General features: G+C 73.0%; 63 protein-coding genes and 7 pseudogenes. 38 read left to right on the top strand and 32 right to left on the bottom strand.

Annotated elements, in window-relative coordinates:
* The first annotated feature begins 378 nt into the window (after positions 1 to 378).
* Both ABZ920_RS12875 and ABZ920_RS12870 read left to right on the top strand, forming a co-directional pair.
* Positions 379 to 1,563, top strand: a complete 1,185-nt coding sequence (locus tag ABZ920_RS12875) for a MalY/PatB family protein (protein WP_361502579.1) — start codon at positions 379 to 381, stop codon at positions 1,561 to 1,563.
* A gap of 95 nt (positions 1,564 to 1,658) precedes the next feature.
* A complete protein-coding gene (locus ABZ920_RS12870; protein ID WP_361502576.1) occupies positions 1,659 to 2,450 on the top strand; it encodes a VOC family protein in 792 nt (263 codons plus the stop codon).
* Between the two features lie 325 nt (positions 2,451 to 2,775).
* On the opposite strand, the gene ABZ920_RS12865 is transcribed toward ABZ920_RS12870, so the two are convergent.
* Positions 2,776 to 3,855 (bottom strand): LacI family DNA-binding transcriptional regulator, encoded by a 1,080-nt coding sequence (locus ABZ920_RS12865; protein ID WP_361502573.1) that lies wholly within the window; start codon positions 3,853 to 3,855, stop codon positions 2,776 to 2,778.
* A gap of 406 nt (positions 3,856 to 4,261) precedes the next feature.
* Complete coding sequence (locus tag ABZ920_RS12860; protein WP_361502570.1) at positions 4,262 to 5,224, bottom strand: multicopper oxidase domain-containing protein; 963 nt, start codon at positions 5,222 to 5,224, stop codon at positions 4,262 to 4,264.
* A 208-nt stretch (positions 5,225 to 5,432) separates the two neighbouring features.
* Here ABZ920_RS12860 and ABZ920_RS12855 point away from each other — a divergent pair, with 208 nt between their 5' ends.
* Positions 5,433 to 7,910 (top strand): ThuA domain-containing protein, encoded by a 2,478-nt coding sequence (locus ABZ920_RS12855; RefSeq protein WP_361502567.1) that lies wholly within the window; start codon positions 5,433 to 5,435, stop codon positions 7,908 to 7,910.
* 44 nt (positions 7,911 to 7,954) lie between these two features.
* Positions 7,955 to 10,111, top strand: coding sequence for a family 16 glycoside hydrolase (locus tag ABZ920_RS12850; protein WP_361502705.1), 2,157 nt, complete (start codon positions 7,955 to 7,957; stop codon positions 10,109 to 10,111).
* A 45-nt stretch (positions 10,112 to 10,156) separates the two neighbouring features.
* On the opposite strand, the gene ligD is transcribed toward ABZ920_RS12850, so the two are convergent.
* Positions 10,157 to 11,179, bottom strand: a complete 1,023-nt coding sequence (ligD, locus tag ABZ920_RS12845; RefSeq protein ID WP_361502564.1) for a non-homologous end-joining DNA ligase — start codon at positions 11,177 to 11,179, stop codon at positions 10,157 to 10,159.
* Positions 11,180 to 11,253: 74 nt separating this feature from the next.
* On the opposite strand from ligD, the gene ABZ920_RS12840 reads away from it, so the two are divergent.
* Both ABZ920_RS12840 and ABZ920_RS12835 read left to right on the top strand, forming a co-directional pair.
* A complete protein-coding gene (locus ABZ920_RS12840; protein WP_361502561.1) occupies positions 11,254 to 12,315 on the top strand; it encodes an ATP-dependent DNA ligase in 1,062 nt (353 codons plus the stop codon).
* A gap of 120 nt (positions 12,316 to 12,435) precedes the next feature.
* Positions 12,436 to 13,200 carry an aldolase/citrate lyase family protein gene (locus tag ABZ920_RS12835; protein ID WP_361502558.1) on the top strand — a complete coding sequence of 255 codons (765 nt, stop codon included), beginning with the start codon at positions 12,436 to 12,438 and terminating at the stop codon, positions 13,198 to 13,200.
* Here the strand turns inward: ABZ920_RS12835 and ABZ920_RS12830 are convergent.
* The 3 genes and pseudogenes from ABZ920_RS12830 to ABZ920_RS12820 all read right to left on the bottom strand — a co-directional run bounded on the left by ABZ920_RS12830 (position 13,159) and on the right by ABZ920_RS12820 (position 18,843).
* Positions 13,159 to 14,288 (bottom strand): annotated as a pseudogene (locus ABZ920_RS12830) (cellulose binding domain-containing protein). The gene ABZ920_RS12835 and the pseudogene ABZ920_RS12830 sit on opposite strands and share 42 nt — an antisense overlap.
* A 221-nt stretch (positions 14,289 to 14,509) precedes the next feature.
* The gene (locus ABZ920_RS12825) at positions 14,510 to 15,532 is read right to left on the bottom strand and encodes a LacI family DNA-binding transcriptional regulator (protein WP_361502555.1); all 1,023 of its coding nucleotides are present in this window, start codon (positions 15,530 to 15,532) and stop codon (positions 14,510 to 14,512) included.
* A gap of 392 nt (positions 15,533 to 15,924) precedes the next feature.
* Entirely contained in the window at positions 15,925 to 18,843 is a 2,919-nt protein-coding gene (locus ABZ920_RS12820) for a glycoside hydrolase family 48 protein (RefSeq protein ID WP_361502552.1), read from the bottom strand.
* Positions 18,844 to 19,104: 261 nt separating this feature from the next.
* Here ABZ920_RS12820 and ABZ920_RS12815 point away from each other — a divergent pair.
* Both ABZ920_RS12815 and ABZ920_RS12810 read left to right on the top strand, forming a co-directional pair.
* A pseudogene (locus tag ABZ920_RS12815) lies at positions 19,105 to 20,595 on the top strand (cellulase family glycosylhydrolase).
* Between the two features lie 30 nt (positions 20,596 to 20,625).
* On the top strand, positions 20,626 to 22,371 hold the full coding sequence (locus tag ABZ920_RS12810; RefSeq protein WP_361502549.1) for a glycoside hydrolase family 6 protein: 1,746 nt from the start codon (positions 20,626 to 20,628) through the stop codon (positions 22,369 to 22,371).
* Between the two features lie 309 nt (positions 22,372 to 22,680).
* On the opposite strand, the gene ABZ920_RS12805 is transcribed toward ABZ920_RS12810, so the two are convergent.
* Both ABZ920_RS12805 and ABZ920_RS12800 read right to left on the bottom strand, forming a co-directional pair.
* Positions 22,681 to 23,871: a zinc-dependent alcohol dehydrogenase gene (locus ABZ920_RS12805; protein WP_361502546.1), complete on the bottom strand. Its 1,191-nt coding sequence runs from the start codon at positions 23,869 to 23,871 to the stop codon at positions 22,681 to 22,683.
* 136 nt (positions 23,872 to 24,007) lie between these two features.
* The gene (locus ABZ920_RS12800; protein WP_361502543.1) at positions 24,008 to 24,472 is read right to left on the bottom strand and encodes a MarR family transcriptional regulator; all 465 of its coding nucleotides are present in this window, start codon (positions 24,470 to 24,472) and stop codon (positions 24,008 to 24,010) included.
* Between the two features lie 268 nt (positions 24,473 to 24,740).
* On the opposite strand from ABZ920_RS12800, the gene ABZ920_RS12795 reads away from it, so the two are divergent.
* The 7 genes and pseudogenes from ABZ920_RS12795 (at position 24,741) to pcaD (ending at position 30,349) form a co-directional block, all read left to right on the top strand.
* Entirely contained in the window at positions 24,741 to 25,523 is a 783-nt protein-coding gene (locus ABZ920_RS12795; protein WP_361502703.1) for a CoA transferase subunit A, read from the top strand.
* Complete coding sequence (locus ABZ920_RS12790) at positions 25,523 to 26,167, top strand: CoA transferase subunit B (protein WP_361502540.1); 645 nt, start codon at positions 25,523 to 25,525, stop codon at positions 26,165 to 26,167. Before ABZ920_RS12795 ends, ABZ920_RS12790 begins: the two co-directional genes overlap by 1 nt.
* Positions 26,164 to 26,445, top strand: a pseudogene (locus ABZ920_RS12785) (3-oxoadipyl-CoA thiolase); the annotation flags it as partial. The gene ABZ920_RS12790 and the pseudogene ABZ920_RS12785, both read left to right, overlap by 4 nt.
* A gap of 50 nt (positions 26,446 to 26,495) precedes the next feature.
* A complete protein-coding gene (gene pcaH, locus ABZ920_RS12780) occupies positions 26,496 to 27,269 on the top strand; it encodes a protocatechuate 3,4-dioxygenase subunit beta (protein WP_361502537.1) in 774 nt (257 codons plus the stop codon).
* Between the two features lie 7 nt (positions 27,270 to 27,276).
* On the top strand, positions 27,277 to 27,882 hold the full coding sequence (pcaG, locus tag ABZ920_RS12775) for a protocatechuate 3,4-dioxygenase subunit alpha (RefSeq protein WP_361502534.1): 606 nt from the start codon (positions 27,277 to 27,279) through the stop codon (positions 27,880 to 27,882).
* Positions 27,879 to 29,225, top strand: a complete 1,347-nt coding sequence (gene pcaB / locus ABZ920_RS12770) for a 3-carboxy-cis,cis-muconate cycloisomerase (protein WP_361502531.1) — start codon at positions 27,879 to 27,881, stop codon at positions 29,223 to 29,225. The genes pcaG and pcaB overlap by 4 nt, the downstream gene beginning before the upstream one ends.
* Positions 29,222 to 30,349, top strand: coding sequence for a 3-oxoadipate enol-lactonase (gene pcaD / locus ABZ920_RS12765; protein ID WP_361502528.1), 1,128 nt, complete (start codon positions 29,222 to 29,224; stop codon positions 30,347 to 30,349). The genes pcaB and pcaD overlap by 4 nt, the downstream gene beginning before the upstream one ends.
* Positions 30,350 to 30,787: 438 nt before the next feature.
* Here pcaD and ABZ920_RS12760 read toward each other — a convergent pair whose 3' ends face one another.
* A complete protein-coding gene (locus ABZ920_RS12760; protein WP_361502525.1) occupies positions 30,788 to 33,457 on the bottom strand; it encodes an AAA family ATPase in 2,670 nt (889 codons plus the stop codon).
* A 294-nt stretch (positions 33,458 to 33,751) separates the two neighbouring features.
* On the opposite strand from ABZ920_RS12760, the gene ABZ920_RS12755 reads away from it, so the two are divergent.
* Entirely contained in the window at positions 33,752 to 34,771 is a 1,020-nt protein-coding gene (locus tag ABZ920_RS12755; RefSeq protein WP_361502523.1) for a DUF2510 domain-containing protein, read from the top strand.
* A 483-nt stretch (positions 34,772 to 35,254) separates the two neighbouring features.
* Here the strand turns inward: ABZ920_RS12755 and ABZ920_RS12750 are convergent, their stop codons facing one another.
* A complete protein-coding gene (locus ABZ920_RS12750; protein ID WP_361502520.1) occupies positions 35,255 to 35,869 on the bottom strand; it encodes a TetR/AcrR family transcriptional regulator C-terminal ligand-binding domain-containing protein in 615 nt (204 codons plus the stop codon).
* A 226-nt stretch (positions 35,870 to 36,095) separates the two neighbouring features.
* Here ABZ920_RS12750 and ABZ920_RS12745 point away from each other — a divergent pair, with 226 nt between their 5' ends.
* Complete coding sequence (locus ABZ920_RS12745) at positions 36,096 to 36,893, top strand: phosphatase PAP2 family protein (protein ID WP_361502517.1); 798 nt, start codon at positions 36,096 to 36,098, stop codon at positions 36,891 to 36,893.
* Positions 36,890 to 37,696, top strand: a pseudogene (locus ABZ920_RS12740) (hypothetical protein); the annotation flags it as partial. The gene ABZ920_RS12745 and the pseudogene ABZ920_RS12740, both read left to right, overlap by 4 nt.
* 607 nt (positions 37,697 to 38,303) lie before the next feature.
* Here the strand turns inward: ABZ920_RS12740 and ABZ920_RS12735 are convergent.
* The 8 genes from ABZ920_RS12735 to ABZ920_RS12700 form a co-directional block, all read right to left on the bottom strand.
* Positions 38,304 to 39,125 (bottom strand): phospholipid scramblase-related protein, encoded by an 822-nt coding sequence (locus ABZ920_RS12735; RefSeq protein ID WP_361502514.1) that lies wholly within the window; start codon positions 39,123 to 39,125, stop codon positions 38,304 to 38,306.
* A gap of 77 nt (positions 39,126 to 39,202) precedes the next feature.
* Positions 39,203 to 41,386 carry a discoidin domain-containing protein gene (locus ABZ920_RS12730; RefSeq protein WP_361502511.1) on the bottom strand — a complete coding sequence of 728 codons (2,184 nt, stop codon included), beginning with the start codon at positions 41,384 to 41,386 and terminating at the stop codon, positions 39,203 to 39,205.
* 57 nt (positions 41,387 to 41,443) lie between these two features.
* A complete protein-coding gene (locus ABZ920_RS12725) occupies positions 41,444 to 43,033 on the bottom strand; it encodes a glycoside hydrolase family 13 protein (RefSeq protein WP_361502508.1) in 1,590 nt (529 codons plus the stop codon).
* A gap of 30 nt (positions 43,034 to 43,063) precedes the next feature.
* Complete coding sequence (locus ABZ920_RS12720) at positions 43,064 to 43,939, bottom strand: carbohydrate ABC transporter permease (protein WP_361502505.1); 876 nt, start codon at positions 43,937 to 43,939, stop codon at positions 43,064 to 43,066.
* Complete coding sequence (locus tag ABZ920_RS12715) at positions 43,936 to 44,889, bottom strand: sugar ABC transporter permease (RefSeq protein ID WP_361502502.1); 954 nt, start codon at positions 44,887 to 44,889, stop codon at positions 43,936 to 43,938. Before ABZ920_RS12715 ends, ABZ920_RS12720 begins: the two co-directional genes overlap by 4 nt.
* A gap of 6 nt (positions 44,890 to 44,895) precedes the next feature.
* A complete protein-coding gene (locus ABZ920_RS12710; protein WP_361502499.1) occupies positions 44,896 to 46,242 on the bottom strand; it encodes an extracellular solute-binding protein in 1,347 nt (448 codons plus the stop codon).
* A 122-nt stretch (positions 46,243 to 46,364) separates the two neighbouring features.
* Complete coding sequence (locus tag ABZ920_RS12705; RefSeq protein WP_361502496.1) at positions 46,365 to 47,360, bottom strand: LacI family DNA-binding transcriptional regulator; 996 nt, start codon at positions 47,358 to 47,360, stop codon at positions 46,365 to 46,367.
* 262 nt (positions 47,361 to 47,622) lie between these two features.
* Complete coding sequence (locus ABZ920_RS12700; RefSeq protein WP_361502493.1) at positions 47,623 to 48,294, bottom strand: hypothetical protein; 672 nt, start codon at positions 48,292 to 48,294, stop codon at positions 47,623 to 47,625.
* 223 nt (positions 48,295 to 48,517) lie between these two features.
* Here ABZ920_RS12700 and ABZ920_RS12695 point away from each other — a divergent pair, with 223 nt between their 5' ends.
* The 3 genes from ABZ920_RS12695 to ABZ920_RS12685 all read left to right on the top strand — a co-directional run bounded on the left by ABZ920_RS12695 (position 48,518) and on the right by ABZ920_RS12685 (position 50,556).
* A complete protein-coding gene (locus tag ABZ920_RS12695) occupies positions 48,518 to 49,177 on the top strand; it encodes a helix-turn-helix transcriptional regulator (protein WP_361502490.1) in 660 nt (219 codons plus the stop codon).
* Positions 49,178 to 49,209: 32 nt separating this feature from the next.
* On the top strand, positions 49,210 to 49,752 hold the full coding sequence (locus ABZ920_RS12690) for a toxin-antitoxin system, toxin component (protein WP_361502700.1): 543 nt from the start codon (positions 49,210 to 49,212) through the stop codon (positions 49,750 to 49,752).
* Positions 49,753 to 50,319: 567 nt separating this feature from the next.
* The gene (locus tag ABZ920_RS12685; protein WP_361502487.1) at positions 50,320 to 50,556 is read left to right on the top strand and encodes a hypothetical protein; all 237 of its coding nucleotides are present in this window, start codon (positions 50,320 to 50,322) and stop codon (positions 50,554 to 50,556) included.
* A 25-nt stretch (positions 50,557 to 50,581) separates the two neighbouring features.
* On the opposite strand, the gene ABZ920_RS12680 is transcribed toward ABZ920_RS12685, so the two are convergent.
* Positions 50,582 to 51,262, bottom strand: a complete 681-nt coding sequence (locus ABZ920_RS12680; RefSeq protein ID WP_361502484.1) for a 4'-phosphopantetheinyl transferase superfamily protein — start codon at positions 51,260 to 51,262, stop codon at positions 50,582 to 50,584.
* Between the two features lie 877 nt (positions 51,263 to 52,139).
* Between ABZ920_RS12680 and ABZ920_RS12675 the strand changes: the two genes are divergently transcribed.
* Both ABZ920_RS12675 and ABZ920_RS12670 read left to right on the top strand, forming a co-directional pair.
* Positions 52,140 to 53,339, top strand: a complete 1,200-nt coding sequence (locus tag ABZ920_RS12675; RefSeq protein WP_361502481.1) for an ATP-grasp domain-containing protein — start codon at positions 52,140 to 52,142, stop codon at positions 53,337 to 53,339.
* A gap of 233 nt (positions 53,340 to 53,572) precedes the next feature.
* Positions 53,573 to 53,662, top strand: a pseudogene (locus tag ABZ920_RS12670) (flavin reductase); the annotation flags it as partial.
* On the opposite strand, the gene ABZ920_RS12665 reads toward ABZ920_RS12670, so the two are convergent.
* Positions 53,652 to 53,894, bottom strand: a complete 243-nt coding sequence (locus tag ABZ920_RS12665) for a hypothetical protein (protein ID WP_361502478.1) — start codon at positions 53,892 to 53,894, stop codon at positions 53,652 to 53,654. The pseudogene ABZ920_RS12670 and the gene ABZ920_RS12665 sit on opposite strands and share 11 nt — an antisense overlap.
* 176 nt (positions 53,895 to 54,070) lie before the next feature.
* On the opposite strand from ABZ920_RS12665, the gene ABZ920_RS12660 reads away from it, so the two are divergent.
* Positions 54,071 to 54,589, top strand: coding sequence for a hypothetical protein (locus ABZ920_RS12660; protein WP_361502475.1), 519 nt, complete (start codon positions 54,071 to 54,073; stop codon positions 54,587 to 54,589).
* A 219-nt stretch (positions 54,590 to 54,808) separates the two neighbouring features.
* Here the strand turns inward: ABZ920_RS12660 and ABZ920_RS12655 are convergent, their stop codons facing one another.
* Positions 54,809 to 55,726: a LysR family transcriptional regulator gene (locus ABZ920_RS12655; protein ID WP_361502472.1), complete on the bottom strand. Its 918-nt coding sequence runs from the start codon at positions 55,724 to 55,726 to the stop codon at positions 54,809 to 54,811.
* Positions 55,727 to 55,797: 71 nt separating this feature from the next.
* Here ABZ920_RS12655 and ABZ920_RS12650 point away from each other — a divergent pair, with 71 nt between their 5' ends.
* Positions 55,798 to 56,460, top strand: coding sequence for a maleylpyruvate isomerase family mycothiol-dependent enzyme (locus ABZ920_RS12650; RefSeq protein ID WP_361502469.1), 663 nt, complete (start codon positions 55,798 to 55,800; stop codon positions 56,458 to 56,460).
* 310 nt (positions 56,461 to 56,770) lie between these two features.
* Positions 56,771 to 58,453 carry a carbohydrate binding domain-containing protein gene (locus ABZ920_RS12645; protein ID WP_361502466.1) on the top strand — a complete coding sequence of 561 codons (1,683 nt, stop codon included), beginning with the start codon at positions 56,771 to 56,773 and terminating at the stop codon, positions 58,451 to 58,453.
* A 218-nt stretch (positions 58,454 to 58,671) separates the two neighbouring features.
* Here the strand turns inward: ABZ920_RS12645 and ABZ920_RS12640 are convergent, their stop codons facing one another.
* Positions 58,672 to 60,012: a 6-phospho-beta-glucosidase gene (locus ABZ920_RS12640; RefSeq protein ID WP_361502463.1), complete on the bottom strand. Its 1,341-nt coding sequence runs from the start codon at positions 60,010 to 60,012 to the stop codon at positions 58,672 to 58,674.
* A 418-nt stretch (positions 60,013 to 60,430) separates the two neighbouring features.
* Here ABZ920_RS12640 and ABZ920_RS12635 point away from each other — a divergent pair, with 418 nt between their 5' ends.
* The gene (locus ABZ920_RS12635) at positions 60,431 to 61,843 is read left to right on the top strand and encodes a glycoside hydrolase family 16 protein (protein ID WP_361502460.1); all 1,413 of its coding nucleotides are present in this window, start codon (positions 60,431 to 60,433) and stop codon (positions 61,841 to 61,843) included.
* A 150-nt stretch (positions 61,844 to 61,993) separates the two neighbouring features.
* Here the strand turns inward: ABZ920_RS12635 and ABZ920_RS12630 are convergent, their stop codons facing one another.
* Entirely contained in the window at positions 61,994 to 62,848 is an 855-nt protein-coding gene (locus ABZ920_RS12630; protein WP_361502697.1) for an AraC family transcriptional regulator, read from the bottom strand.
* A gap of 410 nt (positions 62,849 to 63,258) precedes the next feature.
* Between ABZ920_RS12630 and tkt the strand changes: the two genes are divergently transcribed.
* The 7 genes from tkt to ABZ920_RS12595 all read left to right on the top strand — a co-directional run bounded on the left by tkt (position 63,259) and on the right by ABZ920_RS12595 (position 72,756).
* Complete coding sequence (gene tkt / locus ABZ920_RS12625; RefSeq protein ID WP_361502457.1) at positions 63,259 to 65,334, top strand: transketolase; 2,076 nt, start codon at positions 63,259 to 63,261, stop codon at positions 65,332 to 65,334.
* A 19-nt stretch (positions 65,335 to 65,353) separates the two neighbouring features.
* Positions 65,354 to 66,529, top strand: a complete 1,176-nt coding sequence (gene tal / locus ABZ920_RS12620; RefSeq protein WP_361502454.1) for a transaldolase — start codon at positions 65,354 to 65,356, stop codon at positions 66,527 to 66,529.
* A complete protein-coding gene (zwf, locus tag ABZ920_RS12615; RefSeq protein ID WP_361502451.1) occupies positions 66,526 to 68,286 on the top strand; it encodes a glucose-6-phosphate dehydrogenase in 1,761 nt (586 codons plus the stop codon). The genes tal and zwf overlap by 4 nt, the downstream gene beginning before the upstream one ends.
* Positions 68,283 to 69,209 (top strand): glucose-6-phosphate dehydrogenase assembly protein OpcA, encoded by a 927-nt coding sequence (opcA, locus tag ABZ920_RS12610; protein WP_361502448.1) that lies wholly within the window; start codon positions 68,283 to 68,285, stop codon positions 69,207 to 69,209. The genes zwf and opcA overlap by 4 nt, the downstream gene beginning before the upstream one ends.
* 1 nt (position 69,210) lies before the next feature.
* A complete protein-coding gene (gene pgi / locus ABZ920_RS12605; protein ID WP_361502446.1) occupies positions 69,211 to 70,857 on the top strand; it encodes a glucose-6-phosphate isomerase in 1,647 nt (548 codons plus the stop codon).
* A 5-nt stretch (positions 70,858 to 70,862) separates the two neighbouring features.
* Positions 70,863 to 71,747, top strand: a complete 885-nt coding sequence (gene gnd, locus ABZ920_RS12600; protein WP_361502444.1) for a phosphogluconate dehydrogenase (NAD(+)-dependent, decarboxylating) — start codon at positions 70,863 to 70,865, stop codon at positions 71,745 to 71,747.
* Positions 71,748 to 72,090: 343 nt separating this feature from the next.
* On the top strand, positions 72,091 to 72,756 hold the full coding sequence (locus tag ABZ920_RS12595) for a TetR/AcrR family transcriptional regulator (RefSeq protein WP_361502441.1): 666 nt from the start codon (positions 72,091 to 72,093) through the stop codon (positions 72,754 to 72,756).
* 178 nt (positions 72,757 to 72,934) lie between these two features.
* Here the strand turns inward: ABZ920_RS12595 and ABZ920_RS12590 are convergent, their stop codons facing one another.
* A complete protein-coding gene (locus ABZ920_RS12590; protein WP_361502438.1) occupies positions 72,935 to 73,528 on the bottom strand; it encodes a TetR/AcrR family transcriptional regulator in 594 nt (197 codons plus the stop codon).
* Between the two features lie 206 nt (positions 73,529 to 73,734).
* On the opposite strand from ABZ920_RS12590, the gene ABZ920_RS12585 reads away from it, so the two are divergent.
* Positions 73,735 to 74,625, top strand: coding sequence for an NAD(P)-dependent oxidoreductase (locus ABZ920_RS12585; RefSeq protein WP_361502435.1), 891 nt, complete (start codon positions 73,735 to 73,737; stop codon positions 74,623 to 74,625).
* A gap of 151 nt (positions 74,626 to 74,776) precedes the next feature.
* Here the strand turns inward: ABZ920_RS12585 and ABZ920_RS12580 are convergent, their stop codons facing one another.
* Positions 74,777 to 75,256 (bottom strand): PPOX class F420-dependent oxidoreductase, encoded by a 480-nt coding sequence (locus tag ABZ920_RS12580; protein WP_361502433.1) that lies wholly within the window; start codon positions 75,254 to 75,256, stop codon positions 74,777 to 74,779.
* A gap of 253 nt (positions 75,257 to 75,509) precedes the next feature.
* Here ABZ920_RS12580 and ABZ920_RS12575 point away from each other — a divergent pair, with 253 nt between their 5' ends.
* Positions 75,510 to 76,742: a serine hydrolase domain-containing protein gene (locus tag ABZ920_RS12575; RefSeq protein WP_361502430.1), complete on the top strand. Its 1,233-nt coding sequence runs from the start codon at positions 75,510 to 75,512 to the stop codon at positions 76,740 to 76,742.
* Positions 76,743 to 76,877: 135 nt separating this feature from the next.
* On the opposite strand, the gene ABZ920_RS12570 is transcribed toward ABZ920_RS12575, so the two are convergent.
* The gene (locus tag ABZ920_RS12570; protein WP_361502428.1) at positions 76,878 to 77,939 is read right to left on the bottom strand and encodes a saccharopine dehydrogenase; all 1,062 of its coding nucleotides are present in this window, start codon (positions 77,937 to 77,939) and stop codon (positions 76,878 to 76,880) included.
* A gap of 229 nt (positions 77,940 to 78,168) precedes the next feature.
* Positions 78,169 to 78,828 carry a GTP cyclohydrolase II gene (ribA, locus tag ABZ920_RS12565; protein ID WP_361502425.1) on the bottom strand — a complete coding sequence of 220 codons (660 nt, stop codon included), beginning with the start codon at positions 78,826 to 78,828 and terminating at the stop codon, positions 78,169 to 78,171.
* 38 nt (positions 78,829 to 78,866) lie between these two features.
* Here ribA and ABZ920_RS12560 point away from each other — a divergent pair, with 38 nt between their 5' ends.
* Positions 78,867 to 79,664: a creatininase family protein gene (locus tag ABZ920_RS12560; RefSeq protein WP_361502422.1), complete on the top strand. Its 798-nt coding sequence runs from the start codon at positions 78,867 to 78,869 to the stop codon at positions 79,662 to 79,664.
* 395 nt (positions 79,665 to 80,059) lie between these two features.
* Here ABZ920_RS12560 and ABZ920_RS12555 read toward each other — a convergent pair.
* From ABZ920_RS12555 to ABZ920_RS12535, 5 genes and pseudogenes are all read right to left on the bottom strand, one after another.
* Positions 80,060 to 80,956, bottom strand: a pseudogene (locus ABZ920_RS12555) (lysylphosphatidylglycerol synthase transmembrane domain-containing protein); the annotation flags it as partial.
* A gap of 77 nt (positions 80,957 to 81,033) precedes the next feature.
* Positions 81,034 to 81,999 (bottom strand): methyltransferase domain-containing protein, encoded by a 966-nt coding sequence (locus ABZ920_RS12550; protein ID WP_361502420.1) that lies wholly within the window; start codon positions 81,997 to 81,999, stop codon positions 81,034 to 81,036.
* 59 nt (positions 82,000 to 82,058) lie between these two features.
* The gene (locus ABZ920_RS12545) at positions 82,059 to 83,243 is read right to left on the bottom strand and encodes a glycosyltransferase family 4 protein (RefSeq protein ID WP_361502417.1); all 1,185 of its coding nucleotides are present in this window, start codon (positions 83,241 to 83,243) and stop codon (positions 82,059 to 82,061) included.
* Positions 83,240 to 83,638 (bottom strand): 6-carboxytetrahydropterin synthase, encoded by a 399-nt coding sequence (locus tag ABZ920_RS12540; RefSeq protein WP_361502414.1) that lies wholly within the window; start codon positions 83,636 to 83,638, stop codon positions 83,240 to 83,242. The genes ABZ920_RS12545 and ABZ920_RS12540 overlap by 4 nt, the downstream gene beginning before the upstream one ends.
* 540 nt (positions 83,639 to 84,178) lie before the next feature.
* On the bottom strand, positions 84,179 to 85,153 hold the full coding sequence (locus ABZ920_RS12535; protein ID WP_361502411.1) for a zinc-binding alcohol dehydrogenase: 975 nt from the start codon (positions 85,151 to 85,153) through the stop codon (positions 84,179 to 84,181).
* 105 nt (positions 85,154 to 85,258) lie between these two features.
* Here ABZ920_RS12535 and ABZ920_RS12530 point away from each other — a divergent pair.
* A pseudogene (locus ABZ920_RS12530) lies at positions 85,259 to 85,972 on the top strand (CDP-alcohol phosphatidyltransferase family protein); the annotation flags it as partial.
* Positions 85,973 to 86,241 lie beyond the last annotated feature (269 nt).

Here is an 86,241-nt window from a genome sequence, read left to right as displayed (position 1 = left end):
GCCGGCCTGGCGACACGGGGACTCGGCGGGCCCGGCTGACCCGGCGCCCGGCAGGCTCGGCAGACCCGGCGGGCTGAACAGACACCGCTGACCCAGCAGGCCCGGCGGGGCACACCCACCCCCGAGCCCGGCAGAGCCGGCAGAGCCGGCAGGCACGGTGGGGCGCATCCACCCCCGGGCCGCCGGCCCCCGCCGGCCTGGCGACACGGGGACTCGGCGGGCCCGGCTGACCCGGCGCCCGGCAGGCTCGGCAGACCCGGCGGGCTGAACAGACACCGCTGACCCAGCGGGCTCAGCAGACCCGGCGGGGCGCGGCCGGCCGCCCCGCGGCTGGAAGAAGGCAGACGATGTCCGCCCCGGTTCGTCTACTTTTTGTCCATGGGCAGTAAGTCGGGTGACGTCTTCGCGCCGGCCGGCGCGAATCCGCTGTGCCTGCTCTCCCTGGAGCAGTTGCGGCGGCGTACCAGCATGAAGTGGCGTACCTACCCCGCGGACGTGCTGCCGCTGTGGGTGGCCGAGATGGACGCCCCGCTGGCCGAGCCGGTCGCGCGGGCGATCACGGAGGCGGTGGCGCTCGGTGACACCGGCTATCCGGCCGGGACGGCGTACGCGGAGGCGCTCGCCGGGTTCGCCCGCGAGCGCTGGGGCTGGGACGGGCCGGCCGTGGAGCGCACCGCGATCGTGCCCGACGTGATGCTGGGCGTCGTGGAGATGCTCAGACTGGTCTCCGGGCCGCACGACCCCGTGATCGTCAACTGTCCGGTGTACCCGCCGTTCTACCAGTTCGTGCGCAGCCAGGGCCGCCCCGTCGTGGAGGCACCGCTCGGCACGGACGGGCGGATCGGCTTCGTCGCGCTGGAGGACGCGTTCCGGCGTGCGGTCCGGCGCGCGCAGCGGCCGGTGTACCTGCTCTGCAGCCCGCACAACCCGACCGGGACGGTGCACACCGCGGCCGAGCTGACGGAGGTGGCGCGCCTGGCGCGGGCGCACGGCGTGCGCGTCGTGGCCGACGAGATCCACGCCCCGATCGTCACCTCGGAGGCGTCCTTCGTTCCGTACCTGAGCGTTCCCGGCGCCGAGGACGGACTGTCGCTGATGTCGGCGTCCAAGGCGTGGAACCTGGCGGGGCTCAAGGCCGCCCTGGCCATCGCCGGACCGGAGGCGGCCGGCGACCTCGCCCGCCTGCCCGAGGAGGTCGGCCACGGCCCCAGCCACCTCGGGGTCATCGCCCACACGGCGGCCCTGCGCGACGGCGGCGGCTGGCTCGACGCGGTGCTCTCCGGCCTCGACGCCAACCGCAGGCTGCTGGCCAGCCTGCTGGCCGAGCAGCTTCCCGCCGTCCGCTACGCGCCCGCGCCGGGCACCTACCTGGCCTGGCTGGACTGCCGGGAGCTCGGCCTCGGGGACGATCCGGCCGAGGTCTTCCTCCGGCGGGGCCGCGTCGCCCTGAACTCCGGGACCCCCTTCGGCACCGGCGGGGCGGGCTTCGTCCGCATGAACCTGGCCACCTCCCCCGAGCTGATCACCGAGGCCGTCCGCCGGATGGCCGCCTGTCCGGACTGACACACCGGCCCGCGGCGGTGTTGCGGCGGCGCCCGCCGGTGGCCGGTGCCAGACTCGGCAGTGCAGAGAGCGGGACCCTTCGAAGGAGGGCGAGGATGCTCACCACCCGTTTCGTCACCGGCTCCCCGAACTGGCTGGACGTCGGCACGTCCGACATGGACGGCGCCCAGTCCTTCTACGGGGGGCTCTTCGGCTGGCAGTTCCAGTCGGCGGGCCCGGAGGCCGGGGGCTACGGCTTCTTCCAGCTGGACGGCAGGGCGGTGGCCGGCGGTATGCAGACCACCGCGGAGCAGGGCCCGCCCGCCTGGACCGTGTACTTCCAGAGCGCCGACGCGCAGGCCACCGCGAAGGCCGCCGAGGGGGCCCGCGGCCGGGTGCTGATGCAGCCGACGGACGTGATGGGCCAGGGGCACATGGCGATGCTCGCCGACCAGGCGGGCGTGCCGTTCGGCATCTGGCAGCCGGGCGCGATGAAGGGCCTGGAGGTCGCGGGCGAACCCGGTTCGCTGTGCTGGGTCGAGCTCCACACCCGGGACGTCGCCGCGGCGGCCGCCTTCTACCACCGGGTGCTGGGGCTGGAGACGTCGGCCACGTCCTTCCCCGGCGGCGCGTACACCTCCCTCACTCCGCGGGAGGGCGGTGAGGACACCGCCTTCGGCGGCATCGTCCCGCTGGGCGACGACCCCGCCGAGGCGGAGGCCGGCGCGTACTGGCTGCCGTACTTCGAGGTGGCGGACACGGACGCCGCGGTGGCCCGGACGCAGCAGCTCGGCGGCGCGGTCCGCGTGCCCGCCGCCGACATCCCGGGGATCGGCCGCGTGGCCCACCTCACCGACCCGTACGGGGCCCGTTTCGCGGTCATCAGGAGCGCGGGGGCGCAGACCTGACGGGTCGCCCCCCTCCCGCCGCGGGCGGGGAGGAACCCGCGCACGAAAGAACCCGCCCCCGGTACACCGGGAGCGGGTTCACTGAGCGCCGGGCAGGCCTTGCACCTGCATCTCCCCGCAGGAAGCGGGACGTCTTTCCTTGGACCACCAACGCACGGCCCACCACCGCGTTTCCGGCGGCGTGCTCAAGATCTACTGTAGCGCATCACGCCCCCTCCCGGCGATCGCGTCCGTCGTCCCGCACGGCCCGGCCCGCGCCGAGGGACCGGACGGTGCGCGCCGGGCGGCGGGACGGCCCGGCGGGGCCCCGGTCGGCGCCGGGGACCTACGCGGAGGCCCGTCGCACGAGTGTGGTGGGCAGGATGACGCTGGACGGCCCGCCCGCGACGCCCCCGGACGGTGCCCCGCGCCGGTCGAGGCCGCGCAGCAGCAGACGGGCCATCAGGCGCCCCATCTCCTCTATGTCCTGGCGGACCGTGGTCAGCGGCGGGTCGGTCTGCTCGGCGACCGGCAGCATGTCGTCGAAGCCGATGACGGCCACGTCCCCGGGCACCCGCAGCCCCCGCTCGCGCAGCACGCGCAGGGCACCCGCGGCGGTGAGGTCGTTCGCGGCGAACACGGCGTCCACGCCGGGGCACCGGTCGAGCAGCGTGCGCATCGCGCGCTCGCCGCCGGCGACGGTGAAGTCGCTCTGCACGATCAGCCCGGGGCCGGCGTCGGCCATGACGTCCCGGTAGCCGTCGAGCCGGTCCACGGCCGACGTCTGGTCGAGGGGGCCGGTGATGTGCGCGATCCTGGTCCGGCCGAGACCTGCCAGGTGGCGGACGGCCTCGCGGGCCCCACCCCGGTTGTCGCTGTCGACGTACGCCACGGCGGTGGTCCCCCCTGCCGGGGCGGCGCCGGCCGCCGGGGGCGGCGCGCCCTCGCTCCATCCGGGCCGTCCGCCGAACACGGTCGGCACCCCGGCGCGCCGGATCAGCTCCGGCAGCGGGTCGTCGAGGTGCAGGGAGATGACGAGGGCGCCGTCGACGTGGCCGCCCGCCAGGTAGCGTCCGACCCGGGCGTGGTCGTCGCGGCCCTCCGTCAGCAGCAGGACGAGCTGTGAGTCGTGGGCCGTCAGCTCCTTGCAGATGCCGCGCAGCTGCAGCCCGAAGAAGGGGTCGGCGAAGACCCTGGTCTCCGGCTCGGCGATGACGACGGCGACGGCGTCGTGCCGTTTCGTCACCAGGCTGCGGGCGGCCTGGTTGGGCACGTAGCCGAGTTCCTCCACCGCCCGCCGGACCCGCTCGGCCACGGGCTCCCGGACGCCCTCGCCGCCGTTCACCACGCGGGAGACGGTGGCCCGGGACACCCCCGCCCGCGCGGCCACGGCCTCCAACGTGGGACGCGACGCTGTCTCGGTCACCTCAGAACTCCTCACCGGCGGCTGCCGATCAGGATAGCCCCGTCCGGTCACCGCCGTGAGAGCGCTCTCGGTGAGGGCGGGAGCGCGCGTGCGTGACCACCGGCACGCGCCACGGATCGGCGAGAGCCCGGCCCGGGCCCCCGCCCCGACGGCGTGCGGCCCGCAGCGGGGCTCTCGCCGTGCCACCGCGCCGCCGGCGTGCCCGAGCCGTTCGGTGAGGTTCCGGCCGTACGGCAGCAGGCAGCGCCTTCCGGTCGGGCTGCATCGGCCCGGCCCGCATCCGGCGCGGGCGTCGTGGAGGCGGGCGTTCGCGCGGCCGGCCGTACCCGGAAGCGGGCGAGCCGCGGTGAGGGCCCGTGCGCGGGTTCCCGCGCCGGGTGCCGCAGGGCGGGCCGTTCCCGGGCCGTCAGTGCTCGTGCGGCTCGTACCCGGGGATCGTCCCGTCCGGCTTCTTCACCAGGAACAGGCCGACCATCCCCATGTCGGAGTGGCTCTGGACGTGGCAGTGGTACATCCAGGCGCCCGCCCCGACGCCCTCCCCCGCGATCACCTGGAAGCCGAAGGAGTCCGCCGGACCCACGATCTTGTTGTCGACGACCCGGCTGGGGTCGTCGGGCCCGGTGAGCAGGCCGGTGCGGTTGTCGGCCCAGCGGTGACCGTGCAGGTGGAAGGTGTGGTAGTACTCGCCGTGCGTGATCATCACGAACTCGACCCGGTCGCCCACCGTGGCCTCGAAGTCGGGGCCGGTGTGCGGCGGGCGGTTGTTGATGGTCATGTCGTTGAAGACGACGGTGTGCGTCCGGTCCGGCAGGACGTCGCCCTTGCGGCGCACGATCACCGGCCCGTACAGGCCCTTGCGGATGCCGCCGGTGCCGTGCTCGGTGCCGACGACGTGGTCGTGGTAGTGCCAGTAGCCCGCGCTGCCCGCCCGCCAGGTGCCGTCCTTGCGGCGGCCGGGTGCGTGCGTGCGCCAGGTGTAGGTGCGGGTGCCGCCGGGTTCGACGTCGCCGTGGTTCTGCTTCGTGCCGTCGCTGGAGATCTCGTAGTCCAGGCCGTGGACGTGCAGGCTCGCGGCCACGTCCAGGGTGTTCTCGAACTCGATGTGCAGCGTGTCGCCCTCGTTCAGCTCGATGAGCGGGCCGGGCACCGAGGCCTTGCCCTTCTCCAGGCCGTAACCCAGCTGCCCGTCGGGCAGCTTCTCGGCGTACAGCTTGACGTGCCTGACCTCGCCCCCGGCCGGCGCGGTGCGGGGCGCCGCGCCCTCGGCCGGGGCGCCCGGGGCCGCGACCGCCCCCGGCGCCAGGGACAACGATGTCGCCGCAGCCGCGCCACCCAGCAGCACCCGCCGGTTGAAGCCGCGTCGGTCCATGCCCAACTCCCCACGTCAGTACGGAAGTCACCTCGGACCCCAGGGAAGGTACCGGGCACCGAAGCGTTTATCCACACTCAGGACAAAGTTGGTCGACTTGCGGTCATACCTATTGGCGAGTCACGCAAAGAGGTCTAGCTTCCTTGGCGTTCGCTGTGACCGACGAGGGGTGGGTGACCACATGCGGTCCACGTCGCATCAAGGACCCGTGCACTTGAGCAGGTTGAGCACGAGAAGGCGGATCTGGGCGGCCACCGTCACGGCCGGGGCCGTCGCGGCCGGGCTGCTGTCCGGTCCCGCCGCCAGCGCGCGCCCGGACCCGGGAGTGCCGGTGACAACGATGTCGATCACGTCGCCCCCGGGCGGCTCGAACGTGCGGGTGCTGGTCTTCCACGGTTCCGCCTCGGCCGGGGACGAGTCGCCGGTGGTCGACGCCGGCATCGAGGCCATCGAGAGCATCGGCCTGTCCGGTCCCGCCGGGCAGCGCTTCAAGGTGGAGGCGACCGACGACGCCTCCGTCTTCACCGACGCCCGGAAGCTGGGCCGCTACAACGCCATCGTGTTCCTGACCGGGGGCGGCGACGTCCTCGACCCGGAGCAGGAGGCGGGCCTGGAGGCGTACATGGAGGCGGGCGGCGGCTTCGTCGGCCTCCACGACGCGGCCCGCGCCGAGCCGTACTCGGACTGGTTCACCGGACTCGTCGGCGCCCGCCCGGCCGCCTCCAGCCCGACGGCCGTGCAGCGCGCGACCGTCGAGGTCGGCGACCGGCAGCACCCGGCGACGAAGGACCTGCCGCTGGAGTGGAAGCACCCCGACCAGTGGCCGAACTGGGTCAAGAACCCCTCCGGCGAGGTGCACACGGTGGCGCGGGTGCGGGAGTCGACGTACCGGCCGGGGACGGGCGCCAACGGCTGGGACCACCCGATCAGCTGGTGCCGCGACTACGACGGCGGCCGCTCCTTCTACACCGGCATGGGCGGCACGGCGTCCGCTTACGACGAGACGGACTTCCGCGCGCATCTGCGCGGCGCCCTGCTGTGGACCACCCGGCTGGCGCAGGCCGACTGCAAGGCGACGATCACCGCCCACTACAAGGCCGAGCGCCTCACGCAGCCCAACCAGCCCGGGAAGAACGACCAGATCGGCGAGCCGCACGGCCTGGTCACCGCTCCCGACGGCCGCGTCCTGTACATCGGGCGCGGCGGCGCCGACGCCTCCCGGCCGGTGGTCACCGACTGGAACAGTCCCGACGTCGGCAAGGGCACGGGTCAGATCCACGTCTGGGACCCGAGGACGAAGAAGGTCACCCTGGCCGGTGAGCTGACCGTCTTCGGCAACAAGGGCGGCGGCGACGAACTCACCAAGGTCGAGGAGGGCCTGCTCGGCATCGAACTCGACCCGCGCTTCGAGCAGAACGGCTGGGTGTACCTGCACTACACGCCCCACTCCGGGCTCGACCGCGACCAGCGGACGGCGCAGCGGCGCGTCTCCCGCTTCACCCTGGACCTCGCCACAAACAAGCTGGACCCGGCGAGCGAGAAGGTGCTGCTGACCTGGCCGGTGCAGGTGCACAGCTGCTGCCACGCGGGCGGCGGGATGGCCTGGGACTCCAAGGGCAACCTGTACATCGCCACCGGAGACAACAACTCCAGCGGCTTCAGCGGCGGTTACTCCGGCAACAACCCGCAGCCCACCTACAAGGGCGTGTCCTTCGCCGACGCGCGCCGCACCGCCGGCAACACCAACAACCTCAACGGCAAGATCCTGCGCATCCACCCGGAGCCCGACGGGACCTACACGATCCCCGACGGCAACCTCTTCACCGGCCGGGAGACCGACGAGGGCGGCGGCAGGACCCGCGGCGAGATCTACGTGATGGGCGTGCGCAATCCGGCGCGCATCTCCGTCGACAAGAAGACCGACGTCCTCTACGCGGGCTGGGTCGGCCCGGACGCCTCCGAGCCGTCGACGACGTGGGGACCGGCCAAGTACGACACGTTCGCCGTCATCACCAAGGCGAGCAACCGGGGCTGGCCGTACTGCATGGGCGACAAGCAGCCCTACCGCGACCGGAACCTGCCGGACCCGTCCAAGCCGCTCGGCTGGTACGACTGCGACCACCCGAAGAACGAGTCGCCCAACAACGACGGCCTGGTCAATCTCCCGCCGGTCACCGGCAACAACATCTGGTACTCGCCGCAGGGCGGCGCGCCGGACTACCCGCGGGACGCGAACGGCGTGCCGTCGTACAGGAAGGAGGAGGCCACCTACCGGCTGCCCTGGCTCAAGGGCGGCGGGCAGGCCGCGATGGACGGGCCCGTCTACCGGTACGACGCGGCGGGCGCGAGCGACGTGCGCTGGCCCGCCTACTGGGACGGCAAGTGGTTCGTCGGCGACTTCTACGACGCGGACCAGCCGCGCAACGCCGTCCTGATGGACGCGAGGACGCAGGGCGACGGCGGGCTGCCGGTGCACTCGGAGTCGCTGAAGAGGATCGTGCCGGTCGGCAACGACGGCATCAGGAACCTCATGGACTGGAAGTTCGGTCCGGACGGCGCTCTGTACGTCCTCGACTACGGCCGCGGCTTCTTCACCTCGGACTCCAAGTCCGCGCTGTGGCGGGTGACGTACACCGGCGGCGGGCCGACCCCGGCCACCGGAGACCTGGCGAGGGGGACACAGTGACCCGGCAACGAAGAATCCTCACGGCCTTCCTGGCCGCCCTGCTGATGCTGCTCGGCCTGCAGACGGGCACCGCCGCCGGGCGCGGCGGCGCGCCCGCGCGGGCGGCGGCCGCCCAGGTGCTCACCTGGACCGCCGGGGACGACATCACGCGGTACACGTCGGCGCCGGCGACGGCGGTCGCGGGAGCGGCGACGATCGTCTTCGAGAACAGCGCGGCCACCGGCAACACCACCGGGATGCCGCACACGCTGACGTTCGTCACCTCCGACCCGGAGTACAACTCCGACGTCCAGCTCAACATCCTCGCCCATCCCGACGACGACCAGGGCGGCCGCCACACCGCCGAGGTCACGCTCACACCGGGCCGCTACCTCTACCACTGCACGATCCCGGGGCACGGGCAGATGCAGGGCGTGCTGACGGTGACCGAGGCCGGCGGGTCGGACACGACGGCGCCGGAGGCGTCGGCGAGCGTGGCGGGCACGCGCAACGCCCAGGGCGAGTACGTGGGATCGGCGAGCGTGACGATCAGCGCGAGCGACGACGGCGGATCGGGCGTCGACCGCGTCCAGTACGCCGTCGACTCCGCCGATGCCTGGCAGCCGTACACCGCCCCCGTGGTGATCGACCAGGTGGGCGGTCACACGGTCCGCTACCGGGCCATCGACAAGGCGGGCAACGTCTCGGCCGAGAAGAGCGTCACCTTCACCGTCGCCGCCCCGCCGTCCGACGACACGACGGCGCCGGAGACGTCGGCGACGGTCAGCGGCGAGCGGAACGCCGACGGCGCCTACCTCGACATGGCGACCGTCACCGTCGCCGCCTCCGACACGGGCTCCGGCGTCAACAGCGTCGAGTACGCGGTCGACTCGGGTGCCTGGCAGGCGTACACGGCCCCGGTGACGGTGCACCAGCTCGGTGACCACACCGTCCGCTACCGCGCCACCGACAAGGCCGGAAACGTCTCCGCCGAGAAGAGCGTCACCTTCACCGTCGCCGCCCCGCCCCCGGCGGACACCACCCCGCCGGTGACGGGCGTGACCGTGGACGGCACGCGCGACTCCGCCGGAGCGTACGTCGGCAGCGCCGAGGTGACCGTCAGCGCGGCGGACGAGGGCGGTTCGGGCGTCGCGGGCATCGAGTACTCGCTCGACGGCGGACCGTACCTGGCGTACACGGCGCCGGTCGTCGTCGACCGGGCCGGCACCCACACCGTGGCCTACCGGGCGAGCGACCGGGCCGGCAACACCTCCGAGCCGCGGACGGTGAGCTTCACGGTCGTGGCGGGCGGCGGTGTGCCCGCGCCCCCGTGCCCCGAGTACGACGAGCGGCTGACGGTGATCGTCGGCACGGTCGACTCCGGCGTACCGAACCGGGTCACGAACAACCGCTGCCGGATCAACGAGCTGATCGAGGACGAGAGGGAGTGGACGTCCCAGGCGCTCTTCCTCAAGCACGTGAAGAGCGTCCTGGACCGGCTGCTGGCGGAGGGGTCCGTCGACCGGCGCGAGTACCGGGCCGTCCAGAAGGCCGCCCGCGACTCCGGGATCGGCAGGCCCGGTCAGGACCAGGGCTACCGGAAGATCTTCGACGGCACCGCGGAGTCCCTGGCCCGCTGGGAACAGGTGGGCGGCGGTTCGTTCGCCCTCAACCCGGACGGGTCGATCACCAGCGGCACCTCGAAGGACGGCCTCGGCATGCTGTGGTTCCCGCAGCGCAAGTACGGCGACTTCTCGCTACGGCTGCAGTGGCGTGACGACGCCCCGGGCACCGGCAACGCCAACTCGGGTGTGTTCGTGCGCTTCCCGTGGGTCCACGACCACCCGGAGGAGCCACGGCCGGAGTGGGCCGCCATCAAGTACGGCCATGAGGTGCAGGTGTTCGACCGGCCCGACGGCGACATGTACAAGACGGGGTCGGTGTACGGCTTCGACCGGGTGGGGCTCGCCGGGGCCGGCGTCACCCGGAAGGGCACCTGGAACGACTACGAGATCCGTGTGGTCGGCCAGCACTACTCGGTCTACCGCAACGGTGTGCTGATCAACGAGTTCGACAACACCGGCGGGCAGGAGTTCTATCCGCCCCGCTCGGACGACCCGGGCACCGACGGACGGCGGTACGCCTCCGGCTACATCGGCCTGCAGGTGCACAGCACGACCGACGTGATCTCCTACCGGGAGATCCGGATCAGGGAGCTGTAGGCGCCCACCGCGCGAGCGCGGGGGTGCGGCCCGGGGGCCCGGCCGTCAGGCGGCCGGGCCCTCCTTCTTCGCCCGGCTGGGCTGGACCCGTTTCGGCTCGCCCGCCATCTTCGGGTACTCCGGCGGATAGGGCAGGTCACCGAGCCCGTGGTCGCGTTCGTCCTTCGCCGCCACCTCCAGCAGCGTCTCCAGGGAGAAGGCGTGGTCGTCCATGTCGGCGTGCACGTCGCCGAGTTCGGCGAAGCGGGCCGGCATGGTCGCCAGGTCGAAGTCCTGGGGCCGGGCGTCCGCCACCTCCTCCCAGCGCAGCGGCGCCGAGACGGGGGCGTGCGGGCGGGGGCGCACCGAGTAGGCGGAGGCGATGGTGCGGTCCCGCGCGGTCTGGTTGTAGTCGAGGAAGATGCGGCTGCCGCGCTCCTCCTTCCACCACTTGATGGTCACCAGGTCCGGCAGCCGGCGTTCCATCTGCCGGCCCACGGCGATCGCGGCGCGCCGCACCTGGGTGAAGGTCCAGCGCGGTTCGATCGGCACGAAGACGTGCAGTCCGCGTCCGCCGGAGGTCTTCGGCCAGCCGCGCAGGCCGCCGGACTCCTCCAGGACCTCCCGCAGTTCCCCGGCGGCGCGCACGGCGTCCAGGTAGTCGGTGCCGGGCTGCGGGTCGAGGTCGATGCGCAGTTCGTCGGGGTGGTCCACGTCGGCGCGGCGCACCGGCCAGGGGTGGAAGGTGAGGGTGCCGTACTGGGCGGCCCACACCACGGCCGCCTCCTCCGTGGGGCACATCTCGTCGGCGCTGCGGCCGCTGGGGAAGGTGATGTGCGCGGTGGGGATCCAGTCGGGCATGCCCTTGGGGGCCCGCTTCTGGAAGAACCACTCGCCGCCGACACCGTCCGGGTAGCGCTCCAGGGTGGTGGGGCGGTCGCGCAGGGCGCGCAGGATGCCGGGGCCGACGGCCGCGTAGTACCGGGCCAGGTCCAGCTTGGTGAAGCCGCGCTCAGGGAAGAACACCTTGCCGGGGCTGGACAGCCGCACGGTCCGGCCGGCCACGTCAAGTTCCACCGCATCGCCCATGCGAGCCACCGTAGGCGTACCCCGCGCGCCCCGCACACCGGGCGGATCCGGAGAGTGACGCGCAGAATCGGAGCATGGATCTGCCGGTGATGCCCCCCGTGAAGCCGATGCTCGCCAAGGCGGTGGCGCGCATCCCCGAGGGCATGCACTACGAGGCGAAATGGGACGGGTTCCGGGCGATCGTGTTCCGCGACGGCGACGAGGTGGAGCTCGGCAGCCGTACCGGCAAGCCGCTCACCCGGTACTTCCCCGAGCTGGTGGCGGCGCTGAAGGAACGGCTGCCGGAGCGCTGCGTGGTGGACGGGGAGATCGTCATCGCGCGGGAGGGCCGGCTGGACTTCGACGCGCTGACCGAGCGCATCCACCCGGCCCAGTCCCGGGTGCGGATGCTGGCCGAGCGGACGCCGTCGTCGTTCGTGGCGTTCGACCTGCTGGCCCTGGACGGCGAGTCGCTGCTGAACGCTCCCCTCACCGAGCGGCGGGCGCTGCTGGCCGGGGCGCTGGAGGGGGTCACGGCGCCCGTGCACATGGCGCCGGCGACCACCGACATCGAGGTGGCGCGGCAGTGGTTCGAGCAGTTCGAGGGAGCGGGCCTCGACGGGGTCGTCGCCAAGCCGCCGGGCGGGCGCTACCTCCAGGACCAGCGGGCGATGTTCAAGGTCAAGCACGAGCGCACGGCGGACGTCGTCGTGGCCGGCTACCGCCACCACAAGAGCGGTCCCGTCGTCGGTTCGCTGCTGCTCGGCCTGTACGACGACCGCGGCGGACTCCAGCACGTCGGCGTCTCGGCGGCCTTCCCGATGAAGCGGCGCGCCGAGCTGGTCGAGGAGCTGGAGCCGCTGCGCATGGACGACGTCGCCGGGCACCCGTGGGCGGCCTGGTCGGACGAGGCGGCCCACGAGTCGGCCCGGCTGCCGGGCGCGCCCAGCCGCTGGTCGGGCAAGAAGGACCTGTCCTGGGTGCCGCTCAGACCCGAACGGGTGGCGGAGGTGGCCTACGACCACATGGAGAACGGGGTGCGGTTCCGGCACACCGCGCGCTTCCGCCGCTGGCGGCCGGACCGCACCCCGGAGAGCTGCACCTACGCCCAGCTGGAGGAACCCGTCCGCTACGACCTGGCGGAGATCCTGGGCTGACGGGGCCTGACCCGGCCCCGGCTCCTCCCCCGCCACGGGCTCGAATGCCACGACGGGCGGGGGCCAGGCGCCCGGGTCCGGGCCCGGGAGGCTCACCCTTGCAGCGCAGGGGGCGAGCCGATGACGAGGACGCTGGCGCCGGCCGGGGTGTGGTTCGTCACCCCCGCCCACACCCCCGCCCGCTTCCCGGCCGCGCACGGCTGCGGCGCGGACGTCGCCCTGATCGACCTGGAGGACTCCGTCCCTGCCGCAGTGAAGGCGGAGGCCCGCCAGACCGCCGCTGCGTTCTTCACCGCAGCGGCCGGTTGCGTCCTCGGGGTCCGGATCAGTTCTCCCACCACCCGCGACGGCATCCTCGACCGGGTAGTCATCGCCGACTACCCGGTCCGACCGGACGTCGTGCTGATCCCCAAGGTCGAGTCGGCCCGGGGCATCGAGATCACCGCCGGGGCCCTCGACGCCCCCGACTACACGCCGCACCCGTATGCGCCGACCGAGACTCCGCGTGCGCTTCAGGACCTGCCGTCGATCGTGCGGGCCGGGCGCATCGCCGGGGTGGTGTCCGGGACGGCCGACTACGCGACCGCCCTCGGCTGGTCCGAGGGCCGGGAAGCGATGCTGCACGCCCGGTCCGCGCTGGTCACCAGCGGCGCCGCCGCAGACATCTGCGCCATCGACTCCCCCTTCTTCGACCTGGACGACGTGGACGGACTGCGCGGCGAAGCCGAACGCGCCAGGGACCTGGGCTTCGCGGAAGTGGGCTCAGCCGGCGGGTGGTGGGAGGAGCGGGGCCCGCCGGTCCGTGTGGTGGACGCGGCGGGCCCCGGTGTGGGTGGGCGTAGGTCAAGCGGTGGTGCAGGCGGTGCCGTTCAGGCTGCTGCCTGAGGGCTTGGCGAAGGTACCGCTGTAGGTGCCCTGGAACCGAAGGACGCCTGGCCGCCGGCGGTGATCTGCTGGTTGTAGCCGACGTTGCTCGCTGTGACAGCTCCCGACGAGGGGGAGACGTTCGCATTCCAGGCGCTGGTGATCTGCTGTCCGGAGGGCAGGGCGAACGCGAGCTTCCAGCCGTTCACTGGGGAGCTACTGGCGTTGGTGACGGTGACGTCGGCGGTGAAGCCGCCCTGCCAGACGTTCTTGGTGTACGCCACCTTGCAGGCCGTGGAGCCGCCGGGGCCGCCCGGATCGCCGGAGGAGCCCTTGTTGACGGTCGAGGAGAACGAGGTCAGGGCGAGGCCCGTGCCGTTCTGCCAGGGTTCGAAGCCCGACTGAATGCTGGTCAGGTACCAGCTGTTCTGTGCCAGTCCGCGGGAGACGGCCTGCCGGGCGAAGTCCATGACGTCGAAGCTCCAGCTGCTGATCGCCGACGGTGCGACGAACGACAGCACGTCGTTGGAGCCGTTGTTGCCGGACCACACCTGCCACTCGCGCCCGCCCACGGTGGCGGAGCCGACCGGGGAGCCCACGGGCTGGACGGAGCCGACCTTGTTGAACCAGATCATGATCTCGGTTCGGTTCACGCCGTCGGTGCGGGGCGTGGGGTCGAGCCAGATGTCGTAGGCGGCGTCGTACACCGCGTCGTTCACATAGCTGTACGAGGTGCTCGTGGGCGCGCTGGAGATGATGCTGAGCTGAGCGGGGAGGTTGGTGCCGGGCGAGCAGTTGGTGTAGTGGCAGCCGTTGAAGACGGACGGGTAGGACTTCGGAGCGCCGTTCGTGGGGACGGATCCGTCGGCCTGGGTGATCCTGAACCCGGAGTCGGTGACGGCGATGCACTGCGTGGCGCTGGTGCCCCAGCGGTTGTTCTGGACGACGTAGCGGCCCTGGATGGTCGTCGACCCGAACTGTTCGCAGATCGTGGTGTCCGCGTGTGCCCCCGACGCGGTGGTCAGGAGCGCGGCGAGCGAGACGAGAGAGGTGAGCAGCGCGCCGAGCAGGCCCCGCGCGCCGCGGGCATGGTGGGATGCAGGTCGCATGCTGATCCTCTGGGGTGAGGGTGCGGGGGCGCTCCCGAAGAAGGGTATGGGAGCGCTCCCATTCCTTGTGCTCGGCACGGACACTAGAGACGGTTCAGGTTCATGACAAGGCTCTCGACGGAACGGGTGCGAACCGGTCTGAGAGGCGCAGGTCAGGAACAGGCCCGCGGCGTCGTGTGCTGGTGTCGGGAGCGCTCCCGGGAAATATCGCCCGGCGACGGTCAGGTGGACTCGCGCACCGTCAACTCCGTGCGGAGGATGACATGCCGCCAGGCCACGGCGCCCTCCTCCATCTCCTCCAGGAGCAGCCGGACCATGGCCCGCCCCATCGCCTCGATCGGCTGACGCACCGTGGTCAGCCGCGGTGTGGTCCGCTGAGCCAGCGGAAAGTCGTCGAAACCGATCACGGCGACGTCGTCCGGCACCCGACGCCCAGCCGAGTGCAGCGTCTCCAGAGCTCCCGCAGCCGTGGTGTCCGACGCGGCGAGGACGCCGTCGATCTCCGGATGCCGCCGCAGGAGCGCGGCCATGGCACGGCGCCCGCTCTCCGTCGTGAAGTCACCTTCGGCGACGAGGGTCTGCTCGCCCTTCAGGCCCGCCAGGGCCAAAGCCTCCTGGTAGCCGCGCAGTCGGCACTGCGTCACGTACATGTCGGCCGGCCCGGTAATGGTGGCGATCGCTCGGCGGCCTCGCTCCAACAGATGGGAGATGGCACTGCGGGCTCCGCCGACGTTGTCCACGTCTACGTAACTGACGTACTCGTCGCCGGAGCGGCGCCCCAGCAGCACGGTCGGCAACCGGGCCTCGGCAAGCATGTCCGGCAGTGGATCGCCGGCGTGCACGGACATCAGGAGGACGCCGTCGACCCGGCCGCCGCGCGCGTACTCGAGGAAGCGCTGCCGCTCGGCATCCGAGCGGACCAGGGTCAGCATCAGCTGCATTCCGGTGCCGGACAGTGCGTCCCCGAGCGAGCTGACGATTTCGGAGAAGAAGGGCTCAGCGAACTGTCGCCAGTCCGGCTCCGTCATGACCAGGGCGACCGCGTCGGCCCGTCGCCCGGCCAGGGAACGGGCCGCGAGGTTGGGCACATACCCCAGTTCCTCGATGGCTCGCTGCACCGTCCGGCGCGTCGACTCCTTCACGCCTGCCGCGTTGTTGATGACGCGGGAGACCGTGCCGCGTCCCACCCCGGCGCGGGCAGCCACCTCCTCCAGCGTCGGCGTCCCCGGGCGCCGTCTGCCCATGACCACCTCCCCCACGAGATCACCGATCTTACGGGGGGCGGAGGCGCGAACACACGACTTTGCCAGGGGCACGGGAACCGGCGAGCGACCTGGCCGCATGGATCAGGACAGCGCTTCCCCTTCCCTCCCGGCCGAGCTCGCCTCACCTGTCACTGCTGTGGGAGCCGCAGGGCGGTGCGTGGGCCCCGTTCACCTGGACATGTGAGGTTTGGGAGCGCTCCCGTCGATAGCGGTGGGGCGGGCATGCGTGAGAGGCATCGCCGGTGGCGAACCCGCCACCGGCGCGCTCGGATCGGCATGGCGGCCGGGCGGCCCCCTGTGCGGGTGGGGCCGCCCGGCCGGATGACCCCGTCTCCTTGTGACGGGGTCACGCACGCGGAGCCAGGCGTGGGCTATTCGAGTAGCTCCGCGTACGACCCCATGGCCAGGGCGATGTCCGCCTGGGCCCAGAACCGGTGGTAGGTGAAGACGGGTGCGGCGCCGCCCTTGAGGTAGGCCTCGATCTTCGACCAGGCCGGATCGTTCTTGTAGAAGGACCTCAGCGCGAGGAAGGTGGACGTGGAGTTGATCGCGTCGCCGCTGGGCATCGTGCCGCTCCAGCCACCCGGCACGTACACGCTGTCATTGAAACGGCTGTAGTCACTGCGGGTTTCGGGGACGGCGATGCCCAGGCTGTCCTGGTAGTTGTTCCACATGCCGTCCAGCAGCGCTTTCGCCGTGGACTTCGCCGTCGCGTCACCGGACTTGGCGGCGTAGTACGTCAGGACCTTGGCGTACGCGGCGGCCACGCCGACGTCGTTGGTGTAGTCGGCGACGGTGACGTGAAGTCCGCTGTTGGCGCCGGGACTCGAGGCGTTCCAGGTATCGGGCTGGCCTGACCACTGGAGCGTCGACGGGATCCGGTAGGTGCCGTCCGGGTTGATCGTGGTCTTGGACAGCGCCCACTTCACCCACTTGTCGAGGACCGCCTTCGCCTGGGCGTTGCCCGTCTGCTGGTAGAGCTCGGCGACCCGCTCCATCGACCACGCCTGGAAGCCAAACCACTGGTTGGACGGCGGGTCGTGGTAGACGGGCTGCTCGTCGTAGTAGATGCCGTAGAACGTCGACTTCCCGGCCGGCGGCGTCGCGTACCGGCCCGCCCAGCTGTTGGTCGCACCGCCCGCGATGGCGCCCTCGGACGACTGCAGCCACCGGTAGAACTCCAGCTGCCGGTCCAGCGACTTGTTCCAGTCCGCCGCCCCGGTGGCCGACTTGGGCTTCAGGGCGGCGTAGGAGCTGAGCGCGTAGGCGGCCAGCGGGTTCTGGTAGCCGCTGTGGGCGTAGCTGGAGCCGATGCGCCAGGCCCAGCCGCCGCTCGTGTCGTTCGAGCCGCCCCAGGCGTAGTACCAGGACAGAAGGTAGTGCGAGGCGTCCTTGCCGGTGCCGGCCGCGCAGGTGGACGGGCCGACGCAGTTGCCGATCTTCTTGAAGTACTTGTCGTACATGGCGTAGCGCAGGTAGTCGCCCATCTTCGCGGCCTTGCCGATGGTCGCGGAGACGTCACTGCCCTTGCCCTGCTGCTTGGCCCACACATCCGCCCAGTACGCGGCCTGCACGGCACGCGCGTCGGCGTCCGGGGCGTCGGTGTACTTCCACTGCCTGGCGTACGACGAGTCACCGGTGAACAGGTCCAGGTAGCCGTTCTTGCCGCCGTACTTGAAGGCTTCGCAGGTCGGCTGCGGAATCGTCTCCCATACCGACTCCTGCGGGCCGCGCTGGAAGGTGTTGATGTACGAGGGCCCCTTGGCGGTCGGCCCGCCCTCGCAGGTCCCGCCGGGGGTGTCGCCGTAGCCGTAGACGTTGTCGACGTCCTCCAGCCAGTGCATGCCGTAGACATCGTCGGTGTTGTACGTCGACTTGAGTTCACCGGCAAGCGGATCCGAACCCACCGGCACGGACTGGTCCAGCTTTGTCGGATACTCGTTCGGCGTGTCCGCCTCCGGGGCGAAGGTGGCGGGCTTGGAGGCGTTGTAGAAGGAGTTGGTCGGCTGGTCGGCGTGGGTCGGGATCATGTACTTTTCCATGAGCTCCCAGGCACCGTTGAACTTCGACCAGTCACCCGTGACCTTGCCGTACATCGCCTGCAGCCACAGCAGATAGCTGTAGGCCTCCGACGTGGTCTCATGACCGTGGTCCGGCGCCTCCACGATCAGCGTCTCCACCGAGTGGTAGGGGACGCCCTCGGGTGAGAAGTAGCCGTTCGCCGGGTTGGTGATCTTCCCGTAGAGCTCCAGGAAGCGGGCGTCGTACGCCTTCGTGCCGCCGATCTGCGTCACGGTGACTGTCGCCTTGGACAACCCGGCGGCCGTCGACTGGAAGGTCGCCGCGCCGGTGCCGGAGCTGTCGGCGGTGATGGTCACCTTCTGCGGAGTGTTCCAGTTCGACGGGGTGAAGGTGAGCGAGGCGCCGCCCGTCACCGACAGACCCGAATTACCGCTCACCCGTGCGGTGTTGACGGTGACGTTCGAGGACGGCTGGGTCGACAGCTTCACCTCGTACGTTCCCGTCTTGCCCTGTTGCACCGCCAGCTGGGTCGTCGAGGCCACCACGGCGGGGCCCGAGGCAACCGTGATGCCGACCGGCGTGGACTCCGCGGACGCGCCCAGGCTGTCGTACGCCTTCGCCACCAGGGAATGACTGCCCACGGTCAAACTTGAGGCCGAGAGTGAGTACGGCGCCGTGGTGTCCGTGCCCAGCAGCGTGGTGTCGTCGTAGAACTCGACCTTGCTGATCGTCGCGTTGTCGGCCACCGCCGCGGTCGCCGCGAGCGGGACCGGGTCACGCCGGGTGTACACCGCGCCCGGTTTCGGACTGGTCAGCACGGTGATCGGCGGCTGGTGCGCACCCGTGCAGGTGGTGCCGTTGATCGCGAAGCTGGTGGGGGCGGTGTTGGTGCCGCTGTAGCTGAACTGCGCTCCCGTGGAAACGGCGGCGCCCGCGGCGATCTTGCCGTTGGAGCCCGCGTCCTTCACGGTGATCGCCTGGCCGGACTGCGACCAGGCGCCGTTCCAGCCGTTGCTCAGCTTCTGGTTGCCCGAGTAGCTGTACGTCAGCGTCCAGCCGTCGATCGCGGCGGTGCCGCGGTTGGTGATGGTGAGGTCGGCGGTGAAGCCGGAGCCCCAGTCGTTGGTCTTGTAATCGACGCTGCACTGAACGCCCGCCGCCTGTGCGGTGGTTGCGCCGGTGGCGAGCATCGACAGGGGCAGGGCGAACGCGGCCGCCACGGCGGTCCACATCCGCCGTAAGGCTCTGCGCTTACGTCCGGGATCCATGTGCTGGTTCCTCCTTGATCACGCGGCTCACGCGGAGAGGTCAAGACTTGAAACCAGTGGGAGCGCTCCCATCGTGCGGGTGGAGGTGGGTGCGGTCAAGGCGTTGAGGAGTTGAAAGGCCAAAGCTGCAGGTCGGATCGAAATATTTCGCAAGCCCCTAGGAAACCCGCCCGGTTGACGCTACCTTCGTCCGCACCAGTGGGAGCGGTTCCAATCAGTCGACGCGTCCGTCACGGCGCGCCAAGCTGCAAGGAGTCGCTCATGCGACACCCCCCGCGTTCAGTACTTTTAGCCGTCGTCGGCGCGTTCGCTTTTGTCGGGGGCATGACTATTCCGGTGGTGGCGGCGCAGGGAGCACAGCCCGCCTGCTCGGTGGAGTACTCGGTCACCAGCCAGTGGGACAGCGGCTTCCAGGGCTTGGCGAAGATCACCAACAACCTGGCTGCGCTGAGCAGTCGGAAGCTCACCTTCGACTTCGCGAGCGGTCAGAAGGTCACCCGGGGCTGGAACGCCGAGTGGTCCCAGTCCGGCACCACCGTCACCGCCGGCAACGAGAGCTGGAACGGCTCCCTCGGCTCCGGGGCGAGTGTCAGCGCAGGCTTCGTCGGCTCCTGGTCGGGCAGCAACGCCGTGCCGGTGGCGTTCCAGCTCAACGGCACCACCTGCAACGTGGACACCGGTCCCACGACACCGCCGCCGACCGATCCGCCGCCCACCGATCCGCCACCGTCGAACGGCACCGCGCCTGCGCTGCGCGTGTCGGGCAGCAAGCTCGTGGACGCCGACGGCACAACGCGCCGACTGCTCGGTGTGAACCGCTCCGGCGGCGAGTTCATGTGCGTACAGGGCCGCGGCATCTGGGACGGGCCGATGGACGACGCGGCGATCAAAGCGATCACCGACTGGAAGGCGGACGCGATCCGCATCCCGCTCAACGAGGAATGCTGGCTGGGACTTTCCCACATCAAGCCCGAGTACGGCTGCGCCGCCTACATCAACGCCGTCAAGGACGTGGTTGCTCGCGCCGAGGCACACGGCCTGGCCCCGATTCTCGACCTGCACTGGACGTACGGTCAGTACACCGGTAACTCGGCCGGCTGCTCGGACGTGCACGCGGGCTGTCAGAAGCCCATGCCGGACGCGCGTACGCGCCGTTCTTCTGGTCCTCGGCCGCGAGCGTCTTCAAGGACGACCAGGCGGTCGTGTTCGACCTGTTCAACGAGCCCTCCCCGGACCGCGCCACCACCACGACCACCCAGGCGTGGTAGTGCTGGCGCGACGGCGGCAGCTGCCCCGGCATCGGGTACGAGGTCGCCGGCATGCAGGATCTGGTCGACGCCGTACGTGGAGCAGGCGCGAAGAACGTCGTCATGGCCGGCGGGCTCGCCTACTCCAACGATCTCAGCCAGTGGCTGACGTACGAGCCGGCCGATCCGGCGGGCAATCTCACCGCCGCATACCACGTCTACGACTTCAACGCCTGCGTGAGCGCCGGCTGCTGGAGCTCCACCCTCGCCCCGGTCGCCGCCAAGGTGCCGCTGGTCGCCGGAGAGATCGGCGGGAAACACCTGCTCGCACTCCTTCGCCGACCAGGTCGTGAAGTGGTTCGACGACCACAACATGTCCTACCTCGGCTGGACCTGGAACACCTGGGACTGCTCCTCCGGGCCCTCACTGATCTCCGCCTACGACGGCACACCCACCGCGTACGGCGTCGGGTTGCGTGATCACCTGCGCGCCCTCAACCCGTAACTCCCCACAGGAAGAAGGAAACCCGCACTCATGAGTCACACCAGGACATCGCTGCTCGCAGCCCTGGCGCTGGTCGCCGGGTTGTCGGGGACGGCGCTCGTCGTCGGTCAGGCCGACGCTGCCACCTCGGCCATCCCCTGCACCGTCGATTACAAGATCCAGAGCCAGTGGGACACCGGCTTCACCGCCGCCGTGACCATCACCAACAACGCGGCCGCCAAGTCGGGTTGGTCGGTGAAGTGGTCGTACGCCGGAAACCAGAAGATCACCAACGGCTGGAACGCGAAGATCAGCCAGAACGGTGCCGACGTCACCGCCGCCAACGAGAGCAACAACGGCACCCTCCCGAGCGGGGGCGCGGTCGGCTTCCGCTTCAACGGCTCCTACAGCGGCACCAACAGCGTGCCCGCCACATTCACGCTCGACGGCGTCACCTGCAACGTCGACAGCGGGGGCGGCACTGGCGGAGGTAGCGGGGGCGGCACCGGCGGAGGCACTGGCGGCGGCGGTGGCGACACCGGCGATCGCGTCGACAACCCCTACACCGGCGCCAAGGTGTACGTGAACCCCGAGTGGTCCGCGAAGGCCGCCGCCGAACCGGGCGGCAGCCGCATCGCCGACCAGCCCACCGCCGTCTGGCTCGACAGGATCGCCGCCATCAACGGCGTCAACGGCGGCATGGGCCTGCGCGCCCACCTCGACGAGGCGCTGAAGCAGAAGGGCTCCGGCGACCTCGTCGTGCAGTTGGTCATCTACGACCTGCCCGGCCGTGACTGCGCCGCTCTGGCCTCCAACGGCGAACTCGGGCCGAACGACATCGACAAGTACAAGTCCGAGTACATCGACCCGGTCGCCTCGATCCTCTCCGAGTCGAAGTACGCGGGGCTGCGGATCGCCACCGTCATCGAGCCCGACTCGCTGCCCAACCTGGTCACCAACGCCGGCGGCACCAACACCACCACCGACGCCTGCGTGACCATGAAGAGCAACGGCAACTACGAGAAGGGCGTCTCCTACGCCCTGGACAAGCTCGGCGCCATCCCCAACGTCTACAACTACATCGACGCCGGTCACCACAGCTGGCTCGGCTGGGACTCCAACCTCGGCCCCGCCGTCCAGGAGTTCGCCAAGGTCGCCACGACCAACGGCGCAAGCGTGAACGATGTCGCCGGGTTCATCGTCAACACCGCCAACTACAGCCCCACCAAGGAGCCGAACTTCAAGGTCACCGACACCGTCAACGGGCAGTCGGTGCGGCAGTCGAAGTGGGTGGACTGGAACCAGTACGTGGACGAGCAGTCCTTCGCCCAGGCGCTGCGCGACAAGCTCGTCGCGGCCGGCTTCAACTCCGGCCTCGGCATGCTGATCGACACCTCCCGCAACGGCTGGGGCGGCTCCGCCCGGCCCACCGGCCCCGGTCCGCAGACCTCCGTCGACGACTACGTCAACGGCAGCCGCATCGACCGGCGCATCCACGCCGGGAACTGGTGCAACCAGAGCGGCGCAGGCCTCGGACTGCGGCCCACCGCCGCTCCCGCCGCCGGAGTCGACGCCTACGTCTGGGTCAAGCCGCCGGGCGAGTCCGACGGGTCCAGCTCCGCCGTCCCCAACGACGAGGGCAAGGGCTTCGACCGGATGTGCGACCCGACGTACGGCGGCAATGCCCGCAACGGCAACAACCCAACGGGCGCACTGCCGAACGCTCCGGTGGCTGGGCACTGGTTCTCCGCCCAGTTCCAGCAGCTGATGCAGAACGCCTACCCGCCGCTGTCATGATCCGCTGACGCGGTGACCCCGCCGGGGCCCCAGCCACTTCAGGCCGTGGCCCCGGCGATCATTTTCCCTGGACCTCGGACGGCTGTCACCGCGCGCTCGCCGCGCACCGGCAGGCCGCCCCGCCGCGCCTGGCTGACCCGGACATCGCGCAGGCAGTCGAGCGTCAGACCGCCGCGATGTGTGAGCTCAGCCGCCGCGTGTTCCCGGAGACCGGGAATGGGCCCGGGCGGGCCCGGGAGGCGCGGGGGCGCGGGCCGGGTGGGTCCTCCACGAAAGGCGCGGGCCCGGGCGGTCCCCAGCAGGCGGGTGTCAGGGCTTGATCAGCACCTTCACCGCGCCGTCCTGCTTCTTCTGGAACATCTCGTACGCGTGCGGCGCGTCCGCCAGCGACACCTTGTGGGTGGCGAAGTCGTCCACACCGAGCGGGTCCTCGTCCGTCAGGTAGGGCAGGATGTCGTCGGTCCAGCGGCGGACGTTGGCCTGGCCCATCCGCATCTGGATCTGCTTGTCGAAGAGGGTCAGCATGGGCATCGGGTCGGCCATGCCGCCGTAGACGCCGGACAGCGAGATGGTGCCGCCGCGGCGGACCAGCTCGATGGCGGTGTACAGGGCGGCCATCCGGTCGACGCTGAAGCGCTCGGCGATCGGCCCGCTCAGGGCCCGCGGCAGCACCGCGGCGGTCTGCTGGACCAGCCGGGCGGCTACGCTGCCGTGCGCCTCGGTGCCGACCGCGTCGATGACGGCGTCGGGCCCGCGGCCCTCGGTCTCGTCCTGGATGGCGGCGACGAGTTCCTTCTCGTTGTCGAAGTCGCGCAGGTCGAACGTCTCCACACCCCGGCCGCGCGCCCGGGCGAGCCGCTCGGGCACGAGGTCGACGCCGAACACCCGGGCGGCGCCCCGCGCGAGTGCGATCCGGCAGGCCATGTCACCGATCGGCCCGAGGCCGAGCACGGCGACCGTGCCGCCGCGCGGCACGTCGGCGTAGGCGACGGCCTGCCAGGCGGTCGGCAGCACGTCCGACAGGTAGACGAAGCGGTCGTCCGCCGGCCCCTCCGGGACCTTGATCGGGCCGTAGTGCGCCTGCGGGACGCGCAGGTACTCGGCCTGGGCGCCCGGCACCGCGCCGTACAGCCGGGTGTAACCGAACAGGGCGGCGCCCATGCCCTCGCTGGTGACCTGGGTCGTCTCGCACTGGGTCTGCAGTCCCGAGGAGCACATGTAGCAGCGGCCGCAGGAGATCTGGAACGGCACCACGACCCGGTCGCCCGGCTTCAGGCCGGTGACCTCCGGGCCGACCTCCTCGACGATGCCCATCGGCTCGTGGCCGAGGATGTCGCCGGGTGTCATGAACGGGGTCAGCACCTCGTACAGGTGCAGGTCGGAGCCGCACAGACCGCTCGAGGTGATCCGGATGACGGCGTCCGTCGGCTCCTCGATCTTCGGGTCGGGCACCTCCTCCACACGGACGTCGCGCTTGCCCTGCCAGGTCACGGCCTTCATCCCGTCGAGCTCCCTCCGTCGTGTCAGTGCGCGGCCGGGTACCCCGGCGCCGCCCGCCCAACCGGCGCCGCGTCGCACGCGGCCGGGCCGAGCGGTCGGCCGCCGGGACCCGGACGTCCCGCCCGGGTCCCGGGGCTCAGGACCGTGCGGGCACGGGCTCCCCGGGGTTGCGCAGGCCCTCCGCCGCGTCCGCGACCCGCCGGATCAGGTCGAAGAACTGGGTCTGCTCCTCCGGATCGAGCGGGGCCAGGAAGACCTGGTTCATCCGGGCCGTGCGCACGCTGAGCCTGCGGTGCGTGCGCTGCCCCTCCTCGGTCGGGCGCAGCAGGGAGCGCCGGCCGTCCTGCGGGTCGCGCACCTTGTCCAGCAGACCGCGGCGGCCGAGCCGGCTGACGACCTCGGCGATGGTGGAGCGGTCCAGGCCCACGCGCTCCCCCACCGTGCGCTGGTCCAGCCCGGGCTCGGCGACGAGCGTGTTCAGGACCGCGAACTGCGGCGAGGTGATCTCCTCGGAGACCATCGTGTTCCACAGCAGGTAGTGCGCCTGCTGGAGCCGCCGGGCCAGATGCCCGGGGTGGGTCGTGAGGTCCACCGCGCCCATGTGCGCTCCTTGGCGTGATTCCGTCGGTCCGGCCGTGTCGTTCCAGCTGGCACGATTCGTAGGTGCACTGAACGATACCCCCACTCGGGTGACCAGCTTCGCCGGATGCACCGATGTCCGATCCGCGTTCCACCCGCCGCCCACACCTGGTTCATTGGGGCCTTGACGACTCAGGTCACCGGTGGCAGCGTGTGGGAAACCTCGCGGAAATACTCAGTGCGCTGACTAACCGGCCGCTGAACGCTCGGTAGAGATGGGGCTTGTTTCGATGGACAAGGTGGTCGCCACAGCCGTGGAGGCGGTGGCGGACGTGCCGGACGGCGCGTCGCTGGCGGTGGGCGGTTTTGGACTCAGCGGGGTGCCGAACGTGCTGATCCAGGCGCTGTACGAGCGCGGGGTCGGCGGGCTGTCGGTCGTCTCCAACAACTGCGGGGCGATGGAGTGCGGGCTGGCCGTGCTGCTCTCGGCGGGCCGGATCGCCCGGGTGACCGGCTCCTACATCGGCGCCAACAAGGAGTTCGCCCGCCAGTACCTGGCCGGCGAGCTCGAGGTCGAGCTGATCCCGCAGGGCACCCTCGCCGAGCGGCTGCGCGCCGGCGGCGCCGGCATCCCCGCCTTCTACACCCCGGCCGGCGTGGGCACGCAGGTCGCCGACGGCGGGCTGCCCTGGCGCTACGACGGGCAGGGCGGGGTCGCCCTCGCCTCGCCGCCGAAGGAGGTCCGCGAGTTCGACGGCGCCGAGTACGTGCTGGAGCGCGGCATCCGCACCGACTTCGCCCTCGTGCGGGCCGCGAAGGGCGACCGGCACGGCAACCTGGTCTTCGGCAAGTCCGCCCGCAACTTCAACCCGCTGGCCGCGATGGCCGGACGGGTGACGATCGCCGAGGTGGAGGAGCTGGTCGAGCCCGGCGGCATCGACCCGGACGCGGTGCACCTGCCGGGCATCTTCGTCCAGCGGGTGGTGGCGCTCACGCCGGAGCAGGCCGCAGACAAGCAGATCGAGAAGCGGACGGTGTCCGCGCCCGCCGCGGGGAAGACGGTGAACGCCTGATGGCCTGGACGCGCGAAGAGATGGCGGCCCGCGCGGCGCGCGAGCTGAAGGACGGCAGTTACGTCAACCTCGGCATCGGCCTGCCGACCCTGATCCCCAATCACCTGCCCGAGGGCGTCGAGGTGGTCCTGGAGTCGGAGAACGGCATCCTGGGCACCGGCCCCTACCCGGCCGAGGACCAGGTCGACCCGGACCTGATCAACGCGGGCAAGGAAACCGTCACGGTCCTGCCCGGCGCCTCCTTCTTCGACTCGGCGCTGTCCTTCTCCATGATCCGCGGCGGGCACATCGACGTCGCCGTGCTGGGCGCCATGCAGGTCTCGGCCCGCGGCGACCTGGCCAACTGGGCCGTGCCCGGCAAGATGATCACCGGGATCGGCGGGGCGATGGACCTGGTGCACGGCGCGCGCACGGTCATCGTCGCCATGACGCACACCGCCAAGGACGGCTCGCCCAAGATCCTTGAGGAGTGCACGCTGCCGCTGACGGGCAGGGCCTGCGTGAACCGGATCATCACCGACCTGGGCGTGCTGGACGTGACCGGCGACGGGCTCGTGCTCGTCGAGACCGCGCCCGGCGTGACCGTGGACGAGATCGCCGCGAAGACCGACGCCGAGCTGACCGTCGCGAAGGGGTGCTCGTGAGGGACGTCTGCGTCGTCGACGCCGTGCGGACCCCGTTCGGCGGGTACGGCGGCGGCCTCGCCGCCGTCCGCCCGGACGGCCTGGCCGCCCGCGTGATCCGCGAACTCGCCGCCCGTGAGCCCTCGCTCGACCCGGCCCGGATCGAGGACATGTACTTCGCCGGTGCCGGCGGCGCCGGCGCCGGCGAGGACCACCGCGACGTCGCCCGCACGGGCGCGCTCCTGGCCGGCCTGCCCACCTCCGTACCCGGCGTCACCGTCAACCGGCTGTGCGCCTCCGTCGGCGTGGACCAGGACCTCGCCCTGGCCCTCGAACGCTAGGAAAACCCATGGCTCTCACCCAGCACGACATCGACCAGGAGATCGCGGCCGAGCACGCCGCGTACGAGAAGCGGGTCGCCGGCGGCGCGCCCGTCGAGCACCACCCGCGCCGTGACTACGCCCCCTACCGGTCCTCGGTCCTGCGCCACCCCAGGCAGCCGCTGGTCGCCATCGACGTCAGCAAGGACCCGGAACTGGTGGAGCTGTCCTCGCCCGCCTTCGGCGAGCGGGACATCACCGGGATCGACAACGACCTCACCCGGCAGCACACCGGGGAGCCGGTCGGCGAGCGGATCACCGTCTCGGGCCGGCTGCTGGACCGCGACGGGCGCCCGGTGCGCGGCCAGCTCGTCGAGATCTGGCAGGCCAACTCCGCCGGCCGGTACGCCCACCAGCGCGAGCAGCACGACGCGCCGCTGGACCCCAACTTCACCGGTGTGGGCCGTACCCTGACTGACGCGGACGGGTTCTACCGCTTCACCACCATCCAGCCGGGCCCCTACCCCTGGCGCAACCACGTCAACGCCTGGCGCCCGGCGCACATCCACTTCTCCGTCTTCGGCTCGGCCTTCACCCAGCGGCTCGTGACGCAGATGTACTTCCCCAACGACCCGCTCTTCCCCTACGACCCGATCCTGCAGTCCGTGACCGACGACGCCGCCCGGCAGCGGCTGGTCGCCACCTACGACCACAGCCTGTCGGTGCCGGAGTTCTCGCTCGGCTACCACTGGGACATCGTGCTCGACGGCCCGAAGGCCACCTGGATCGAGGAAGGACGCTGACCGCGCCATGACGAAGATCGACACCGACCGGCCGGAGAGCGTGCTGCCCACCCCGTCGCACACGGTCGGCCCCTTCTACGGCTACGCCCTGCCCTTCCCGGGCGGCGAGGACGTCGCGCCGCTGGGCCACCCGGACACGGTGACCGTGCACGGCTACGTCTACGACGGCGAGGGCCGGCCCCTGCCGGACGCCCTGGTGGAGGTGTGGGGGCCGGATCCGGACGGCAACGTGCCGACGACGGACGGCTCCCTGCGCCGCGACCCCGCCTCCGGCGGCTTCCTCGGCCGCAACGGCGTGGAGTTCACCGGCTTCGGCCGCATCCAGACCGACGCCGACGGCCACTGGTACGTGCGGACGCTGCGGCCCGGCGCGCGCGGGCGGAACGCGCCGTACCTGAGCGTGTGCGTGTTCGCGCGCGGCCTGCTCGTGCACCTGTTCACCCGCATCTACCTGCCCGGCGACGAGGCGGCGCTCGCCGCCGACCCGCTGCTCGCCCGGCTGGAGCCCGCGCGGCGCGACACGCTGATCGCCGCGCCGGAGGCCGGCGGCGCCCACCGGTTCGACATCCGCCTCCAGGGCGAGGGCGAGACGGTCTTCCTGGAGTTCCGGTGACCTCGGCAGCCGGCGACGGTCCCCCGGAGTACGACGCCGGCCTGCTCGGCCCCGGCTGGGCGGGCTCGGCGGCGGCGGCCGCGACCAGCGACGGCGCGTACCTGCGGGCCCTGCTCGACGCGGAGGCCGCGCTCACCCGCGCCCAGGCCGCGCTGGGCCTCGCCCCGAACGGGGCGGCGGACGCGGTGACCCGCGCGGCCGCCGGCCGGTTCGACACGCGCTCCCTCGCGGAGCGCGCCCGCAGCGGCGGCAACCCCGTCATCCCCCTGGTGGCGGACCTCACCCGCGCCGTCGGCGAGGAGCACGGACCGTACGTCCACCGGGGCGCCACCAGCCAGGACATCCTGGACACGGCGACGATGCTGGTCGCCGTGCGCGCCCTGGAGCCGGTACTGGCCGACCTGGGGCGCACCGAGCGGGCGCTGGCGCGCCTGGCCGCCGAGCACCGCGACACGGTGATGCCGGGCCGCACGCTCACGCAGCACGCGGTGCCGACGACGTTCGGCCTGAAGGCGGCCGGCTGGCGCTCCCTCGTGCTGGACGCCCGGGACCGCGTCACGCGGGTGCGGGAGGCGCTGCCGGCGCAACTCGGCGGCGCGGCGGGCACCCTGGCGGCGTTCTCCGCGTACGGCGCCGGCGACGCGACGGCGCTGCCGGGCGCCTACGCCCGTGAACTGGGGCTGGCGGAGCCGCTGCTGCCCTGGCACACGCTGCGCACCCCCGTCGCCGACCTCGCCGGGTGCCTGGCCTTCACGGCCGGCGCGCTGGGCCGGATCGCGGAGGACGTGCTCACCCTGTCCCGCACGGAGATCGCCGAGCTCGCGGAGGGCAGCGGCGGCGGTTCGTCGGCCATGCCGCACAAGGCGAACCCGGTGCGGTCCACGCTGGTCGCGGCGGCGGCCCGGCGCGCGCCCCAGCTCGCGGCGACGCTGTACGGGTCCCTGGCGGCACCGGACGAGCGGCCGGCCGGCGCCTGGCACGCCGAGTGGGAGCCGCTGCGCGACCTGCTGCGGCTGACCGGCGGCGCCGCCCGGGACGCCGCGGAGCTGACCGAGGGGCTCCGGGTGCACGCCGGCGCGATGCGGGACCACCTCGCCCTGACGCACGGCCTGATCGTCTCCGAACGGCTGTCCGCGGAGCTCGCCCCGCTGCTAGGCCGGGCCCGGGCGAAGGAACTGCTCACCGAGCTCGCCCGGCGCAGCTACGCCGAGGGGCGCGGCCTGCGCGACCTGCTCGCCGAGGAGGACGACGTGCGGGGCGCCGACCTCGACGCGCTGACCGACCCCGCCCGTTACACCGGCTCCGCCGGAGCCCTCACCGACCGCGCCCTGGAGCGACGTTGACCCAGAAACTCCTCAACCACCGCCTCGAAGGTTCCGCTTCGGCTCCCCCGCTGCTGCTCGGGCCGTCGCTCGGCACGTCGTACGCCCTGTGGGACAAGGTCGCGCCCGAGCTGTCGACCGGGCACCGGGTGGTCCGCTGGGACCTGCCCGGGCACGGCGGCTCCCCGGCGGACCTCGTCGGCCCCGGCGCCACCGTCGGGGACCTCGCCGCTCTGGTGCTCGCGCTCGCCGACTCGCTGGGCATCGACCGGTTCGCCTACGCGGGCGTGTCCCTGGGCGGTGCGGTCGGCCTGCACCTCGCCGTGCACCATCCGGAGCGGGTGACGTCCCTGGCCGTGCTCTGCTCCTCGGCGCACTTCAACGGCGAGGGGCCGTGGCGGGAGCGGGCCGAGCGGGTCCGGCGGGAGGGCCTGGACTGGCTGGTGGCGAGCGCCGGCGAGCGCTGGTTCACCGGCGGCTTCACGGACGAGGCGCTGGTCCGGGACCACCGCGAGGCCGACCCGGAGGCGTACGCCGCCTGCTGTGACGCGCTGGCCGCTTTCGACCTGCGCGAGGCGCTGCCCGGCATCACCGCGCCCACCCTCCTGATCGCGGGCCGGGAGGACCCGGCGACACCGCCCGCGCATCTGAGGGAGATCGCGGACGCGGTGCCCGGCGCGGCGCTGGCCGAGATCCCGGGCGCCTCGCACCTGGCGCCCGCGCAGTGCCCGGAGGCCGTGCTCACCGCGCTGCGGACGCACTTCGACGGGACGGCCCGCCGCGGCATGGAGGTGCGGCGGGCGGTGCTCGGCGACGCGCACGTCGACCGCGCGCAGGCCCGGCAGACGCCGTTCTCCGCCCGCTTCCAGGACTTCATCTCCCGGTACGCCTGGGGCGAGATCTGGACCGACGCGACGCTCGGGCGCCGCGAACGCAGCATGATCACGATGACGGCACTGGTCGCGCACGGCCACCTGGACGAACTGGCGATGCACGTGCGGGCCGCACGCCGCAACGGGCTCACGCCCGAGGAGATCGCCGCGGTACTGCTCCAGACCGCCGTGTACTGCGGGGTCCCGGCCGCCAACTCCGCGTTCGCGGTGGCCCAGCGGGTGCTGGCCGAGGAGGGGCCCGACGCGGACTGACCCGCCCGGCCCCGCCACCGGCCGCTCCCAGCCGCCCGGGACGCCCGCCCGGGGCGGCTGCGTCGCCCAGCCCCGCGGGCGCACGGCCGGGCCCACCCGTGCGGGGGTGAGCAGGCGACAGCGGCGGGGCCCTACGGGCGGGGCGGAGAGCTGACCGGCGCGGACAGGCGGACTGCGACGAGCACTCACGGGCAGGGGCGAGGCGGGGCGGACATCCCGGCCGGCGCGGGGCGGCGAGCGGCGGTTGACGCTCACGGGCACGGGCGGGGCGGGGCGGAGACCTGACCGGCACGGACGGGCGGACGGCGGCGGACGCTTACCCGTGGGGGCCGGGCGGAGGCCTGACCAGCACGGACAGGCGAACGGCGGCCGGGAGGCGAGCACGCGTCCGGCACCGCGGGCACCGCGGGACGAACAGGCGCCCGTGGCCCATAGGGGCTACCGCAAGTCCTCGGCGTCCAGGGTTCGGCGCGCCAGGTCCGCGAGTCCGTCCGCGCCGCACGAACGGGCCAGCGCCAGGCCCCGCTCGAGCTCCGCCACCGAGCGGATGGCGATGCCGTACTCGACGCGGGCGGCCGCGTGCTCGTACTGGCAGGGCGAGGCCTCCAGGTAGGCGACGGCCCGGGCGGCCAGGCGGACCGCGCGCTGCCCGGTCTCCAGGGCGGCGGCGCAGCGCAGGGCCTGCCCTATGGCGGTGTCCGTGCCGAACCGCTCGGCCTGGCGGCGGGCGTCGGTGGCGAGCTGGGCGGCGCGGGCCGGGTCGTCGGCGGCCAGGGCCCGGGCGAGGTCGACGGCCCAGGGCACCATCACCGGGTTGTGGTGGCCGCGGACGGTCGCCGCCTTCTCCGCGGCCTCCAGTTCGTTGATGCCGTCCTTCGTGCGGCCGACGGCGAGCAGCAGCCTGCCGCGCACGGTGCGGGGATCGGGGATGACGATGGTCGACGGGTACGGCGGCGCGAAGCCGTACTGCTCGGCCACCTGCCAGGCCTCCTGGACATGACCGCGGGCCAGCAGCGTGTCCACGAGGTTGCAGGTGGCGGTCCAGTACAGGGGCAGGCCGCGGCCCACGCGTTCGGCGACGCGCAGCGACTCGCGCAGCGTCCTCTCGGCCTCCCTGAGCCGTCCGCGTCTGCGGTGCCCGAGCCCGACATAGGCGAGGGCGAGCGCGAGGTGGCCGCCGCTCCAGCCGGCGCACTCGTAGGCGCTCAGGCCCTCGGTGTAGAGGGCCTCGGCCCGGTCGAGGCGATCGCAGTAGGCGTAGGCGCTGGCCAGCATCAGCAGCAGTTCGATGCCCCACTCGGTGTCGGTCCAGCCGAGTCCGGGGGCGAGGCGGCCGTTGACGAGGGCGCGGTCGCACAGTTCGGCGACCTCCTCGGCGTTCTCGCCGCGGGCCATGGCGTCGAAGCCGCGCAGGATGAGCAGGGCGCGCTCGGAGTTGTCGCGTCCGGTGCAGCCCGCCGCGAGTTCGGCGAGCCGCTGGGAGCGGCCGGGAGAGGTCGCCTCGCCCGCGTACAGGCCCTCCCACATGTACTGCACGGCCTGCAAGCGAAGCCGGGTGGGGCCCGCCTCGTGCCGGGCCGCCTCCGCCTCCACGGTGCGGACGGCCTCCTCCAGCTGGTTGTTGTGGAGCAGGGCCTGGGAGAGGCGGCAGACGGCGTCCACGCGGGTGTCGCCGTCGAGGCCGGGCATGGCCAGCGCGGTCTGCAGGTGCTCGATGGTGGTGGCGGGCGCGGTCAGCAGGGTGGCGCAGCCCAGCTCGTAGAGCACCCGCGCGTGCACCTCGGGGGTGGGCGGTTCCAGCAGGGCCCGCTCCAGGCAGCGGCGGGCCGCGTCGGGGGCGCCGACGGCGAGGTGCTCGCGGGCGGCCTGGCGCAGCTGCTCGACGAGTTCCTCGTCGTCGTCCGGGTGCACCTGGAGCAGGTGCCGGGACGCCGCGGCGGCGCCCATCCCGGAGTCGGTGACGAGCTGGGCCGCGATGCCGTGCATGGCGGTGCGCAGGGCGTCCGGGACGGAGTTGTACACGGCGCTGGCGATCAGCGGGTGCACGAACTCCAGGTCTCCGTGGCCGGCCCGGGCGTGCGCCGGGTCGGGGTCGGTCAGGATGCGGGCCCCGCGCAGCAGTTCGGCGCAGCGCCGCGCGTCGTCGGGGTTCATGGTGGCGAGCCGGGCGACGAGGTCCACGGAGATGCCGGTGCCCAGGATGGCGGCGGCCCAGGCGAACCGGGTGGCGTCGATGCCGAGGCCTTCCAGGCGGGCGACGAGTCCCCCGCCGCGGGCCGTGCGGTTCAGGGCGCGCAGTTCGCCGGCGTGGGGCTCGACCGGGTCCATCTCGCTGTCCTGCACCTTGGCGAGGAGTTCGACGGTCTCGTAGGGGTTGCCCGCGGTCACCGCCCACACCTCGCGGCAGAACGCGGCGTCGGCGTGCGGGCCGAGGGTGGCGCGGGTGAGACCGGCCGTCGCCTCCGGCGTCAGGGCGCTCAGGTCGCTGACGCCCGCGGCGGCGGCGACCTCGTCGAGGTGGCGGGCGCCGGCCGTGTCACCGGCCCGGCGGGCGATCACGACCAGCACGGACAGGTCGTCGAGGCGCTGGGTGAAGGCGGCGAGCCAGCCCAGGGTCTCCTGGTCGGCCCAGTGCGCGTCGTCGATCAGCAGCACCAGCGGCCACTCGCGCCCGGCGAGCCGGCGCACCGCGGCGACCAGCCCCTCGATCACGCCCTGCGGGTCGGCCTGGCGGCTGCCCGGTGCGGCGATGCCGAGCGCCGGGCCCGCGATGTCGTACCAGTCGCCGAGGTACTCGCGGGCCTCCTCGGGCATCAGCGACACGAGGGCGGGCTGGAGCAACTGCCGTACGACGTTGAAGGGGACGGAGCGCAGGATCTCGCCGCCGCGCGCCGACCAGACCGTGCAGCCGCGCCGTTCGGCGAGCCGCCGGGTCTCGGCGAGGAGCGCGGTCTTGCCGAGCCCCGCCTCCCCCTGGAACACCAGTGCACTCCCCGGGGTCGAGCGGTCCGCGCACAGGGTGTCGAGGGCCCGCACGACGGCGGCGACCTCCTCGTCGCGCTCCCACAGGGAAACCGAGGCGGCCTCACCCGGCCGTCCCTCCGTCATCCCGCTACCTCCCCAAGTCGCCCGAACGACGTACGACTGCGAGCCTAGCCCTCCGGCCGCCGCGGTGGAGGACCGTCCGGGCACGCATTGCCGTGTCGGGCGAACTGCGGTACAGGAGGCGACGCACGAAGGCGGTGACCTGCGCCGGTTGGCGGTCCTGCGGGTCAACGGGCAGTAAAGCAGGTCCACTTCGCCGCCGCCCCGCCGGGCGCGCGGTGGTGCGCCGGCACCGGCGGGCCGGCCGGTCCGGGGTCCTCTCATCCGGCTTTCACCGACGCCTCATACGGTGGGGGCATGACGCAGGTGACTCCCCCCGGGTGGTACCCCGACCCCGGGCAATCAAGTGACGGCCCCGCCACCGAGCGCTGGTGGGACGGTAAGGCATGGACGGACCGGACCCGCCCCGCCGGGACGGCCGCCGTATGGGGTCCCCCGCCGCAGCAGCAGCCGGCCGCCGGGGCGCCTCCGGCGTACCCGGGCCAGCCGGCGTACCCGGGCCAGTGGGCGTACCCGGGCTACCCCCCGTACCCCGCGCAGCCGCCGGCCGCCCCGCGCCGCGGTCTGCGCACGGGCATCGCCGTGGCCGTGGCCGCCGCCGTGCTGGCGAGCATCGGCGTGGGCGTGTACGCGCTGACCAAGGGCGACGACGGCGGCAACCGCGCCGGCTCCCGGCAGGGTCAGGAGGGCCCCGGCGGCCGGGGCGGCCCGTTCGGCGGCGGTCCGGGCGGGCCGGACGGCGACGGCGGGCAGTCGCCCTCGCCGGACGGGTCGGAGGCACCGAAGATCACCAGCGGTGCGGTGCCGGACCGGCTCAGCGGCATCAGCCTGCCCATTCCGGACGGCTGGTACGGCCGGCGGATGAGCGTGGGCGCGCAGGTCACCTCGGAAGGCTCGTACAAGTGCCCGGGTGACGCGACCCTGACCTGCACGCCGGGCGGCGCGTACTCGGCGCCCGCCCTGGCCCTGGGCGCCAAGGGCGGCACGGCCGAGGAGGTCGCGAAGGCCGACATCGCGGTCAACGCCCAGGAGTCCTACGGCGGGAAGACCTACGGTGGGATCACCTCGCACCAGGTGCTCGCCTCCAAGGCGGTGACCGTCGCCGGGCAGCAGGGCTACCTGGTCCGCTGGAAGGCGGTCACCAGCAAGGGCGCCGACGGCTACGTCGAGTCGCTGGCGTTCCCCTCGCCCGTCTCGCCCGAACAGCTGGTCGTCGTGCGGTTCGGCGTCGACGTCGGCCAGAAGCTGTCCGTCATCGACGAAATCACCCGGGGCATCAAGGCCTCCTCCGGCGGGGGCGACGGCCAGAACGTGTGATCCCTCCCGGGCCCGGGGCGTTGCCCGTCACCGGGTCCGGGGCACCCTTGTCCGTCACGGAGTTGGGGATCCCCACCCGTCCCGGTCCGGGATCCTTGTTACGTCACCGGGGCCGGGGCATCCCTGTACGTCCCGGGGTCCGGGGTCCCTGTACGTCACCGGGTCCCGGGTCGTGTACGTCACGGGCGGGCCCGGAGGCCTGTCCGCCGGATCGGGCCGGGGCAGGCCGGCCGCCGCCGGGGGCGCCCTCTGCGCCCGACCGGTCCGGAACCGGCCGATCCGGGAGGCCCGGCCGGCCGTGAGACCGCACGCATCGGCCGGGGTGGGACGACCGGTCACACGCTCCCGCACGCATCAGCCGGGCGGGGTCCCTCTCCGCTCCAGAGGAACCCCGCCCGGCCGGGGGTGCGCGCCGCCCCCGTCCCCACGGTGCGGCGCGGGCAGGTCACCGTCCAGTCATCCCGTGGACGGCGGCCCGCGTCTTCAGCCGAGGCCCAGCGCCGGCAGCACGGCGGCCTCCACGAACCGGACCAGGTAGTCCGGGTCGGCGTACTCCCCCTCCAGGAACGGCCGCACGCGCAGGACGCCGAGCACCTGCGCCGGCACGTACTCCAGCGCCGGATGGCCGGCGGCCACCTCCCCGCGCTCCACCCCGCGGCGCAGGATCTCCTTCAGCGCGGCGACCTCCGGCTCCACGAGTGTCTCGCGGAGCGCCTGCTGCAGCTCCCTGTCCTGCGTGATGGCGTGCCCGAGGGCCTGCAGGAGCCGGGTGTCGCGGCCCGACCACTCCCCCGCGGCCCGCGCCGCCCGGCGCAGGTCCTCCGCGAGCGAGCCGGTGTCGATGCCCGCGAGCCGCGAGCAGCGGTTGGCGCGCAGCGCCGCCGCCACGAACTGCGGCTTGGTCCTCCACTGCCGGTAGAGCGTGGACTTGCTGCACCGCGTGCTGGCCGCGACGCCCTCCATGGTGACGGCTTCGTAGCCGCACTCGCGGATCTGGTCGAGCACGGCGTCGAAGAACTCCTGCTCACGCTCGGGCGTGATCTTGGAGCGGCGCGAGGCTCCGACCGTCTCCGGTCGGTCCGCGGCCTGCGACGTCATCGCTCTCCTCCTCGCTCGCGCCCCGCGCTCCACGGGGCCTGTGTCCAGTGTGGCGCAGCCATCGGTACGCCAGTGTACCGGTACTCAAGCGTATCGGTACACTCTCGTATCGGTACAACGGCGTATCGGTACGCGACCGTATCGATGCCGTGCGGGAGGGTCCCGGACACGGCCGCACCACCACACGCACCACCACACGCACCACCGTCACCGAGGGGGCCCCGGGATGAACGCCCGCGCCAAGGCCGCCGAGAGGAAGACCGACGCGACAGCGCGGCCGCCGCTCGTCCGCGAACTCCTGCTCGTCACCGGGCTGTTCCTCGTCTACAAGGCGGGCCGGCAGCTGGCCGCGGGCCACACCGGCGAGGCCTTCCGCAACGCCCACCGGGTGTGGGACCTGGAACGGGCGGTGCACCTGCCCGGCGAGGCTTCGGTGCAGTCCCCCCTGCTGCACGGCGACACCCTGGCGCACCTCGCCAACACCTACTACGCGACCGTGCACTTCCCCGCCACCGCGGCCTTCCTCGTCTGGCTCTACCTGCGGCGCCCGGCGCACTACGTGTGGGCCCGGCGGGTCCTCGCGGCGGTCACGGCGGCGGCCCTGGTGCTGCACCTGGCGTTCCCGCTCGCCCCGCCCCGCATGCTCGCCACGACCGGCCTGGTGGACACCGCCCGCGTCTACGGCCCGTCGGTGTACGGCCCGCCGCGCACCGACCACCTGTCCAACCAGTTCGCGGCGATGCCGTCCCTGCACTTCGGCTGGGCGCTGATGGTGGCGGTCGGACTGATCCTCGCCACCCGGTCGCGCTGGCGGCCGCTGTGGCTGCTGCACCCGCTGCTGACCCTGCTCGTCATCGTGGGCACGGCGAACCACTACTGGCTCGACGCGATGGCGGCGACGGTGCTGGTCCTCGCCGCGCTCGCGGTCGTCCGGCTCCCGCAGCGCGCGGCGGCGGCCGTCGGGCGGCGCGCCGGCGGCCGCCTGCCGGCGCGGGAGAACGTCCTGGCGGGCGCGGGCCGGTGAGCGCCGCCCTGCTCGCCGTGGTCCTGTCGCTGTGCTCCGCCGTGGCCTACGCGGCCGCGGCGGTGGCCCAGGAACGGCTCGCCGCGCACGCCGGCGCGGCGGGCGTACGGCGGCTGCTGTGCCGGGGTGCCTGGTGGTGGGCCGTCGCACTGAACGCGGGGGCGGCGCTGCTGCACGTGGTGGCCCTCGCGTACGGCCCGCTCACCGTGGTGCAGCCGCTCGGCGCGCTGACGCTGGTGGCCGCGGTGCCGCTGGGGGCCCGGTCCGCGGGGCGCCGGGTCGCGGCGGCCGAGTGGCGCGGGACCGCGCTCACGCTCCTCGGACTCGGTGCCCTTCTCGTCGTGGCGTCCGGGCCCACGCCCGAGCAGGCGCTGAGCCCGGTCGAGGCGGTGGCGGTGGCGGGTGCCACGGCCGTCCTCATCGGCGCGCTGTCGCGGCCGGGCGCGCGGCCGGGGCTGCGGCACGCGGCCGCCTCCGGGGTGGCCTCGGGGGTCGCCTCCGCGCTCGCCCAGACCGTCACGGTCGCCGCGACGGACCGGTCGGGTCCGCTGCTGACCGGGCAGGTCGTCGTCACGGCGCTGCTCGTCGCCGCCTTCGCCGTCGGCGGGCTGCTGCTGTCGCAGACCGCCTACCGCGGTGGCCTCGGCGCCCCGCTCGCGGTGGTCACGCTGACGAACCCGGCGGCGGCCGGGGTGATCGGGCTGGCCCTGCTCGGGCAGGGCCTCGGCGGCGGCGCGGCGGGCGTCCTGCTCGCGCTGGCGGGCGCGGCGCTCGCCGCCTGGGGCGTGGTGCTGCTGTCCCGGACCGGCCACGGCACCGCGCCGGCGCCGGACGCCGAGTCCGTGCCCGGGGCCGGGCCCGCGCACGGTACCGGACGGACGCGAGCCGCCTGGCACACGCGCACCCGGGGCCGAAAGCGGCCGTCCGCGCGGGCGCGCGTTCCCCGGCCGGCGCGGACACGTGGACGGAGGCAGGCCCCTGGGCGGGCACGACGGGCCTCGACCGCGCACACCGCGTCCCGAGCGCACGACGGCGCGACCGATCGCGTCCCTCCCGGAGCGCACGACGGCACGGCCGCCGCCCCCATCCTCCCCGGAGTGCACGACGGCACCGCCGCGCACGCCACGTCACGGGCGCCCGGTGGTGCGGCCGAGCAGGGTGCCGTACGGACGTCCGACGGCGGCGACGTGTCCCCGGCCGGGCGCGCCGCCGCCCGCACGGCCGGGCGCCGCGCGGACGCGGCTGACGCGACGGGCACGGCGGGCGCCCGGCGCGCGGCCCGGACACGGCACAGCGGCCACGGGGCGCACCCCGTGGCCGCTGTCCTGGCCGTGCATCCCGGACCCGTTCCGGGAGAGCCGGCGCTGCCGCCGCCCGGACCCGGGCGCCTCACGCCGCCGTGACCGCCTGTCAGCCGAAGCCGCGCGCGTCCTGCTTGAGCGCGGTGTCGACGGTGAGCGCGGTCGCCACCACGAGGGTGCGCAGCGGCTCGGGCAGCTGGTAGTGGATCTGCAGGACGTAGTTGTCGGCGGTGGTGAACATCGTCTTCGCCAGGCCCTCCCACGTCTTGGTGATCCGGGCGACCTCGTTGTCGGCATGGTCGACGATGGCGAAGTTCCAGGCGCGCCAGTTCTCCGCCTTGATCGCGCCGACCTTCTGGCCGTTCACGTTCATCGCAAAGTTGATCTTGCCGAAGACGTTCTGCTGGACGATCTCGCCGACGGGCTGTCCGTCCGGGCGCGTGACGACGACCCGCGACTTGAAGATCTTCGCGGGCCGCGTCAGCAGCAGCTGCGGCCGGCCGTGGGCGTCACGGATCTCCAGCTTGTGCGTCAGGAACTGGTCGATGCTCCAGAGGAACCGCACGATCTTCCGCAGCGCGCCCTGCCCGACCTGGGTGACGGCGCCGATCTGGTTGCCGTTCTGGTCGAAGACCTTGTACTCGTTCGTCAGCTCGATCAGCTTGGCCTTCTGGTTCACCACCAGGACGGGCTCGCTGAAGAGGCTGCCGCCGCCGACGGCGCCCGGGGCGACCTCGGCCTGCTGCTGCACCTGGTGCTGGACGCGCGGGTCGGCACCGGCCGGCTGCGCCGGCATCTGCGGCGTGGCCTGGCCCTGCTGGTCGGCATGGGTGTGCTCGGTCCACTGGGAGCCGTCCCAGTAGCGGAGCGTCAGGGCGGCTCCGTGCGGATCGGGATACCAACCTGCAGGTGTGTTCGAATGCGTGGTCACCGGGGCACAGTACCGTGAGCCGGCCGGAAATCAACCGCCTGCCCGAATACCGCCGTACGGTCGCGCGCCCCGGGCGGTCACGAGGTCCGGTACACCTCGACCTCGCCGAACTGCGCGGCGGGCCAGCCGGTGTTGGCCGTGACCGTCAGCCGCAGGTGTCTCAGGGTCGTGCCGGCCGGCAGCGGGACGGTCACCGTGTTGCCGGTCGCCGGGTCGAAGCGGTGGTCCTTCGAGGCCACCACCGTCGTGTAGGCCGACCCGTCGGTGCTGCCCAGTACGGACAGGGTCTGGGTGCGGGCCTGCCAGACGGACGGAGGCGGCAGCTTCAGCACCAGGCGGCCGACGGCCTGTGCCGAGCCGAGGTCGACCGTCCAGGACTGCGGGAAGGCGTTGTTGGCGGACTCCCAGTAGCTGCCGGCGTCACCGTCGACCGCCCTGCCGGGCGTGTAGACGTCCTGGGAGCCGGTGGCGGTGGCCGGGCGGCCCAGGGCGAGGTTGCGGCCGGGGTCGGGGTCCGGGTTTCCCTGGCCGGGCTGCGGCCAGGCCGAGCAGTCCGACCAGGTGGTGCTCCAGCCGGAGTTGCCGCCGCCGTCGGTGACGGCGAAGGTGCCGGAGCCGGCCGGGTAGGGGCAGTTGTAGACGCCGGCGGCGCCGACGCCGGTGGCGGTCACATTGCGGAAGGTCGCGGCGCCCTGGGTCTCCGCCTGGACGACGACCGTGCCGGTGTTCCGCACGGTGGCGCCGTCCACGGTGACGTTGCGGACCGGGTAGCCGCGCCCGCCGCCGGAGACGAACTCGAAGGCGCTGTACGGGCTGTCGGTGATCGTCGTGTCGGTGACCCTGATGGTGGCGTCGGTCGCGCTGTCGTAGGAGTCGACGCGCAGGGCGCCCATGGGGTGGTTCCAGTTGGGGTTCATGGCGCCGGTCCGCACCAGCGTGTTGCCGTCGACCGTGATGGTGCCGGCCAGCGGGTGGAAGGGGTCCAGGAACTTCTGGTTGGAGACGGCGATGCCGCTGCCGAGGGCGTTGGTGTCCGACACCAGGTTGTTGCGCACCGTGATGTCCCTGCCGCCGTAGATCGCGATGCCGTTCGCCAGGTTGGGCTGGGAGACGGTGTTGTTCTCGAAACTGCTGTCGGTGTCCGGCGCGTACAGCGACCACATGGCGAGCGCGTCGTCGCCCTGGTTGCGCAGGAAGTTGTTGCGCACCTTCACGCCCCTGGCGTTGCCGTTGAGGTTGAGGCCGTCGGCGGTGGTGTCGAGGACGCGGTTGTCCTCCACGACCAGGTTGTCGTTGTTGCCCGTGAGCCACAGGCCGACCTTGAGGTGCTGGAGCCACATCCCGGAGACGGAGGAGTCCGGGCCGAGGGAGCCGTTGACGAAGTTGTCGGGGTGGGAGTCGACGCGCTCGGTGACCTCGCCGATGACGGCGAAGTCCTTGATGTGGACGCCTCCGGAGGAGCTGGACTGGTCGATGAACCGGGAGGTGTGCACCACCGAGTGCCAGGCGCCCGCGCCCTGGAGGGTGACGTTCTGCACGCCGCCGAGGGAGGAGGTCAGCCGGTAGTCGCCGGGCGGGATCCACACCACGCCGCCCTGGGCGGCGGCGATGGCGTCCCGGAAGGCCTGGGTGGAGTCGCCCTGTCCGCCGGGGTCGGCGCCCCTGGAGGTGACGGAGACCGAGCCGGCGGGCTGGGAGGCGGCCGCGGCGACCTGTTCGAAGTCGGCCACGTCGACGGTGACATGGACGTCGGTGGCCTGGAGGGCGATCCTGTCGCCGGCCTGGACGTCCCGGCCGAGCAGCAGGCGGGCGTTGTCGAAGAAGTGGTGGGTCCTGGAGCCGGTGATCCAGCCGGTGTCGACGTAGGAGTACTTGGCGGTGACGGGGATCGTCCGGGCGAGCCTGGTGCCGTTGACGTACACGTCGAGCGAGCCGGACTGCCCGTCGGGGACGCTGTAGGCGACGTTCAGGGCGTTGGCGGCCCGCGGCACGGTGAACTCGACGCGCTGCCCGGAGGTGAGCCGGACGGCCTGGCGCCCGGAGGCCTCCGAGGCGAGGGTGCCCTGGGTGTGGTCGGGGCCGATCCTCGTCCCGGTGGTGGTGGCGGACTCGGCCTCCACGGAGGTGAACGGGAGGGTCGCGCCGGCGGCCGCGTGGGCGGTGGGGGCGCCGAGGCCGACGAGCGTGCCGGCGGCCAGGGCGACGGCCGCCCCGACCGATGACATGTGCCTGACATATCTGAGGTGCGTGGTGCCCTGCATGTGCCGATCCCTTCGTACGGGGGTGGTGGGACAGCGGGGTGGTGCCGGGCGGCCGGGTCAGGTGCGCAGCCAGACCGCCGTGTCCTGCGGGAGACGGCCGTGGTCGTCCAGCGGGCCGCTCGCGAGGAGCAGGTGCGTGTGCCCGGGCAGCGTGGCGGGCGCCGGAGCGAGGTTCACCACGCAGGCCGCGCCGTCGGCGCGGGCGAAGGCGAGGACGCCCTCGGGGGCGGGCAGCCAGGTGAGGGGGCCGCTGCCGAAGAGCGGGCGGAGACGGATGGCCTCCCGGTAGAGGGTGAGCATGGAGGACGGGTCCGCCTGCTGCCGGTCGGCCGCGTACGATCCCCAGCCGTCCGGCTGCGGCAGCCAGGGCTCCTCCCGGCTGCCGAACCCGGCGTGCGGTGCCCCGGCCTCCCAGGGCAGCGGCACCCGGCAGCCGTCCCGGCCGGGGTCGGTGCCCGCCGAGCGGAAGTACATCGGATCCTGGATGCGGTCGGGAGGGATGTCCGCCTCGGGCAGGCCGAGCTCCTCGCCCTGGTAGACGTAGGCCGCGCCGGGCAGGGCCAGGGACAGCAGCGCGGCCGCCCGGGCCCGCCGGGTGCCCAGTGCGAGGTCGGTGGGGGTGCCGAAGGCCTTCGTGGCGAAGTCGAAGCGGGTGTCCGCGCGCCCGTAGCGGGTGACCGTGCGGGTGACGTCGTGGTTGCACAGCACCCAGGTCGCGGGAGCGCCCACGGGGGCGTGCTCGGCGAGCGTCTCGTCGATGGAGGCGCGCAGCCGCCGGGCGTCCCAGGGGCAGGTCAGGAAGGAGAAGTTGAAGGCGGTGTGCAGTTCGTCGGGGCGCAGGTACCGGGCGAGGCGCTCGGAGTCGGGGAGCCAGACCTCGCCGACGAAGACCGCGCCGTACGCGTCGGCGATCCGGCGCCAGGAGCGGTAGACGTCGTGCAGTTCGTCCCGGTCGACGTAGGGGTGCGGGTCGCGGCCCTCCACGAAGTCGGGCAGCCGGGGGTCCTTGACGAGCAGGGCCGCCGAGTCGATGCGGACGCCCGCGACACCCCGCTCGAACCAGAAGCGCAGCACGTCCTCGTGCTCCCTGCGGACCGCCGGGTGGGCCCAGTTGAGGTCGGGCTGCTCGGGCGCGAACAGGTGCAGGTACCAGTCGCCGTCGGGCAGGCGCGTCCAGGCCGGCCCGCCGAACTGTGAGCGCCAGCCGTTGGGCGGCAGTTCGCCGTGCGCGCCGCGGCCCGGACGGAAGTGGAACAGCTCGCGCTCGGGCCCGCCGGCCAGGGCGGCCCGGAACCAGGGGTGCTGGTCGGACACGTGGTTGGGCACGATGTCGACGAGGGTGCGGATGCCCAGTTCGCGTGCTTCGGCGATGAGTTTCTCCGCCTCGGCCAGCGTGCCGAAGGCCGGGTCGACGGCACGGTAGTCCGCGACGTCGTAGCCTCCGTCCTTCATCGGCGAGGGGTACCAGGGGGTGAACCACAGAGCGTCCACGCCGAGTCCGGCGAGGTAGGGCAGCCGGGCGCGGACGCCCGCGAGGTCGCCGGTGCCGTCGCCGTCGCCGTCGGCGAAGCTGCGGACGTAGACCTGGTAGATGACGGCGGAGCGCCACCAGTCGTCCCGGTCCGGGGTGGAGGTGGGCAGTCCCACGGTGTGCCTTCCTTCTTCGGGGGCGGCGTCTCAGCCCTTGGTGCTGCCCGCGCCGATCCCGGCGACGATGTGCCGCTGGAAGACGAGGAACAGCGCGACCATGGGGATGCTGGCGATCACCATCGCGGCGAGGAGCACGGTCAGCTGGATGTTCTGCGACAGTTGCACGAGTGCCACGCTGATCGGCTGCTTGTCGGTGTCGGAGAAGACCATCAGCGGCCACAGGAAGTCCTGCCACACGGCGACCAGCGCGAAGATCGACACCACGCCGAGCACGGGACGGGACATGGGCAGCACCACCGACCACAGGACACGCAGCGGCCCGGCGCCGTCGATCTGGGCCGCCTCCAGCACCTCGCGCGGGATCCGGTCGAAGAACCGTTTGAGCAGGTAGAGGTTGAAGCCGTTGGCGACGGCCGGCAGCCAGACGGCGAGCGGGTCGTTGAGCAGGCTGGTGTGGATCAGGGGCAGATCGGCGACCGTCAGGTACTTGGGCACGACGAGGGCCTGCGCCGGCACCATCAGGGTGGCCAGGATCCCGCCGAGCAGCACCTTGCCGAAGGCCGGCCGCAGCCTGGACAGCGCGTAGGCGGCCGCCGTGCAGAACAGCAGCTGGAAGAACCAGGCGCCGGCCGCCTGCACCACGGTGTTCCACAGGTGCCGCGGCAGCTGCATGAGGTCCCAGGCGTCCGCGTAGGCGTCCGGGCGCCACCGCTCCGGCACCAGGGTGGGCGGCGTCCGGGCCACCTCGTCCGGCGACTTGGCCGCGCCGGTCACCATCCAGTAGACGGGGAAGAGGAAGGCCAGCGCGAACAGCAGGACGGCGCCCGTGAAGACGGTCCAGTAGACGGCCCTGCCGCGCGGGCGGGCGAGCGCCGCCGGGGACAGGAGCGTGCGGGTGCTCATGCGTCCTCCTCGGACCGGGTGAGCCGCAGGTAGCCGGCGGAGAAGACGCCGAGCAGCACGAGCAGCATCACGCTCAGGGCGCAGGCGCCGCCGAAGTCGTTGTAGAGGAACGCGTACTTGTAGATGAGGTAGAGGACGGTGACGGTGGCGTTCTCCGGGCCGCCGCCGGTGATGACGAACGGCTCGGTGAAGACCTGCATGGTCGCGATGATCTGCAGGAGCATCAGCATCAGGATCACGAACCGGGTCTGCGGCACGGTGACGTGCCGGATCCGCTGCAGCAGACCCGCGCCGTCCAGCTCGGCCGCCTCGTAGAGCTCGCCGGGGATGGACTGCAGGGCGGCCAGGTAGATCAGCACGGTGCCGCCCATGGACGCCCACGTGGCGACGATCACCAGGGAGACCAGGGCGGTGTCGGCGCCGTTGGTCCAGTCGGAGGTGGGCAGGTGCAGTGCCCGCAGCGCCTCGTTGGCGAGGCCGGCGCCGGGGTCGTAGAACCACTTCCACAGCAGGGCGCCGACCACGGGCGGAATCATCACCGGCAGGTAGACCACGACCCGGAAGAACGCCCTGGCGTGCCGGAGTTCGTTGAGGACGAGGGCGAACACGAAGGGGACGGCGAAGCCGATCAGCAGGGCCAGCAGCGTGAAGGTGAGCGTGTTGCGCCAGGCGGCGCCGAACTCGGGGTCGTGCCACACGTGCGTGAAGTTGGCGGTGCCGGCCCACTCGGGCGGCGCGCCGGGCGTGTACTTCTGGAAGGCGATCACGACCGCGCGGATCGCCGGGTACCAGGAGAAGAGGGCGAAACAGACGAGGCCGCCGAGCAGGAAGGCGTAGGCGCGGACCTGGTCGGCCAGGCGGCGCCGTTCCCGGCCCCCGGCCGGGGGCGGCGCCTGCGCCGGGCGGGGGGCGGCCCTTTCGACGGGCCGCCGCTCAGCCGTCTTGGTCATCGGCCCTCAGCTCCGGGCCAGGATGCCGTCGATCTTGCGGGAGGCGTCCTTCAGCAGCCGGTCGATGTCGGCGTCCTCCTTGGTGAGGACGGCGGAGACCACGCCGTCCAGGACGGAGTAGAGCTGCTGGGCGTCGGGCGGCTCGATCTTCATCTCGAGTTGCTGGTTGCCGTCGAGGAAGGCCTGGTAGTTCCCGACGGGCACGTTGGCGTTGGCCTTCTTGACCTGCTGGTCCCGGGCGTCGGCGGCGCCGGTGAACAGCCGTGGTTCGGGCAGGCCGACCGGGGCGTCGTGCTTCTTCGCGCGGGCGTAGTCGCCGAGGAAGCCCTTGCCGGGGGTGAGGAACATGTGGTCCAGCCACTTCAGGCCGGCCCGGATCTGGGCGGGCGTGGCCCGCCGGTGGAACATGTAGCCGTCGCCGCCGACGAGGGTGGCCCGGCCGCCGGGCATGGGGGCGAGGGCGAGGTCCTCGTAGTTGCCGCCCTTCTCCTTCACCAGGATCGGGATGTTGTCCGGGGCCGCCAGGTACATCCCCAGCTTGCCGGCGCCCATCATCTGCTGGACGTCGTTGATGACGAGCAGCTGCCTGCTGCCCATGGAGCGGTCCGTCCAGCGCATGTCGTGCAGGTTGCGCAGGACGGCACGGCCCTCGGGAGTGTCGACGGCGGCCTTCTTCCCGTCGGGGCCGACGACGTCGCCGCCCTGCGCGTACAGCTCGGCGGTGAAGTGCCAGCCGCCCTGGTTCTGGGCGCTGTAGTCGGCGTAGCCGACGGTTCCGTCACCGAGGGCGGCGATCCGCCTGGCGTCCGCGCGGACCTCCTCCCAGGTCGTCGGCGGCTTGTCCGGGTCGAGGCCGGCCCGCTCGAAGAGCCTGCGGTTGTAGACCAGCCCCATGGAGTAGCCGGTGCGCGGTATGCCGTAGACCTTCCCGTCGACGGTGTAGATGTCGCGCAGCTGCTTCTGCAGGGTGCCGTAACTGCGCAACTCCCTGACGTACGGGGTGATGTCGGCGGCCTGCCCGGTGTCGACGACGTGCCGGACGTCGGTGAAGTAGGTGTAGAAGACGTCCTCCATCTGGCCGCCGGCGAGCTTGGCGTCGAACGTCTTGGGGTCCTGGCAGGGGAACGCGTCGTGGGCGACGACGTCGATGTCCGGATGCTGCTTCTCGAAGGAGGCGACGTCCTCCTCGAAGAACTGCCGGTCGGTCCTGGCGCTCTTGGGCGGCTCGCAGTTGACCGTGATGCGCGTCCTGCCGTTCGCGGAGTCGTCGCCGGACCCGCAGGACGTCAGGGCGAGGGCGAGGGAGCAGACGCCGATCGCGGGGAAGGTACGGCGGAACCCGGTGCTTCTCATCGGTGGACCCCTCTGGGCAGGAGCAGTGGGCGCCGCACACTCAAGCACCGGCACCAGAGGTCCGCAAGATGTCGCGCGGGTTCTGTAAATAATCGACAGCGGTACGGATCTTCCCGATGCCCTCACCGCGGGGCTTGCGCGGTGGAGCCGCGCACCACCAGCTCCGGCTCGAACAGCAGCTCCTCGGCGGGTACGGCGGTGCCCGCGATGCGGGCGTTGAGCAGCTCCACCGCGGCGCGGCCCATGGCCTCGATGGGCTGGCGGACGGTCGTCAGCGGGGGCTCGGTGCAGTTCATGAACGCGGAGTCGTCGTAGCCGACGACCGACACCTGCGTGGGGACGTCGCGGCCCTTGCGGCGCGCCGCCCTGATCGCGCCCAGCGCGAGCGGGTCGCTGGCGCAGACGATGCCGGTGACCCCGCGGTCGATCAGCCGGGAGGCCGCCGCGTGTCCGCCCTCGATGGAGAAGATGGCCCGCGCGACGAACTCCTCCGGCAGATCGCCGGCGACGGCCCGCGCCGCGGCCAGCTTGCGCGCCGACGGGACGTGGTCGCCGGGACCGAGGACGAGCCCGATCCGCTCGTGCCCGAGCGAGGCCAGGTGGCGCCAGGCCTGTTCGACCGCCACGGCGTCGTCGCAGGACACCGCCGGGAAGCCGAGGTCCTCGATGGCCGCGTTGACCAGCACCACGGGGATGTTGCGCTCGGCGAGGAGCCGGTAGTGGTCGTGCGGCGCGTCCGCCTGCGCGTACAGGCCGCCGGCGAAGACGACCCCGGACACCTGCTGCTGCAGCAGGAGCGTGACGTAGTCCGCCTCGGAGACCCCGCCCTTGGTCTGCGTGCACAGCACGGGGGTGAGCCCGAGCTGGGCCAGCGCCCCGCCGATCACCTCGGCGAAGGCCGGGAAGATGGGGTTCTGCAGCTCGGGCAGGACCAGGCCGACGAGCCGGGCGCGCTCGCCGCGCAGCTGGGTGGGCCGCTCGTAGCCGAGCACGTCCAGCGCCGACAGGACCGACTGCCGGGTGGCTTCGGACACTCCGGGCTTGCCGTTGAGCACCCGGCTGACGGTGGCCTCACTGACCCCCACCTTCTGCGCCACTTGAGCAAGTCGTCGCGTCATGGCCGCAAGAGTAGCGCAAGTAACGCAAGCCGTTTGCGTAATCCTTGCGCTGCTGCCGATGCGGACGGGCGGCGTCGGAACGACCGCTTGCACCGGCCGCCGCGTGCGCCGGCGGGCGCCGGGAACCGGCCGCGGCCGCCGTCACGTCGGAGGACACCGCGGCGCACGCCGTACGCGGTGCGCGGTGCATCGGTGAGGGCGGGAGGGGGCGGCCGGGGGCCGATCCGGCGCCGTCGGCGACCTGAACGCCGACGGTGCCGGATCAGGCTTCGGGGGCCGGTACGACGCTGAGGTGGCTCGCCGGGCGGCGCAGGCGCTGCGGACCGCGCGCTGCCGGGGCGGGCCGGCGGGTGTCGCGCAGGATCAGGGTGAGCCGGGTGCAGCCCATCTCCCGCAGCGTCGCCGAGGTCTCGTCGACGATGCGGCACTCGGTGGCGCCCCAGCGCGGATCGGGGTGCAGCACCGGGCGGACCGCGCCGTCGGGTTCGACGGCGGCCTCGCCGACCGCGCGGATCCAGTGCGGCAGGCCCTGGCGCAGGACGGCCTCCATGATGGGGTCCTGGGCGATGTCCCGGCGGATGGCCTGCAGTTCGTGGTCGTGGCCGAAGCGCTCCAGGGCGGCGGCGAACTGGGCCAGCATCGGCAGGCACCAGCGCGACTCGTGCTCACCGAGGACGGTGCCCGCCTCCGGGTGGAACAGGACGAACCGGAGGAAGTTCTCGTCCGGCATGGCGGTGGGATGCGGGCCGACGGCGCCGAAGAGCGACGCGTACGCGCTGTTCGCCAGGAGCACGTCCCAGCGGTGGTCCACGACGAGCGAGGGGAAGGGCACGGCCTCCACGAGCGTGGCGTAGTCCCGCAGATAGGTCTGCGCCTCGGGGCTGACGGGTACGAGCCGCGGCGCCGACCGCTGCCCTCCTGCCTGAAATGCCATCGGGAGGTCACCCCTCTTGCCTATGCGGCCTTCACGCGGCGCCCTGATCCTGCTGCCCGACGCTTGTCATGTCAACTATCGTGGCATTCTCCGTGCCTTGACGGCTGAAATTGGCCACAGTTGTGGCGAGACCTGGTCGTCAGTTCGGCGCACCGGCTACTCTCCGGGAAGTTCACGGCAACCATGGGCGAGAAGCCTGTGAGAATACGTAGGAGATCTGTCGGTGACGGATGGCATCGAGGATCCGGGCACGACGCCGTCGCCGGCTGTGCTGTCGGCCGTCGTCGCACGCGTCACCGCACTCGCCGACCGGCTCGGCGTGCCACACGCGGAGGTCTTCGACGTCGGCCGGCTGTCCGTGGCCTGCGGGGTGCCGGAGCCCGTGGTCAAGGACCTGCTGAGCGGCCGGCCCGCCGGCGAGCCGGACGTGCAGGCCCGCTTCCTGCAGCGGCTGGACCTGCTGCGGCGCACCCGGCTCAAGCCCAACGGGCGGCGCTACACCCAGCAGGAGATCGCCGACGGCGCCGGCATGTCGCGCCAGCAGGCCGGCGCCCTCATCAACGGCGACCGGCGCCCCACCATGGAGCACTGCGACGCCATCCAGCGCTTCTTCCGGGTGCACGCCGGCTTCCTGACGGCCGAGGACCCCGAGGCGCTCGCCGGCACCCTGCAACGCACCGAACAGGAACTCCTGCAGCGGCTCGCCGACCGCGAACGCAGAGCGGCCGAGGCCGCCGAGGACCCGCTGGAGAGACTGCTGCAGGACCACGGCGTCCGTGGCATCGCCTGGCGGGCCGCGCAGCTGCCCACCGACCAGCACCGCGACAAGGTCGCCGAGTGGCTGGACATGCTCCTGGAGAGCGTCAAGCGGCCCGAGTCGTGATGCTGGGGAGAGCTGTGGGCATCGACAAGGAGATGCGCCGCCTGTGCGGCGAGCTCGTCACCGAACTGACCCTGCGGGCACCGGCGGCGCCCGCCGACCTGTACACCGCCCTGTGCGACGCGATGAGCAGGCGGCGCGGCCGGCCCGTCCGCTTCCGTACGGCGGCCTTCCCGCCCGGGACGGCCAGCGGGCTGTGGCTCGACATGACCGATCAGGACCTCGTCCTCGTCGAGGAACGCACCGCCCCGGACCACCAGTTGGTGATCCTCGGGCACGAGCTGTGGCACATGAAGGCCGGTCACGGCAGCCACCACGTCGACGGTGTCGCCGTCGCCGCCCGGCTGATCGGCCCCGGCGCCGATCTGCAGGAGGCCGTCCGGCACGCGGCGGCCCGCACCCACTTCGACGTCGCCGAGGAGGAGGAAGCCGAGACCTTCGGCCTCCTGCTCGCCAGCAAGTGCCGCCCCTGGCTGGCCGGTTCGTCGTTACGGGGTCCGGTGCAGCGTGACCACCTGGCGGGCCGCATCGAGGCGTCGCTGGGCTACCTCGGCCGCCGGGCCGAGGGCGACTCCTAGGTCCTGTCCGCACAGTCCCGTCGTCCGCCCGGCGGGCGGGCCCTGCGGCGTCCGGTGCGTGCTCTCGGCGTGCCGGGCGGAGACCCTCGTATACGGGATGTACTCCGGACTTCGCCCGGTGCGGCGAGCGGGGGGTACCCCCTGCTCGAGCGAAGCCGAGAGCTCGGGGCAGCGTGCCAGGCGTCGCGGGGCAGGCGGGACTTTGCGGGCACGGCCCAGGGACACGGCTGCGGATCGCCGTCCGCCGGTCGGGCCGGCCGGGGCCCGGCCGGCCCGACCGGTTCCACGCGGCGGTGGCACGGCGGGGACCGGGCGGATGCCGGCGACGGTGCGCGGCGCGCGTTGCGTCGTACGGGTGGCCGCCGGGGCCCTGCCTGCCTGGTCCGCCTGCGCCGAGCGGGCGAACCGGCCTGCGGCGCGGGGGCATTGTCAGTGGCGGACGGCACGATGGAGGAGCGCCGCCGCCGTGCGGCGGGTGCCCTCCCGCCCGGGCGGACCACCGGGCAGCACCCGCACCGTCCTGGCTGCCGGCGCGCGACCGTGTGACGCCGACCGGGGAGACCGACCATGCCGACCGCCGTACTGACCGACCGCGAACGCACCGCCGTCCAGGCCTATCTGCGGCTGCTGCACACGGTCCGCGCCGCGTTCGACGGCCCGGCCGGGTTCCGGGAGGGCGGCGGGCCGCCCGTCGTCCCGCCCACCGTGCTGGCCGAGGCGGAGCAGGCGCTCGCCCGGGCCGGCCTGGCGGGCAACGAGGAGGCGTTCTTCCGGCTGCTGCACACCTGGTGCCCACGGCCCTGAACCGCCGCGCGTGACGCGCCGGGGGTCAGACGTGCGGGACCGCGACCGCGGTGGCGACCAGCCCCTGCCGCACGGTCCACCGCCCCTCGAAGGACGTGAGCCGCCGGCCGCCCAGCAGCGGTCCCGGGAGGAGCAGACGGGCACGGAACCGGCCCCACGGGTGCGGGCCGGATTCCTGGTCCACCTCGATGTCGGCCTCCAGGAAGTCCAGCCATCGGCCGGTCAGGGGGAACCACGCCTTGTAGACGGACTCCTTCGCACTGAACAGCAGCCGGTCCCAGTGGATGTCGGGCCGGCGCGCCGCGAGCTGCGCCAGCCGCCGCTGCTCGGCGGTGAGGGAGACGGAGGGCAGCACACCGTCCGGGAGCGGGCCGTGGGGTTCGGCGTCGATGCCGAGGGAGGCCAGGTCGGCGGTGCGGACCAGCGCGGCGGCACGGTAGCCGTCGCAGTGGGTCATGCTGCCGGCCAGGCCCTCGGGCCAGCGCGGGGCGCCACGCTCGCCGGTCAGGACGGGCTGCGGGGGCACGCCCAGCTTCTCCATGGCGCGCCGGGCGCAGGCCCGCACGGCGGCGAACTCACGGCGGCGCTTGTCGACCGCCTTCGCCACGAGCGCCAGCTCCTCGGGGTGCAGCGCCTCGTGGCCGCTCTCGTCGTCGCCGTAGGACTCCACGGCCACCACCGTCTCGGGCAGCAGCTCCTCGATCACCGGGTCCGACCTCCATCGGCAGTGTGCGGCACGGCCGTCCCGGCGGTTCCGCGCGCTCGCGCCGCCGGTCGTGGCCTCTCACGGGACACCTTCTCGCAGCGGACGCCTCCGGCCCGGGTGCGTCGCGGAACGGGGAGGCGCCCGTGGACCTTGCCCGCCACGAACCCCCGGGGCCGGCCGACGCCGGAGCGGGGTGCCGGCGGCCCGACCCGGGCGCACTCCACCGGATGACCGGCCCGCGCGCCGCGGAGGGCCGGCAACTGTCCGGTACCGCCCGCCATGACCGTCACCGTCGCCGCCCTCCACATCTCCGCGAACGCTGGTCGCTCCGCGCACACTGACGACAACACACGAGGTGGCGCGCGGACAAGGGTGATCCGCACGAACGGCCGGCCGGCTGGCCGGAACCTGTCGGCCCCGGGCCGGGGCGGCGGGGGTACGGGGGCCTGTCCGTCGGCGTCAGAGGTTCGGGCCCCGCCACCGGTGGAGCGCGGAGCAACGCGGCGGCACAGGTGCGGAACCCGCCACCGGGAAGGCGGCGGAGCTCCCCGGTGCCACAGGTGCCGGACCCCTCACCGACAGGGCGGCGGAGCACCCCCGCGGCACGGATGCGCAGTCCGCCGGAACAAGGCGGGCCGCACCCGGCGGCGGCCGGCCGGCCGGCCCCGTCGTGCGGGAGGCCGGCCGGGACCGTGGCCGGCGAGGTAGGCCGATCCGTAACACCCGCGTTGCGCGCCACGGTCCGCGGAAGCCGTATGATCCCCCCGACACCACCGCCTGAACTCCCCCTTCCGCAGGGCGGTTTGGTGTTCCTCCCCTCCCCCTGGCCGGGCACGGCCTGCTCCGCCCTGCCCGCGCTCCGTGAAAGGCGGCCTGCATGGTCTCTCGCGTACGCGTCTGGCTCAACCGCACGTACGCGGAGAACGTGTTCTTCATGGATCAGCTGCGGAGAAACCCCGACGACCGGGCCGTGGAGATCCACGCGACGCACGGCGACCCCGACTCGCCGGTGCTGGCCACCGCCGACGTCGCCGAACTCGAGCCGGAGGGCCTGTCCCCGGCGGCCTACGCCGAGTACGCGCTGGACCGCTGCCGGCGGTACGGCATCGACGTGTTCGTGCCCCGGCTGCACCAGGCCGCGATCGTGGCGCACCGCGCCGACTTCGCGGCGGCCGGCACCGCGCTGCTCGCCCCGACGCCCCAGGCCGTGGCCGTGTTCGAGGACAAGGCGACCGCGTACGCGGCCGTGCGGTCGATCGGCGTCCCCGTGCCGCCGTGGTGGCGTGTCCGCACCGCGGAGGAACTCCTCGCCGCCGTCGAGGAGCTGGAGTCGGCCGGACACCGGGCGTGCTTCAAGCCCGCCTCCGGCGCGGGCGGCGCGGGCTTCCGCGTCATCACCCGCGCGCCCTTCTCCCTGTCGCACCTGACCGGCTTCCCCAGCGCCCACGCGCCGCTCGACCTGGTGCTGCGGGCCGTGGAGGAGGCGGACGAGCCGGTCGACTGGCTGGTGATGCCGCGGCTGGAGCAGCCCGAGGTGTCCGTGGACTGCCTCACCGGCCCGGACAACCGGATCCGCATGGCCGTGGGCCGCACGAAGAACGGGCGCCGCCGGGGCTTCACCCTGCGCGAGCAGTGGCTGGAGCCGGCCCGGCGGATCGCGGAGGGCTTCGGACTGCACCACCTGTCCAACATCCAGTTCCGGATGTACGGCGGGCAGCCGGTGCTGCTGGACGTCAACACCCGGCCGGCGGGCGGGCTGCACCAGCTGTCCCTGTGCGGCGTCAACGCCCCCTGGGCGGCGGTCCGGCTGGCGCTGGGCGACGACCCGGGCGAGGTCGTGCCGCCGTTCCTCGGCCAGGACTACACGGTGGTGTCGGGGCTGCGTCCGGTGCGTCCCGTGACGCTGCCGCAGCAGCGGACGGAGCAGCCGGAGCCGCTGCTGCCGGCGGTACCCGCGCCCGCCTCCGCGTCGGCGTCCGAGTCGGTGTCCCAGCCGGCGTCCGAGTCAGCGGCGGCGGCCCCGTCCGGGCGCGCCCCGGCCGGCGCCCTCGGATCCACCGAGGCGCTGCCCCTCTAGGGTGTCGCTCCGCCGGGTGGCGCGGCCCGGCCGTGCCGCCCGACGAACCGGCCGTCGCCCACCGGGCCGCATCCCACCTCGCCGCCGTCCTCGTCCAGGCCCGACGACGACCGGGAACAGAATCGGTCTAGTACTCCAGCAGCACTTTGATGTCTGGCCTGCGGGTTTCGCTGGGTCGGCTGGAGTGCAGCGGGCTGCGGAGCAGTCAGGGGGCGGTCTTGGGCGGGCCGCCCGTCGTCGGCACGGTCGAGGCCCTGGGCGCCGAGGGCGACGCCGCGCCGCTCCTGTTCCACCGCGGACGCTTCGGCCGCCTCAGTCCCTGACGGGCTCCTCGCGGGGCTGGTTGTCGGGCTCCAGAATGTACAGGTCCCAGGCGTCGGGGTCGCCGACGAGCACGTACAGCTTCGGGTGCTCGGGGGTCCCGAACACCTCCCAGGGGCCCAGGCTCCCATCGCAGGCGTCGACGGAGACCCCCACCTTCTGGGACCACGACCCGTCGCCCGGGTGGTGGACCCAAGCGCCCACCGCCCCGGCCGCCACTCCGATCAATCCCATGACGAACAGGCAGCCGACCCAGCGAATACGCCACCACCCTGGGCCGGGCCCTGGTCGACCGCGAGCTCTCCCCGCCCAAGACCTGGACCGAGGACCGCGAACGCTGCCGCGCGGCCAAAGTCCCCAGCGAGCGGTCCGCCTGCCTTGATGTCGTGCCCAGCTTCTATGCTCCTGCGATGACGTCTTACGAAGGAACGCATCGGACCGTTCTCGTCCGGGTGGGTAGCCGCCGTGCCCAAATCGACGAACAGCTCGCACTCACGATCCAGACGATCTGGGAGTGCGGCCTCGACACGTTCACCTGCTGCCAGGACCTGGCAGAGAGCAACGCGGACTGGCCGGAGAAGCTGCCGCACATGACGGAGTGGGTGGAGTCCCACCGCGGCTGGATGCTCATCGACTTCCCGGTCGACAGCGGCCTCGCCTTCCTCTCGGCCGTGGCGAATGCCGGCCCTCGAGACGCCTTCTACGTGCGGATGACTCACTGGGCCGCCCCGGACGCCTGGGAAGTGAAGATCAAACCGATGGACGCGGCGATGTTCCAGGAGAACCAGCCATCGAACTTCGGCCTGCGCCTCCTCCAGGTGAGCTTCCCTGCCTACGATCTGCCCGAACTGACCCGACGTCTCCGCGAACACGCCGCAGGCCGTACGGTGCCGCCCGCCCCCGCCGACTGGAGCACCGTCGGCCGCTAGCTTCTGGGCCGGGCCGGGTCTGCATGGCAAGCTCCGGCTCAGCACCTACATGGCCAGACGGGCCAACTACAGCGTTCAGTCACAGCTGGGTGGCCGCTTGCCGTTGGTAGTGAGACTTGCGTGCGCGGGCCTGGTGGGTCGGCGGCGCCAGTGCGACGAGCGGAGTCGGTGCGCGAGGTCGTTGGCCGCAGGTCAGAGAGCGAAAATCCTGCTGGAGTACTAGGAGTGGCGGGGCTCGGGGAGGACGTCGCGCAGTCGGTCGAGGAGCACCCGGGCCGCGGGGCTCGAAGGGCCGCCGGCCTGCCAGGCGAGCGCGACGCGGGCCCGCATCTCGGGCCGGACGATCCGCAGGGTGCGAAGGTGTCCGCCGAGGGGGGACTCGTCCTCGCCGGCGGGTAGCACGGCGATGCCCAGGCCCCGCGCGGCAAGCTGGGACAGCACGTGCGGGGCTGCCGCCTCAAAGGCCACCCGGGGCCGGAATCCTGCCTCCGCACAGCCGCGTTCGAGCGCCGCGCGCACCCCGGTGCCGCGAGGAAGGCAGATCAGCGGCCGATCGCGCAGCTCGGCCAGTGGGACGCTCGTACCCTCGACGCGGCCGAGATCCGGATCGTCGGGCGCGGCAGCGGCAACCAGCGGGACATCGATCACCGTCTGAGAGGCCGTTCCGGGCGGGGGCGCCTCCTGCGCCGTTCCCAGGACGGCGATGTCGAGTTCGCCGGCCAGGAGTGCTTCCTGCATCCGCTCCGTGGTGTCCTCGGTGAGGGTCACCTCCACCGAGGGGTGGTCGTCGTGGAAGTCCGCGAGGAAGGCGGCGATGTCGAAGGCGTGGCCGGTGGCGCCGGAGACCAGTCCGAGCGTGATCCGGCCGCGCAGCAACCCCGTGTACGCGTCGACCGTCTGCCGCACCGACTCCGCCGCGGCCAGTGCGGCCCGGGCGTACGGCAGGACGGCCCGGCCCACCTCGGTCGGCGTCACCGACCGGGCGGAGCGGTCGAGCAGGGGCTGCCCCAGTTCCTTCTCCAGCTGGCGGATCTGGGCGCTGAGGCCGGGCTGCGCCAGATGCAGCCGGGCGGCGGCTCTGGTGAAACCGCCCTCCTCGACGACACACACGAAGTAGCGCAGCTGGCGAAGTTCCATAAGCAGCCATTCTAGGTCGCAGCAGAACTATCTACTGGAGATATCGATCCGTCGGCCGCAGGCTTGATCGCATGGAGAACCCGACAGCCCGCAAGGGCAGCAGCGCCCGCGTCAGGGCGGCGATCGCGGCGGAACGCCGGGAACTGGCCGACCTGCTGGACACGTTGCGAGCCGACCAGTGGAACGAGCGGAGTCTCTGCGCCGGATGGCGCGTGCGCGAAGTGGCGGCGCACATGTCGATGGGGTTCCGGCTCTCCCTGCCGGCGATGCTCAGTGAGTTGCTCAAGGCGCGCGGAAGCCTTCACCGCATGACCGACCGGATCGCGCGCAAGGATGCGGCCGCCCACTCCACCACCGCGCTCGCCGCCTTCCTGCGGGACAACGCCCACCATCCCTGGACACCACCGGTCGGCGGGCTCACGGCGGCGCTAGGCCACGACGTCGTGCACGGGCTGGACATCACCGTCGCCCTCGGCCTGGACCGGCGCGTCCCCGAGGACCGGCTGCGCGTCCTCCTCGACGACATCCGGCCCAGCGGCCTGAGGTTCTTCGGCGCCGACCTCGACGGAGTGCGGCTGTGCGCCGAGGACCTCGACTGGTCGTACGGCTCCGGCTCACCCGTCTTCGGCGCCGCCCAGGACCTCCTGCTGCTGGCCTACGGCCGCAGGCTTCCGGGCGGCCGGCTGCGCGGAGAACCGAGCGGCCGTTTCACCCGGTCCGCCGGGGAAGCGTGAACCGGATGCGCACCCGCTCGTCCGGGCCTTTCCCCGCTCCCCACGGGCCTGCCCGCCACGACCTGGTGACCGAGCGCCACTGAACCCACCGCAGCCGCCTCGAAAGACCGACGCGTCACCCGCCGGCCAACCCGCATGAGTTGGTGCGTCCGTGCCGCCTCACCCCTTCCCCTCACCACCGGTATGGACCAATCCGCCACCGGGCCCTTGACACCGGGATTGGTCCATACCAGCTTGGTTGCGCACCCTTCCGCACACTCCCCGCACCTCTGTGTCCTCCCGAACACCCCCATTCCCCAAGGGAGATCGCGTGCGCAACACACTCGGACGCCACAGACGCAGGGTCCTCGCCCTGCTCGCCTCCGCCGGCCTGGCCCTCGCCGGGGCCGTTGCCCTTCCCGGCACCGCCCACGCGGCGAACGTCCTCACCAACCCCGGCTTCGAGTCGGGCGGCCTGTCCCCCTGGTCCTGCACGGGCAACCTCGGCTCGGTCGTCTCCTCCCCCGCCCACAGCGGCTCCAAGGCCCTGGCCGGCGCGGTGAGTTCGAGCGACATCGCCCAGTGCGGCCAGACCGTCGCGGTCCAGCCGAACACCACGTACCGGCTCAGCGGCTGGGTCCGCGGCTCCTACGTCTACCTCGGCGTGAACGGCGGTCCCTCGACGTGGACGTCGTCGCCGTCCGCGTACAGCCAGCTGTCGGTGTCCTTCACCACCGGCGCCACGCAGACCAGCGCGACCGTCTATGTGCACGGGTGGTACGCGCAGGGCACCTACTACGCCGACGACATCAGTCTCGACGGCCCCGGCGGCGGCGGTTCGGACACCCAGGCGCCGACCGCCCCCACGGGCCTGACGTCCACCGGCCGGACGTCGTCGAGCGTGTCGCTGAAGTGGAACGCGTCGACGGACAACGTCGGCGTCTCCGCCTACGACGTCTACAGCGGCGGCAACCGGGTGCTGAGCGTCTCCGGCACGACGGCCACGGTCGGCGGCCTGTCGCCCAGCACGGGCTACACCTTCACCGTGAAGGCGCGGGACGCGGCCGGCAACGCCTCCGCGGCGTCCAACGCCGTCACCGTGACGACGGAGGCCGGCACCGGCGGCGGCACCGGCTTCAAGCAGGCGGCCCCGTACCTGTACCTCGGCTGGGGCGACCCGCCCAGCGCCACCTCGGTGATGAGCGCGACCGGGATCAAGTGGTACACGATGGCGTTCATGCTGGACTCCGGCGGCTGCAACCCCGCCTGGGACGGCAGCCGGCCGCTGACCGGCGGCACGGACCAGAACGTCATCAACCAGATCCGCTCCGCCGGCGGTGACATCGTCCCGTCCTTCGGCGGCTGGTCGGGCAGCAAGCTCGGCGCCAACTGCTCCTCCGCGAGCGCGCTCGCCGCCGCGCTGCAGAAGGTGATCGACGCCTACGGCCTGAAGGCCGTCGACATGGACATCGAGAACACGGACGAGTTCGAGAACGAGGCCGTGCAGGCGAAGATCCTGACCGCGCTGAAGACGGTCAAGGCGAACAACCCGGGGCTGAAGACGATCATCACCTTCGGCACCACGACGACCGGGCCGACCTACTACGGCAACCGGCTCATCGAGCAGGCCAAGTCGCTGAACGCGGACATCGACGTCTTCACCGTCATGCCCTTCGACTTCGGCGGCGGGGCGGACATGTACGGCAGCACCGTGAACGCGGCCGAGGGCCTGAAGGCGAAGCTGAAGTCCACGTTCGGCTGGGACGACGCCACCGCGTACGCCCACATCGGCATCTCCGGCATGAACGGCCTGTCCGACCAGCAGGAGAACACCACTCCGGCGATCTGGACCCAGATCCGCGACTGGGCGAACAGCCGGCACATCGCCCGGCTCGCCTTCTGGTCGGTCAACCGGGACCGGCCCTGCCCGGGCGGCGGGGTCACCAGCAACTGCTCCGGCATCAGCCAGAGCAACTGGCAGTTCACCTCCATCACGGCCGGCTTCACCGGCTGACACCGCCCCGGTCCCCCGGATTCCGGTCCGGGGGACTTTTTTCGTGCCGGGGTGTATCAGGCTCCCGTCCCCCGACTCTCAAAGGTGAAGGGAACGGGGGAACGGGGGAACGGGGGAACGGGGGAACGGGGGAACGGGGGAACGGGGGAACGGGGGAACGGGGGGCGGGCCGGTCGGTCGTTGTCACGGGGGAGCGACCGACCGGTCTCCGCACCGCCCTACTTCAGGTACGCGAGACCCGGGTGGACGGCCGTGTAGCCGTCGACGAGACGCCTGGCGACGCCGACCGAGTCGACGAGCGGATGCAGGGCGAAGGCCTTCACCGCCGTGGCGCGGGACCCCGACTCCGCGGCCGCCAGCACCTCGCGCTCGACCGCCTTCACCGCGCAGACCAGGCCGGCGGCGTGACCGGGCAACGGGTCCACGGCGACGGGGTGCGCGCCGTTGGCGTCGACCAGGCACGGGACCTCGACGACCGCATCGGCGTCCAGCACCGCCAGGGTCGAGCGGTTGCGGACGTTGAGGATCAGCGTGGTGCGTTCGTCCCGGGCGACGGCCCGCATCAGCGCCAGCGCGACGTTCTCGTAGCCGCCGCCCGTCAGGTCCTCGGCGTCCCGCTCGCCCGCGCCCGCGCTGTCGCGGTTCTCCGCCATGTAGGTGGCCTCCCGCTCGGCGCGGGTGCGGTCCCAGACGGCCAGGGCGTCCGCGTCCGGCTCGCGGAGCTCCTCGTAGAACCGGGCCTGCTGGTCACGCAGGAAGGCACCGCGGGTGTGCTCGGCCTCCTGGTGGGCCCGGACGGTCTCGCGGCCGAAGTAGTAGTAGTGCAGGTACTCGTTGGGCACCGCGCCGAGCGACCGCAGCCACTCGGCGCCGAAGAGCCTGCCTTCCTCGAAGGACGCGAGAAGCCCGGGGTCCGCGAGCAGGCGCGGCAGTTCGTCGCGTCCGTCGACGCGCAGACCGCGCACCCAGCCCAGGTGGTTGAGGCCCGCGTAGTCGATCCAGGCCCGGTCCGGGTCGACGCCGAGCACGCGGGCGATGCGGCGGCCGAGCCCGACCGGCGAGTCGCAGATGCCGATGACGCGGTCGCCGAGGTACCGGGACATGGCCTCGGTGACCAGGCCGGCCGGGTTGGTGAAGTTGATGACCCAGGCGTTCGGAGCCAGCCGGGCCACCCGGCGCGCGATGTCGACGGCGACGGGGACGGTGCGCAGGCCGTAGGCGATGCCGCCCGCACCGACCGTCTCCTGGCCGAGGACACCCTCGGCCAGGGCGATCCGCTCGTCGTCGGCGCGCCCCTGCAGGCCGCCCACGCGGATCGCGGAGAACACGAAGTCGGCGCCCCGCAGCGCCTCGTCCAGGTCGGTCGTGGCGGTCACCTCGGGCGCGTCGGGCACCCCCGCCGCCTGCTCGGCCAGCACCCGGCGCACCGCGGAGAGCCGGCCGGCGTCCACGTCGTGCAGCACGACCGCCGTGACGCGGCCCTCGGCGCGGTCCCGCAGCAGCGCCCCGTACACCAGCGGCACCCGGAATCCGCCGCCGCCCAGAATCGTCAGCCTCACGCCTGCACCTTAGAGGCCGCCGCTGCCGGTGATCCAGCGCGGTGGCGCCCCGCGCGTCCGCAGGCCGTGCGCCGCCCCTCCCCCGGCGTGCCGATGGGCCTGGACCGCCCTGCGTCGCAGGGTCGCGCCGCCCGGCCGCCGTTCCGGTCCGGTGGGGCCCCCGTCGCCCGCCCGGCGAGGCCGGGCCCCTTCAGCCGTCCGGGCTGCCGCGCTCTGCCCCGCGCCGGCCGCGCGTCTCGGCGTTCACTGCCTGAACTCCCTTGTGCCGCACGGACTTTCTCGGCTTCACCTCTTGACCGCGGAGGCAACGGAGAGCACATTGAGCCCGCAACCATCGCGTGAGAGCGCTCTCAAGACCGTTCCGAGCGCCCTCCTGCGAGGCACCCGCGCATCAGCCCCGTACCCGAGAGGCCCCCACATGAGCAGATCCTCCGGCATACCGTCCGCCGCGCCCGGCGGACGGCGTCCCCTGCGGCGCGCGCTCGTCGCCGTCATCGGCACGCTCGGTCTCGCGGCGGCCGCCGCGACCGCGGCCACCCTCCCCGCGAACGCCTCCGCGCCCACGCCCCCGTCGGGCTGGACGCAGGTCTTCCTGGACGACTTCGACGGCGCGGCCGGCTCGGGCGTCAACACCAGCAACTGGCAGTACGACACCGGCACCTCGTATCCGGGCGGCGCGCCCAACTGGGGCACCGGCGAGGTCGAGACGATGACCTCCAGCACCAGCAACGTCGCGCTCGACGGCAGCGGCAACCTGCTGATCACCCCGCGCCGCGACGCCTCCGGCCAGTGGACCTCGGGCCGCATCGAGACCCGGCGCACCGACTTCCAGCCCCCGTCCGGCGGCAAGCTGCGCGTCCAGGCCCGCATCCAGCTGCCGAACGTCACCGGCGCCGCCGCCAAGGGGTACTGGCCCGCGTTCTGGATGCTGGGCGCGCCGTTCCGCGGCAACTACCAGAACTGGCCGGCCGTCGGCGAGCTGGACATCATGGAGAACGTCCAGGGCCTCAACACCGCCTGGGCCACGATGCACTGCGGCACCAACCCGGGCGGCCCGTGCAACGAGACCTCGGGCATCGGCGGCTCTACCCCGTGCGCCGGCACGACCTGTCAGGCCGGCTTCCACACCTACTCGATGGAGTGGGACAGGTCGACCAGTCCCGAGGAGGTCCGCTTCTACCTGGACGGCGTCAACTTCCACACCGTGCGGGCCAACCAGGTCGACGCCACGACCTGGGCGAACGCCACGAACCACGGTTACTTCGTCATCCTGAACGTGGCCATGGGCGGCGGCTTCCCGGGCGCGTTCGGCGGAGGCCCCGACGGCGGGACCGAGCCCGGCCACCCGATGGTCGTCGACTACGTGCAGGTGCTGCAGTCCTCCGGGGGCGGCGGCACCACGCCGCCGCCGTCCGGCAGCCGGGACGCCTACGGCACCCTCCAGGCCGAGTCCTACGACAGCCAGTCCGGAGTGGGCACCGAGACCACCTCGGACACCGGCGGCGGCCAGAACCTCTCCTCGCTGGCGAACGGCGACTGGGCGCTGTACAAGGGCGTGAACTTCGGGTCCACGGCGGCCCGGCAGTTCTCCGCGCGCGTCGCCAGCGGGGCGGCGGGCGGCGTCAGCGGACTGGTCGAGGTGCGCCTGGACAGCCGTTCGAACGCTCCTGTCGGCAGTTTCGCGGTGGCCAACACCGGCGGCTGGCAGTCGTGGCGGACCCTCCCGGCGAACATCAGCTCGGTGACCGGGACGCACGACGTGTACCTCACCTTCACCAGCGGCCAGCCGGCGGACTTCGTCAACGTCAACTGGTTCACGTTCGGGCACTGACCGGCACGCCCGGCGCCGACCGGCACCGCCCGGCGGCCGACCGGCACCGGTCGGGGCCAGGTCCTCGGGGAGGACCCCCTCGGCGCGCGCCGGCCTTCCGGACGGACGGGCCCCACACCCTCGTGTGGGGCCCGTCGCCGTGTGCGGGGCTCAGCGCAGCTCCGCCCGGAAGGCGACCGGGGTCTGCCCCGTGTGCAGCTGGAAGAACTTGGAGAAGTTGGCCGCGTCGGGGAAGCCCACGGCGGCGCCGACCCGCCCGATCGGCAGGTCGGTGTGGGCGAGGAGGCGCTTGGCCTCCAGGACGACGCGCTTGTCGATGAAGCCCTTCGGGGTCTCGCCGGTGGCGGCGCGCACGGCACGGACGAGGGTGCGGCGGGAGTAGCCGAGGGCGTCGGCGTAGGCGCTGACGCTGTGGTTGACGGGGAAGCCCTGCTCGACCGCGTCGCGGAAGCGGGTGAAGGTCGTGTCGGTCTGCTCCCCCGCCCCCTTCCCGGAGCTCGCCGCGAGATGGGCCAGGCGCAGCAGGAACGCCGTGAGCGAGTGGCGCAGCACGGCCGTGTGCACGCCCAGCGGCAGGGTGGTGCTGTCCTCGTACTCACGCCGCAGCTGGGCCAGCGCCGCCAGCAGGGCCTCGCGCTGGGCCTCGTCGGGGTGCAGCAGGGGCGGCAGGTCGTAGCGGTAGAGCCCGGTGGTTTCCACCGTGGCGCGTGGCAGGAAGCCGGGCTGCATGGTCAGCACGGTTCCGCGGTACTCGCTCGTCCTGGAGAAGCGGTGGACCTGCCCCGGGCGGATCCACAGCACATCGCCCGCCGTGGCCTCGTACTCGGCGAAGTCGATCATGTGCCGTACGGGGCCGCCGCTGAAGAGCATGACCACGTGGAAGTCGATGCGGTGAACGCGGTGCAGGGGCGCGTCGGCGTGCCAGGCGCGGTCGGTTCCCATCGGGCCGACCTGCATGCCGACACCGCAGACGCTGAGGTCGACCGGAAAGGGGAAGGTTCTGATCGCGCCACCGTCTCCGTCCGTGCCTTCCTCCTCGCCCGCGCCGCCGGCCGCGGGGCCGGCCGTTCTCGCGCCCTCGCCCGCCGGTGCGCCGCCTCTCCCGCCGGGCCCCGCGCCCTCGCCGCCCGCGCCTTCGCCCGTCCCCGGGCCCTCGCCCGCGCTCCCGGCCGCGCCCGCCGCGGTCCCCGTCGCGTCCGGGCCTGTGTCCGCACCGGCGCCCGTGTCCCCGTTCGCGCCGTGCAGCGTTTCGTCCGCCATGTCCTTCTCGAGCCGTCCTGATCACGCGCTGAGCCGTCAGCGTGTCCCACTTTCACCACAGGCTGACACACGAAGACCTTCCCCCGAAAAAGTCAGACTTTTAGATTCGAACTCCCCCGGCCACCCAACCGTCTCCATTCGAGGATCTCTTGAAGATGAGCACGCAGACACCCAACCAGCTGGAGTGGACCGATCTCGACCGGCGTGCCGTCGACACCGCGCGCCTGCTGGCCGCCGATGCCGTCCAGAAGGTGGGCAACGGCCACCCCGGGACCGCGATGAGCCTCGCGCCCGCCGCGTACACGCTGTTTCAGAAGGTGATGCGTCACGACCCCGCCGACCCGGAGTGGATGGGCCGTGACCGCTTCGTCCTCTCCCCCGGCCACACCTCGCTGACCCTCTACACACAGCTCTACCTCGCCGGATACGAGCTGGAGCTGGACGACCTCAAGGCCTTCCGCACCCACGGATCGAAGACGCCTGGTCACCCCGAGTACGGGCATACGGCCGGTGTGGAGACCACGACCGGACCGCTCGGCCAGGGCGCGGCCAACGCCGTCGGCATGGCCATGGCCGCCCGCTACGAGCGCGGCCTGTTCGATCCGGACGCCCCCGAGGGCGAGTCCCCCTTCGACCACACCATCTGGGCGATCGTCTCCGACGGCGACCTGCAGGAGGGCGTCTCCTCGGAGGCGTCGTCGATGGCCGGCCACCAGAAGCTCGGCAATCTCGTCTTCCTCTACGACGACAACCACATCTCCATCGAGGGCGACACGGCCACCGCGTTCTCCGAGGACGTGCTGAAGCGGTACGAGGCCTACGGCTGGCACGTGCAGCGGATCGAGCCGGCGGAGAACGGCGACGTCGACGTGCACGCGCTGTACGCGGCGCTCAGGGCCGCGCAGGCCGAGACCGCGCGCCCCTCGTTCATCGCCATGCGCACGATCATCGCCTGGCCGGCCCCGCACGCGCAGAACACCGAGGCCGCCCACGGCTCGGCGCTCGGCGAGGACGAGGTCGCCGCCACCAAGCGCGTCCTCGGCTTCGACCCGGAGCGGGCCTTCCAGGTCGACGACGACGTGCTCGCCCACACCCGCCGGGCCCTGGACCGGGGCGCCGAGGCGCACGCGGCCTGGGACAAGCAGCTCGACGCCTGGCGCGACGCGCAGCCCGAGCGCGCGCAGCTGCTGGACCGCATCGTCGCCGGGAAGCTGCCCGCCGGCTGGGAGGACGCCCTGCCGGTCTTCGAGGAGGACAAGGCGGTGGCCACCCGCGCCGCCTCCGGCAAGGTGCTCCAGGCGCTCGGCGCGATCGTGCCCGAGCTGTGGGGCGGCTCCGCCGACCTGGCCGGGTCCAACAACACCACCATCGACAAGACGTCGTCGTTCCTGCCGAAGGGCAACCCGCTGCCGGGGGCCGACCCGTACGGGCGGACCATCCACTTCGGCATCCGCGAGTTCTCCATGGCCGCGGAGATGAACGGCATCGCCCTGCACGGCAACACCCGCATCTACGGCGGCACCTTCCTGGTGTTCTCCGACTACATGCGCAACGCCGTCCGCATGTCGGCGCTCATGCAGCTGCCGGTGACGTACGTGTGGACGCACGACTCCATCGGCCTGGGCGAGGACGGCCCCACCCACCAGCCGGTCGAGCACCTGGCCGCGCTGCGGGCCATCCCCGGCCTGAACGTCGTCCGCCCGGCCGACGCCAACGAGACCGCGACGGCCTGGGCCGAGATCCTCAAGCGGCACTCCACCAACCCGGCCCCGCACGGCCTGGCCCTCACCCGCCAGGGCGTGCCGACGTACGCGCCGAACCCGGACGCCGCCCGGGGCGGCTACGTCCTGCGCGACTCCTCCACCGGCACGGTGGACGTGATCCTGATCGCCACCGGGTCCGAGGTGCAGCTCGCCGTCGCCGCCCGGGAGCGGCTTCAGGCCGAGGGCATCGGCACCCGGGTGGTGTCGATGCCGTCCGTGGAGTGGTTCGAGGAGCAGCCGCGCGAGTACCGCGAGGACGTGCTCCCGCCGTCCGTGAAGGCGCGCGTCGCCGTCGAGGCCGGCATCGCCCTGACCTGGTACCGCTTCGTCGGGGACGCGGGACGCATCGTCTCCCTGGAGCACTTCGGCGCCTCCGCCGACGCCAAGACCCTGTTCACCGAGTTCGGCTTCACCCCCGAGAACGTCGCCGCCGCAGCCCGGGAATCGCTGGCTGCCGCGCGCGGTTGATCCGATCGCCAGAAGGAAGATGATCACAGTGACCGAAGCAACCGCCACCGCGGGAGCACTCAAGCGCCTGGCCGACGAGGGCGTCTCGATCTGGCTGGACGACCTGTCGCGCGGGCGGATCACCTCGGGCAACCTCGCCGAGCTGGTCGGGAGCGGCTCTGTCGTCGGCGTCACCACGAACCCGTCGATCTTCCAGGCCGCCATCGGCTCGGGAGCGGGCTCCGCGCCGGGCGGGGCCGGCGCGGGGGGCTACGACGAGCAGCTCGCCGACCTGGCGGTGCGGGGCGTGACGGCCGAGGAGGCCGTGCGCATGATGACCACCGCCGACGTGCGCGCCGCCGCCGACGTCCTGCGTCCGGTCTACGACGCCACCGGCGGCCGGGACGGACGGGTGTCCATCGAGGTCGACCCCCGCCTCGCCCACGACACGCGGGCGACCGTCGCCGAGGCCCGGCAGCTGGCCTGGCTGGTGGACCGCCCCAACGTCATGATCAAGATCCCCGCGACCCGGGAGGGCCTGCCGGCCGTCACCGAGGTGCTCGGGCTCGGCATCAGCGTCAACGTGACGCTGATCTTCTCCCTGGAGCGCTACCGCGAGGTGATGGACGCCTACCTCGCCGGCCTGGAGAAGGCGAAGGCCGCGGGGGTGGACCTGTCGACGATCCACTCCGTCGCCTCGTTCTTCGTCTCCCGCGTCGACAGCGAGATCGACAAGCGGCTGACGGTGCTGGGCACGGACGAGGCGCTCGCTCTGAAGGGGCGGGCCGCGCTGGCGAACGCGCGCCTGGCCTACCAGGCCTACGAGGAGGCCTTCGCCGGTGAGCGCTGGTCGGCCCTCGCCTCCGCCGGGGCCCACGCGCAGCGTCCGCTGTGGGCGTCGACCGGGGTGAAGGACCCGGCGTACAAGGACACCCTGTACGTGGACGAGCTGGTCGCGCCGGGCACGGTCAGCACGATGCCGCAGGCCACCCTCGACGCCACCGCCGACCACGGCGACATCCGGGGCGACACGGTGACCGGCGGTTACGAGCAGGCCCGCGCCGACCTCGCGGCGGTGGAGGCGCTCGGCATCTCCTACGACGAGGTCGTGCGGAAGCTCGAGGACGAGGGCGTCGCCAAGTTCGAGGCGGCGTGGCAGGACCTGCTGGCGACGGTGACGAACTCGCTCGACAGCAAGGGAGTTGACGCGGAATGAGCAAGAAGCCCGCCCAGGCGGCCGCGAAGGCCGCCGAGGCCACGGAATCCGCCGAGGCCACGCAGACCGCCGAGGCCGCGGAGAAGCCCGGGGCCGGCGAGAGCACCGGCCAGGCCACCGAGGCCACACAGGCCGCCGGCGCCGCGGGGAACCAGGACGCGCCCGCGTCGGACGACGGGGCCGCGAAGGCCCGCGCGCCGCAGGCCGACGTGCGCCTGCCCCTCGTGCCCGCCACCGACTGGGTGAATCCCCTGCGGGACCCCGCCGACCGCCGGCTGCCCCGCATCGCCGGGCCGTCCGGTCTCGTCATCTTCGGCGTCACCGGCGACCTGTCCCGCAAGAAGCTCATGCCCGCCGTCTACGACCTCGCCAACCGCGGGCTGCTGCCGCCGGGCTTCTCCCTCGTCGGCTTCGCCCGGCGCGACTGGGAGGACCAGGACTTCGCGGAGGTCGTGCACGACGCCGTCAAGGAGCACGCCCGCACGCCGTTCCGCGAGGAGGTCTGGCAGCAGCTCGCGGAGGGCATGCGGTTCATCCCCGGCGACTTCGACGACGACACCGCGTTCAAACAGCTGCGGGAGGCCGTGGAGGAGCTGGACGCCTCCCGGGGCACCGGCGGCAACTTCGCGTTCTACCTCTCCGTGCCGCCGAAGTTCTTCCCCAAGGTCGTGCAGCAGCTGAAGAAGCACGGTCTGGCGGACGCGCCGCAGGGTTCCTGGCGGCGGGCCGTGATCGAGAAGCCGTTCGGGCACGACCTGCGCAGCGCCCGCGAGCTGAACCGGATCGTGCACGAGGTCTTCGACCCCGACCAGGTGTTCCGCATCGACCACTATCTGGGCAAGGAGACCGTCCAGAACATCCTGGCGCTGCGCTTCGCCAACCAGATGTACGAGCCGATCTGGAACCGGTCCTTCGTGGACCACGTGCAGATCACGATGGCCGAGGACATCGGCATCGGCGGCCGCGCGGGGTACTACGACGGCATCGGCGCCGCCCGCGACGTCATCCAGAACCACCTGCTGCAGCTGATGGCGCTGACCGCGATGGAGGAGCCCATCGCCTTCGACGCGGAGGCGCTGCTCACCGAGAAGCTGAAGGTGCTGAAGTCGGTGCGGCTGCCCGACGACCTCGGCGCCCACACCGTGCGCGCCCAGTACGCCGAGGGCTGGCAGGGCGGCGCGCGGGTCCCGGGATACCTCCAGGAGGAGGGCATCGACCCGCACTCCAAGACCGACACCTACGCCGCGGTCAAGCTGGAGATCGACAACCGCCGCTGGGCGGGCGTCCCCTTCTACCTGCGCACGGGCAAGCGGCTCGGCCGCCGCGTCACGGAGATCGCGGTCGTCTTCCAGCGCGCCCCGCACTCCCCGTTCGACTCCACGGCCACCGAGGAGCTCGGCCAGAACGCGATCGTCATCCGCGTCCAGCCGGACGAGGGCATGACGGTGCGGTTCGGCTCGAAGGTGCCCGGCACCTCGATGGAGATCCGGGACGTCACGATGGACTTCGCCTACGGCGAGTCGTTCACCGAGTCCAGCCCGGAGGCGTACGAGCGGCTCATTCTCGACGTGCTGCTCGGCGACGCCAACCTGTTCCCCCGTCACCAGGAGGTGGAAGAGTCCTGGAAGATCCTCGACCCGATCGAGGACTACTGGGACAGGCACGGCAAGCCCGCGCAGTACCCCGCGGGCACGTGGGGGCCGCGGGAAGCCGACGAGATGCTCGCACGAGACGGACGGAGCTGGCGCAGGCCATGAAGATCGACCTGACCGACACCACGGCAAGCAAGATCAACAAAGCGCTGGTGCAGGGCCGCCGCGCCATCGGGACGCCCGCCGTGGGCATGGTCCTGACGATGGTCATCGTCACGGACGAGGAGAACGCCTACGACGCGCTGAAGGCGGCGGAGGAGGCCTCGCACGAGCACCCCTCGCGCACCCTCGTCGTCATCAAGCGGCACGTCCGCACCCTGCGCGACCGCACCCACTCCCGGCTGGACGCCGAGGTGCGGGTGGGCTCCGAGGCCGGCACCGGCGAGACGGTCATGCTGCGGCTGTACGGCGAGGTGTCCGACCACGCCGACTCCGTGGTGCTGCCGCTGCTGCTGCCGGACGCGCCGGTCGTCGTGTGGTGGCCGGTGGACGCGCCCGACAACCCCTCGAAGGACCCGCTGGGCGCGCTCGCGCAGCGCAGGATCACCGACCTGTACGCCGTCGAGCGCCCGCTGGAGGTGCTCGAGACCCGCGAGCGCTCCTACGCGCCCGGCGACACCGACCTGGCCTGGACCCGTCTGACCCCGTGGCGCTCGATGCTCGCCGCGGCCCTGGACCAGGCCCGGGTGGAGGTGACGTCCGCGGCCGTGGAGGCGGAGGCGGACAACCCCAGCGCGGAGCTGCTGGCCCGCTGGCTGGAGGCCCGGCTCGGCGTCACGGCGGACCGTGTCGTCAGCGCGGGTCCGGTCGTGACGGCCGTACGGCTCGGCACCGACACCGGGGAGATCGTCATCGACCGGCCCGAGGGGCCGCTGGCCACGCTGACCCTGCCGGGCCAGCCGCCGCGCACCCTCGCCCTGAAGGTCCGCCCCACCTCCGAACTCATCGCCGAGGAGCTGCGCCGCCTCGACGCCGACGAGATGTACGCCGTCGCCCTGCGGGGCGAGGGCACCAAGGAGACCGTCTGACATGACCGACACCCCCCTGCTCACCCAGCGGCCGGAGTGGACCGCACTGGCGGACCACCGCGCGGGCCCGTTGCAGAACCCGGACCTGCGGGAGCTGTTCGCGGCCGACCCCACGCGCGCGGAACGCTACACCGTGCGCGTCGGTGACCTGCGCATCGACTACTCCAAGCACCTCGTGAACGACGAGACGCTGGCCCTGCTGCGCGAACTGGCCGCCGCCACCGACGTGTTCGGGCTGCGCGACGCCATGTTCCGCGGCGAGAGGATCAACGTCACCGAGAACCGCGCCGTCCTGCACACCGCGCTGCGCGCCCCCCGGGACGCCGTGGTCGAGGTCGACGGCGAGAACATCGTTCCCAAGGTGCACGCCGTCCTGGACAGGATGGCCGACTTCGCGCAGCGGGTCCGCTCGGGCGAGTGGACCGGCCACACCGGCAAGCGCATCCGCAACGTCGTCAACATCGGCATCGGCGGATCCGACCTGGGGCCGGCCATGGCCTACGAGGCGCTGCGCCCGTTCACGGACCGCTCGCTGACGTTCCGCTTCGTCTCCAACGTCGACGGTGCCGACCTGCACGAGGCGGTGCGGGACCTGGACCCGGCGGAGACGCTGTTCATCGTCGCGTCCAAGACGTTCACCACCATCGAGACGATCACCAACGCCACCTCGGCCCGTTCGTGGCTGCTGGCCGGGCTCGGGGAGGAGAAGGCCGTCGCGCGGCACTTCGTCGCCCTGTCGACCAACCGGGACAAAGTCACCGAATTCGGCATCGACCCGGACAACATGTTCGAGTTCTGGGACTGGGTCGGCGGCCGCTACTCCTACGACTCCGCCATCGGCCTGTCGCTGATGATCGCCATCGGCCCGGACCGGTTCCGGGAGATGCTCGACGGCTTCCGTATCGTCGACGACCACTTCCGCAACGCGCCGGCCGAGGCCAACGCCCCACTGATCATGGGCCTGCTGGGCATCTGGTACAACAACTTCCTCGACGCGCAGACGCACGCGGTGCTGCCGTACTCGCACTACCTGTCGAAGTTCACCGCCTACCTGCAGCAGCTGGACATGGAGTCCAACGGCAAGTCGGTGCAGCGCGACGGGACGCCCGTCCAGTGGCAGACCGGGCCGGTGGTCTGGGGCACTCCCGGCACCAACGGCCAGCACGCCTACTACCAGCTCATCCACCAGGGCACCAAGCTCATCCCGGCGGACCTGATCGGCTTCGTCAACCCCGTCGACGAGCTCGGCGACGAGCTCAAGGCCCAGCACGACCTGCTGATGGCCAACCTGTTCGCGCAGGGCCAGGCGCTCGCCTTCGGCAAGAGCGCCGACGAGGTGCGGGCCGAGGGCGTCCCGGAGGAGCAGGTGCCGCACCGCACCTTCCAGGGCAACCGCCCCAGCACCACGATCCTCGCCACCGAACTGACCCCGTCGGTCCTCGGCCAGCTCGTCGCCCTGTACGAGCACAAGGTGTTCGTCCAGGGCGCCGTCTGGAACATCGACTCCTTCGACCAGTGGGGCGTGGAACTCGGCAAGGTCCTCGCCAAGCGCGTCGAACCCGCCCTGACGGAGGGCGCCGAGGTTCCCGGACTCGACCCGTCCACCGCCGCCCTGGTGGCCGCCTACCGCACGCTCAGGAAGAAGTGAACCCAATGCAGCTCGGACTCATCGGCCTCGGCAGGATGGGCGGCAACATGCGGGAGCGCCTCCGCAAGGCCGGCCACACCGTCGTCGGTTACGACCGCAACCCGTCCGTCTCCGACGTCGGCAGCCTGGCCGACCTCGTCGACAAGCTCGAAGGACCCCGCACCGTCTGGGTGATGGTCCCCGCGGGCGCCGCCACCCAGGGCGTCATAGACGAGCTGGCGAGCCTGCTCGGCCCCGGCGACGTCGTCGTCGACGGCGGCAACTCCCGGTGGACGGACGACGAGAAGCACGCCAGGGAGCTGGGCGCGCGGGGCATCGGCTTCGTCGACGCCGGCGTCTCCGGCGGCGTGTGGGGCCTGGAGAACGGCTACGCCCTGATGGTCGGCGGCGACAAGGAGCACGTCGAGCGGCTCCGGCCGATCTTCGACGCGCTCAAGCCGGAGGGCCCCTACGGCTACGTCCACGCGGGCAAGGTGGGCGCCGGCCACTTCGCGAAGATGGTCCACAACGGCATCGAGTACGCGATGATGCAGGCGTACGCCGAGGGCTGGGAGCTGCTGGAGGCCGTGGACTCGGTGACCGACGTCCGCGAGGTCTTCCGCTCCTGGCAGGAGGGCACGGTCATCCGCTCCTGGCTGCTCGACCTCGCGGTCAAGGCCCTGGACGAGGACGAGCACCTGCACAAGCTGCGCGGCTACGCGGAGGACTCCGGCGAGGGCCGGTGGACGGTGGAGGCGGCCATCGACCACGCCGTGCCGCTCCCGGCGATCACCGCCTCCCTCTTCGCCCGGTTCGCCTCCCGCCAGCCGGACTCCCCGCAGATGAAGATGGTCGCGGCGCTGCGCAACCAGTTCGGCGGCCACGCGGTCGAGGCGGCGAAGAAGGACTAGCCGCGCAGGTCCGAAGTCCTCGGGCATACGAAGCGAGGGTCTGGCCGGTTCGTAGGTGATGACGAACCGGCCAGGCCCTCGCGACGGCCTGCACCGCACGTGAAGACTCCGCGGCTGTTGCCGTCGCTGCCGCCGGACCATGGACCCCTGGTCGAACTACGGCAGAAGTGTCGGCGCGGGAACGTGGGCCGGCTTGACCACGCTGAAGAGCCGCCGGTCGGGGGTGGCCACCCGTTCCACGCCGAAACGCTCGGTCCTGCCGGTGGGCCGGAAGACCCTGCCGCGGGTCCGCGGGGCCTGCTTCTACAATCTCCGGCACTGGCCCTACGCCCGGAGGAACCCGATGACCAGCGTGGACGAACCGGCACGACCGAACGGGCGCATCCGTGACGCCGCCCGGACGAAGGCCGAGATCCTCGACGTGGCCACACAGGAGTTCGCCCGGGCCGGGTACGACGGGGCCCGCGTGGACGAGATCGCCGCCCGCACCCGCACCACCAAGCGGATGATCTACTACTACTTCGGCGGCAAGGAGCAGCTGTTCACGGCTGTGCTGGAGCGGGCCTACGGGGTCATCCGCGACGTCGAGCAGCAACTGGACGTCGAGCACCTGGACCCGGTCGCGGCCATCCGCAGGCTGGCGGAACTGATCTTCGACCACCACGAGCAGCACCCCGACTTCGTCCGCCTGGTGAGCATCGAGAACATCCACGAGGCCGAGCACATCGCCGCCTCGGAGGCGCTCGGGCGGATCGGCTCCCCCGCGCTCGGCGTGATCCGCCGCATCCTGGCGGCCGGCCAGGAGTCGGGGCTGTTCACCGCCGACGTGGACGCCGTGGACCTGCACGCGCTGATCAGCTCGTTCTGCTTCTTCCGGGTTGCCAACCGGCACACCTTCGGCGCCCTGTTCGGCCGCGACCTGGTCGCCCCGGACCGGCGCGAGCACTACCGCACGATGCTCGGCGACATGGTGATCGCATATCTGACGGCGGACCGCGCCGCCGGCTGAGCGCACACGGCCCGTCCCGCACTCCGACCGGCGAAACGGAACCGGATCGCCGTACGGCGCGCCCGCACTCCGACCGGCGACACTGAACCGGGCCGCCCTACGGCGCGTCCCGCGCCGCGCCCACCCGCCGCCGGGCCCGCACCCCGCGCGACGGCGCCGGACCTCGGTGCGCCGGCGATCAGGAGCGGGGCACGGCCGCGTCGAGGAGGGGGCCGAGCTCCGCGGCGACGGTGGTCAGGGGGCGCGTGTCCCGTTCGGCGCGGGCCATGAGGACGGCCCCCTCCAGGGCGCTGATCATCAGCGTAGCGAGCGGCTCGGCCCGCCCCTCCGGCACACCCATCTCCGCCAGGGCCTCGGCCACCGGTGACCGCCAGGCCGCGAACGCGGCGGCCGCCGCCTCGCGCGTGGAGCCGGCCGCCGAGGCGCAGTCCACGGTCGCCGCCGCGACCGGGCAGCCGGAGGCGAAGCCCGCCGTGTCGTACTCGTCGGTCCACTGCCGCACCATCTCGGCGAACAGCCCGCTCGGCGTCGGCTCGGCCATCCGGGCGACGAAGCGGGCGACCCGCCGGCCCGCGTACCGGCCCGCCCAGGCGACCGCCTCGTTGACCAACTGCTCCTTGCCGCCCGGGAAGTAGTGCTGCAGGGAACCGCGCGGCGCGTCCGCGTGGGCGGCGACGTCCCGCATGCCGGTCGCCCCGACCCCGTCGCGCCGGATGAGCTGGGCCGCGCTGAAGACCATCCGCTCGCGCGGTCCCCGCTCGGGCCCCGTCATCGCCGAACCTCCCGACACCGCGCGCCGACCGGCCGCGCGCCGATCACCACGCCTCCGCTCATGACCCTGGCCGTCCACCCTATGACCGCGGTCATGGTGCCCGCTACTATGACGGCCGTCATAGCCGTGACGGCTGTCATCGCCGTGACGGCCGTCATCGCCGGGCCGCCGTCACGGAGCCCGACTCGGCCCGGAGGGCGGTCCCCATGGACGTCGGATTCATCGGCCTCGGCCTGATGGGGCAGCCCATGGCGCTCCGCCTGGCCCACGCCGGCACCCCCCTGGTGGTCTGGAACCGCACGGCCGCCCGGACCGCTCCCCTGCGCGCGGCCGGAGCCGAGGTCGCCGGGGGCCCCGGCGAGGTGTTCGCGCGGACGGACGCGGTGATCCTGATGCTGGCCGACGGGTCCGCCGTCGACGCCGCGCTGGGCCGCGGCACCCCGGAGTTCGCCCGGCGCGTGGCCGGCCGGACCGTCGTCCACATGGGCACGACCTCGCCCGAGTACTCCCACGGCCTGGAGGGCGACGTCCGCGCGGCGGGCGGGAGCTACGTCGAGGCGCCCGTCTCCGGCTCCCGCCTCCCGGCCGAGAACGGGCGGCTGGTGGCGATGCTGGCCGGCGACGAGCGTGCCGTGGACGCCGTACGGCCCCTGCTCGCGCCGTTGTGCCGCGAGACGTTCCTCTGCGGTCCCGCACCGAACGCGCTGCTGATGAAGCTGTCCGTCAACCTCTTCCTCATCACGCAGGTGACCGGGCTGACGGAGGCCTTCCACTTCGCCGAGCGGCAGGGGCTCGACCGGCGGCTGTTCCTCGACGTCCTGGGTGCCGGCCCGATGGCCAGCGAGGTCTCCCGGACGAAGGCGTCCAAGCTCCTCGGCGGGGACTTCGCGGTGCAGGCGGCCGCGCTCGACGTCCTCAAGAACAACCGGCTGATCGCCGAGGCCGCCCGCGGCGCCGGCCTCGCCTCCCCGCTGCTCGACGTGTGCCACGCCCTGTTCGAGGAGACGGTGTCCCTCGGGCACGGCGGGGAGGACATGGTCGCGGTGCTCCGCGCCCTCGAGGCCCGCACGGGGAGCGCCGCCGACACCGCCGGCTGACGTCCCCGGCGTTCCGTGCGGGGAATCTGGGCGGGCCTCGAGGGCGCGGAGCACCGCCCGGTCCGAGTGCCGTCCGCGCGGCCCCGACCGGATCGCCCGCGGAACCGGGGCCGCCGCCGGTGCCGGAGCGGGCGGGGGCCCCGGCGGGAGGTCAGGTGGCGGACCCGGTGCCCAGGGAGCCGGTGGCCCGCGGGATGCCGTACACCCGTTCCACCCGGAGTCGCACCACCAGGCGGCGGTCGCGGACCATCGCGGCGCGGAAGTCCTCCCAGTCGGGGTGCTCGCCGAGGACGTCGCGGTACAGGCGCACCAGTTCCTCGACGGTCTCGTCGTGCGGGTCCGCGGCCACCGGTGAGAGGTCGGCCGTGCCCTCGGCCACCGTGTAGGCGCCGCGGTCGGCGCTCGTCACGTGGTAGGAGGCCCGCGGGTCCCGGCGGAGATTGCGGGTCTTGGCGCGGTCGTCGGTGACCGAGATCCGCAGGGTCCTCTCCTCGGGGTGGTAGGCGTGGCTGACGTTCGACAGCTGGGGCCGCCCGTCGCGCCTGAGGGTGACCAGCACCCCGGCATGGCCGTCGGCGAGCAGCCTGAGCAGTGCTTCCTGCGCGGAGTCGTGCGTCGTGTCCTGGGTCATATCCGGGTCAACCGGCCGGGTCCGGCCGCGCATTCCGCGTTGGTGGCGGGCGCTCGCCGGCTGGGTGCGCCGGCTGCGTCCTCGTCCAGTCCGACGGAGGGCGGTCCGCCGACGGCGGCGACCGTCGGTCCGCCGGTCGTGGAGGCCGGGGCGCCGGGCGCCGGCGCCGGCGCCCGTGGTCCCGAGGTCTGAGGGCGTGCGGACGGGGGTATGCCGCAGTCGTCCTCGTGCGACGTGAACCGGAGGAGAGACGATGGCACGGCTGCGGCAGGACGTGGACCCGGCTGAGGCGGGGCTCGACCCGAAGGGACTCGACCGCCTCGACGCGTACCTCGCGGGCCTCGTCGACGAGGGGCGCCTGCCCGGCTTCCTCGTGTCGGTCGCGCGGGGCGGCCGGATCGCCCACCTGACCACGTACGGACGGCGCGACGTGGCCGCGGGCCTGCCGGTGGAGACGGACACGCTGTGGCGGATCTACTCCATGACCAAGCCGGTCACGGCGGTCGCCGTGCTGCTGCTGGCCGAGGAGGGCCGGCTGTCCCTGGACGACCCGCTGGAGCGGCATCTTCCAGCCTTCGCGGAGCCCCGCGTGTACGCCGGCGGGTCCGGCGACGAGGTCCGCACCCGTCCGGCCGCGGGACCCATCCTGATCCGGCACCTGCTGACCCACACCGCCGGCCTGACCTTCGCCTTCTACCGCACCCACCCCGTCGACGCCCTCTACCGGCGGGCCGGCCTGGAGTCGTCGGTGCCGCCCGGCGCCGACCTGGCCGAGACGATCGACGTGTACGCGAGCCTGCCGCTGCAGTTCGACCCCGGCACGCAGTGGAACTACTCGGTGGCCAGCAACGTCCTGGGCCGGGTGGTCGAGGTGGTGTCCGGGCAGCCCCTGGACGACTTCTTCGCCGAGCGGATCTTCCGGCCGCTCGGGATGAGGGACGCCGGTTTCTGCGTCGGCGCCGAGCAGGCCGGCAGGCTGGCCGAGCTGTACGGGCAGACCGGTGACGGCGGTATCGAGCCGATCCCCGGCCTGCCGCTGCTGCGCGGCCGCCCCCGCTTCCTGTCCGGCAGCGGCGGCCTGGCGGCCGGCGCGCACGACATCCACCGCTTCATGGAAATGCTGCGCCGCCGCGGCGAGTTGGACGGCACCCGGCTGCTCCCTCCGGAGACGGTGGACCTGATGACGCGCAACCACCTGCCCGGCGATGCGGACCTGCGCTCGTTCGGCAGCCGCCCCGCCCACGACGAACCGGGCAACGACGGTGTCGGGTTCGGCCTCGGGGTGTCCGTCGTCGTCGACCCGGCCCGCACGCAGGCCCCGTCGGGCCTCGGCACGTACGGCTGGAGCGGTGTCGCGACGACGACCTTCTGGGTCGACCCGGGCCGCGACCTGACGTTCCAGTTCATGACCCAGGTCCGGCCGAAGAGTTCGCTGCGGCTCTACCCCGAGCTGAAGCGGCTGCTGCACGAGGCGGTCCTGGCCTGATCCGCCGGCACGGCGGCCGTCGGTCCGGCCCCGCACGGTGGCCGTCAATCCTGGTGCGGCCCGGCAGCCGCCGGTCCGGCAGCCGTCGGTCCGGCGCCGCACGGTGACCGCCCGTCCGGCCCCGCACGGTGACCGTCAGTCCTGGTGCGGCCCCTCCGCATCGAGACCGTGTTCGCGGCAGGCACGGCGGAAGGTGTCCAGGCAGCGGCCCCAGGCCCCGCCGGTCTCGAACTCCAGCAGGTGCGGCAGGAGCGCGGCGGAGAAGTCGGTGCTGGCCTCCCTGGGCAGCAGGGACGGCAGGTTGTCGATGGCGATGAGGTCCAAGGGCGGTTCCTCGTGCAGCCGGCGCACGGGCTGCGCCCAGTCGGTGACGCGGTCGTAGACCGGCAGCACGTTCAGCGGCGAGCCGACGTCGCAGGTCACATCGCACACGGTGCGCAGGCGGCGGGCCGGGGCGTCGAGGTCCTCCGTCCGCAGGAAGGGCGGGACCGGGCTGGTCGCGAGGACCGCGTTGACCATGAGGTCGTGCTCCAGCAGGGCCCGCCGGTCCAGGTCGCGCGTCTCGGCGAGGTCCCAGCAGGTCGGGTCGGTCCCGGCCGCGGCGAAGGCGACCCGCGCACCGCGGCCGCTGCGGCCCAGCGCGCCGATCACCAGGGCCGCGACGTCCTCGTCACCGGCGGCCGGCCGCAGGGTCTCCTCCAGCTCCTCCCGGGTGGTGGGCGTCAGTGGGGAAGCCAGCCGGCCCCGGTGCTGGAGCACCGCCAGCGCCGCGCCGAGGTAGCCGGCCCAGAAGCCGAAGGCGGCCAGCCGGCGCCCGTTGTCGTCCACCAGGTACTCCAGGTCGAGCAGCGCCCCTCCCCCGGTGACGAACCTCCGCAGCAGCGCGGCCGCACCCGGCTGACGCTTGTAGGCGTGCCCGAAGTAGACGTGGCGGTGTGTCAGCGCCTCCGGCCGCTCGGGCAGTTCCTTCAGGCCGAGGACGACCGCGTCCGGCGGGGCCGACACCCACGACCCCGGTTCCGCGGTCCGGCACCCGGCCGCCGTGTACTCCGCCAGAGGGAAGATCCGCTGCGGGGACTCCTCGACGGTCAGCGTCACACCGGCCTCGACCAGCCGCCGGGCGTCGGAGGGCACGATCGGTGTGCGCCGCTCGGTCGAACGGGCCTCGTGGCGCAGCCACAGGTGGAGCTCGGTCATACCTGGTGGGCCTCCGGCACGGGACGCCGGCCGCGGACCGGCCGGCGCGGGGACGGGCTGACGTGTCCGAAGCGTACGCGGCCGGAGAGGAGGAGGGGGTCACCGTCCGTGCCTCTTCCCGGCCGCGTCGCCGGCCGCGACCGTGCTGCCCGAGCCGCCCAGGTGGCCGGTGCCGTCCGCGCCGCCCGTGTGGCCGGTGCCGTCCGCGCCGTCCGCTTCCCGGCCGCCGTCACGACAGGTGCGCCACCGCGTCCAGGTGGGGCAGGTGGTGGTCGAGCCGCTCCCGCTTGGTGCGCAGATAGGTGATGTTGCTCTCGCACGGCTGGATGAGCAGCGGCACCTGCTCGGCGACCTGGACGCCGTGCTGCACCAACGCCTCGCGCTTGCGCGGGTTGTTGGACATCAGGCGCACCGAGTGCACGCCCAGGTCCCGCAGGATTCCGGCGGCGACCCCGTAGTCGCGGGCGTCCACCGGCAGGCCGAGGGCGAGGTTCGCCTCGACGGTGTCGAGGCCCTCCGCCTGCAGCGCCATCGCGCGCAGCTTGGCGAGCAGCCCGATGCCCCGGCCCTCGTGCCCTCTCAAGTAGACGACGACACCGCTGCCTTCGGCGACGACCGCGCGCAGGGCGGAGGCGAGCTGGTCGCCGCACTCGCAGTGCTGGGAGCCGAAGGCGTCACCGGTCAGGCATTCCGAGTGCAGCCGGGTGAGGACACCGTCCGTGCCGATGTCGCCGTGGACCAGCGCCACTTGCTCGTCACCGCGGTCGTGGTCGAGATACCCGATCGCCTGGAATTTCCCGTACACGGTGGGCAGGGGAGCATTCACGACGCGTTCCACACCCGTGCGCCGTGGAGACTTCGTGCCGAGTACGCCGAGGTTTTCTGTCATGATCTGGATCCTAAGCAGAGACGAAGGGCCGGGAAACGATGAATGGTTCGGGAAATCGGCCGGCGGCATACGGTCTGTTGCCGGCGGACACCACGGAGGACGTACGGACGCGTGGGGCGGGCCGGTCACGGCAGGTCGCCGTACTGCCCGTGGGGAGTTTCGAACAGCACGGCCCGTACCTTCCGCTGGCGACCGACACGCTGGTGGCCTGTGCCGTCGCGCGGGAGATCGCCGACGCCCACCCGGTACACCTCCTTCCTCCGCTGACGATCTCCTGCTCGCACGAGCACGCCGCCTGGCCGGGGACCGTCAGCATCTCCTCCGTGACCCTTCACGCGGTGGTACGGGACATCGCCGCGTCGCTCCGCCGCTCGGGCGTGGACGCCCTGGTGGTGGTCAACGGGCACGGCGGGAACTACGTACTGGGCAACGTGGTCCAGGAAGCCTCCGCGCGCGGCGAGCGGATGGCGCTCTTCCCGGCCGCGGAGGACTGGGAGACGGCCCGGCAACGGGCCGGTGTGCGCACCTCGCTGCTCACCGACATGCATGCGGGGGAAATCGAGACCTCGATTCTTCTGCACGCTCATCCCGAATTGGTCGGGGCCGGTCACGAGTCCGCCGATTTCGTCGCGGACGACCGGCGTCATCTGCTCACCGCCGGAATGTCCGCCTATACCGAGTCGGGTGTCATCGGCCGTCCTTCCCTGGCTTCGGCGGAAAAGGGAGAGAAACTCCTCGCGAGCCTCGCCGAGTCCTTCGGCCCGTATTTCTCGCTGCTCACGTCCCCGGACACGCCGGCCGATTCCGTGCGCGGGGCGGGCAGCGGGGCCGAGTAGACGATCCGGGACGCGGTGACGGGTTCCGGGGCCGGCGGGCGGGTCCCGGACTCGGGATGCGGCATCCGGTTCCCCGGTCGGGTTCCGGAGCCGGCGGACGCCGCCGGTGCCGGTGACGCGAGCGCTGGGGAGCCCGGCGCGGAGCCGGCCGGCGGGATCGGTGTCACTGCGTCAGGTGCCCCTGCGTCAGCGGCTGCCGCTGCGGTTGCCGCAGGTGCCCCCGCGTCGACGGATGCGGCCGCCGCTGCCGCGGGTGCGTCCGGTGCCCCCGGACCCGGCTCCGGATCGGCGGGCGCATCCGCTTCCGGTGCGGCCGTCCCGCCGCCGGGGAGCGGACCGGGCCCGCGCAGCCCGGCGTACCATCGGGCGGCGAGGACGAGCAGGCCGGGCAGGCTCGCCACGAGGCTCAGCACCCCGTACACCACCGCGACGGCCAGTCCGGTGCCCGCGCCGAGCCCGGCGGCGCCGAACGCCCAGGCGGTGACGCCCTCCCGCGGTCCAAAACCGCCCACGTTCAGCGGCAGCCCCATCGCGAGCAGCGCGAGGACCGCCAGCGGCAGCAGCACCGGGACGGAGGCAACGGATCCGGTCACGCGGGCCGCGACGACGAACATCGCGAGATGTCCCGTCAGCACGACGGCGGACGACAGCGCGACACCGGGTCCGTTGCGGCGGGAGAGCAGCCCTTCCCGCGCCTCGCCCAGCGTCCGGCGCAGGGCCCGTCCGCGGCGGGACGGCGTCCCGTTCATGCGTAGGGCGAGGACGACGGCGAGCGCGCCGAGGACGGCCAGGCCGGCCGACGGCGCGACGTGGCGCGCCTGTGCCCGCACCGGGGACGGCAGGATCAGCAGCACCGCCACGCCGGCGACGGCCAGGGCGACCTGCCCGGCGACGCGTTCGAGCACCACGGCCCGTACTCCGCGCCCCAGATCGCCGCTGCTCCGCCCGTGCCGCACGGCCCGGTGCACGTCCCCCAGGACGCCGCCCGGCAGTGCCGCGTTGAGGAACAGGGCCCGGTAGTAGTCGGCGACCGCCGCGCCGAGGGGCAGGCGGATGCGCAGGCCCCGGGCCACCAACTGCCAGCGCCAGGCGCTGAAGACGGTGGTCACCAGCCCGATTCCCAGCGCCGCGGCCATCGCCGGCATGTCGATCCGGCGCAGCCCCTCCAGGAAGACACCGGTGCCCAGGCGCCAGAGCAGAACGCCGAGGACGGCGACGCCGGCGACGGTCCCGGCGTGGGCGCGCAGGGCGCGGAGGCCGGCCCGGGTGAACGGGGTGCGGCCCGCCTGCACCCGTCCGGCTTCGGCCACGCCCGGACCGGGGCGCGCGTCCGCCGGGGCGGCCGTCCGGACGTCCAGCGTCTCCACGCTCACGCGCCACCGTCCACGGGCCCCGGCAGCGCCAGCAGGTCGCTGTGGTGGACGGTGACCTCCAAGTCGCCCGCCTCACAGGAGGCCAGGCGGTCCGCCAGGTAGCGCTCGGCGCGCTCCTTCAGCTCGGGGCGCTGCTCGACGGCGGCGCCGACCCAGCCGCGCAGCCACTGCGCGGTCAGGTCGCGCTCGTCCGTGCCGAGCCGCCAGGCGCTCGGGTGCACCCGTACCGTCGCCCCGTGCCGGGCGAACGCCTCGCAGGCCTCGGCGACCGCGTCGGGGCCGAGCAGGCCGGTGCGGCACTGGTGGGCGTTGAACGCCTCGGTGATCTCGGCGTCCAGCGGATCGGACGGGGCGATGTCCACGCGGCCGGCCACCGACAGCGTCAGCAGGGCGGGGCAGCCCGCCCCCGCGCAGGCGGCGGCGAGGGTGTCGACCTCCTCCTCGGTGAGGACGTCCAGCAGGGCCGACGCCGTCACCAGCGACGCGCCGTCCAGGGCGTCCGGGGTGAGCCGGGCGACGTCGCCGCGCCGTGTCTCGACGGTGACCCGGCTGCCGTCGGCGGCGGCGCGCGGGGAGGCGACGGCGGCGAAGTGCAGCAGGTAGGGGTCGCGGTCGTGGAGGACCCAGTGCTGGGGGCCGTCGAGCCGGGGGGCGAGCCAGCGGCCCATCGAACCGGTGCCGCAGCCCAGGTCGTGCACGACGATTCCGCCGTCCGCGCCCGGCAGGGCGGCGAACCGGACCCGCAGCGGGTCGAGCAACTCCTGCGCCCGTGCGGCGGCGTCGGCCGGCTCCCGCAACTGCAGCCACTCGGGCGCGTACCGGGGCGGCTCATCCGGCTCGTCCGCGCGGAGCCGGACCGTGGCGCGCTCACCGGGGCGCGCGGCCGGACCGGCGCCCGGGATGACGGCGCCTGCCCCGGAAGTGCCCGTCGTGACCGGGGCGGTGTCCTCGTCCGAGCCCATTGCGGCCGGTATCGCATCGGCTCCTTGCGCGGCCCGCGCCGGTGGTGTCGTCGTCCGCTTCATGCCGCCCTCCGCGGTTCGTCCGGGAGCCGGCCGAGGACGCCGGCCAGGCTGCGTGCGGTCCGCGCCCAGCCGTCGAGGGCGGCGCGACGGCCGCGGGCGGCCGCCTTCAGACGGCGGCGCACATCGGCCTCGCCGAACCAGCCGCGCAGTTCGGCGGCGAGCGCCGCCGGGTCCTCCGGCGGCACGAGGATGCCGGGCACCCCGCCGTCGGGCGCGCGCCCGACCGCCTCGGACACGCCGCCGACGTCCGTGGCCAGCACCGGGATGCCGCGCGCGAGCGCCTCGGTGATCGCCATGCCGTACGTCTCCGCGTAGGAGGCGAGGACCATCAGGTCGGCGGCCGCGTAGCCGGCGTCGAGTTCGGCGCCGGCCTTCGGGCCCACGAGGTGGATGCGGTCCTGCAGGCCGTGCTCGCGGATCAGGCCGCGCAGCCGCTCGACGTACGCGGGGTCCTGGGTCAGCGCCCCGACGCACACGCACTCCCACGGCAGGTCGGTGACCGCGGCGAGGGCCTCCACCAGCCGGTGCTGCCCCTTGCGCGGGGTGACCGCGGCGACACACAGCAGCCGGGAGACACCGTCGGTGCCGGGGGCGAGCGGCGCGATGTCGGCGCCGGGCGCGGCGACGTGGACGCGTTCGGGGGCGAGGCCGTGGTGGGAGACCAGGCGGCGCACCGCCCAGTCGCTGGTGGCGATCACCGCGGGCACGGCCCGCAGGACCGTGCGCTCCCGGGCGTCCAGCTCGGCGGCCACGGCCGCGTCGAGCCCCGTCTCGTCGCCGAGCGGCAGGTGGACCAGGACGGCCAGGCGCAGCCGCCCGGCCTCCGGGAGGACGACCTCGGGGACGCCGCAGGCGACCAGTCCGTCCAGGAGGACGACGGTGCCGTCCGGCAACTGCCGGAGTGTGCGGGCGAGCTCGTCGCGGGCGGCGGCGTCCGGCCGGGGCCAGTCGCCGTCGACGGCGTGCCCCACGACCTGCCAGCCGAAGCCGGGCAGGTCCAGGCTGACGCGCCGGTCATAGGCGTTGCCGCCGCTCGGCTTGGCCGGGTCGTCGACGCCGCCCGGCAGGACGAAGTGCACGGTGCGCAGGGACATGGGGATGATCCCGAGGTTCTCCAGGCCCGCGCGCTGCGCGGGCACGTAGGCCAGAGACGGTGCCCGGTGGATGGTCGTGTCGGTCACAGGGCACGCTCGTAACTCGCCCAGGCGACGTGCGACTCGTGGAGCGTGACGGTGATCCCGGCGATGCCCTTGGCGCCCTCGCCGAGGGCGCCCTTGTGGATCCGCTCGGCGAGCCGGTCGGCGACGACCTTGGCCAGGAACTCGGTGGAGGTGTTGACGCCGGCGAAGTCGGGCTCGTCGTCGAGGTTGCGGTAGTTCAGCTCGCTGACCACCGCGCCCAGTTCCTGTGTGGCCAGGCCGATGTCGACGACGATGTTGTCGTCGTCCAGCTGTTCGCGCCGGAACGTGGCGTCCACGAGGAACGTGGCTCCGTGCAGCCGCTGCGCGGGGCCGAACACCTCGCCGCGGAAGCTGTGGGCGATCATGATGTGATCGCGGACGGTGACACTGAACAACGGACGACCCTCCAGGTGCGGTGCGTCTGGTCCCCCGGCTGATCCCTGCCGGGGGGATGCCGGGTAGTACGGCTGCAGGCTTCCCCGCGTTCAGCCGGGTCCACCCTTTTTCTCAGGTCAGGCGGTCTTGTCGTCCCGGTTTCAACAGTCGTACCGGTTTCAACGGTCGCGGCGGAGGCGTGTCCGGCCCCCGGCCCGGCGCGCCGCTCGGGAGACCGAGCCGTCCGCCGCCTCGTCGGCCCCTCCGGCCGCGTGCGTGCCGGCTGCCCGCCCGGGAACCGAGCCGGTTGCTGCCTCGGCCCTCACGCCGACTCCTCGCCGCCTCTCGTGCGGGCGCCCCGCGCCGATGGCCCCCGGCCGTGGTGCCAGCATCACACCGACTGCTTCCGGCCCCGCGTCGGGCAACCGCGTCGGCTGCTCTCCCGCCCCCGCGCCGGCCGTCGCGCCGACTCCTCGCCGGCCCCCGCGCCGATCGCCCCCGGCCCACGTGCGGGCCGGCCCGCCGGCTGCCCGTCCGCAGGGGCGCACGCCCCGATCGCCTCAGTCGTCGTACCGGACCCGGTGGCACAGGGCGGGCAGATCCCCGGAGGCGAGCCGCGGCATCACCTCGGGCAGGTCCTCGAAGGCGCACTCCCCGGTGACCAGGGCGTCCAGCGCCGGGTCGGCGAGCAGGTCGAGGGCGAGCGCGAGCCGGTCGGCGTAGCTGCGGCTGGAGCGGGCCGGGGAGACGGTGCCGACCTGGCTGCTGCGGATCGTCAGCCGCCGCGAGTGGAACGCCTCGCCCAGCGGGAGGGCGACGCGACGGTCGCCGTACCAGCTCAGTTCGAGGACGGTGCCCTCGGCCGCGAGCAGTTCCATGGACCGGGCCAGGCCCTGCTCGGTGGCGCTGGCGTGCACGACGAGGTCGCACTGCCCGAGGGCGTCCTCGGGCGCGGCGAAGCCGACGCCGAGGGCCTTCGCGATCCCGGCACGGGCGGGGTCGGCGTCGACCAGCTGCACCCGCACGCCCGGGAAGCGGGCGAGCAGGGCCGCGACCGAGCAGCCGACCATGCCGCCGCCGACCACGGCGATGCGGTCGCCGACCAGCGGCGCCGCGTCCCACAGGGCGTTCACGGCGGTCTCCACCGTGCCCGCGAGGACGGCCCGGCCGGCGGGCACATGCTCCGGCACCGGTGTGACCGCGTCCGCCGGGACGACGTACCGGGTCTGGTGCGGGTACAGGCAGAAGACGGTACGTCCGGTCAGCTCACGCGGCCCCTCCTCGACGATCCCGACGTTGAGGTAGCCGTACTTCACCGGCGCCGGGAAGTCGCCCTCCTGGAACGGCGCCCGCATCGCGGTGTGCTGACTGGCCGGCACTCCGCCGCGGAACACCAGGGTCTCCGTGCCCCGGCTCACCCCGGACCACAGCGCGCGCACCACCACCTCGTCCTCGGCCGGGTCCGGCAGGGCGACGTCGCGTATCTCGCCGTGGCCCGGCGAGCGGAGCCAGAAGGCGCGGGCGGATCGGTTCATCGACGTCCTCCTGAACGATCGGGATGTTGCTCACGTAGAGGTGTGCACAGGCCGCGCACAGTACGCGGCGTTGATCGACTCTGTCATTCGGCCGGAGGGTGTGCGGTGGCCCTGAACAACACTTACGACGCGAGGCCGGTCCAGCTGGAGACCGCTGTGGGAGCGGGCGTGCAGATCCTGCTGCTGGCCCTGCTCGGCACGGCGACCGGCATGGGCCCGGCCGGCTGGCTGGCCGGCCTGGTCTTCGCGTTCGCCACCTGGGCGGTGCTCTCCCGGGCGCTGCACCGGTCGGGGCTGCCCTCCTTCGGCCCCGCCAACCGGGTCACCCTGGGCCGGGCGACGCTCGTCGGCGGTGTGACGGCACTCGTCGCGGACTCCTTCATGGACTCTCCTCCGGTGTCGCTGCTGGTCGGCCTGACGGCGGTGGCCCTGCTGCTCGACGGGGTCGACGGCAAGGTGGCCCGCCGGACCGACACCTGCACCCCGCTCGGCGCCCGCTTCGACATGGAGGTGGACGCGTTCCTGATCCTGGTGCTCAGCGTCCACGTGTCGACGGCGCTCGGCCCGTGGGTGCTGCTGATAGGCGGCATGCGCTACGCGTTCGTGGCCGCCGCCCGTGGGCTGCCCTGGCTGAACGCGCCGCTCCCGCCGAGCACCGCGCGCAAGACGGTCGCCGCGCTCCAGGGCATCTGCCTGCTGCTGGCCGACTCGGAGTTGCTGCCGCAGGCCGCCGCTCTGGGTGTGGTGCTGTCGGCGCTGGGTCTGCTGGTCTGGTCGTTCGGCCGGGACGTGCTGTGGCTGTGGCGGACGTCGCGGGTGTCTCATGCGGTCACCGGGGACGTCGCCGCGGCGGAGCCCGCCGCCGTCGAGGCGGGGCCGGGGCGGACGGCGTCCGCCGGCGGGACGGGATCCGCTGCGCGGGCCGCGGCCGTCCCGGACACGTTGCCGCGCACGGCGTCCGTGCTCCAGGAGACTCCCGCGCGGCGGGTGTTCCTGCCCGGGCAGCGTGCCGGGCGGAAGGCCGTGCCCGCCGAGGGGACCCTGCTCCAGCAGGCCCCTGCCGTGGAGGAAGCCGTGCTGGGCGAGGT

Origin of the sequence: Streptomyces sp. NPDC046831 (assembly GCF_040645305.1) — a bacterium.
Classification (GTDB): Bacteria; Actinomycetota; Actinomycetes; order Streptomycetales; family Streptomycetaceae; genus Streptomyces.
This window is presented reverse-complemented; position numbering and strand designations above follow the sequence as displayed.

Excerpts from the sequence above, each read along its gene's own strand:
- opcA (WP_361502448.1), top strand. The coding sequence starts at position 68,283 with ATGAAGATCGACCTGACCGACACCACGGCAAGCAAGATCAACAAAGCG.
- zwf (WP_361502451.1), top strand. The coding sequence starts at position 66,526 with ATGAGCAAGAAGCCCGCCCAGGCGGCCGCGAAGGCCGCCGAGGCCACG.
- ABZ920_RS12675 (WP_361502481.1), top strand. The coding sequence starts at position 52,140 with ATGGTCTCTCGCGTACGCGTCTGGCTCAACCGCACGTACGCGGAGAAC.
- pgi (WP_361502446.1), top strand. The coding sequence starts at position 69,211 with ATGACCGACACCCCCCTGCTCACCCAGCGGCCGGAGTGGACCGCACTG.
- ABZ920_RS12550 (WP_361502420.1), bottom strand. The coding sequence starts at position 81,999 with ATGGGCTCGGACGAGGACACCGCCCCGGTCACGACGGGCACTTCCGGG.
- ABZ920_RS12590 (WP_361502438.1), bottom strand. The coding sequence starts at position 73,528 with ATGACGGGGCCCGAGCGGGGACCGCGCGAGCGGATGGTCTTCAGCGCG.
- pcaH (WP_361502537.1), top strand. The coding sequence starts at position 26,496 with ATGGCTCTCACCCAGCACGACATCGACCAGGAGATCGCGGCCGAGCAC.
- ribA (WP_361502425.1), bottom strand. The coding sequence starts at position 78,828 with ATGACAGAAAACCTCGGCGTACTCGGCACGAAGTCTCCACGGCGCACG.
- ABZ920_RS12825 (WP_361502555.1), bottom strand. The coding sequence starts at position 15,532 with ATGGGCAGACGGCGCCCGGGGACGCCGACGCTGGAGGAGGTGGCTGCC.
- ABZ920_RS12800 (WP_361502543.1), bottom strand. The coding sequence starts at position 24,472 with ATGGGCGCGGTGGACCTCACGACCCACCCCGGGCATCTGGCCCGGCGG.
- ABZ920_RS12860 (WP_361502570.1), bottom strand. The coding sequence starts at position 5,224 with ATGGACCGACGCGGCTTCAACCGGCGGGTGCTGCTGGGTGGCGCGGCT.
- ABZ920_RS12685 (WP_361502487.1), top strand. The coding sequence starts at position 50,320 with ATGCCGACCGCCGTACTGACCGACCGCGAACGCACCGCCGTCCAGGCC.
- ABZ920_RS12595 (WP_361502441.1), top strand. The coding sequence starts at position 72,091 with ATGACCAGCGTGGACGAACCGGCACGACCGAACGGGCGCATCCGTGAC.
- tkt (WP_361502457.1), top strand. The coding sequence starts at position 63,259 with ATGAGCACGCAGACACCCAACCAGCTGGAGTGGACCGATCTCGACCGG.
- ABZ920_RS12650 (WP_361502469.1), top strand. The coding sequence starts at position 55,798 with ATGGAGAACCCGACAGCCCGCAAGGGCAGCAGCGCCCGCGTCAGGGCG.
- ABZ920_RS12790 (WP_361502540.1), top strand. The coding sequence starts at position 25,523 with ATGGCCTGGACGCGCGAAGAGATGGCGGCCCGCGCGGCGCGCGAGCTG.
- ABZ920_RS12745 (WP_361502517.1), top strand. The coding sequence starts at position 36,096 with ATGAACGCCCGCGCCAAGGCCGCCGAGAGGAAGACCGACGCGACAGCG.
- ABZ920_RS12560 (WP_361502422.1), top strand. The coding sequence starts at position 78,867 with ATGAATGGTTCGGGAAATCGGCCGGCGGCATACGGTCTGTTGCCGGCG.
- ABZ920_RS12535 (WP_361502411.1), bottom strand. The coding sequence starts at position 85,153 with ATGAACCGATCCGCCCGCGCCTTCTGGCTCCGCTCGCCGGGCCACGGC.
- ABZ920_RS12795 (WP_361502703.1), top strand. The coding sequence starts at position 24,741 with ATGGACAAGGTGGTCGCCACAGCCGTGGAGGCGGTGGCGGACGTGCCG.
- ABZ920_RS12875 (WP_361502579.1), top strand. The coding sequence starts at position 379 with ATGGGCAGTAAGTCGGGTGACGTCTTCGCGCCGGCCGGCGCGAATCCG.
- ABZ920_RS12655 (WP_361502472.1), bottom strand. The coding sequence starts at position 55,726 with ATGGAACTTCGCCAGCTGCGCTACTTCGTGTGTGTCGTCGAGGAGGGC.
- ABZ920_RS12750 (WP_361502520.1), bottom strand. The coding sequence starts at position 35,869 with ATGACGTCGCAGGCCGCGGACCGACCGGAGACGGTCGGAGCCTCGCGC.
- ligD (WP_361502564.1), bottom strand. The coding sequence starts at position 11,179 with ATGGGCGATGCGGTGGAACTTGACGTGGCCGGCCGGACCGTGCGGCTG.
- ABZ920_RS12730 (WP_361502511.1), bottom strand. The coding sequence starts at position 41,386 with ATGCAGGGCACCACGCACCTCAGATATGTCAGGCACATGTCATCGGTC.
- pcaG (WP_361502534.1), top strand. The coding sequence starts at position 27,277 with ATGACGAAGATCGACACCGACCGGCCGGAGAGCGTGCTGCCCACCCCG.
- ABZ920_RS12660 (WP_361502475.1), top strand. The coding sequence starts at position 54,071 with ATGACGTCTTACGAAGGAACGCATCGGACCGTTCTCGTCCGGGTGGGT.
- tal (WP_361502454.1), top strand. The coding sequence starts at position 65,354 with ATGATCACAGTGACCGAAGCAACCGCCACCGCGGGAGCACTCAAGCGC.
- ABZ920_RS12635 (WP_361502460.1), top strand. The coding sequence starts at position 60,431 with ATGAGCAGATCCTCCGGCATACCGTCCGCCGCGCCCGGCGGACGGCGT.
- ABZ920_RS12850 (WP_361502705.1), top strand. The coding sequence starts at position 7,955 with ATGCTGCTCGGCCTGCAGACGGGCACCGCCGCCGGGCGCGGCGGCGCG.
- ABZ920_RS12575 (WP_361502430.1), top strand. The coding sequence starts at position 75,510 with ATGGCACGGCTGCGGCAGGACGTGGACCCGGCTGAGGCGGGGCTCGAC.
- ABZ920_RS12585 (WP_361502435.1), top strand. The coding sequence starts at position 73,735 with ATGGACGTCGGATTCATCGGCCTCGGCCTGATGGGGCAGCCCATGGCG.
- ABZ920_RS12810 (WP_361502549.1), top strand. The coding sequence starts at position 20,626 with ATGAGTCACACCAGGACATCGCTGCTCGCAGCCCTGGCGCTGGTCGCC.
- ABZ920_RS12835 (WP_361502558.1), top strand. The coding sequence starts at position 12,436 with ATGACGAGGACGCTGGCGCCGGCCGGGGTGTGGTTCGTCACCCCCGCC.
- ABZ920_RS12760 (WP_361502525.1), bottom strand. The coding sequence starts at position 33,457 with ATGACGGAGGGACGGCCGGGTGAGGCCGCCTCGGTTTCCCTGTGGGAG.
- ABZ920_RS12755 (WP_361502523.1), top strand. The coding sequence starts at position 33,752 with ATGACGCAGGTGACTCCCCCCGGGTGGTACCCCGACCCCGGGCAATCA.
- ABZ920_RS12705 (WP_361502496.1), bottom strand. The coding sequence starts at position 47,360 with ATGACGCGACGACTTGCTCAAGTGGCGCAGAAGGTGGGGGTCAGTGAG.
- gnd (WP_361502444.1), top strand. The coding sequence starts at position 70,863 with ATGCAGCTCGGACTCATCGGCCTCGGCAGGATGGGCGGCAACATGCGG.
- ABZ920_RS12690 (WP_361502700.1), top strand. The coding sequence starts at position 49,210 with ATGCGCCGCCTGTGCGGCGAGCTCGTCACCGAACTGACCCTGCGGGCA.
- ABZ920_RS12570 (WP_361502428.1), bottom strand. The coding sequence starts at position 77,939 with ATGACCGAGCTCCACCTGTGGCTGCGCCACGAGGCCCGTTCGACCGAG.
- ABZ920_RS12720 (WP_361502505.1), bottom strand. The coding sequence starts at position 43,939 with ATGAGCACCCGCACGCTCCTGTCCCCGGCGGCGCTCGCCCGCCCGCGC.
- ABZ920_RS12870 (WP_361502576.1), top strand. The coding sequence starts at position 1,659 with ATGCTCACCACCCGTTTCGTCACCGGCTCCCCGAACTGGCTGGACGTC.
- ABZ920_RS12840 (WP_361502561.1), top strand. The coding sequence starts at position 11,254 with ATGGATCTGCCGGTGATGCCCCCCGTGAAGCCGATGCTCGCCAAGGCG.
- ABZ920_RS12700 (WP_361502493.1), bottom strand. The coding sequence starts at position 48,294 with ATGGCATTTCAGGCAGGAGGGCAGCGGTCGGCGCCGCGGCTCGTACCC.
- ABZ920_RS12665 (WP_361502478.1), bottom strand. The coding sequence starts at position 53,894 with ATGGGATTGATCGGAGTGGCGGCCGGGGCGGTGGGCGCTTGGGTCCAC.
- ABZ920_RS12580 (WP_361502433.1), bottom strand. The coding sequence starts at position 75,256 with ATGACCCAGGACACGACGCACGACTCCGCGCAGGAAGCACTGCTCAGG.
- ABZ920_RS12715 (WP_361502502.1), bottom strand. The coding sequence starts at position 44,889 with ATGACCAAGACGGCTGAGCGGCGGCCCGTCGAAAGGGCCGCCCCCCGC.
- ABZ920_RS12805 (WP_361502546.1), bottom strand. The coding sequence starts at position 23,871 with ATGAAGGCCGTGACCTGGCAGGGCAAGCGCGACGTCCGTGTGGAGGAG.
- ABZ920_RS12710 (WP_361502499.1), bottom strand. The coding sequence starts at position 46,242 with ATGAGAAGCACCGGGTTCCGCCGTACCTTCCCCGCGATCGGCGTCTGC.
- ABZ920_RS12820 (WP_361502552.1), bottom strand. The coding sequence starts at position 18,843 with ATGGATCCCGGACGTAAGCGCAGAGCCTTACGGCGGATGTGGACCGCC.